Source organism: Noviherbaspirillum aerium, assembly GCF_008929045.1.
Lineage (GTDB): Bacteria > Pseudomonadota > Gammaproteobacteria > Burkholderiales > Burkholderiaceae_D > Noviherbaspirillum > Noviherbaspirillum aerium.
In genome coordinates, this window is the sequence record NZ_VFAH01000001.1 from 397,109 (window position 1) to 512,451 (window position 115,343).

At 62.4% G+C, this 115,343-nt stretch carries 91 protein-coding genes and 1 pseudogene (2 of these 92 running past the window's edge); 44 read left to right on the plus strand and 48 right to left on the minus strand.

Features of this window, described 5'->3' with window-relative positions:
• Positions 1-394, minus strand: the 5' portion of a protein-coding gene (locus tag FH061_RS01855) for a LysE family translocator (RefSeq protein ID WP_192804860.1). 236 nt of this gene lie to the left of the window's left edge; only the first 394 of its 630 coding nucleotides appear in the window; its start codon is at positions 392-394; its stop codon lies off the left edge, out of view.
• Positions 395-573: 179 nt separating this feature from the next.
• Here FH061_RS01855 and FH061_RS01860 point away from each other — a divergent pair, with 179 nt between their 5' ends.
• The 6 genes from FH061_RS01860 (at position 574) to rarD (ending at position 14,653) form a co-directional block, all read left to right on the plus strand.
• The gene (locus FH061_RS01860; protein ID WP_225984440.1) at positions 574-1,023 is read left to right on the plus strand and encodes an Lrp/AsnC family transcriptional regulator; all 450 of its coding nucleotides are present in this window, start codon (positions 574-576) and stop codon (positions 1,021-1,023) included.
• Positions 1,024-1,049: 26 nt separating this feature from the next.
• Positions 1,050-1,985 carry a LysR substrate-binding domain-containing protein gene (locus FH061_RS01865; RefSeq protein ID WP_151632385.1) on the plus strand — a complete coding sequence of 312 codons (936 nt, stop codon included), beginning with the start codon at positions 1,050-1,052 and terminating at the stop codon, positions 1,983-1,985.
• A 250-nt stretch (positions 1,986-2,235) separates the two neighbouring features.
• Positions 2,236-6,765, plus strand: coding sequence for a hypothetical protein (locus FH061_RS01870; RefSeq protein ID WP_151632387.1), 4,530 nt, complete (start codon positions 2,236-2,238; stop codon positions 6,763-6,765).
• 4 nt (positions 6,766-6,769) lie between these two features.
• Positions 6,770-9,481 carry a hypothetical protein gene (locus tag FH061_RS01875; RefSeq protein WP_151632389.1) on the plus strand — a complete coding sequence of 904 codons (2,712 nt, stop codon included), beginning with the start codon at positions 6,770-6,772 and terminating at the stop codon, positions 9,479-9,481.
• Positions 9,482-9,833: 352 nt separating this feature from the next.
• Positions 9,834-13,415, plus strand: a complete 3,582-nt coding sequence (locus FH061_RS01880; protein WP_151632391.1) for an indolepyruvate ferredoxin oxidoreductase family protein — start codon at positions 9,834-9,836, stop codon at positions 13,413-13,415.
• 344 nt (positions 13,416-13,759) lie between these two features.
• Positions 13,760-14,653, plus strand: coding sequence for an EamA family transporter RarD (gene rarD, locus FH061_RS01885; RefSeq protein WP_151632393.1), 894 nt, complete (start codon positions 13,760-13,762; stop codon positions 14,651-14,653).
• Positions 14,654-14,670: 17 nt separating this feature from the next.
• Here the strand turns inward: rarD and FH061_RS01890 are convergent, their stop codons facing one another.
• Both FH061_RS01890 and FH061_RS01895 read right to left on the minus strand, forming a co-directional pair.
• Positions 14,671-16,545, minus strand: a complete 1,875-nt coding sequence (locus tag FH061_RS01890; RefSeq protein WP_151632395.1) for a potassium transporter Kup — start codon at positions 16,543-16,545, stop codon at positions 14,671-14,673.
• A gap of 166 nt (positions 16,546-16,711) precedes the next feature.
• Positions 16,712-17,341: an OmpW/AlkL family protein gene (locus FH061_RS01895; protein ID WP_151632397.1), complete on the minus strand. Its 630-nt coding sequence runs from the start codon at positions 17,339-17,341 to the stop codon at positions 16,712-16,714.
• Positions 17,342-17,578: 237 nt separating this feature from the next.
• Between FH061_RS01895 and ettA the strand changes: the two genes are divergently transcribed.
• Positions 17,579-19,246, plus strand: a complete 1,668-nt coding sequence (ettA, locus tag FH061_RS01900) for an energy-dependent translational throttle protein EttA (RefSeq protein ID WP_151632399.1) — start codon at positions 17,579-17,581, stop codon at positions 19,244-19,246.
• A 53-nt stretch (positions 19,247-19,299) separates the two neighbouring features.
• Here ettA and FH061_RS01905 read toward each other — a convergent pair whose 3' ends face one another.
• Positions 19,300-20,151 carry a DUF4198 domain-containing protein gene (locus FH061_RS01905; protein WP_192804861.1) on the minus strand — a complete coding sequence of 284 codons (852 nt, stop codon included), beginning with the start codon at positions 20,149-20,151 and terminating at the stop codon, positions 19,300-19,302.
• A gap of 177 nt (positions 20,152-20,328) precedes the next feature.
• Positions 20,329-21,030 carry a class I SAM-dependent methyltransferase gene (locus tag FH061_RS01910; protein WP_151632403.1) on the minus strand — a complete coding sequence of 234 codons (702 nt, stop codon included), beginning with the start codon at positions 21,028-21,030 and terminating at the stop codon, positions 20,329-20,331.
• A 106-nt stretch (positions 21,031-21,136) separates the two neighbouring features.
• Here FH061_RS01910 and FH061_RS01915 point away from each other — a divergent pair, with 106 nt between their 5' ends.
• The 3 genes from FH061_RS01915 to lpxO all read left to right on the plus strand — a co-directional run bounded on the left by FH061_RS01915 (position 21,137) and on the right by lpxO (position 23,601).
• Positions 21,137-21,592, plus strand: coding sequence for a hypothetical protein (locus FH061_RS01915; protein WP_151632405.1), 456 nt, complete (start codon positions 21,137-21,139; stop codon positions 21,590-21,592).
• Positions 21,593-21,678: 86 nt separating this feature from the next.
• A complete protein-coding gene (locus tag FH061_RS01920) occupies positions 21,679-22,539 on the plus strand; it encodes a substrate-binding periplasmic protein (RefSeq protein WP_151632407.1) in 861 nt (286 codons plus the stop codon).
• A 162-nt stretch (positions 22,540-22,701) separates the two neighbouring features.
• Complete coding sequence (lpxO, locus tag FH061_RS01925; RefSeq protein ID WP_151632409.1) at positions 22,702-23,601, plus strand: lipid A hydroxylase LpxO; 900 nt, start codon at positions 22,702-22,704, stop codon at positions 23,599-23,601.
• Positions 23,602-23,840: 239 nt separating this feature from the next.
• On the opposite strand, the gene FH061_RS01930 is transcribed toward lpxO, so the two are convergent.
• Complete coding sequence (locus FH061_RS01930; protein WP_151632411.1) at positions 23,841-24,380, minus strand: superoxide dismutase family protein; 540 nt, start codon at positions 24,378-24,380, stop codon at positions 23,841-23,843.
• Between the two features lie 198 nt (positions 24,381-24,578).
• Between FH061_RS01930 and FH061_RS01935 the strand changes: the two genes are divergently transcribed.
• Together FH061_RS01935 and FH061_RS01940 are read left to right on the plus strand one after the other, a co-directional pair.
• The gene (locus FH061_RS01935; protein ID WP_151632413.1) at positions 24,579-25,163 is read left to right on the plus strand and encodes a molybdopterin-dependent oxidoreductase; all 585 of its coding nucleotides are present in this window, start codon (positions 24,579-24,581) and stop codon (positions 25,161-25,163) included.
• A gap of 97 nt (positions 25,164-25,260) precedes the next feature.
• A complete protein-coding gene (locus FH061_RS01940; protein WP_225984441.1) occupies positions 25,261-27,570 on the plus strand; it encodes a putative bifunctional diguanylate cyclase/phosphodiesterase in 2,310 nt (769 codons plus the stop codon).
• Between the two features lie 49 nt (positions 27,571-27,619).
• Here FH061_RS01940 and FH061_RS01945 read toward each other — a convergent pair whose 3' ends face one another.
• The 11 genes and pseudogenes from FH061_RS01945 to FH061_RS31720 form a co-directional block, all read right to left on the minus strand.
• Entirely contained in the window at positions 27,620-28,789 is a 1,170-nt protein-coding gene (locus FH061_RS01945) for a zinc-dependent alcohol dehydrogenase (RefSeq protein ID WP_151632417.1), read from the minus strand.
• Positions 28,786-29,838 (minus strand): SRPBCC family protein, encoded by a 1,053-nt coding sequence (locus tag FH061_RS01950; RefSeq protein ID WP_225984442.1) that lies wholly within the window; start codon positions 29,836-29,838, stop codon positions 28,786-28,788. Before FH061_RS01950 ends, FH061_RS01945 begins: the two co-directional genes overlap by 4 nt.
• A 447-nt stretch (positions 29,839-30,285) precedes the next feature.
• The gene (locus tag FH061_RS01955) at positions 30,286-30,858 is read right to left on the minus strand and encodes a hypothetical protein (protein ID WP_151632419.1); all 573 of its coding nucleotides are present in this window, start codon (positions 30,856-30,858) and stop codon (positions 30,286-30,288) included.
• Positions 30,859-31,044: 186 nt separating this feature from the next.
• Positions 31,045-31,347, minus strand: coding sequence for an antibiotic biosynthesis monooxygenase family protein (locus FH061_RS01960; RefSeq protein WP_151632421.1), 303 nt, complete (start codon positions 31,345-31,347; stop codon positions 31,045-31,047).
• Between the two features lie 38 nt (positions 31,348-31,385).
• Positions 31,386-32,615 (minus strand): DNA topoisomerase IB, encoded by a 1,230-nt coding sequence (locus FH061_RS01965; protein ID WP_151632423.1) that lies wholly within the window; start codon positions 32,613-32,615, stop codon positions 31,386-31,388.
• A 114-nt stretch (positions 32,616-32,729) separates the two neighbouring features.
• Positions 32,730-33,329, minus strand: coding sequence for a DUF924 family protein (locus FH061_RS01970; protein ID WP_151632425.1), 600 nt, complete (start codon positions 33,327-33,329; stop codon positions 32,730-32,732).
• A gap of 45 nt (positions 33,330-33,374) precedes the next feature.
• Entirely contained in the window at positions 33,375-34,469 is a 1,095-nt protein-coding gene (locus FH061_RS01975) for a sensor histidine kinase (protein WP_192804862.1), read from the minus strand.
• A 278-nt stretch (positions 34,470-34,747) separates the two neighbouring features.
• Positions 34,748-35,821, minus strand: a complete 1,074-nt coding sequence (locus FH061_RS01980; protein WP_151632429.1) for a 3-deoxy-7-phosphoheptulonate synthase — start codon at positions 35,819-35,821, stop codon at positions 34,748-34,750.
• Between the two features lie 122 nt (positions 35,822-35,943).
• Positions 35,944-37,224 (minus strand): c-type cytochrome, encoded by a 1,281-nt coding sequence (locus FH061_RS01985; RefSeq protein WP_151632431.1) that lies wholly within the window; start codon positions 37,222-37,224, stop codon positions 35,944-35,946.
• A 12-nt stretch (positions 37,225-37,236) separates the two neighbouring features.
• Entirely contained in the window at positions 37,237-37,968 is a 732-nt protein-coding gene (locus FH061_RS01990; protein WP_151632433.1) for a c-type cytochrome, read from the minus strand.
• Positions 37,969-38,143: 175 nt separating this feature from the next.
• Positions 38,144-38,203 (minus strand): annotated as a pseudogene (locus FH061_RS31720) (hypothetical protein); the annotation flags it as partial.
• Between FH061_RS31720 and FH061_RS01995 the strand changes: the two are divergent.
• Together FH061_RS01995 and FH061_RS02000 are read left to right on the plus strand one after the other, a co-directional pair.
• On the plus strand, positions 38,179-38,799 hold the full coding sequence (locus FH061_RS01995) for a 3'-5' exonuclease (RefSeq protein ID WP_151632435.1): 621 nt from the start codon (positions 38,179-38,181) through the stop codon (positions 38,797-38,799). The pseudogene FH061_RS31720 and the gene FH061_RS01995 overlap by 25 nt on opposite strands.
• An 82-nt stretch (positions 38,800-38,881) precedes the next feature.
• On the plus strand, positions 38,882-39,313 hold the full coding sequence (locus FH061_RS02000; protein ID WP_151632437.1) for a hypothetical protein: 432 nt from the start codon (positions 38,882-38,884) through the stop codon (positions 39,311-39,313).
• A 15-nt stretch (positions 39,314-39,328) separates the two neighbouring features.
• Here FH061_RS02000 and FH061_RS02005 read toward each other — a convergent pair whose 3' ends face one another.
• Positions 39,329-40,309 carry a 2-dehydropantoate 2-reductase gene (locus FH061_RS02005; RefSeq protein ID WP_151632439.1) on the minus strand — a complete coding sequence of 327 codons (981 nt, stop codon included), beginning with the start codon at positions 40,307-40,309 and terminating at the stop codon, positions 39,329-39,331.
• A 37-nt stretch (positions 40,310-40,346) separates the two neighbouring features.
• A complete protein-coding gene (locus FH061_RS02010) occupies positions 40,347-41,261 on the minus strand; it encodes a LysR family transcriptional regulator (RefSeq protein WP_151632441.1) in 915 nt (304 codons plus the stop codon).
• A 174-nt stretch (positions 41,262-41,435) separates the two neighbouring features.
• Here FH061_RS02010 and FH061_RS02015 point away from each other — a divergent pair, with 174 nt between their 5' ends.
• Together FH061_RS02015 and FH061_RS02020 are read left to right on the plus strand one after the other, a co-directional pair.
• Positions 41,436-42,035: a short chain dehydrogenase gene (locus FH061_RS02015; RefSeq protein ID WP_151632966.1), complete on the plus strand. Its 600-nt coding sequence runs from the start codon at positions 41,436-41,438 to the stop codon at positions 42,033-42,035.
• A gap of 174 nt (positions 42,036-42,209) precedes the next feature.
• On the plus strand, positions 42,210-43,673 hold the full coding sequence (locus tag FH061_RS02020) for a diguanylate cyclase domain-containing protein (RefSeq protein ID WP_192804863.1): 1,464 nt from the start codon (positions 42,210-42,212) through the stop codon (positions 43,671-43,673).
• A gap of 148 nt (positions 43,674-43,821) precedes the next feature.
• Here FH061_RS02020 and FH061_RS02025 read toward each other — a convergent pair whose 3' ends face one another.
• Together FH061_RS02025 and FH061_RS02030 are read right to left on the minus strand one after the other, a co-directional pair.
• Positions 43,822-44,100: a hypothetical protein gene (locus tag FH061_RS02025; protein ID WP_151632445.1), complete on the minus strand. Its 279-nt coding sequence runs from the start codon at positions 44,098-44,100 to the stop codon at positions 43,822-43,824.
• A 157-nt stretch (positions 44,101-44,257) separates the two neighbouring features.
• Positions 44,258-45,271 carry an AI-2E family transporter gene (locus FH061_RS02030; protein WP_151632447.1) on the minus strand — a complete coding sequence of 338 codons (1,014 nt, stop codon included), beginning with the start codon at positions 45,269-45,271 and terminating at the stop codon, positions 44,258-44,260.
• 148 nt (positions 45,272-45,419) lie between these two features.
• Between FH061_RS02030 and FH061_RS30255 the strand changes: the two genes are divergently transcribed.
• Positions 45,420-45,629 (plus strand): hypothetical protein, encoded by a 210-nt coding sequence (locus FH061_RS30255; RefSeq protein ID WP_192804864.1) that lies wholly within the window; start codon positions 45,420-45,422, stop codon positions 45,627-45,629.
• Positions 45,630-45,677: 48 nt separating this feature from the next.
• Here the strand turns inward: FH061_RS30255 and FH061_RS02035 are convergent, their stop codons facing one another.
• Together FH061_RS02035 and FH061_RS02040 are read right to left on the minus strand one after the other, a co-directional pair.
• On the minus strand, positions 45,678-46,499 hold the full coding sequence (locus FH061_RS02035; protein ID WP_151632448.1) for a hypothetical protein: 822 nt from the start codon (positions 46,497-46,499) through the stop codon (positions 45,678-45,680).
• A gap of 251 nt (positions 46,500-46,750) precedes the next feature.
• Positions 46,751-47,659, minus strand: a complete 909-nt coding sequence (locus FH061_RS02040) for a LysR family transcriptional regulator (protein WP_192804865.1) — start codon at positions 47,657-47,659, stop codon at positions 46,751-46,753.
• A gap of 278 nt (positions 47,660-47,937) precedes the next feature.
• Between FH061_RS02040 and FH061_RS02045 the strand changes: the two genes are divergently transcribed.
• From FH061_RS02045 to FH061_RS02060, 4 genes are read left to right on the plus strand one after another with little or no spacing between them, the layout of a single operon-like run.
• Positions 47,938-49,026, plus strand: a complete 1,089-nt coding sequence (locus FH061_RS02045) for a hypothetical protein (protein ID WP_151632450.1) — start codon at positions 47,938-47,940, stop codon at positions 49,024-49,026.
• Positions 49,016-49,756: an AzlC family ABC transporter permease gene (locus FH061_RS02050; protein ID WP_192804866.1), complete on the plus strand. Its 741-nt coding sequence runs from the start codon at positions 49,016-49,018 to the stop codon at positions 49,754-49,756. Before FH061_RS02045 ends, FH061_RS02050 begins: the two co-directional genes overlap by 11 nt.
• Positions 49,753-50,040 carry an AzlD domain-containing protein gene (locus FH061_RS02055; RefSeq protein WP_151632454.1) on the plus strand — a complete coding sequence of 96 codons (288 nt, stop codon included), beginning with the start codon at positions 49,753-49,755 and terminating at the stop codon, positions 50,038-50,040. The genes FH061_RS02050 and FH061_RS02055 overlap by 4 nt, the downstream gene beginning before the upstream one ends.
• Positions 50,041-50,052: 12 nt before the next feature.
• Positions 50,053-50,484 carry a GFA family protein gene (locus tag FH061_RS02060; RefSeq protein ID WP_151632456.1) on the plus strand — a complete coding sequence of 144 codons (432 nt, stop codon included), beginning with the start codon at positions 50,053-50,055 and terminating at the stop codon, positions 50,482-50,484.
• Between the two features lie 34 nt (positions 50,485-50,518).
• On the opposite strand, the gene FH061_RS02065 is transcribed toward FH061_RS02060, so the two are convergent.
• The 11 genes from FH061_RS02065 to FH061_RS02115 form a co-directional block, all read right to left on the minus strand.
• Positions 50,519-51,655, minus strand: a complete 1,137-nt coding sequence (locus tag FH061_RS02065) for a metallophosphoesterase (protein ID WP_151632458.1) — start codon at positions 51,653-51,655, stop codon at positions 50,519-50,521.
• 197 nt (positions 51,656-51,852) lie between these two features.
• Positions 51,853-54,000: an HlyD family efflux transporter periplasmic adaptor subunit gene (locus FH061_RS02070; protein ID WP_151632460.1), complete on the minus strand. Its 2,148-nt coding sequence runs from the start codon at positions 53,998-54,000 to the stop codon at positions 51,853-51,855.
• 12 nt (positions 54,001-54,012) lie between these two features.
• The gene (locus FH061_RS02075) at positions 54,013-55,383 is read right to left on the minus strand and encodes an efflux RND transporter periplasmic adaptor subunit (protein WP_192804867.1); all 1,371 of its coding nucleotides are present in this window, start codon (positions 55,381-55,383) and stop codon (positions 54,013-54,015) included.
• Between the two features lie 9 nt (positions 55,384-55,392).
• Positions 55,393-64,431 (minus strand): VCBS domain-containing protein, encoded by a 9,039-nt coding sequence (locus FH061_RS02080; RefSeq protein WP_192804868.1) that lies wholly within the window; start codon positions 64,429-64,431, stop codon positions 55,393-55,395.
• A gap of 55 nt (positions 64,432-64,486) precedes the next feature.
• Positions 64,487-65,305, minus strand: a complete 819-nt coding sequence (locus FH061_RS02085; RefSeq protein WP_225984443.1) for an efflux RND transporter periplasmic adaptor subunit — start codon at positions 65,303-65,305, stop codon at positions 64,487-64,489.
• 1 nt (position 65,306) lies between these two features.
• The gene (locus tag FH061_RS02090) at positions 65,307-67,016 is read right to left on the minus strand and encodes a TolC family protein (protein ID WP_225984444.1); all 1,710 of its coding nucleotides are present in this window, start codon (positions 67,014-67,016) and stop codon (positions 65,307-65,309) included.
• Between the two features lie 515 nt (positions 67,017-67,531).
• Positions 67,532-68,287 carry an ABC transporter permease gene (locus FH061_RS02095; RefSeq protein ID WP_151632464.1) on the minus strand — a complete coding sequence of 252 codons (756 nt, stop codon included), beginning with the start codon at positions 68,285-68,287 and terminating at the stop codon, positions 67,532-67,534.
• Between the two features lie 54 nt (positions 68,288-68,341).
• The gene (locus FH061_RS02100) at positions 68,342-69,127 is read right to left on the minus strand and encodes an ABC transporter ATP-binding protein (RefSeq protein WP_151632466.1); all 786 of its coding nucleotides are present in this window, start codon (positions 69,125-69,127) and stop codon (positions 68,342-68,344) included.
• A 69-nt stretch (positions 69,128-69,196) separates the two neighbouring features.
• On the minus strand, positions 69,197-70,237 hold the full coding sequence (locus FH061_RS02105) for an ABC transporter substrate-binding protein (protein WP_151632468.1): 1,041 nt from the start codon (positions 70,235-70,237) through the stop codon (positions 69,197-69,199).
• A 93-nt stretch (positions 70,238-70,330) separates the two neighbouring features.
• Positions 70,331-71,410 (minus strand): porin, encoded by a 1,080-nt coding sequence (locus FH061_RS02110; protein ID WP_151632470.1) that lies wholly within the window; start codon positions 71,408-71,410, stop codon positions 70,331-70,333.
• A 399-nt stretch (positions 71,411-71,809) separates the two neighbouring features.
• Entirely contained in the window at positions 71,810-72,787 is a 978-nt protein-coding gene (locus FH061_RS02115; protein ID WP_151632472.1) for a Tim44 domain-containing protein, read from the minus strand.
• Between the two features lie 225 nt (positions 72,788-73,012).
• On the opposite strand from FH061_RS02115, the gene ku reads away from it, so the two are divergent.
• Together ku and ligD are read left to right on the plus strand one after the other, a co-directional pair.
• Positions 73,013-73,900 carry a non-homologous end joining protein Ku gene (gene ku, locus FH061_RS02120; RefSeq protein ID WP_151632474.1) on the plus strand — a complete coding sequence of 296 codons (888 nt, stop codon included), beginning with the start codon at positions 73,013-73,015 and terminating at the stop codon, positions 73,898-73,900.
• Between the two features lie 100 nt (positions 73,901-74,000).
• Complete coding sequence (gene ligD / locus FH061_RS02125; RefSeq protein WP_151632476.1) at positions 74,001-76,583, plus strand: DNA ligase D; 2,583 nt, start codon at positions 74,001-74,003, stop codon at positions 76,581-76,583.
• Here ligD and FH061_RS02130 read toward each other — a convergent pair.
• On the minus strand, positions 76,570-76,989 hold the full coding sequence (locus FH061_RS02130; RefSeq protein ID WP_225984445.1) for a DUF1294 domain-containing protein: 420 nt from the start codon (positions 76,987-76,989) through the stop codon (positions 76,570-76,572). The two genes, ligD and FH061_RS02130, sit on opposite strands and share 14 nt — an antisense overlap.
• Positions 76,990-77,040: 51 nt before the next feature.
• Positions 77,041-77,655, minus strand: a complete 615-nt coding sequence (locus FH061_RS02135) for a TetR/AcrR family transcriptional regulator (RefSeq protein WP_192804869.1) — start codon at positions 77,653-77,655, stop codon at positions 77,041-77,043.
• 135 nt (positions 77,656-77,790) lie between these two features.
• Between FH061_RS02135 and FH061_RS02140 the strand changes: the two genes are divergently transcribed.
• The gene (locus tag FH061_RS02140; protein WP_151632977.1) at positions 77,791-78,609 is read left to right on the plus strand and encodes a metal-dependent hydrolase; all 819 of its coding nucleotides are present in this window, start codon (positions 77,791-77,793) and stop codon (positions 78,607-78,609) included.
• An 85-nt stretch (positions 78,610-78,694) separates the two neighbouring features.
• Here the strand turns inward: FH061_RS02140 and FH061_RS02145 are convergent, their stop codons facing one another.
• Together FH061_RS02145 and FH061_RS02150 are read right to left on the minus strand one after the other, a co-directional pair.
• Entirely contained in the window at positions 78,695-79,003 is a 309-nt protein-coding gene (locus tag FH061_RS02145) for a YkvA family protein (RefSeq protein WP_151632478.1), read from the minus strand.
• Between the two features lie 115 nt (positions 79,004-79,118).
• Entirely contained in the window at positions 79,119-80,030 is a 912-nt protein-coding gene (locus FH061_RS02150; protein ID WP_151632480.1) for a DMT family transporter, read from the minus strand.
• Between the two features lie 175 nt (positions 80,031-80,205).
• On the opposite strand from FH061_RS02150, the gene FH061_RS02155 reads away from it, so the two are divergent.
• From FH061_RS02155 to FH061_RS02165, 3 genes are all read left to right on the plus strand, one after another.
• On the plus strand, positions 80,206-80,706 hold the full coding sequence (locus tag FH061_RS02155; RefSeq protein WP_151632482.1) for a hemerythrin domain-containing protein: 501 nt from the start codon (positions 80,206-80,208) through the stop codon (positions 80,704-80,706).
• Positions 80,707-80,760: 54 nt separating this feature from the next.
• On the plus strand, positions 80,761-81,090 hold the full coding sequence (locus tag FH061_RS02160) for a hypothetical protein (RefSeq protein WP_151632484.1): 330 nt from the start codon (positions 80,761-80,763) through the stop codon (positions 81,088-81,090).
• Positions 81,091-81,169: 79 nt separating this feature from the next.
• A complete protein-coding gene (locus FH061_RS02165) occupies positions 81,170-82,285 on the plus strand; it encodes a PQQ-dependent sugar dehydrogenase (RefSeq protein WP_151632979.1) in 1,116 nt (371 codons plus the stop codon).
• 46 nt (positions 82,286-82,331) lie between these two features.
• Here FH061_RS02165 and cphA read toward each other — a convergent pair whose 3' ends face one another.
• Together cphA and FH061_RS02175 are read right to left on the minus strand one after the other, a co-directional pair.
• Entirely contained in the window at positions 82,332-84,899 is a 2,568-nt protein-coding gene (cphA, locus tag FH061_RS02170) for a cyanophycin synthetase (RefSeq protein WP_151632486.1), read from the minus strand.
• Between the two features lie 109 nt (positions 84,900-85,008).
• A complete protein-coding gene (locus tag FH061_RS02175; RefSeq protein ID WP_151632488.1) occupies positions 85,009-87,174 on the minus strand; it encodes a cyanophycin synthetase in 2,166 nt (721 codons plus the stop codon).
• 277 nt (positions 87,175-87,451) lie between these two features.
• Between FH061_RS02175 and FH061_RS02180 the strand changes: the two genes are divergently transcribed.
• Positions 87,452-89,713 carry a cyanophycin metabolism-associated ABC transporter gene (locus FH061_RS02180; protein ID WP_404822415.1) on the plus strand — a complete coding sequence of 754 codons (2,262 nt, stop codon included), beginning with the start codon at positions 87,452-87,454 and terminating at the stop codon, positions 89,711-89,713.
• On the plus strand, positions 89,710-90,171 hold the full coding sequence (locus tag FH061_RS02185) for a cyanophycin metabolism-associated DUF1854 family protein (protein ID WP_151632492.1): 462 nt from the start codon (positions 89,710-89,712) through the stop codon (positions 90,169-90,171). Before FH061_RS02180 ends, FH061_RS02185 begins: the two co-directional genes overlap by 4 nt.
• A gap of 42 nt (positions 90,172-90,213) precedes the next feature.
• Here FH061_RS02185 and FH061_RS02190 read toward each other — a convergent pair whose 3' ends face one another.
• The 3 genes from FH061_RS02190 to FH061_RS31440 all read right to left on the minus strand — a co-directional run bounded on the left by FH061_RS02190 (position 90,214) and on the right by FH061_RS31440 (position 91,665).
• Positions 90,214-90,666 (minus strand): universal stress protein, encoded by a 453-nt coding sequence (locus FH061_RS02190; RefSeq protein WP_151632494.1) that lies wholly within the window; start codon positions 90,664-90,666, stop codon positions 90,214-90,216.
• A gap of 160 nt (positions 90,667-90,826) precedes the next feature.
• Positions 90,827-91,387: a glutathione peroxidase gene (locus FH061_RS02195; protein ID WP_225984446.1), complete on the minus strand. Its 561-nt coding sequence runs from the start codon at positions 91,385-91,387 to the stop codon at positions 90,827-90,829.
• 95 nt (positions 91,388-91,482) lie between these two features.
• On the minus strand, positions 91,483-91,665 hold the full coding sequence (locus FH061_RS31440) for a hypothetical protein (RefSeq protein ID WP_264158721.1): 183 nt from the start codon (positions 91,663-91,665) through the stop codon (positions 91,483-91,485).
• Between FH061_RS31440 and FH061_RS02200 the strand changes: the two genes are divergently transcribed.
• Both FH061_RS02200 and FH061_RS02205 read left to right on the plus strand, forming a co-directional pair.
• Positions 91,601-91,951 carry a response regulator gene (locus tag FH061_RS02200; RefSeq protein ID WP_264158720.1) on the plus strand — a complete coding sequence of 117 codons (351 nt, stop codon included), beginning with the start codon at positions 91,601-91,603 and terminating at the stop codon, positions 91,949-91,951. The genes FH061_RS31440 and FH061_RS02200 overlap by 65 nt on opposite strands.
• 355 nt (positions 91,952-92,306) lie before the next feature.
• Entirely contained in the window at positions 92,307-93,134 is an 828-nt protein-coding gene (locus tag FH061_RS02205; protein ID WP_225984447.1) for a Crp/Fnr family transcriptional regulator, read from the plus strand.
• Here the strand turns inward: FH061_RS02205 and FH061_RS02210 are convergent.
• The gene (locus FH061_RS02210) at positions 93,131-94,168 is read right to left on the minus strand and encodes a LysR family transcriptional regulator (protein ID WP_151632502.1); all 1,038 of its coding nucleotides are present in this window, start codon (positions 94,166-94,168) and stop codon (positions 93,131-93,133) included. The two genes, FH061_RS02205 and FH061_RS02210, sit on opposite strands and share 4 nt — an antisense overlap.
• A 214-nt stretch (positions 94,169-94,382) precedes the next feature.
• On the opposite strand from FH061_RS02210, the gene FH061_RS02215 reads away from it, so the two are divergent.
• The 7 genes from FH061_RS02215 (at position 94,383) to FH061_RS30260 (ending at position 103,880) form a co-directional block, all read left to right on the plus strand.
• Positions 94,383-95,246 carry an alpha/beta hydrolase gene (locus tag FH061_RS02215; protein WP_151632504.1) on the plus strand — a complete coding sequence of 288 codons (864 nt, stop codon included), beginning with the start codon at positions 94,383-94,385 and terminating at the stop codon, positions 95,244-95,246.
• Between the two features lie 77 nt (positions 95,247-95,323).
• Positions 95,324-96,556, plus strand: a complete 1,233-nt coding sequence (locus FH061_RS02220) for an efflux RND transporter periplasmic adaptor subunit (protein ID WP_151632506.1) — start codon at positions 95,324-95,326, stop codon at positions 96,554-96,556.
• A gap of 166 nt (positions 96,557-96,722) precedes the next feature.
• Complete coding sequence (locus tag FH061_RS02225) at positions 96,723-99,896, plus strand: efflux RND transporter permease subunit (protein WP_151632508.1); 3,174 nt, start codon at positions 96,723-96,725, stop codon at positions 99,894-99,896.
• Entirely contained in the window at positions 99,897-101,366 is a 1,470-nt protein-coding gene (locus FH061_RS02230) for an efflux transporter outer membrane subunit (RefSeq protein WP_225984448.1), read from the plus strand. It abuts the gene before it with no gap.
• 226 nt (positions 101,367-101,592) lie between these two features.
• A complete protein-coding gene (locus tag FH061_RS02235) occupies positions 101,593-101,979 on the plus strand; it encodes a DUF4148 domain-containing protein (protein ID WP_151632510.1) in 387 nt (128 codons plus the stop codon).
• A gap of 533 nt (positions 101,980-102,512) precedes the next feature.
• Positions 102,513-103,721 carry an RtcB family protein gene (locus tag FH061_RS02240; protein ID WP_151632511.1) on the plus strand — a complete coding sequence of 403 codons (1,209 nt, stop codon included), beginning with the start codon at positions 102,513-102,515 and terminating at the stop codon, positions 103,719-103,721.
• 3 nt (positions 103,722-103,724) lie between these two features.
• Positions 103,725-103,880 (plus strand): hypothetical protein, encoded by a 156-nt coding sequence (locus tag FH061_RS30260; protein ID WP_192804870.1) that lies wholly within the window; start codon positions 103,725-103,727, stop codon positions 103,878-103,880.
• 121 nt (positions 103,881-104,001) lie between these two features.
• On the opposite strand, the gene FH061_RS02245 is transcribed toward FH061_RS30260, so the two are convergent.
• Positions 104,002-105,567: a 4-hydroxyphenylacetate 3-hydroxylase family protein gene (locus tag FH061_RS02245; protein WP_151632513.1), complete on the minus strand. Its 1,566-nt coding sequence runs from the start codon at positions 105,565-105,567 to the stop codon at positions 104,002-104,004.
• 149 nt (positions 105,568-105,716) lie between these two features.
• Between FH061_RS02245 and FH061_RS02250 the strand changes: the two genes are divergently transcribed.
• Genes FH061_RS02250 through FH061_RS02260 form a run of 3 tightly spaced genes read left to right on the plus strand, consistent with a single transcriptional unit; the run spans position 105,717 to position 107,758 of the window.
• Complete coding sequence (locus tag FH061_RS02250; RefSeq protein ID WP_151632515.1) at positions 105,717-106,406, plus strand: TetR/AcrR family transcriptional regulator; 690 nt, start codon at positions 105,717-105,719, stop codon at positions 106,404-106,406.
• Positions 106,403-106,942 carry an isochorismatase family protein gene (locus FH061_RS02255; RefSeq protein WP_151632517.1) on the plus strand — a complete coding sequence of 180 codons (540 nt, stop codon included), beginning with the start codon at positions 106,403-106,405 and terminating at the stop codon, positions 106,940-106,942. Before FH061_RS02250 ends, FH061_RS02255 begins: the two co-directional genes overlap by 4 nt.
• Positions 106,943-106,972: 30 nt before the next feature.
• Positions 106,973-107,758: a metallophosphoesterase gene (locus tag FH061_RS02260; protein WP_151632519.1), complete on the plus strand. Its 786-nt coding sequence runs from the start codon at positions 106,973-106,975 to the stop codon at positions 107,756-107,758.
• Positions 107,759-107,821: 63 nt separating this feature from the next.
• Here the strand turns inward: FH061_RS02260 and FH061_RS02265 are convergent, their stop codons facing one another.
• The gene (locus tag FH061_RS02265; RefSeq protein WP_151632521.1) at positions 107,822-112,024 is read right to left on the minus strand and encodes a DEAD/DEAH box helicase; all 4,203 of its coding nucleotides are present in this window, start codon (positions 112,022-112,024) and stop codon (positions 107,822-107,824) included.
• A 124-nt stretch (positions 112,025-112,148) separates the two neighbouring features.
• On the minus strand, positions 112,149-112,877 hold the full coding sequence (locus FH061_RS02270) for a glutathione S-transferase (RefSeq protein WP_151632523.1): 729 nt from the start codon (positions 112,875-112,877) through the stop codon (positions 112,149-112,151).
• A gap of 189 nt (positions 112,878-113,066) precedes the next feature.
• Between FH061_RS02270 and FH061_RS02275 the strand changes: the two genes are divergently transcribed.
• Together FH061_RS02275 and FH061_RS02280 are read left to right on the plus strand one after the other, a co-directional pair.
• Complete coding sequence (locus FH061_RS02275) at positions 113,067-113,558, plus strand: cupin domain-containing protein (RefSeq protein WP_151632524.1); 492 nt, start codon at positions 113,067-113,069, stop codon at positions 113,556-113,558.
• A gap of 186 nt (positions 113,559-113,744) precedes the next feature.
• Positions 113,745-114,689: an alpha/beta hydrolase gene (locus tag FH061_RS02280; RefSeq protein WP_225984449.1), complete on the plus strand. Its 945-nt coding sequence runs from the start codon at positions 113,745-113,747 to the stop codon at positions 114,687-114,689.
• A gap of 65 nt (positions 114,690-114,754) precedes the next feature.
• On the opposite strand, the gene FH061_RS02285 is transcribed toward FH061_RS02280, so the two are convergent.
• Positions 114,755-114,934 (minus strand): hypothetical protein, encoded by a 180-nt coding sequence (locus tag FH061_RS02285; RefSeq protein ID WP_151632526.1) that lies wholly within the window; start codon positions 114,932-114,934, stop codon positions 114,755-114,757.
• 90 nt (positions 114,935-115,024) lie between these two features.
• Here FH061_RS02285 and FH061_RS02290 point away from each other — a divergent pair, with 90 nt between their 5' ends.
• Positions 115,025-115,343 carry the 5' portion of a hypothetical protein gene (locus tag FH061_RS02290; protein ID WP_151632528.1) on the plus strand. The gene runs 101 nt beyond the window's last position, so 319 of the gene's 420 nt are visible here — the first part of the coding sequence; it begins with the start codon at positions 115,025-115,027; its stop codon lies off the right edge, out of view.

The window sequence follows — 115,343 nt, forward strand, 5'->3', positions numbered from 1 at the left end:
CGAAATACAGCAGCGCCTTGGGATTGGACAGCTCCACCACCACCGCCTGCCAGAAGGCGCGCGGGCCGCTGGCCGCATGCTGTGCGTCGCGGCTGACCGTCAGGGCGCTGGCCTTGCTGCGCAGCGCGGACAGTCCGAGATAAAACAGATAAGCGACGCCTATCCACTTGATCGCCGAGAACAGGCTGCCGCTGGCGACGATCAGCGCCGCCACTCCGGTTGCCGACAAGGCGAAATACACGGCGTTGCCCAGCGCAATGCCGGCAATCGCCCAATAGGACGGGCGAAAGCCTTTCGACATTCCCTGCGCCACCACCAGCAATGCGGCCGGCCCTGGCGTGAGGCACACCACCGCCGTCGTGACGACGAAAATCAGATAAGTATCCCAGCTCATGTTGTTCTCCTTGTTGAATTGGCTTGCCGCCGGCCGGCTTTTCCCCGCAAGCTTCGGCGCCTTGCCGGAAAGCTTTTGCAGGAGTTCAGTGTAGTTAACAAAAAGTGCGGAATGAATGGATAATGCAAGGCAATTCGGGCACTCTACTTTTAATTTCATCGAAATGAGGCGGCTTTTCCGTGAATACTGAATTCGACACGATGGATGCCAGGATCCTGGAAATCCTGCAGGCGGACGCACGCACCACGCTGTCCGAAATCGGACGGCGCATCCACATGAGCCAGCCGGCGGTGGCCGAACGGGTGCGCCGCATGGAAGCGTCTGGCGTAATCTCGGGTTACCACGCGCGAGTCAATCCGGCCGCGCTGGGCTATGGCATCACCGCCTTCATCCGCGTGTCCAAGCGCAGCCATGAAACGCCGGTGGAAGTGGTCGCGGCGCAGGTGCCGCAGATCATCGAATGCCACTCGATCACCGGCGACGACTGCAGCATCGTGAAGGTCGTGGCTGCCTCGGTCGGCGAACTGGAAAAGGTCATCGTCCAGCTGACCCGCTGCGGCGTGACCTCCACCTCGCTGATCCTGTCGTCCTCGGTCGAACGCAAGGCCATCAAGCCGGCAGCCGGCTAAGGGTCGAGTCAGGCTATCATTGCCCCATGGAACTGCGCCAACTCCGCTATTTCGTCGCCATCGTCGACCACGGCTCGCTGTCGCGCGCGGCGCGCGTGCTGCATATCGCGCAGCCGGCGCTGACCCAGCAGGTGCAGCAGCTGGAAGAAGAGCTTGGCGCGCAGCTGCTGCACCGGTCCGCGCAGGGCGTGATGTCCACCGATGCCGGCAAGACGTTTTACGAGCATGCGCAGGCCATCCTCAAGCAGGTGGAAGATGCCCGCTCCGCCGTGACCCAGTCTTCCGACAAGCCCACCGGCACGGTTGCGCTCGGCATTCCGCAAAGCGTCTCCAGCGCGCTCGCCCTGCCCCTGCTGACCGCGGTCCGCGAAACCTATCCGGACATCACCCTGCAGCTGACGGAGGAATTGTCCGGCACGCTGATCGAACAGCTGAAATCCGGCCGCATCAACCTCGCCGTGCTCTTCGATGACGGTCAGCTCGGCGCTTTCGCCTGCACGCCGCTGGTGGAAGAAGAGATGATGTTCATCACCCGCGCGGGCTCGCAGTTTGCGCCGAAGAAGAAATCCATCCCGCTGGCGAAGGCGGTGGAACTGCCGCTGATCCTGCCGGGGCTGCAGCATGGCGTGCGCCCGCGCATCGAGAACATCGTGCGCGCCGAGGGCCTGTCCATCAACAATGTCATCGACATCAATTCCGTGGCCATCCTGAAGTCGGCGCTGCTGGCCGACCTCGGCGCGACCATCCTCCCGGTGGCGCCGCTGCTGTCGGAAATCGAGCATGGCCAGATGGCGGCACACCCGCTGACCGGCACAGTCATCTCGCGCACGGTCACGCTGTGCTCTTCAAGGAATATCCCGCTGACCACTGCCGGCCATGCGGTGCAGCGGCTGGTGATCAGCGTTGCCTCTCGCCTGTGCGCGAGCGGGCGCTGGCTGGGTGCAACCTCACTCCTCCCCTGATTCCGCCCACTGCCGGACCGCATTCGCGGCGCTGGCTCTCTCAAACTCGCATGCCCGATTCATGTCGCCGCTACATGGCCGACCGCATGCCCTCTTTTGGAACACCAGGGCGGATGCGCACTGATTTCGATCACTGATCTCTTATGGCGCTTATCTAGAAATGTTATGGAACGAACCAAGTTTTTTGTTCACCCATGGACCGTAAAAATACTTGGCTTACTCCCTTAATCTACTGAAGAGTCTGAAAGACATGAAACTTCGTTCCTGCATAAGCGACGCGATCAGTTCGTTCCGGAAGCACCCGACCAGCCCGCAAGCCCCCGCAGCCCCTGCATCGTCCTCCGGCCATAACGTGGGCTTTGCTTTCAATGACCACACTGGCGATCCCAACCGAAATCTTTATGCTTCGCATATGCAGGGAGTGCTGAGGTCGGCGACTCAAGATGATGCGACCTCCCAAAAGCTCATCGGCAGCTACCACGCCGGATTAATGAAGGCGGTAGCCAGCGAAGCGGCGCCGGCAGAAACCGAGCCCGTGGGTATCAAGAAATACGCGATGGAAAAGATGTACCTTGAGGCGGGGAAAAACCTTGAGGAATTTCTGAAGGCCAATCGCTTCCCCATACCCGATACCATCCTGAAAGGCAAATTGACCTATGCCGAGGACGCAGCCATTCGGGCGCGGGAAATCGCGTTCAAAGACCTTGGCCGGGCCGACGCCGACCCGGATGTACTTGCGCTGAAAAAGGGCGATATCAAACAACGCCTCCGGGGTGAGCGTCAACTCGCCAAGTACAAGAACTTGTTCAACTTCACCAAGGCAAAGTTGGCGGAAGACGTGGAGACGCTGACGGAATTGTTCATTCCCGTCACGAACAAAGAAGGCATCAAGACAGGAGTCAAGGTCAAGGCTGAAACGATTGATGACCTGGCATCCTTTTTCCAAGAAAAATTCAACATCAAGTTAACCGCGAGTGAAACCAGGAATGCACGGCAAGCATTCCTGTCGAAGCAAAGCGTGCCCGATCCCGCACAACAAGCGGATACCAAGCCCGACGGGCCGAATGCTGCGCAACAAGAAATACTTGACCGGTATCTGACACGTCTGCTGTCCAAACTACCGCTCGCAACCAGTTCGCAGACGAATGCAACTGAAGCCGCAGCCATTTCCAAACAAGGCATTTTCCGTCTGGCGGAAACGGTAGCCGGCGAAGCCATATTCCAGGCCAGAGTCGCGGATACTGACAAATGCACGGCTTTCTCGGTATCAGGTGGCTCTTCCCTAGTGGTGAAAGGCTCAAAAGGGGATGATTTTGACTTCAAGCTTTGCCAGCCCTATGGCCAGGAGAACAATCAGCGCTGCTTCTATGAGCTTGCCTTTATCAAGAACGAGGACACGCAGCAGTACGGTCTTCGGTTGCAGCGGCTGCTGCCCGGCGAAGACAATCAACCGCCCAGCCCGGAAAGCATTCCTCTCGAGGGAGACGCGGCGCAGCAGCGTCGGCTGCTGGAGAGCTATTTTTCCAAAAGCGATCTGAAGCTTTTGTTCGGGCTCCAGCCGGGCATCGGGCACAAGAGCTTTTCGGAACTGTATGGTCATCTGAAAGCGCAGGCACTGAAAGACGACAAGATCGAGGACATCGTCTTTCAGCATCTCGACTCGGCCATTGCCGATCACTTCGCGAAGGAAGGAATCGACAGCATTCAAGGCACCGGCTACTTCTACAACAAAGGCCTGTACGGCAAGGACTATCTGACGGACATGCGCGGCCCCTACAACAGCCGGGTCGCCAAACTGCTTGTTGCGGGAAAGCTGGCAGCCACCGGTTCCTGCGGCTTCCAGCAGGATCTGATTCATGCGCAGCGAGGAAAGATCATTGCGATTCCGAACGTCACCAGAGAGAACTACCTGAATTCGTTTCACGGCAACGATCCTCAGGAAGTCAATGAAAAGCAGACCATCCATGCGATCGTGCCCAATTCGGCCAGGGCGGCCGAATACGAAGCTCCGCTGGCGAAGGTGGATTACGATCCTGAAGAAACGCGCCAGGCGATGGCGGGAACACCCATTTCACACCTGGATAACAGGGCGGCATTGAAAGCCGTTGACGCCAGCATGAATGTCGTCACTGCCAGCCGAAGGAACGAATGGGCGCCACGCGAAAATGTACCGCTGTCCATCCCGGTTTCCATCGAGCGCAATGTCAATGGAGAGACCCGTGTGGATACCAGGAATTTTCAATTCAAGATCAAAGGCAAGGAAGTGCTGATGGCCTCGGCGCATCTGTCGCTCACCCATGCCGAAGGTGCGTTCCTGCGGCAAGACGGCACGATCAGCCAGGAAGACCTGGTCGCCTGCGAGTCGCTGCAGCTGACGCACATGCTGCCGGAGGGTTGGGGCTTGCGTGACGACGAGGGCAAGGCCGTTCTCGACCCCGAAACACGGGAACCGGTCCGATTGCTTGAAAAAGTCATTGTCCGCCCGGTGGTGACCGGCACAACCATCGATAAGGTGGCTGACACGGTGGAAAAGGAGATCACTGACAAAGACAACCCGGGGGAGAACAAGACAATCAATGTCCCGCTCTTCCAGGATGAAACGGGCGCGACCGTCTTGGAAAAACGAAACGAATATGGCGAACCCGTACAGCAATTCAATGCGGGGGGCCTGCTGTCTCCCGTCTTTGTGAACGAAGCGGGCGAGCCTGCTGTGGGGAAGGTCACGCCCATGACTAGAAACGTAACGAACGAGGTCCGGGGCTTTGAAATTGTCGGAATCGAGCGCTGGGTACGTGAACCGATTGAAGATCCGGCCCGGCCCGGCACCGCCAAGACCAAGGGCGACCATGTTCTCTGCACTTACGTCAAGAAGGTGCAAAGCGCCGACAAGGGCAACCTGAATCCCTTGATACTATGCGACCCGGTGTATACGACGATCAATTGCGTTCATTCGCAGAATGGGCTCAATACTCCCGCTGCCAATGAAAACATGGGGCCGCTCGACACCGTCGGACATTCATACAGGCCGGGCGATACGCCCTATGCGCAGGATCAGATCATGGCGGTCAGCAAAGACCGCCCGTATCCGCATCCGGTGGCGGTCGAGCGCGGCGTGCCGCGCGAACAACTGGTGACGGAAGATGTCGCCTTCGCTCTCGGGGGCGGCGTGGGCGCGTCGGCCAGCCAGCCGCATCGCGACATGGACAACAGCGGTTTCAGCCCCTATACGCTTTACGAGCACAAGCAAGAGGTTCCTGAGGTAACACGAGGTCAGCGTTACGGAAACAGAGAAGCCATCGGTCAGGGACGAATCCTGAAAGCACGGCAGGAGCACCTTGAGAAGGTGATGGAGAAGGCCCAGGAGGCGAGGGAGAATCGCAGGAAATTTGCCAACAGCGAAATTATTGCACCACTGATCGCGAAGCTCGGGCGCCTTGATCTGGATGGAGCCAAGCCTTGGACTCTCTATGAAAACACGCGCAACAAAGACGATCTCGACAATCTGCTTCAATTACTGAAGGGTGTGGGGCATGCGTTCACAGACGACTGTGCAAGACGGCTGGAATATCAAAAAGCCTATCTCGATGAAGTGTCGTCAGCGCTCGAGGCCCTGAATACCCGGCTGCAGGATGTTCGGAATGCGATTTCTGCGACTGGCGCCCGGAGCATGACGGACCAATCGTTTCTGGACACGCGTGTGCAACAAATGGCAACGATGCGAGGCCATCTCAAGGAGCTTGTCGAACGCTATTCAGACGGCAGCACCTTTGCCGAGGTCAAGAGCTCGGTGAAGACGATCGTCGACAACTTCGGCGTTATTGAGGAGCAATTGAAGAATCATTTTGAAAAAAAATCCGGTTCCGGGAGCGTCGATCGGGATGAGAGCGCTAATCCGTATGCACAACTGGATATCGAGTTAGTGCAATGCAAGAACGCGATCAAGGGACTGCAAGTGTGGGAGCGGCAACCCGACGTCATCCGCAGGGAGCTGGTCGCTATGACGGGCGCTTTGAAGGCGGAGCTGGAAAAGGACTGGACAACAGACGCACCGCATCCGTTGATCAGCCACCTGGTGGACGGTCGCCAGGGCGCAACCACGCCAGGCAACGACAAACTGGCCGGCCGGTATCGAACCGGCATTGGCAACGACCTGCATGCGCTGCTTTCGCTGCGGGATATCGACGACATGGATACCACGCGTTTTGGAGCGGACAAGGAAGCGATCAACGCCCGCCTCACCCGGCGCCTCGCCGAACTTCATACCAAAGCGCTGGAGATGAATGCGCTGAAGGGAACGTCTGAATTCAACGCTGCCGGCTTCAAGGACGTGCAACAGGAAATCGACAGAATCACCACGGCGCAGATCGCTTATCAAGACGCCAGGGATATGGCAAGTTTCGATGCAAATACCCGTGCCACCCGGATCGCGGAGCTCGAGTCGGATTTGAATGCCCGGCTTGAGGCATTGAAGCAGATAAGCGAAACCCATACCGGCATGTCGCCGGAGGCAAGTGCCGCCATCATGCAAGACATTCAATCCACTCCACGGAATCAGGAATCACTTCGACTTGACATCGCGCAGACCAAGCGCCGGCTCGCCGCATGGAAGACATTCGACAAACAGGTTCGCGCCTTTGAGACCCCGGAGCCGGTCCCGGCTTCGCTTGCCCGCATCGGCAAAGTTGGCCTGCTGGACGAAATGCGCGTAGTCGAAAGTCAAATGGTGGCCCGCGGCTCCTTCGGAAACTTCCGAATTCAACGAAGCCCTGTTGCCGCATAGGTTGATGGCATTGCTTGCGCAGGACAGCAGCGAAGCCAGAAACAGTGAACTGAAATCCGTATGCGGGCAGTTGGTAAGCCTGGGCCTGTTCCCGGAGTTGAATGATCCGGAGAAGCCCGTCTCCTCCGAAGCACAATCCGAAATGCTGTTCGGTGTGCTGACGCAGCCGGGCAATGCCGACATCCTTAGAATGAACGATAAGGCGCCAATGGCAAGCGCGGCACTGCACAATGTACTGGCCGACCTGCAGCAAATCCTTGATGCCGCCAAGCCGAAAGAGGGGGCACTGGCGGACGATGGATACGGCCGCAACCGGGCGCAGTACGCTTACCCGGCCAGGGGCAAGGCAGTGCCCGCCGGTCTGCTTGCAGGCATGGCAATGAATGCGCCTGTCAATGCATCGTTCGGCATCGTCAGCGAAGCCATGAAGGCCCTTGAACTGCAGATTTCCGCCTCATTGGAACTGGCGGCAAACGGCGTGGCGATCGGCGCCGATATCTTTCCCGGAGGAGTCACGATGCTGGCTGGCGCCGGCATGATAAAGGATGGTGTTTTCAAACATAATCGCCTCCAGTCCATCCGGCCGAGCTATGAGCGCGCTCTGGGTGAATATCGCACCATCCAGCAGGAAATCTCTTCTCTGCATGAGGAGATGAAAACCAGGATTGGCGGTGCCGGCAGGGATGGCGCGTCATCGCAGCAAGCTGTGATGGACCACATCAGTCAGGTGATCGGTCCGCGCGTCAACACGCTGCAGTCACGGCTGCTGGCCATTGACAATGAATTGCGCCGTGCCACCATTGATGCCATGTCGGGAGCGGCGCTCGCCGGCGCCGGCGCGACCGGTCTCGCCAGCGCAATTGTCAAAACCGCAGCAACAACGGCGGCGGGAGCGACGGCGGCATCGGCCATGGGCATGGCTGCCGGCGGTTTGCTGACGGTTCTCGGCGCATTCCAGCTGGGAATGAGCATCAACGAGCTGCGGCGCCTGCGCCACGACTTCGCGGCCGCGCATGCACAACGCGGCCGCGGAGAAGACAGCGGCCTGCGGCGCGCGCATATGATACGCACCAATGAACTTGTCGAAGCGCACAAGCGCAAGATTCGCCTTTGGACTGCGTTCACCGCCGGCAGCACCGCCATGACGGCAGGCGGAGCGCTGATGGCAACCGGTGTCGCGGCCGCCGGCGGTGCCGCGCTTAGCGGCGCCGGAGCCGTAGCGGTCGCCGGCAGCGTCTACAGCCTGTTTCACGAACCGCGCGATCTCAGGAATCGGGCGGCGCGCGCAGCCGACAACACGGCGGATACCCGCGATGCCGTGATCAATAACGATCGCCTGCTCAACCTGTTCCTGCATAAAAACGCCAACCAGGCGAATCGTGCGGCCGAAGCGATCAACGAGATCGTCGACAACGCACTGGATGATACGACCAGAGCCTTATCAAGCTCCGGCAAGGAGTTTCGTCATCAGTTCAAGAAAACTGCGAATGTCAGATCCTGGTTCGATATCGATGCCCAGCGCAGGATACTGAGCAAACGCATCGAAAGCCGTCTCGATGCCACCAAGGACCAGCAGTTGATACTGATGACGTACACCAATATCCAGGAGCTGGATTACCTCAAGCAGGAACTCGCTTCGGTCAGGAATGAAGTGGCTGAAATAGACAGCGCAATAGCCATCACGCGCGCACTGCTCCTGAAAAACCATCAACATCTCGAAAGCCTGAAAGCCCGGAACGCTCCAGCCCCGTCGCCGGATACCGCAACTGATGAAGTTCGGGAATCGGGCACGGAATTGCAAACGCAAATCAGGCATGCCGATGCTCTGCAAAAGCGATTGCAAGTCCAGGTCGCCCAGCTTCAGAGTGCGAAACGGATGGTGACGCCGAGGCTTGAAAGAACGGAAAGCCGCTATCGGGCGGTCAGCGATCTGCAGAACAGGCTCGACCTCTTCGGTTCGGAACTCGACCGGGATTTCCGCGCGTCGACCAGGGAGCAATTCGATGATCTGCGCCTGCGCTTCATGCTGACGAATCATCTGCTGGTGAGCGCAATGGGGCGCAAGGAGGCCAAGCTGCTTGCGCAAGCGCATCATCTGGATAGGCTCGATGCCGGGAACGAAGCACAGTCATTCATGAAAGCCTATATCGATGGAAGACTCTTTGACGGAAAGAACGATGTCGGGCCCGTCCCGATAAAAGGCAAACTGGAGCGCATCGACATCGAACCCAGTGAGGCGTGCCTGGCATGGCTCAAGTCCCCCCGTGAAGGCGGCACGACGCCTCGGGTGGGCGACATCAACAGGCTGTTTGCAACCGCCATGTGCGTATCCCTGCCGGATCGCTGCGCTGATGAACGCAATATCGTTCTGGACATGCATACCGAGCGGCTGAAACTGTATCTTGCCGAGCAACAGAAGGCGCAGGAAAGTCCGCGGGCAGCCGTCAGCGGCGGCAAGCGCAAGACACGGATCAAGGCGGCTGTTTCCGAGAAGATGGGAGCTCTGTCCGAAAAGCTTCAACTTCGCAGCAAGCCGGTTCCGGCCAGGGGCGCAGCGGAAGTGGCGGGAGCGGCAGCTGGTGTCCGACCTGCTGCAAGCTCTTCCTCATCTACCCGAACCGTGGAACTGGCAGCAACTCGCGAAGCCGAAACACAAGCACGGCGAGCACGCCAGAACTCCAGCACCAAGGCCGTGCCCCCCGTAACCGCGGGCTGATGATCCTTCTGGAATCCGGAGGCAGACATGGTCGCCGATTCAACGCATCCCGTCGGACGACCATGCATGGGGCAGACTGGCAAGTCAACGCCGGGATGACTTTCATTTGCATCATTTCCGTCGTTAACCGGGTGGCGCAGTACGTCATCCGGGATATCACTTTTCCTTATACCCCCATCCCGATTCCCTATTTGCCGCCCGCCGGCAATCCGCCTACACTTCTTTCCATGGTACTTACTCACCGGTGAATGCCATCCGCTACCGCGGTGCAGCAGTCTGGCAGCGACTTCGTCTTACCCGTCGAATGCCCTTGCCAGGCGCTATCTGAAATAACCATTTTGGAGACATACCAATGCAAGCCGATACAGCAGTGGCCACTGCTGGGCAGGCCGGCGCCGCCGATCACGGTGCTCCCGCCCTCGCCCCCGTCAAGCTCGACGACAAATACACTTCCACGACAGGCAAGATCTTTCTGTCCGGCATACAGGCGCTGGTGCGCCTGCCGATGATGCAGCGCCAGCGCGACCTGGCCGCCGGACTGAATACCGCCGGCTTCATTTCCGGCTATCGCGGCTCGCCGCTCGGCGGGCTGGACGAGACGCTCTGGAAAACCCAGAAGCTGCTCGAAGAGAACCACATCAGGTTTGTTCCCGGCGTCAATGAAGACCTGGCGGCCACCGCCGTCTGGGGCACGCAGACGGTCGACCTGATCGGTCCGGCCAGGTACGACGGCGTGTTCGCCATGTGGTACGGCAAGGGCCCCGGCGTGGACCGCTGCGGCGACGTGTTCAAGCACATGAACCATGCGGGCACGGCGAAACACGGCGGCGTGCTGCTGGTGGCCGGCGACGACCATGGCGCCTATTCCTCCACCCTGCCGCACCAGTCCGACCATATCTTTTCCGCCTGCATGATCCCGATGCTGTATCCCTGCAATGTGCAGGAATACCTCGACCTCGGGCTGCACGCCTGGGCGATGTCGCGCTATTCCGGCTGCGCGGTCGGCTTCAAGGCGCTGGCCGATACCGTGGAATCGAGCGCCTCGGTGGATGCCGATCCGTTCCGGCTGCATATCGCCTATCCCGACGACTTCGTGATGCCGGAAGGCGGCCTGAACGCGCGGCTGTCGACCGACACGCTCGGCGTGCAGGCGCGCAAGCAGGAAGCGCTGATGCAGGATTACAAGATCTATGCGGCGCTGGCCTATGCGCGGGCCAACAAGCTCAACCACACCACCATCGACAGTCCGAAGGCGCGCCTGGGCATCATTGCTTCCGGCAAGTCTTACCTGGACGTGCTGGAAGCGCTGGAAGAACTCGGCATCAATGAACAGCTGGCAGCCGAGATCGGTATCCGCCTGTTCAAGGTATCCATGCCTTGGCCGCTGGAGCCGGATGGCGTGCGCGAGTTCGCGCAGGGGCTCGACGAGATCCTGGTGGTGGAAGAGAAACGCCAGATCGTCGAATACCAGCTGAAGGAACAGCTCTATAACTGGCGCGACGATGTGCGTCCGCGGGTGATCGGCAAGTTCGACGAAAAGGGCGAATGGGTGCATCCGCGGGGAGAGTGGCTGCTCACATCGAAAGCCGATTTTTCGGTCGCGCAGATCGCCCGCGTGATCTCGCAGCGCATCGCGCGGCTGCAGCTGCCGTCGCAGACGAACGACCTGATCAAGGCGCGGCTGGCCTTCCTGGAAGCCAAGGACAAGGTGCTGACCAAGGCGGTGAACACGCCGCCGCGCCCCGCCTACTATTGCTCGGGCTGTCCGCACAACACCTCGACCAAGGTGCCGGAAGGCAGCTTCGCGCTGGCCGGCATCGGCTGCCATGTGATGGCCACCGCCATCTATCCGGAATTCAACAAGCTGACCACCCACATGGGCGGCGAAGGCGCCCCCTGGATCGGCCAGGCGGCATTCTCCAAGGTGCCGCACGTGTTCCAGAACCTGGGCGACGGCACCTATTTCCATTCGGGTTACCTGGCGATCCGCGCCGCCGTGGCGGCCAAGGTCAACATGACCTACAAGATTCTGTACAACGATGCGGTGGCGATGACCGGCGGCCAGCCGGTGGATGGAACCGTATCGGTGCCGCTGATCGCCCAGCAGATGGCGGCTGAAGGCGTCAAGCGCATCGCGCTGGTGACAGAAGACCTGTCGCGCTATGCCGACCGGACTTCGTTGCCGGCGCAGGTGACGCTGCATGACCGCAAGGACATGGATGCGGTGCAGCGCGAATTGCGGGAAGTCGAAGGCGTGTCGGTGCTGATCTATGACCAGACCTGCGCCGCCGAGAAGCGCCGCCGCCGCAAGAAAGGCGAATTCCCCGACCCGAACAAGCGGCTCTTCATCAACGACGCGGTGTGCGAAGGCTGCGGCGACTGCGGCGTGCAGTCGAACTGCACCTCGATCCTGCCGCTGGAAACCGAGCTTGGACGCAAGCGCGTGATCGACCAGTCGTCCTGCAACAAGGACTATTCCTGCGTCAAGGGCTTCTGCCCGAGCTTCGTCACGGTCGAAGGCGGCACGCTGCAGAAGTCGAAGACCGGCACCCAGGCCAACACCAGGCAGGATGACTTCGGCCCGCTGCCCGAGCCGGTGCTGCCGTCCTGCGACTCGGCCTACAACATCCTGCTCAACGGCATCGGCGGCACCGGCGTGATCACCATCGGCGCCTTGATCGGCATGGCGGCGCATCTCGAAGGCAAGGGCGTGTCGGTGCTGGACATGACCGGCATGTCGCAGAAGAACGGCTCGGTCACTTCGCATATCCGCATCGCCCGCGTGCCGGGCAGCATCCGCGCGCAGCGCATCGCCACCGGCGAGGCCGACCTGGTGCTGGGCTGCGACATGCTGACCGCGGGAGCGCAGGATGCCATCGCCAAGATGCGCGCCGGCCGTACCCGCGCGGTGGTCAATACCCACCAGCAGCCGACCGGCCATTTCGCCAAGCAGCCGGACTGGCAGTTCCCGTTCGAGGAAGTGCAGGCGCTGATCAATGAATCGGTGGCCGACCGCGCCGATTACATCGATGCCACCAAGCTGGCGACCGCCCTGATGGGCGACTCGATCGCGACCAACCTGTTCATGCTCGGCTTCGCTTACCAGACGGGCGCGCTGCCGGTTTCGGAAGCGGCGCTGCTGCGCGCGATCGAACTCAACGGCGTGGCCATCGAGGCCAACAAGAAGGCCTTCCTCTGGGGCCGCCGGGCCGCCGTCGACCTGGCGCGCGTGGAACGCATCGCCGTGCCTGCGCAGACCGTGACGCTGCAGATGCCGCAAAGCCTGAACACCCTGATGAAGCGCCATGTCGCCTTCCTCACCGACTATCAGGATGCGGCCTATGCGGCGCGCTATGCCGAACTGGTCGAACGGGTGCGGCAAGCCGAGGCGCAGCTCGGCCAGGGCGACAAGCTGGCGCGCGCGGTGGCGAAGTCTTACTTCAAGCTGATGGCCTACAAGGACGAGTACGAGGTGGCCCGGCTGTACACCGACGGCCGCTTCCTCGACAAGCTCAGGCAGCAGTTCGAAGGCGAGTTCACGCTCAGGTTCAACCTGGCGCCGCCGCTGCTCGCGAAGAAGGATGCGAAGGGCCATCTGGTGAAGGCCGAGTACGGTTCCTGGGTATGGCAGGGATTCAGGCTGCTGGCCAAACTCAAGAAACTGCGCGGCACGAAGCTGGATGTCTTCGGCAACACCGCCGAGCGCAGAATGGAGCGCCAGCTGATTGTCGAGTACCGCGACACCATCCTGTCGCTGCTGGATGGGCTCGATGCGGCGCGCCTGCCCTTGGCCGTGGATATTGCATCGCTGCCGGAAAAGGTGCGCGGCTTCGGCCATGTGAAGGAAGCGGCCGTGGCGAAGTACCGCGAGGAGCGTGAAGCGCTGCTCAAAAAATATGCAGCGATGCGGGAGGGACTTCCGCACGCTGCATGAAAGTGAGCGAAGCGGCCCGCCGCCCAGGGAGGAATCGGTTGGCGGGCCAACCCGGACGAAGAGGAGGGAACCACGCGTCCGGATCGGAAACCAGTCTATGGGCTGCCGCCGGTTTCCCGGCAAACCGTTACAGGCTTTTACCCCTGTCGCGATGCGGATACAGGCTGTTACTTGAAGCAGCTTGTGCAGCTGCGCCGGGCGACATGCCATTGCGCGCAGGGCCCTGGCGGCGGTTGTCCATTCTTGCGGTGTTGTTTACCCCGCCCCGGCGGCCTCCTTCCATTGCTGGGATAATGCCGCCATGCTGGCGTATTGTTCGCCAGCCTCATCCCTGATCGATCCGCATGAATACTGGAATGTTATACGCGGCCTCGGCCTATGCGCTGTGGGGCGTGTTCCCGCTTTACTTCAAGTCGCTGCAGGAAGTGCCGCCGCTGGAAATCCTGCTGCACCGGATGGTGTGGTCGCTGGTCTTCGTGGCCCTGGTTCTCGGCTGGAAAAGGCAGTGGGCCTGGCTGGGCGAAGTGCTGCGCAAGCCGAAGGTGGTGCTGGGCTTTACCGCCAGCGCGGTGCTGCTCGCCGGGAACTGGTTCATCTATATCTGGGCCGTCAACAACGGCAATGTGGTCGAGGCCAGCCTCGGCTATTTCATCAACCCGCTGTTCAACGTGCTGCTCGGCTCCCTGCTGCTGCATGAGCGGTTGCGCCGGGTGCAATGGTGCGCGGTCGCGCTGGCGGCCTGCGGCGTGGCCTGGCTGACCTGGCAGGCCGGCCATCTGCCATGGATCGCGCTGATGCTGGCGGCCACCTTCGGCCTGTACGGCCTGCTGCGCAAGACCGCGTCGCTCGGCGCGCTGGAAGGACTGGCGCTGGAAACGCTGGTGCTGTTTCCGGCGGCCTTCGGCTACCTGGTGTTCCTGTCGATGCAGGGCCATAACAGCTTTGCCAGCGCCTCGACCACGACGCAGCTGCTGCTGGCCGCCGCCGGCCCGATCACCGCGGTGCCGCTGCTGCTGTTTGCCTCGGGCGCGCGCCGCATTCCGCTGTCGCTGCTCGGGCTGCTGCAATACATCGGCCCCACCATACAGCTGCTGCTCGGCGTCTGGCTGTATCACGAACCCTTCGGCGGCGCCCGCCTTGCGGGCTTCGCGCTGATCTGGGGCGCGCTGGCCGTGTATTCGCTGGAAGGCCTGTGGCAGGCGTGGAACAGGAAGCCGGCCGGCGCGGCCGGCACCTGAATCCGCGCTAGGCACCACTAGATGGTGATCTGCGTGCCGAGTTCGATCACGCGATTGCTCGGCACCTGGTAATAGTCGGCGGCGCCGCGCGCATTGCGCGACATGCCGACGAACAGATGTTCGCGCCACGCCGCCATGCCGCTGCCGGGGCCGTGAATGACGGTCTGGCGGGCGATGAAATAGGATGTCGCGAGGCTCTCGAATTCCAGCCCGTGGTCCCTTGCCGCCTCCAGCGCCAGCGGGATGTTGGGAACATCCTTGAAACCGTAGTGCACGTTCAGCTGGTGGCACTCGTTCCCAAGCGCATGGACCCGCACCCTCTCCTTCGCCTCCACCCATGGCACTTCATGGATGATCACGGTCAGGAATACCACCCGCTCGTGCAGCACCTTGTTGTGCGAAAGGTTGTGCAGCATCGCGTGCGGCACGCCGTCGTTCTCGCCGCGCAGGTAGACGGCGGTGCCGGGCACCCGCAGCGGCGGATCGGCGAACAGCGATTCGAGAAAGGCTTCCAGCGGGATGGAATGCTTCTTCAGGCTGCCGACCACCAGCTCCCGCCCGCGCTTCCAGGTCAGCATCACGGTAAACAGCACTACGCCGAGCAGCAGCGGGAACCAGCCGCCGTGCAGGATCTTGAGCACATTGGCCGAGAACAGCGAGACGTCGATGATCAGGAAGAATCCCGTCGCAAGGAAGCACAGCAGCAGATGGTAATGCCAGCGGTAACGGATCACGAAGAAGGTCAGCACCGTGGTGACCAGCATGGTGGCGGTGACCGCGATGCCGTAGGCGGCGGCGAGGTTGGACGAGGAACCGAAACCGATCACCGCCAGCAGCACGACGGCGAGCTGCAGCCAGTTCACCATCGGCATGTAGATCTGGCCCATCTCGCTGGCCGAGGTATGTTCGACGCGCATGCGCGGCAGAAAGCCGAGCGCGATGGCTTGCTTGGTCATCGAGAAGGTGCCGGAGATGGTGGCTTGCGAGGCGATCACGGTGGCCATCGTCGACAGCGCCACCAGCGGATAGATGCTCCACGCGCCGAGCTGCTGGAAGAAGGGATTGTCGACCGCTTCCGGATGCATCAGCAGCAAGGCGCCCTGCCCGAGGTAGTTGAGCGCCAGCGCCGGGAAGGCGACCAGGAACCATGCCATGCGGATGGGCCGGGCACCGAAGTGGCCCATGTCCGCGTACAGGGCTTCGGCGCCGGTGAACGCCAGCACGACGGCGCCCAGTGCGATGAAGGCGGTGAATCGGTTGTCGGCAATGAAGGCCAGCGCATGCCAGGGATTGAGCGCGGCGAGAATGGCCGGCGCGGCGATGATATTGATGACGCCCATGATGGCCAGCGCGGCGAACCAGACCGCCATGATCGGCCCGAACCACTTGCCGATGCCAGCGGTGCCGCGCGACTGCAGTGCATACAGCGCAATCAGCACCATCACCGTCAGCGGCACCACATAGGGTTCGAGCCCGGGCGCGGCGACTTCCAGCCCCTCGATCGCCGACAGCACCGAGATCGCCGGGGTGATCACGCTGTCGCCGTAGAAGAGCGTGGCGCCGAACACGCCCATCAGCATCAGCGGAAAGTAGAAGCGCGATGTCTTGCTCACCGAGGACAGCGCCAGTGCCATCAGCGCCATGATGCCGCCCTCGCCGCGGTTGTTGGCGCGCAGGATGAGCGTGACGTACTTGAGGGAAACGATGAGAATGAGGCCCCAGACGATCAGGGAAACCACGCCGACCAGATTGGCGGGATTGAGCGGCAGGCCATGATCCTTCGAGAAGACTTCCTTCATCGTGTACAGGGGGCTGGTGCCGATGTCGCCGTAGACGATGCCAACGGCCGCCAGAGTCAGGGCGGCGAGACTGCTCTTGTTTTGTTGTGACACGGTGTGCGCTGCTGTTTGTTTTGATGCATTGCACAATAGGTTATCAGAATGGCATTTGCAAGCGACTTTTTGCGACAGGCTTGGGATTGATGCTCATGCTCGGGTAACGAGGCCGGTCATGGACCGGCCGCAAACGCCCTGAACGGGCTTGATACGAAAAACAGGATCAGAAGCGGTAGCCGAGGCCCACGCCGACCAGCACCGGGTCAACCTTCACCTTGCTGACCGCCACGCCGCCCACCAGCACGTCGCTGCGAATCTGCACTTTCTTCACGTCGAAGTTGAGCGACCAGTTCTTGTCCAGTTTGAAGTCGATACCCGCCTGCAGCGCCAGGCCGAAGCTGTGGCTTTCAAGATCGGCCGTGCCGTTGAGCAGCCTGACACTGGAAATACGGGTGTAATTGACGCCCGCGCCCACATAAGGACTGATCTGCGCTGCCGGTGCGAAGTGATATTGCAGCGTCAGCGTCGGCGGCAGATGCTTGAATGTGCCGATCTTGCCGAGGCCCGACACCGAGACATCATGCTTCTGCGGATAAGTCAGGATCAGTTCCGCAGCGAGATTCGGCGTGAAGAAATAGCTGATATCGACTTCCGGTATGGTCTTGCTGCTGACCGTGATGGCATCGGCGGGCAGGCCGGCAAGCGCCCCGGTGCCAGCGGAAGATTTGTCCGCCGGATCGATATGAACGGCCCGGGCGCGAAGCTGCCAGGGGCTTTGCTGTGCGGATGCTTGCGTGGAAAATATGCCAAGCGCTGTTACTGCGACAGTGGCGGCAAGAATTATTTTTTTCATGGAAAAGCCTTTTCGAGTTGCATGTCAGAACGACGAGGCCAGTCTAGTGATGCATTGCAACAAATTGATTGACCCAGGTCAAATAACCCTGAAGCGCTCAGGGCTTTGCAAAGGCCGGCCCGTGGTACGCCGCCGCGGACGCTGCATACGTAAATATCGCTTCCGCCTCCAACCGCCGCGCGCATCGGTTATCCTTGCAGCTCTCCCCTTTTTGCAGACCAAGTACCGATTACCTCTATGGCTCAATACGTCTACACCATGAACCGGGTGGGCAAGATCGTCCCGCCCAAGCGCCAGATTCTCAAAGACATTTCCCTGTCCTTCTTCCCGGGTGCCAAGATCGGCGTGCTCGGCCTGAACGGTTCGGGCAAGTCGACACTGCTCAAGATCATGGCCGGCATCGACAAGGACATCGAAGGCGAAGCCGTGCCCATGCCCGGCCTGAATATCGGCTACCTGCCGCAGGAGCCCCAGCTCGATCCGGAGCAGACGGTGCGCCAGGCGGTGGAATCGGGCCTGGGCGAGGTGGCCGAAGCCCAATCCAAGCTCGATGCGGTGTATGCCGCCTATGCCGAGCCGGATGCGGATTTCGATGCGCTCGCCGCCGAGCAGGCGCGGCTGGAAGCCATCATCGCCACCTCCGGCGGCAGCAATCTCGACCAGCAGTTGGAAATCGCGGCCGATGCGCTGCGCCTGCCGGCCTGGGATGCGAAGATCGGCGTGCTGTCCGGCGGCGAGAAGCGCCGCGTGGCGCTGTGCAAGCTGCTGCTGTCCAAGCCCGACATGCTGCTGCTCGACGAGCCGACCAACCACCTCGACGCGGAATCGGTCGACTGGCTGGAGCAGTTCCTGCAGCGCTTCCCCGGCACCGTGGTCGGCATCACCCACGACCGCTACTTCCTCGACAATGCCGCCGAATGGATTCTCGAACTCGACCGCGGCCACGGCATTCCCTGGAAAGGCAACTACAGTTCCTGGCTGGAGCAGAAGGAAAGCCGGCTGAAACAGGAAGAAGCGACCGAATCGGCGCGCCAGAAGACCATCCAGAAGGAACTGGAATGGGTGCGCCAGAATCCGAAGGGCCGCCAGGCCAAGAGCAAGGCGCGTCTGGCCCGCTTCAACGAACTGTCGGAACACGAATACCAGAAGCGCAACGAAACCCAGGAAATCTTCATTCCGGTGGCCGAGCGCCTCGGCAATGAAGTGATCGAGTTCAAGAATGTCTCCAAGGCCTTCGGCGACCGCCTGCTGATCGACAACCTGAGCTTCAAGGTGCCGCCGGGCGCGATCGTCGGCATCATCGGCCCCAACGGCGCCGGTAAATCGACCCTGTTCAAGATGATTTCCGGCAAGGAACAGCCGGACAGCGGCGAAGTGGTGATCGGACCGACAGTCAAGGTGTCGCTGGTGGACCAGTCGCGCGACGACCTGTCCAACAAGAAGACGGTGTGGGAAGACGTATCCAACGGCGCCGACATCCTGACGGTCGGCCGGTTCGAAATGCCGTCGCGCGCCTATCTCGGCCGCTTCAACTTCAAGGGCAGCGACCAGCAGAAGATCGTCGGCAACCTGTCGGGCGGCGAACGCGGCCGCCTGCATCTGGCCAAGACGCTGCTCATGGGCGGCAACGTGCTGCTGCTGGATGAACCGTCAAACGACCTCGACGTGGAAACCCTGCGCGCCCTGGAAGATGCCTTGCTGGAATTCGCCGGCAGCGTGATGGTGATTTCCCATGACCGCTGGTTCCTGGACCGCATCGCCACGCACATCCTGGCGTTCGAAGGTGATTCCCAGGTGGTGTTCTTCGACGGCAATTACCAGGAATACGAGGCCGACAAGAAGAAGCGGCTCGGCGAGGAAGGCGCCAAGCCCAGGCGCGTGCGCTACAAGCCGGTAACGCGTTGAATCGCAGCGGAAGACAATGAAAAACGCCTCGGAAACGAGGCGTTTTTTCTTGTTCAGCGTCCTTGGCGTTTTCCCGCCAGTTCAAAGGTCAGGTTGCCCCAGAAACTGTCCCAGTCGATGTCGGGCGTGTCGGCGACCGGCAGCATGTGCACGACGCTGATCATCCAGACGCCGGCATGGGGCAGGTTGAAAGCGACCTTGCCGTCGGTGCCGGTGCGGGCTCGTATCATCAGAGTCTGTTCTTCCTGCTTGTGCCAGGCCTTCACCAGCGCGCCGGCCAGCGGTTTGCTGTCGAAAAACAGGGTGAAGCTGAGCTTGTCGCCGGCGCTGCGCGCCAGCGGATCCGAGGTCGGCACGATTTCCAGCCGCTGTCCGGTCAGGACCGAGTAGGTGCCGTCGGACTTGCCGCCGACACGCAGCAGCGTCTTGACGTGGCGGCGGTAACGTTCACGCCCGGGTTCCTCCGCCTTGCCGTCGGATTCCCGCTGGCGAATGATGGCGTCGAGCCCTTCCTCGTGAAGATAGGCATGGAACTTGTCCGCGGACAGGTTGATCTGGGTGGGATTGCTGTCATAGGCCAGCATGTAGGTGCCGGCGGCGGGCAGCGACAGCTTCAGTTCCGGCAGCGCCTGATCCGGAGGAAGCTGGGCGCCGAGATCGGTCGGCGCCACCCGCGAATAGAGATGGATGGCGGCCGCCTGGGATGCCGCGATCGGCAAAAGCTCGCCGGTGAAGAATTCGCCGACGTAAAGGCTGAGCGAGGTCGGCGCGCCCACCGCAGGGGAGAACGGCCGCGCCATCATCCAGAATTCGTGGGCGGCGGCGGCCTGCGGAAACAGCAGGGTCGCAACGATTGATGCGGCGATGAGGCGGAGACGGTGCAGCATTGCGGGTTCGGTCAGCATAAGCGGGGCCGCGCGACGGTCCTGTGGTTCGACAGTTCGACAGTTCGGCATTAAAGCACGTGTCGCGGCTGACCGCCTAGATGGTGGGTGGCTGGAGGAATTGATCCGCCCTGGGATGCGGGGCAAGTCGGGCCGAGGCGACCGCACATTCACCTGCAACCCGCTCTTGCGCCGGGTTCAAGCGGCCTGTGGCGTCTTGTTCACCATCAGGAAGAAATGCGCCTTGGCGCCGAACACGCGCTTGTGGCCCACATCATGTTGCGGCGAACCGGGCAGCCTTTCGGCGAAACGGTAAAGCGCCGGCGCATCGATCAGATTCAGCACGCCCGGCGTTGTCCAGTGCCGCTTGCCGCCCAGGCGCAGCAGCCGCTGCCAGGCCCCCTGCGGCAGGAGATGCAGCAGCGGAAGGCCGGTATTGAATTCGATCGGATGCTTCCGGTTGGAGGTGGTGACGAATACCCCCTTGCGGGCGACCCGGTAGAGCTCCCGGACCAGCGCGAACTGGCGCTCGCCGGCGCCGACATGCTCGATGACTTCATTGCAGAACACCCAGTCGAATGCGCCATCGGAGAACGGCAGCTGCAATTCCGCCGCCGAAGTCGCCCCCCTGTCGGCGGAATTCTGTCCTGCCGACGGCGGTTCGATCTGGTAGGAGAGGATGCGGGAACGTTCCTTCTGGTCGCACCATGCGTTGAGAAGGTCGGGCTTCTCGAACAGCGGACCGGGCATCATGCCGACATTGAGCGTGGTGTCGCTCGCATTGCCCTTTTTGAATTCCAGAAATGCGTCGAACATCTTGCGGCGCTGCGACGCCAGTATCTTGTCGACAAAGGCGCTGCCCGGCGCCGGCTGGTATTGCGCGTTGATTGCCTGCTTCATGCTTTCTCCCCTGCGGGATCCTGTTCGATTGTCATGCTGCCGGGACACGTCGCCGTGCCATGGGTATTTCGCATGCTCATTATTCAATGCCTCGCAGGCGCGGCCGTTGTGCAAACACAAGTCTGTGAAGCGCGGTCGGCTTTTTCGCCACGCTTACTTTCCTTGCGGGAACAATTCAGCCGGGCAGCGGTCTACTGCCCGGACAAATTTCCAACAAGCAATTGAACATGGCGGCGGGATGGAACAGGTATTGAGCATGTTGTACGGCATATCCGGTGTAGCGGCTTTGGGATGCTACCTTCCCCAGTTGCTGCGCTACCACCGCGACCCGCATGCGCGCAAATCCATTTCGGTCGTCTCCTGGAGCGGCTGGATCGCGGCAACGCTGGTTACGCTGCTGTACGCCGTGTTCGTGGAAAAAAGCAGCCTGTTCGCGAGCGTGACGGCCTTGAATGCCGCAGCCCAATCCATGGTGCTCGCCTATGGCGTCAAAGGCCGCTGCAGCGGCAATGCTTCCGCCTCTGCCTCTGCCTCTTTTCATGCCGGCCATGACAATGCCTGACCCCTTGAACGCTTATAATCCGCCATTCCGGTTTTTCTCCATTGCAACGCAAGGTGCCATGCCTTGTTCATCATGAGATTGAAGACATGACAAGGCGGCACCAGCACTTTCCCTGCACGGCCGCACAGGCTTTCCGGTCCGGCTCGATGGCTGCTCCCCCGTTGCCCAGGCCGGCCGGCCGGCTTGCCCTACGTATTGCCCTGCTGCCGCTCTGCCTGGCAGGCGTGCTTGGCATGCCGGGTTTGCAGGCGCGGGCATTCGCGGCGGAGACCTTGCCCGTGCTGCAGATCGGCGTGGGGCTGATCAAACCGCCCTATTTCCTCGCACCGGGCACCGGCGGCATGGAATACGAGATTGCCGAAAAGGCATTCGAGGCCGGCGGATACCGGATGGCGGCACAGCACCTGCCGCCTTCCCGCGCCCTGGCGCTGCTGCGCGCCGGACACCTGGACGGCATGCTGTCGGTGACGGAGGGCATCGGAGGCCGCCATTATTTTTCGGAATCCTACTTGCATTACCAGAACGTCGCCATTGCGCTCAGCAGCCGCAATCTGCGCATACGCGGGGTCAGCGACCTGCGCGGATGGTCGGTTGCGGCATTCCAGAATGCCAGCCTGCTGCTCGGCGAGGAATTCAAGACGGTTGCCACCGGGCATCCGGATTACCGCGAGTATGCGCAGCAACTGACCCAGAACAAGCTGCTCTACACGGGACGCGTCGATGTGGTGGTCGGCGATCGGCTGGTATTCCGTCACCTGAGCCGCCACCTGGAAGCGCCGATCGATGTCAGGCAGGCGGTTACGCTCTACCCGCTTTTCCCGCCGAGTCCGCGCATGGCGGTTTTCAAGGATGCGGCAATGCGGGATGCCTTCAACGCGGGGCTGCAGGTGATCCGCCGCAATGGCGTCTACGGCGCGATACTCAAGAAATACCAGGAGCCGGCTTAGGCGGTGTTTGTCGGGCTGTGGCGCAATCCGGTGGCGAATTTGCAACTACTTCACCAAAGCGTACTTCAGCACACTTTCCCCGGCTATAGCACAATACCCTCCATCCAGGCCGCTGCGGCACGCACGCCGCATTCCGCGCCATTCTTTTTCCGAGGCTGTCCCATGAAATGGACCATTATTTCCCTTTACCTGCTGTCGATCTTCCACATTCATTTCCGTGGCCGGGTGCGGCTGCCTTTCTTCCGCCAGATTTTCGACCATTCGTCGTTCATGGCGCCGATCAACCTGTTCATGCATGCCTTCTCGCGCGTGCCGTCCACGCCCTACCTGCCGGTCGATACCTTCAAGGAACTGGAGCCGCTGCAAAGGAACTGGGAAGTGATCCGGACCGAAGCGCTCAACCTGATCGCGCTGCAAAAGATCAAGGCCGCGGAAAAGAATGACGATGCCGGTTTCAATTCCTTCTTCAAGGCCGGCTGGAAGCGTTTCTATCTGAAATGGTACGACGCCAGCCATCCCTCGGCCGAGCGTTTCTGCCCCCAGACCGTGGCCCTGCTGCGCAATATTCCCTCGGTGAAGGCGGCAATGTTCGCCGAGCTGCCGCCGGGCGGCCAGCTGAACCGCCACCGCGACCCGTTCGCCGGCTCGATGCGCTATCACCTCGGCCTGGCGACGCCGAACGACGATCGCTGCTTCATCGAAGTCGACGGCCAGCGCTACAGCTGGCGCGACGGCCAGGGCGTAATCTTCGACGAAACCTATATCCACTGGGCGAGGAACGAGAGCGAGAGCGACCGCGTCATCCTGTTCTGCGACATCGAACGCCCGATGCGCTACCGCTGGGCGCAGGCGATCAACCGCTTCCTCGGCCGCACCATGATGACTGCGGCAAGCTCGCCGAACGAAACCGGTGACCAGCTGGGCGGCGTCAACAAGGTGTTTCGCATCTCCTGGCTGATGGGACAGTATCGCCGCCGCTTCAAGGCCTGGAACCGCACTGCCTACCATGTGGCAAAGGCTGCGCTGATCATTGCCGCAGTGGCGCTGATCGTCTATATCTGATCCTGCAGTGCCGCGCTCGTGCCGGTGCACGAGCGCTCTTCAAGACCGCTCGTCATCCCTTCGCGCATCCGCGCAATCGATCATCCAGGCTTACGCTTCAGGCCCGCATGCCACTCTCCAGGCTTGCGGGCTTGCGGACTTGCGTGTACCCGCATCCGCGCTCATGCCAATCCCCAGGACGTGTCATGAAATCGATGGATGAAAAAGACGCGATCTCATGGCATGGCTCGGGATTGGTATTACTGCAGCGCGATGATGCCGCACGCAACCCGCTTGCCCGAGTTCCCGGTCGGTTGGGTCTTGTAGTCGTCAGGATCGGCATGCACGATCAGGGCCTTGCCGACGACGCTGTTGGGCGCATCCTTGGACAGGCTGATCTGGCTGGCGGGCACCGTCAGCTTGAGCACGGCATTGCCGCCGGCATCGGCATTGAGATTGCCGAGGTCGCCGGCATGGCGATCCCCATGGTCCGGGCCGCCATGCGCCGTGCCGGAGGGATTGAAGTGGCCGCCGGCGCTCATGCCGTCGGGCGCGCTGCAGTCGCCCTTCTCATGCACATGGAAGCCGTGCGCGCCGGGAGTCAGGCCGTCGATGCGGGCATCGATCATGATGCGGTCGCCGTTCTGCACGAAACTGACCGAGCCGCTGGTCTTGTTGCCCTGGGTGGGATTGAGCTGGGATACCGCAATCGGCTTGGGATTGCCGGCACCCTGGCCGGACATGCCGGCGCATCCGGCAAGGGCGATGCTGCCAAGCAGCAGACTGGTGACGAGTCGCATGTGAAACCTCCTTTTATTGCTTCATTCTGACTGCTTCGTTTTTATTGACGGCTTAATTGCCGCTGCGCCTTCGGGCGCCACAGGATAATCGCATGCATCCCGGCATTTCCTCAAGCCGGCCAACGCCGGTTTGATCTGGCTCAGAGAAGCGTGCGAGCGTAGAATCTTGCGCTTCATGACCTGAAGCAGGGAGGATGCTTGAACAAACGTGATTTTCTGGCGGCCGCGATTGCCGGCGGCATGGCGCTGCCCGCTGCCGCAGCCAACCGTCCGGCGCGCAACACCGCGCGCGGCCCGGCGCTGCTCACGGTGACCGGCGCGATTCAGAAAGGCAATCGCAGCGGCCTCGATCCTGCACTGGACCAGCTGATGAAAAAGCAGGGCGTCAAGTTCGAACGCGCCTATGCCTTCGACTTCCGGGCGCTGAGCGCATTGCCTTCCACCCCGATCCGGCCGACGCTCGAATACGATGCGCAGGTCCATGCGCTGCGCGGCCCCCTGCTGCTCGACGTGGTCAAGACCGCGGGCGCCATGCTGAGTGACAAGAGCAAGCTGGTGCTGCGCGCGCTCGACGGCTATGCGGTCGCCGTTCCCGTGGCCGACCTGCGCAGGTATCGCTTCATCATCGCCACGCACCTGGATGGCAGACCGATGCCGCTGGGCGGGCTCGGGCCGCTGTGGGCGGTCTATGACGCCGACCGCTTCAAGGACATGGCGGCCAAGCCGCTCAACGAACGCTTCGCCACCTGTCCATGGGGCCTGTACCACATCGAGGTGCAATGACAACGTTACACCGTTGTGTCAGCGGATGGGTTAGCGGATGAAAGCCTTGTCATTGCTGCTATAGTGGAGCGCTTCTTCAATGCCTCAGCCGATACGCATGAAAGATACCCGCGGCAATCTCCGGCAACGGCTCCGTTCCCCCGGCGGCATCGTGTTGCTGTATCTCCTCTTTGCCGCCGTATGGATTGCCGGCTCCGACCGCACCATCCGCTTCCTGTTTCGCGACCCCGACCAGCTGGCGCGCATCGGCACGATGAAAGGCATGCTCTTCGTCGGCATTACCAGCGGACTGCTGTATCTGTTGCTCAAGGCATGGCATGCGTCGCTCGGGCGGGCGCGACGGGCTTCCGATCTCTATCGCGACAGGCTCGAGCGCGTGCTCAAGGGCACCAACGACGGCTGGTGGGAATGGGAGCTTGCGAGCGGCCAACTCTATTTCTCGCCACGCTGCTGGGATCTGCTTGGCCACAATCCCGATACGGCCTGCGGCGACATCTCCGCCTGGCGCCGGATCCTGCATCCGGATGACCTGATACCTGCCGAACGCCGCATCGAGGAATTGCTGGCTGGACAGGAATCCGGCGCCACCATGGAAGTCCGCCTTCAACACCAGGATGGTCGCTACATTCCCATCCTGTCGCGACTGATGATCCAGCGCGACGACCAAGGCAGGCCGCTGATGGTCTACGGCGCCAACATGGATGTGAGCGAGCAGAAGCGCAACGAGCAGCGTCTTCGGCAATCCGCAGTCATCTTCGAGACCACCCGCGAGGGCATCGTGCTGATGGATGCGGAGCGTCGCATCCTGATGGTGAATCAGGCCTTCACCGAAATCACCGGATACAGTGAAAACGATGTGATCGGCCAGCTGCCGTCGATGCTGCGCTCCAACCGCCACGGCGACGAGTTTTACCAGAAGATATGGTCGACGGTGCAACGCGAAGGCCATTGGCGCGGTGAGGTCTGGCATCGCCGCAAGACCGGCGAAGTCTTTCCGGAACTGCTTGGCGTCAGCGCGGTGACGAACAGCGCCGGCATGGTGACCAATTATGTCGGCGTGGTCGCCGACCTGTCGCAGCTCAAGGCATCGGAAACCCGTCTCGAATTCCTGTCGCAGCATGACACGCTGACCAGCCTGCCCAACCGCGTACTGCTGCTGTCGCACCTGGAACACGGCATGCGGCTGGCGCAGCGCGAAGACGGCATCATGGCCCTGCTGATGCTGGATCTGGACCGTTTCAAAGACATCAACGACAGCTTCAGCCACGATGCCGGCGACGAGCTGCTGCAACAGGTCGCCAAGTGCCTTGCTTCAAGAATGCGCGACATGGATACCGTGGCAAGGCTGGGCGGCGATGAGTTCGGCATCGTGCTGCCGAAGCTGGCGCATGCCGAGGATGCGGCGATCGTGGCCAACGGCATCTTGGGTGCGCTGAACCAGCCGTGGACACTTGCCGACGGCACCGAGGTGCGTGTCGGCATCAGCATCGGCATCAGCATTTTTCCCGATCACGGCACCAGCACGCAGGAACTGCTGCAGCATGCCGATGCCGCGCTGTACCAGGCCAAGCAGGAGGGACGCGGCCGCTTCCGCTATTTCTCGCAAGGCATGACGCAGGCGGCGCGCGAACGCATCCGGCTCGAGGCCCGGCTGCACCGGGCGATCGAACAGAATGAACTGCGCGTCTATTATCAGCCGGTGGTCGATGTGGCCGCCGGCAGCATCCTCGGCGCCGAGGCGCTGGTGCGCTGGCAGCATCCCGAGGAGGGATTGATACCGCCCGCGCGCTTCATTCCGGTCGCCGAAAGCACCGGGCTGATCGATGCCATTGGTGAATGGGTACTGCGGGAAACCTGCCGCCAGGGCCGGCAGTGGATGGATGCGGGACTGCCGCCGCTGACGCTGGCGGTCAACATGTCGCCGCGCCAGTTCCGCCACCGCGACATCAGCGCCACGGTCGCGGAAGTCACGGCGCAGACCGGCTTTCCGGCAACGCGGCTGGAACTGGAGCTGACCGAGAGCGCACTGATGGAGCCGGATGCCGCGGAACTGCTACAGCGCCTGCGTGCCACCGGCGTGCGGCTGGCGATCGACGATTTCGGCACCGGTTATTCGTCGCTGGCCTACCTGCAGCGCTTCCCGCTGGACGTGCTGAAGATCGACAAGGGCTTCATCGATGCGATCCCGCACGGCCCCGACCGCGGCGCCATCGCCACCTCCATCGTCGGCATGGGCCACTCGCTCGGATTCCAGGTGCTGGCCGAGGGCGTGGAAAAGCCGGAGCAGCTGGCATTCCTGCATGCGCTCGGCTGCGACATGTACCAGGGCTATCTGAAAAGCCCGCCGCTGCCGCCCGAGGCATTCGAGCGGCTGCTGTCACCGGAACGGCCGCGATCACAAAAATAAGAAGCGGCGCCCGCAGCGGCGCTTCCTTCACCCGCAGTGCGATGGCAACTCAGGGCTTCATCACGATCTTGATGCACTCGTCCTGCTTGTTGCAGAAGATGTCGTAGCCGTGCGGCGCATCGTCGAGCGCCATGCGGTGGGTGATGATCACGGCCGGATCGATCTCGCCCTTCTGGATGCGTTCCAGCAGCGGACGCATGTAGCGCTGCACATGCGTCTGGCCGGTGCGGATCGTCAGCGAGCGGTTCATGATGGAACCGAACGGGATCTTGTCGAGAAAGCCGCCATAGACGCCTGGAATCGACACCACGCCGCCATTGCGGCAAGCCATCAGGGCCTGGCGCAGGGCCACCGGCCGGTCGGTCTCGAGACTCATCGCCTGCTTGACGCGGTCATAGGCACCCATCATGCCCATGCCGTGCGCCTCCATGCCGACCGCGTCGATGCAGGCATCGGGGCCGCGTCCGCCGGTCATTTCCTTGAGCGCCGAGGCGATGTCGACTTCCTCGTAGTCGAGCGTGATCGCCTTGGAAATCTCGCGCGCCATGCGCAGGCGTTCCGGGAAACGGTCGATTCCGATCACGCGCTCGGCGCCGAGCAGATAGGCGCTCTGGATCGCGAACTGGCCGACCGGGCCGCAGCCCCAGACGGCCACCACCGAACCTGGCTTGATGTCGCAGGCCTCGGCCGCCATGTAACCGGTCGGCAGGATGTCGGACAGGAACAGCACCTGCTCGTCGGTCAGGCCGTCGGGCACCTTGATCGGGCCGACATCGGCGAAGGGCACGCGTACGTATTCGGCCTGGCCGCCGGCATAGCCGCCGGTGAGGTGGGAATAGCCGAAGATGCCGGCCGGCGAATGGCCCCACATCTTTTCCGCCATCGCCGCGTTGGGATTGGAGTTCTCGCACACCGAATACAGCTTCTCGTCGCAGAAAAAGCAGTTGCCGCAGGCGATCGGGAACGGCACCACCACCCGGTCGCCGATTTTCAGGTTCTTCACTTCGCTGCCGAGCTCGACGATCTCGCCCATGAATTCATGGCCGATGATGTCGCCCTTCTCCATGGTGGGCACGAAGCCGTTGTACAAGTGGAGGTCGGAACCGCAGATCGCGGTCGATGTGACTTTCACGATGGCGTCGCGCGGGTTGATGATCTCCGGATCGGGTACGTTATCGACGCGGATGTCGCGTTTTCCATGCCAGACAGCTGCTCTCATCCCGGTGCTCCTTTCCTGAACAGAATGCGGTTCCATGCGCCGCGCTCGCCCGACGGCTGGCCGACGGTGGTCGGAATTTCGCCGGTTTCCATCAGCCACTTGAAGCGGCGCAGGTCTTCATCGATCTGCACCGACGGTTCCTCGCCGAACATGCCGGCGACCAGCGCGCCGGCGATGCCGCCCGGCGGCTTGTAATGCATGACCACGCGGACGATGGTGCCACGTCCGCCCGGCGCGAATTCGAACAGCACGCGGCCGGCATTGTCGACATCGGCGCCCTCCACCGACTGCCAGGCCAGCTCGCGGCCGGGTTCGTCCACGGTGATGTCGGCATCCCACTCCACGCTGCTGCCGGCCGGCCCCGTGGCTTTCCAGTGGATGCGCCTGTCGTCGATGGCATGCACCGATTCCAGATGCCGCATGAAGCGCGGGAAGGCTTCGAAGTTGCGCCAGAAGCGGTAGCACTCGTCCGCCGTCTTGTTGACCGTGATGGATTTCTCCACGTTGACGAACCCGCTCGCATCCGGCCCCTGGCCGAGGCGCTTGCGCTGCTGGTTGTCCATGCCGGAAATCAGGTCGAGCGCGGCGATGCCGGCCACGGCCGCACTCGCCAGCGCAATGCGGCGCCGGTCGTTGCCGCGGTCGCGCGCTGCGGCGGCCAGCAGCATCAGGTCCATCGCATCGCCGGCCAGGCGGCTCCACATCCAGTTGGCCGGTCTGCGCTGGCTGAGGATGCCGATGCCGGCGCTCAGTTCGCGCGCGCCGAGCGCACGCATGAGCTTCGGACTGTCGGCCACGCCGATGGCGCGCGAGACTTTCTCCGGCGCCAGCAGCTGGGCCAGGCCCAGGCCGATGCTGAACCAGCCGAGCGCCTTGGCCATCGTCTCGGCGCGTGCCGCGTTCGGCGCGGCATAGTGCCCGTCATAAGACGATCCGGCCTGGAAAGCGTCGGGATCGCTGTGGAGAAAGTCATTGGCGGATGGCAAATGCCGTCCTGCCTGATAGGGTGCCGCACCCGAGGTCGCCGGGCCTGCTGCCTGATGTTGCATGGTTCTTCCCTCCGTTGCGCAAGTCCGGCTCGGACACCGTCGGCGGCGCGAGAAGGACATGAGGACATGAATGAGAGGAGCCGGCGCGCGGTGGAGATGGTGGAAACGGGAAAAACGGCGCGCGGGCTCCGCAGCATCGATCGGCCGCCGGGTATCGGCGCCCCTTGTTATCGATGAAACAAGTTCTGAATGATCGTTTAGTCAAGCATCGACTTGGGGAGTTCCCGCCGTGCCGGAAAGGGGAGCGGTAGCTGAAGCACGGGAAAGAAAGGCAGCGGCGTTGCCATTGTGCCAGGCAAGGAAGGCCGCCTGGCCCAATGGCTTGAGGAAGGACAGCGAAAACACAGAAGACGCGGAAGACGCGGAAGATGCCAAAGACACCGCGGACATCGATCCGCCCGCTGGCGACCGCGGGTTCAGCCGGCGGCGCTCAGGAGATGAACCGGTTCAGGAATTGCCCTCGCCCTTGCCGCGTTCCTGGGTGGACATCTGCTCGAAGGTTTCCCAATCGAGTTCGGTGACTTCGGGCTTGGGAATGTGGCGGTAGTTTTCGAGGCCTTCGTTGATGTATTCATCCGAAGTCTCGTCGGCCTTGCCTGCTTCCACGGCGGCTTCGCTCGCCGGCTTGACGCCGGACTGGACCGACACCGCCTGCCCGGCCTGGCCGGCTTCCCTGATCGGGAAGCGCCAGTAGATCTTTTCCAGCTGCAGGCCGCAGCTCTTGCGCACGTGGTCGCGCAGCGTCATTTCGATGATGTGCGACAGGCGGAAGCGCTTCATCGGCTCCGATTCGACCACCGCGGTGAAGGCCTTGGCGCCGGCAAGACGGGTCGAGTCGCAGGAAACCTGGACGCCGCTGCGGCGGAAGTAATCGATGATGGTGGCGTTGATGGCGGCGATGTCGCGCGCCGCCTGCCTCGCCTTCGCCCTGGCCGATGCCGCAAACGCAAGGATGCCGATGACGAGTGCGGCCAGCAGCACGATAAGCGTCAGGGTAACGGCGTCAGCTTGGAATGGCATTCTTGTTCGACCTTAGTGGGGATGGCGACGGGAAGCAACAAAATATCTGGACACGATCATATCACCGGAAAACACGGATGGAATTGAATCGATGCAAATCATGGGGCGGGAGTGTTGCCCCCGCCATCGCCCCCGCCGCCGCGTAGGACAAACCCCGACGGCGGCAAGGAAATCGGACGGACAGGATCAGGAGGATTTCGCCAGCAGCGTGAAGTGTTCCACGACCGGCATCGAAGCGAAATAGGGGCCGACGATGCCGCGCCATTCCTGGAAGGCGGGCGACTGGCGAAAGTCCACGGTATGGTTTTCAAGCGTCTCCCAGAAGATCATCAGCACATAGCGTTCCGGCGATTCCATGCCCTTGTTGACTTTGTAACCCTGGAAGCCCTTGGCTTTGGAAATCACCTGGTCGAGGCCGCGCTGGATGGCGGCGTCGAATTCGGCTTGCTTGCCTGGCTGGATGCGGATGTCGGCGAGTTCGAGAATCATGGCGTGTAGGTCCTGTCGTGGAAAAATGCAAAGCGGAATTATTGCATCTTCCCCGCGGTTCGCGCAGGCGCCGTTCCGGGTGTATTGGTTGTGTTGGTTTTGCTGCGGCGTGCCGTCCTGGGCCGGGGCTTGGCCTTGGGTCCGGTTTTGGATGCGGCGCGGGTTTTCGGTCTTGGTTGCGGTGCGCCGGACGCCTCCGCCGAGGCGGACAGCCGCTGCTGCAGCAGCGCCACCACCGCCGCTTCTTCCGGGCCGAGCGCATGGAGATCTTCCCGCAGTTCCTGCTGCGCCCGCTGCCGCAGCGCCTGCAGCATGGTGCCGTCGAGATAGGACTCGATCACTGCCGGATGCACATAGCACTTGCGGCAGATGCTCGGCGTATTGCCGAGCTTTTCGGCGACCGATTCGATGGCGCGCACCACGTTCTTCTTCGCCTGGGCGTCGGAGTCGAATTTTTCATACTCCTGCAGCGCCAGCGCGGCCAGCACGGTGCCGGACCAGGTGCGGAAATCCTTGGCGGTGTAATCCTCGCCGGTAATGGCGCGCAGATAGTCGTTGACATCGGCCGAACCGATGCTGCGCTGCTGGCCGTCATCATCGATGTACTGGAACAGCTCCTGTCCGGGCAGATCGCGGGTGCGGCGAATGATGCGCGACAGGCGCGCATCGCCGACCTTGATCGCATGCTGCACGCCGCTCTTGCCGCGAAAGCGGAATTCGACTTCGCTGCCGTCGATGCGCACATGGCGGTCGCGCAGCGTGGTCAGCCCGAACGACTTGTTTTGCCTGGCATATTGCTCATTGCCTATCCTCATCATGGTCGCTTCCAGCAGATAGACGATGGTGGCAAGCATCTTTTCGCGCGGCAGGCCGGGCAGTTTCAGATCCTTGTCGACCTGCGCCCGGATCGCCGGCAGCGCCTGACCGAAGCTGATCATGCGGCCGTACTTGGCTTCGTCGCGCACATTGCGCCAGCGGGGGTGATAACGGTATTGCTTGCGCTTCCTGGCATCGCGCCCGGTTGCCTGCAGATGGCCGTTTTCCCAGGGGCAGATCCAGACATCGGTCCAGGCCGGCGGAATGACGAGCGAACGGATGCGGGCGAGCGTGGCTTCGTCCCGTATCAGCTTGCCTTCGGTATCCAGGTAACGGAAACCGTCGCGGTAAGCCTGGCGCGTGAAGCCGGGAACATTGTCGCTGACATAGCGCAGGCCGATCTGGCGTGCGACCTGGGGCGGATCCTGAAGGGGCGGGGTGGCGGTAGTCATGGCGCCCTGTTTGACAGTCGACCCGGCACCCGGGTTGCCGGCGCGCAGCCGCCGCAACCGCCCTATCGGATGCGGTTGTGAGCGACGTCAATTGGTGCAGAGCCGCATGACGGCCTAGAACGACGAGCCCTTCTGCTGCAGAAACTCCCGCTCTTCCGGCGTCGAGGGCCGACCCAGGATCTGGTTGCGGTGAGGGAAGCGGCCGAAGCGGCGAATCACTTCACGATGGCGCACCGCGAAGTCGTAAAAACCTTGAAAGGTCTGTTGATGGGCGGGAGGCACGCCGTCGAGCAGTTCGGCGAACAGCGCCACCGCCTGTTCCTGATCCGCAATGGATTCGGAGTGCTCCAGCGGCAAGTAGAAAAATACCCGCTCGATCGGCCTCAGGACAGCCTGCGCGCCCTCGCGCAAACCCTCCTTGCACCATGCCCGCGCCAAGGCATCATAGGCAAACGATTGCGGCGTGCCGCGATGGATGTTGCGCGGAAACTGATCGGTGAGGAGGATCAGCGCCAGGCGACCGGCCGCGGTGTCGGCCCAGCCGTCGAGTTCGCGCGCCGCGGCCCGGTCCAGCAAGCTTCCGAAGCGCTCGCGCATGGCGGCGTCGAGCGCTTCGTTCTTCGACCACCAGAGCTTGGCCTGACGGTCCGCCGCCAGCTTGTCATCGGCATCGACGCCAAACCAGAATTCGATGATGGAGGCCGGATTTTCCATTTCACTCCTTTTTGCTTGTCTGCGGCAGCTGCCGGCAGCCCCTGTTCAGGCGTCCAGCGATGCCGACGCCGACGCAGAAGCCGACGCAGAAGCCGATGCCGGCTCCGGGCGGACGGCCGGGGTCTTGACCGGAAAGGACATGACCAGCACGGTGCCCTGCCCCGGGTGGCTTTGGATCTCGAGTTCGCCGCCGAGAATCGCGACGCGCTCCTGCATGCCGATGAGGCCGAAATGATGCGCCTTGCGGCGGTCGCCGGGATACATGCCGACGCCGTTGTCGCGGATCGTCATTTCCAGCCGGCTGCGGTCGATATGCAGTTCCACCTGTACCTGCGATGCGCGCGCATGCCGGCCGATGTTGCTGAGCGATTCCTGCAGGATGCGGAACACCGCGGTGGCCTGCGCATCGGGCAGTCCCTCGCCGCAGCCTTCCATCACCAGCTCGCAGCGGATCGCATTGCGCGACTCGAACTGGCGCACCTGCCACTCGATCGCTTCCTGCAGCCCCAGGTCCAGTACCGATGGCCGCAGATTGTTCATGATGCTGCGGATGGATTTCATGGTGGTATCGAGCTGGTCCAGCGCCATGGTGACCCGCTCCTTGAACTTTTGGTGACGCGCGCCGATGCGCTGGTGCAGGCTGACCACATCCAGGCGGAGCGCCAGCAGGTTCTGGCCGAGATCGTCATGGATTTCGCGGGCAATGCGCTTGCGCTCATCCTCGCGGATACGTTCCTGGTAGGCCGCCAGTTCGCGCAGCACCGACTGCGAATGCTGCAGCGCCTCTTCCACCTTCTTGCGCTCCACGATTTCAAGTTCAAGCTGCCTGACCGCCGTCTGCAGCTCCGGATGCGTCGGCTGCTTGGCCGCCTTGGCGATCACGATGGCAAGCATGACGGCGGTCAGCAGCGCCAGCGCCGCGACCAGCAGGTCCAGCACGGCATTGATCCGGGCGTCGGGATGCGACATGGTCCAGAGGGAGACGAACTGCGCGCTGCCGGAAATGAAGAAAAACAGCGCGAGCATCAGGTAAATGCCCTTGAAGCGCATCGGCTTGCGCTTGATGAGATAGATGAACGTACAGGAAATGATATAGAAGGCCAAACCCGTGCCCACCCCGGACAGCACATGGGCATTCATCCAGTACGCATTTGCCTGTCCGCACGCGGCCTGCAAGCACTCATTGCTAATGGGAAATAATTCGGCAACTGCAGTCTCCATGTCCCCTCCCTCGTTCTTGCCATGCTGTCGTCAGTGGCGGTACAAGTGTTTTTAGCAACTACATAATGCCTTAGAAATACTTAAAAAAAACATCCCTCCAGCCTTGCCTGCAAAAAATTTTCACGCTTTATTTCCAAGCGTAAATATTCCCGCGTTTCAGCCCGGGCCTCAGCGTTCCGGGCTGCCGTGCCGGTGCTTCAGCCAAGGCGCGCGGGAAGCACATCCCTGAGCATGGCATCGGCATCGCGAATCATCTTTGCGGTGGTGTCCCAGCCGACGCAGCCATCGGTTACCGAGCAGCCATACTGCAATTGCGACAGGTTGGCGGGAATGGCTTGCTTGCCGCCGACGATGTTGGACTCGATCATGACGCCGACCAGGGACTTGCTGCCCAGCCGCACCTGATGGACGACATCGGCCATGACCAGCGGCTGCAGGTCGGGATTCTTGAAACTGTTCGCATGCGAGCAGTCGATCACGATGTTGGCCGGCAGCTTGGCCTTGGCCAGCGCCTGTTCGGCCATCGCCACCGATACCGTGTCGTAGTTCGGGCGACCGTCGCCGCCGCGCAGCACCACATGGCCGTAACGGTTGCCGCTGGTGCGCACGATCGATACCTTGCCCTGGCCGTTGATTCCCAGGAAGGAATGCGGATGCGATGCCGACAGGATGGCATTGATGGCGATGCCGATGTCGCCGTCGGTGCCGTTCTTGAAACCGACCGGGGTCGACAGGCCGGAGGACATTTCGCGGTGCGTCTGCGATTCGGTGGTGCGCGCGCCGATCGCGGTCCAGGTGATCAGGTCGCCGAGGAATTGCGGCGAGATCGGGTCGAGCGCCTCGGTCGCGGTAGGCAGGCCCAGTTCGCAGACGTCGAGCAGGAACTTGCGGGCATTGGCCATGCCGCGCTCGATGTGAAAGGAATCATCCATGTCGGGGTCGTTGATGTAACCCTTCCAGCCGGTGGTGGTGCGCGGCTTTTCGAAATACACCCGCATCACCAGCAGCAGCGTGTCCTGCACTTCTTCCTGCAATTGCTTGAGGCGGCGCGCATAGTCGAGTCCGGCGACCGGATCATGGATGGAGCAGGGACCGACCACGGCGAACATGCGAGGATCCTTGCGATCGAGAATGTTGCGCAGCGCTTCGCGCCCCTTGAGTACCGCCGCCCCGGCACGCTCGGTCAGCGGCAGGCTGGCGTGCAGATCCTCCGGCGTGGGCATGGAATCGAACTGGGCGATATTGACGTTTTCTACATGGAAGCTGGTCATGGCGGGCGGTCGGCTGTGCGTTGGCGGAAAAAGGCGATAGTGTAACGTGCGCCGCTTCCGGCTTCGCATTCAAAAAAGCGAACGGCCGGCGAGGTCTTCGCCGGCCGTTCCGATGCGCGGCCCTAATCGAGCGTGACCGCCCGGTAGTTGTTCACCTGCCCGCTCGAGACCAGCGCTCCCTGGTTGCCCCAGCTGTTGCGGATGTAGGACACCACCGCGGCGATTTCCTCGTCGCTCAGGAGCGCGCTGAACGGCGGCATGCCGTAGGGCTGCGGATTGCCCTGGGTGCTGGGCGGATAGCCGCCATGCAGCACGGCGCGGATCGGGTTGACCGGCGAAGCCAGGGTCAGCGCCCGGTTGCCGGCGAGCGCCGGATAGGCGGGCGGCTCGCCTTCGCCCGATGCCTTGTGGCATGAGACGCAATGCTTCTCATAGAGGGCGGCGCCGATACCCAGGAATTTTTCGGTTTCCGGCGTGGAACGCGGCGGCGCACTGGCTTCGGCCTGCCCGTTTTGGGGCAGCGATTTCAGGTAGACCGCCATTGCCCGCACGTCCTTTTCCTCCAGATACTGCAGGCTGCCCTGCACCACCTCGGCCATCGGCCCGGACGCCGCGCCGCGCGCCGAGACGCCGGTCTTGAGCAGGTCGACGATATGCTGCACCTCCCAGTTGCCCAGGCCGGCCCCGCTGTCGCCGGAAAGCGATGCCGCATACCAGTTGAGCATCGGGATCATGGCGCCGCTCAGGTTCTCGCCACCGGTGGTGGCGCCGAGGAAATTGCGCGGCGCATGGCAGGCGCTGCAGTGGCCGAGCCCCTGCACCAGGTAGGCGCCGCGGTTCCATTCGGCGCTCTGCTTCGGCTCGTCTGCATGCACGCCCGGCCGGAAATACAGCGCGCGCCATCCGACCAGCAGCACACGATGGTTGAACGGGAAACGCAGCTCCGGCTCGCGGTTTTCCTGGCGCACCGGCGCGACCGTGCGGAAATAGGCATACATCGCATCCGAATCGGCGCGGCTCACGCGGGTGTAGTTCGGATAGGGAAAGGCGGGATAGAGCAGCTTGCCATCCTTGGACTTGCCGTTATGCAGCGCGCGCCAGAAGTCGTCGGCAGTCCAGCTGCCGATCCCGGTGTCGCGGTCCGACGTGATGTTGGGCGAAGGAATGGCGCCGAACGGCGTCTGGATCGCCCGTCCGCCGGCGTATTCCGCGCCGCCGCGCGCGGTGTGGCAGCCCATGCAGTTGCCGGCCCGGGCCAGGTAGGCGCCGCGCGCAACGAGATCGGCCGTGCTGGCGGGCGTGTTGGCGGTGGCGTCTGCGGTGTCTTCGCGCAGCCCCAGCCAGGCGGTCACGCCGAGCGCGGCCACCAGGAGCAGCAGCGCGCCGAGGAAGAATCGTTTCATGGTCATCCTTCCTTATTTCGTTTCGGGAACGCTGCCGCAGGCGACCGGCAGCCTTGCCGGCAGTGCCGACACCGGCCTGGCGTCGGCCGGCACGCTGCGGCTGGAAAGCCAGGACGACACCGCCGCCACGTCCTCGGGCGTGAGCTGGCGCGTGATCTGCGCCATGCAGTCCGGCTCGGCGGCGCGGCGCGTGCCTTCGCGCCAGGCGCCGAACTGGGAGTTGATGTAATCGCGCGGCAGGCCGAGCAGGCCGGGAATCGCCGGCGTCACGCCGGTCAGGGCCTCGCCGTGGCAGGCGGCGCAGGCCGGAATCTTTCTCGACGGATCGCCGTTCTGCACCAGCTGCCGGCCGCGCTCCAGCGCCGCCGGCGAAGCCTCCACCGTTTGCGGCGGCGGATACGGCAGGTGCTGGGAAGCGAAGAAGCCGGCCATCTCCTTGAGGTAGTCGTCCGACAGGTGCTGCACCATGTAGACCATCAGCGGATACTGCTGCCGGCGGCCGTCGCGGAAATTGCGCAGCTGGTTGTAGAGGTAGCCTTCGGGCTTGCCGGCGATGCGCGGATAGTAGCCGTCGGCCGCGGCCCGGCCTTCCTTGCCGTGGCAGGCCATGCAGGGCGCGACCCGCTTGGCCATGGCATCGGCGCCCTGCTGGGCATGGGCGGCCGGTGCCAGCAGGGAAAGTGCAAGGACTGCCGCCGGCAGGCTTGCACGGCGCAGACAATTAACAGGGGAATGAGGGAACATCGCAATGCGCGGGATGCGTCAAGTAAGGAATGCCGGAATTTTAAGGGATTGGCAAGAATGCACGCGGCGTCTGCGCAAGCTGCCTGCAGGTCGTCCGCATGCGGGGCCATTTCTGGCAATTCCGCCATCGCTTATGCATCCGGCCTCGCGTAAAATCGCCGGCTTGTTTCTTCCCTCATTCTTCACTTTCCCTCTGCGCCGGCCATGTCCATGTACCAGGAACCCATCGTGATGCTCGACTTCGAAACCACCGGCCTGACGCCGGCGGCGGGCGCCCGCATTACCGAAGTGGCCGCGCTCAGGATCGAGGGCGACCGCATCGTCGACCGCTTCGTGTCCCTGGTGAATTGCCATGTGCGCATTCCGCCGTTCATCACCAGCCTGACCGGCATCACGCAGCAGATGGTCGACCGCGCGCCCTGCGTCTCGACAGTGGTGCCGGAACTGCTGCGCTTCATCGGCGAGCAGCCGCTGTCGGCGCACAACGCCAGCTTCGACGAAAAATTCCTGATTGCCGAAAGCCGCGATCTCGGCCTCATGCCGCGCCATCGCCATCTGCTGTGTTCGCTGAAACTGTCGCGCCGCGTGTTTCCCGGCTTGCCGAGCTACAAGCTGGGCATGCTGTCGTCCTCGCTGGGCATCCGTTTCAACGGCAGCGCCCACCGCGCCGAAGCCGATGCCGAAGTCAGCGCCCAGCTGCTGCTGCAGATCGGCACGCACCTGAAGACCCATTACCGCGTGCCCCGGGTCGATGCGGCACTGCTGTCGCGCGTGGCCGGACTGAGCGCGGCGAAAGTGCCGGCCTTTCTAAAGTCTCAGGCCACGCACTGATCTGAACGCCTGCTCCGGGACGGTGTCGATTCAACATGGAATCGATGCGATCGATGACGTCGGTTGAAGACGGAGTGAGGCGATGAATACCGCAAAACCATGCCTGCTGGCATTGCTGATGACGGTCATGGCCGGAACGGCGATGGCCGATGATGCTGCCAGGCCGACCGCTACCTGGGCCGCCCGGCTGGATCCGCAGCAGCAACATCAACAGCAGCAACATCAACAGCGCGATGGCGCCGAACAGGAAGCCCCGAGGAATGTGATGCCGCGCCGCGCGGTGCCGGCCACTGTCGCAAGAATGCCGGCGCCCCCGGCGCCTGCCGCCAATCCTGCCGCACCGGTGATTCCCGCGCAGCGCCCGGTCGGTCCGCCGGCGCCCGCGCCGGTGACCGGCTGCGATGCCGGCGGCTGCTGGAGCGGCGGCGTCCGCTACCAGGGCAGCGGCGGCACTTACACCGACCGCGCCGGCAAGGTTTGCCAGAACAACGGCGGCTTCATGCAGTGCTTCTGAAGCTGGCGTTCAGGCTCAGAGCGGATACAGTCCGTGCGTGCGCCCGAACAGGCGCACCAGTCCCAGCAATCCGCCGATGGCCGGCGTCGGCACGCCGACCAGCCTGCCGATTTCATGCACGGCGCCAACCAGCGCATCGATTTCCAGCGCCTTGCCGGATTCGGCATCCTGCAGCATCGAGGTCTTGAACGCGCCCAGCTTGCGCGTGACTTCGATACGGTCGGCGCCGCTCTGGGTGATCGGGCAGCCGATGCGTGCCCCGATGGCGGCGGCTTCCTGCATCGCGGCCAGGCAGAATTCCCGCACCAGCGGATCATCGAGCACCTTGTCGGCGGTGGCGCCGGTGATGGCCGAGACCGGGTTCATCGTCATGTTGCCCCACAGCTTGTACCAGATGTCGGTGCGGATATCGGCGCTGGCTTCGGCCTCGAAGCCAGCCTGCGCCAGCAGCGCCGCCAGCCGCTCGACGCGGGCCGACACGCCGCCCGCCGGCTCGCCGATGATGAGCCGGTTGCCGAAGCCGAGCCGCACCAGGCCCGGCTCCGGGCAGGCGCTCGACAGATGCACCACGCAGCCGATCACCTGCCGCGCCGGCATGGCCTTAAGCAGCGTGCCGTCCGGATCGAGCGAGGCCAGCCGCGTGCCGGCATGGGGCACATCGCCGGCGGCGAAGAACCACCAAGGCACGCCGTTCATCGCGGTGAGAATCAGGGTGTCCGGACCGATCAGCGGCTTGATGCGTGATGCCACGTCGGCCAGGCCGGTTGCCTTGACGGCGATCACCACCAGATCCTGCACGCCGGCGGCGGCCGGGTCCTGCTCCGCCCGCAGCGCCACTTGCTCCAGGCCCTTCGCCGTCTGTACCCGCACGCCATGCCGGCGCAGCGCTTCCAGCGTGTCCCCGCGCGCGATGGCGGTGACTTCGCATCCCGCCGCCGCCAGGCGCGCACCGATCAATCCGCCAATGGCGCCGAAACCAACAACCGCAACTTTCATAAGCCCTCCGCATGAATCCGACGAGTGTAGAGCAGATTCAGCCTGCGGGCTGCGGACCGAAACGTTCCAGCATGAAGTCGATGAAACTGGTGAGCTTGGGCGTCGGCCGGCGGTCGCGCGGATACAGCAAATGCATCTGGCGCGGTTCAGGCAGATAAGCCTGCAGCACCGGCTGCAGGCGGCCGGCGGCGATATCGTCACCGAGCAGCATTTCCGCCTGCATCACGATGCCGTAGCCGCGCAGGGCCGCCATGCGCAGCGCCTGCCCGTTGTTGGAGCGGAAACGGCTGGCCGGCACATCGGTTTGCCCGCTCCCGCCATCATCATTGCCATCGCCGCGCGCCAGTTTCCAGCGCAGGTGCCGGCTCCAGTGCAGGTAATCCAGGCACTGGTGCCGCGCCAGGTCGGCGGGTGTTTGCGGCACGCCGGCGCGGGCCAGGTAGTCGGGCGAGGCGCAGATCTGCATCCGGTAGGACATCAGCCGCCGCGCCACTAGGCCCGAGTCATCCAGGTTGCCGATGCGGATGGAGACATCAATGCCCTCTTCCACCATGTCCACCACGCGGTCGTTGAGCACGAGTTCGACGCTGACCTGCGCATGCAGGGCCAGGTAATCGGCGACGGCGGGCGCCAGCAGCTGCGTGCCGAAAGTCACCGGCGCGCTGACCTTGAGCAGGCCGCGCGGCGCGGCATGCATCGCTTCCGCCCCGCTTTCGGCGGCGGCGATGTCGGCCAGGATCTGCCGGCATCGCTCGCCGTACTGGCGCCCGATCTCGGTCAGGCTCTGACGGCGGGTGGTGCGTGTCAGCAGCCGGGCGCCAAGCCGTTCCTCAAGCTGGCGGATGTGCTTGCCGACCATGACGGGTGACTGGCCGAAACGCTCCGCCGCCGCGGTAAAGCTGCCGGAATCGATGACCGCGACAAACACTTCCATGCTGCGCAGCTTGTCCATGGATTGCAAACCGTTGGTTAGTAATGTTGTTCATGCTAACCCATTTATTCCTTTGATGACGAAATTGATAATGCCTGCACTGACCGCCGCATGGCGAACGTTGACATCATCGGGATTACCCGGATGGCGGTCGGCGGCAGTGCCTTTCAATCCACCAACCATCAGGAGAAGAACATGAAGATCATCGTCATCGGTGCCACCGGCACCATCGGCCGCGCGGTATCGGAACAACTCGCCGCCAGCCATGAAGTCATCCGGGTCGGCCACAGCGGCGGCCAGTACCAGGTGGATATCGCCGATCCCGCCAGCGTCGAAGCCCTGTTCGGCAAGATCGGGCCGGTCGATGCGGTGGTGGTCACCGCGGGCAACCTGCATTTCGCCCCGCTGGCCGAGTTCGATGCGGAAAAGATGAATGTCGGTCTCCAGCACAAGCTGATGGGCCAGGTGAACGTGGCACTGGCGGCGCAGCGCCATCTCAATGACGGCGGATCGATCACGCTGACCAGCGGCATCGTCAGCGCCGAACCGATCCGCTACGGCGTCAATGCCACGGTGGTCAATTCGGCGGTGGACGGCTTTGTACAGGCGGCGGCGATCGAATTGCCGCGCGGCCTGCGCATCAATTCGGTCAGTCCCTCGGTGCTGGTGGAATCGATGGACAACTACGGTCCCTATTTCCAGGGCTTTGAACCCGTGCCGGCCAGCCGCGTGACGCAGGCCTATGTCCGCAGCGTGGCCGGACTGCAGACCGGCAAGGTCTACCAGGTGTGGTGAGAACGGCAACACATTCACGCTTTGCGTCTTTTAATGGCCCCCGTTGGTGAAAATCATGCCCGATTGCCGATGCTATTTCCATATGGAAAAGGTACGATACCGGGTTTGGTGATTTCCAGAACAAAAAGCTTCCCGCCGCGCCTGATGGAGCGGCTGCCGGCGCGGCGGGAAAGCATGGAGACTTCAGGAGGCGTTATTCTTTCCGCACCCATCATCGATGCGCTGCCATCATGCGATGCATCGGAGCTTGAGCACCGGCTCCTGGAGTATCAGGCGATCCTCGATAACGCCTCGCTCGGCATCACCTTCACGCGGCGCCGCACCTTCCTTCATTGCAACCAGCGCTTTTCCGAGATGTTCGGCTGGGAGAGCAATGAACTGGTCGGCCAGCCGGCCAACCTGACCTATCCTTCGCCGGCGGCCTATGACCGCTGGCTGCGCATGGCCGCCCCCGTGCTGCGCGCCGGCCGCCGCCTCGATACCGAGGTGCAGATGGCCAGGCGCGACGGCTCCATCTTCTGGTGTCGCATGCTGGGCCGGCTGATCGATCCGGCCGATGCGAGCAAGGGAGCGATCTTCATCACCGAAGACATCACCGAACGCAAGGAAGCCGCGGAAGCGCAGCGGCGGCTGCTGCTGGAATACCAGGCCATGCTGGACAACGCCTCCCTGGGCGTGACCTTCAGCCGCAAGCGCCGCTTCCTGCACTGCAACCGGCGCTTCTCGGAAATGTTCGGCTGGACCTGCGAGGAACTGATCGACCAGCCCACCCATATTCTCTATCCTTCGCCCGAGGCCTATGAGGAATTGACGCTGCTGGCGCGACCCATCCTGACCAGCGGCCAGCGCCTGGACCTGGAAGTCCGGATGAAGCGGCGCGACGGCATGCTGTTCTGGTGCCGGGTGCTGGCCAAGTCGATCGATCCGTCCGACCCGGGCAAGGGCACGATCTACCTGACGGAAGACATCACCGAACGCCGCAGCGCGCAGGAAGCGATCAAGCGGGCGCACGACGAGCTGGAGCTGCGGGTGCAGGAACGCACCGCCGAACTGGCGCGCGCCAATGCGCTGCTGCAGGCCGAGATCCAGGAACGCCAGATGGCCGAAGAGCGCATCCGCTATCTCGCTCATCATGATGCGCTGACCGGCCTGCCCAACCGCCGGCTGCTGCAGGACCGCATGGAGCAGGCGCTGGAAATGGCGCGCCGTCACAGGCACCTGGTGGCGGTGCAATTCATCGACCTCGACTGTTTCAAGCCGATCAACGACCGTCTCGGCCATCATGTCGGCGACCTGCTGCTGCAGGCGGTGGCGACCCGGCTGCGCAGCCTGCTGCGCGGAGTCGATACCGTGGCGCGGGTCGGCGGCGACGAATTCGTGATCGTGCTGCCGGAGATGCATGAGGAAAGCGCGGCGCAAGAAACCGCGCAAAAGGTGCTGGCCGCGCTCTCGCAGCCCTACGACATCGACGGCCATCAGATGCTGGTCACGCCCAGCATCGGCGTCAGCCTGTATCCGCGCGATGCGCAATCCGCGGAACGGCTGCTGAGCGCGGCGGACTGCGCCATGTACCACGCGAAGAGACAGGGGAAGGGAAACTGGCAGCTTTTCCGGGACGGCATGTGCGTACCCGGCTGAAGCTGTAGTTCAGGCTAGGTGTGAGGCTATGGCTGCGGCTGGCGATGGCATCCGCCCCGGCGCATGCAGACGGCGCTTCTCCGGACAGGCGATGAACGCTGAATGGTGAGCGGCGGCCGACGTAGCCGGCCGCCATTGCGGTCAGCGGTCAGGCGCTGCGGCCTGGACTGCGCTTGGCAACATCCTCCGGCGTCGGGATCGCAATCGGATCGCTCGCAGGGAAAGTCAGTTCAACCGCATCGTCGAGCTGTTCTTCCTTTTTTTCCTCCTTGTCGGCGGAATGGACCTTGCGCTCCTTGACATCGCGCGCTGCCGCATCCTGGGCAGAGACATCCTTCGGCGTCACCGACTTGGAATTGTCGCCTTGTGATGAGGCCGGCTGCTTTTTGCCCTCGTCTTCGGCGGAAGTTCTCTTCGGATTCGACATTGCATTTCTCCAGTTAAATAGAAACCATGGACGCCGCGGTAATTCGGCAATGCGGTATTGCGGCAATGCCGCGATACCGCGATACCGCATTGCTCGTCGCCGCGCCCGTATCCATGCGATACCCGGGAGGGTCGAAAGTTTCCTTTTTGTGGCTGGGTCAAACCAGATCGTGATCGGCCAGTTCCTTCTTGACATAGGCATAGAACACCGGCGCGGCGATGACGCCGGGCAAGCCGAACACCGCCTCCATCGCCAGCATCGCCACCAAGAGTTCCCAGGCGCGGGCATTGATGTGCGCGCCGATGATTCTTGCGTTGAGGAAGTATTCCAGCTTGTGCACGATGACGAGAAAGACCAGCGATGCGATCGCCACGCCGAGCGAATGCGAGAGGCTGACGACGACGATGACGGTATTGGAAATCAGGTTGCCGACTACCGGCAGCAGGCCGGCGATGAAGGTGATGGCGATCATGCTCTTGGTCAGCGGCAGATGGATTCCTGCCAGCGGCAGCACCACCACGAGGTAGATGCCGGTGAAGATGGCATTGATGGCGGCAATGCGCACCTGGGCGAACACGATCTGGCGAAACGCCTCCTGCAGGTTGACCACGCGGGTCTCCAGCGCCGCGGCAAGCGGCTTGTCGCTGTCCGGGGTGGTGGCGTCATACAGCGCCGCCAGCGCGCCGATGACCATGCCGATCAGCAGGTGCGCGATGGTGCGGCCGGCCTCCTGGCCGATGGTCTGCGCCTGCGATGCATGGTCGCGCAGCCAGGCGGTGATCATGGCGCGCACGCCCTCCGCGCTGGCCGGCACATAGTCCTTGAGCCAGGGCGGCATTTGCGCGCGCGACTCCTCGATGATGTCGGCCATTCTCTTCATCAGCGTGCTGATGCTGCCCGCATCGCTCTGGAAAAAGCTCACCGCGCCCCAGATGGCGAGCGACAGCAGCAGCACGATCAGCGATCCGAGGATGATCACGGCAATCATGCGGGCGCGCTGATCGCTGATGTTGCGCGCCAGCGGCGGCGCCAGCACATGCACCAGCGAATACACCAGCAGGCCCGAAAACAGCGCCGCCAGCAAGCCCTTGTGCAGGACGATGAAGAGCGCCGCGGCAGCCAGCAGGTAGGAGGCAATGATGGCCGGGTGGGTTTTGTTTTGAAAAGACATAAGCTTGTCCGGGCTGCATGAGGGATGAGGAGGCGCATCGACCCGGAACATGCCTTCCGGAATCAGGCTGCCTGCCATCTTCACCAGCCGGAAACAGGCAACAGGACGCTATCGATGAGCAAGTTCTCTTCCCATTGCACCGGGATCATTGACGTCGAAGACTCGCATTGTAATCGCACCGATGTGGCAGGACTCCGCCGGCGACGGCGAAGCCACCGCATCGCGCATCATGCGCCCGTATCATCCTGCGCTGCCGGGAGCCGGCCTGGTATGCCTGCTAGAGCGGTTTCGTCCTGACCTGACCGGACCGGGCGCGCAGGTCGGCGCGCCGTCGCGGCACCGGCGGTCGCAACCATAAAAATCCAGAGAGGTGTTTGCCGGAGCGGCGGGCTTCCGGCGCCTGCCGCTACTTGTCCAGCTCCACCGCGACGCAGGCCAGCCTGCCGGGCTGCGCCGCCGCATCCGCATCCTCGCGGCTTTCATGCTGGGTGAGCAGGTAGCGGTCGCGGCTCAGCAGATCGGTGTTGGCGTACACGTTCACATACAGCTGATGCTGCTGCGGCACGTTTTCCAGGTAGCGCAGGCCGTTCTCGGACAGGCGCCCGTCCAGCGTGAACACCGTCACCACGTCATCGTCGCCGATATAGCCATGCACCTTGTAGACCGGATGCCGCGCGCGGGTCGTGATGATCTCCACCGTCTGCTTGGTGGTGATCAGGCGCACCGGCTTGCTGAAGTCCAGCGGCGCCGGCATCTGCGTAGGCGGAATCTGGGTCGGCTGCAGTTGGGCGGATGTCCCCTGCGGCGCTTCGGCGGGACGCGGCATGGTTTCGGCTTCGCGCGGCGCGCGTGCGGTATAGCGCGGCGCATCGAAATTTTTTCCGGGGGCGGGAGTGGATGAGGCAACGCTTGCCGTAGCGGCATTCGCTGTGGAAGCCGCAGGTGCAAACGAAGCAGCCGAAGCAGCACTGGCAGAAGCGGTCGGCGCATCATGGGGCGCAGGTCTTTCCGTCATCCGGGGTTCGCGCCGGATGGTGACTTCTTCTTCCTTTGGCCGGCTGGGCATCGGCGGCTTGTCGAAGGTGCGCCGCGGCACATTGAAGGTCATTTCATAGTTGTACAGCTGTTCGTCGGTCATGTCGGGATAAGGTGCCGGATGGCCGCCATCGATGGTGCGATATGTGACTTCCGGTTCGCGTTTCCCAATGAGGGTGCCAAGTATGCCCACGTCGATCTCCTTACAGGTTCCCAGTTTCCGCAAGCGCCGCCGCGGATCATGCCGCAGTCGCAATCGTAGTCGCAGTAGTTGATGTCAAAGGCTTGCCGGATTTCGACCCGACAGGCCACCTCAGGTTCGTTTCTCCAGGACCTTTTGCCTCAGGATATGTATCGATTTGTTGCAGCGCAAGGAACGCAGCGCATTCACGCAAACTGCGGCAACACATATTTCAGGCAATGACGCACATGGCCGGCAGGCCGTCAGTCGTTTTCCGTAGCGAATTTTTCCACGAGGTAATCAATGAAGACCCGTACCTTCGGTGAGAGAAAAGGATTCGGCAGATAGGCCGCATACAGCGTATCGCCGAACTGCCCCTGAAATTCCACCGCGGGCAGCACCCGCCGCAGCCGGCCTTCGTTCAGGTCGGCGGCCACCGAAAACGAAGGCAGCAGCGTGATGCCCTGATCCTGCAGGGCCAGCAGTCTGAGGGACTGCGTGCTGTTGACCACGACCGGACCGCTTACCCGGATGCCGGTCCTGTCGCCTGCGGTATCGATGAAATGCCAGGTGTCCTGCGTTCGCAGCCGACCGTAGATCAGGCACTGGTGCTGCTGCAGATCGGCGGGGGATTGCGGCACGCCATTCCTGGCCAGATAGGCGGGCGAGGCGCACGGCACATAGCGCACCGACGCCAGCGGTCTTGCCATCAGATTGGGCTTGAGATCGTTTGCAATGCGGATGACAAGATCGATGCCGTTCTCCGCCACATCGACGTACTGATTACTCAGGTCGAGTGAAATTCGCACCTCAGGATAGCGACGCTGGAATTCGGGAATGAGCGGGATGATGTGATCATTTCCGAAGGCCACCGGCGCAGCCACATGCAGCAGTCCGACGGGTTCATTCTTGAAGCCGCTCACCAGACTGTCGATGGCCTTCGACTCCATCATGATGTTGTAGGCGTGATCAAAGATGGCGCGGCCGACTTCGGTCGGACTCACCCCGTGGGTCGTCCTGTTCAGCAGCCGTGCACCGACATTCTTTTCCAGGCGTTTGATTTGCTTGCTGATTGCAGAACCCGGAATGCCGAGAGTCTCGCCAACCGCGGTGAAGGATCGCAGTTCGACGACGCGAACAAAGACCATCAGATCGTCGAGGGAGTTGGTCACGATGTTCGAAATAGGAAGGACTGTAATTCCGTAATGGTGGTTACCAGCGGGGCGGGACGATATTAGCATGGGCTCCGTCGAATGCCGAAGCGGCAGGCGACATCGCCCACGCGAGTGGTCTTTCCAATGTCTTCATGGAGAACATCATGAAACAGCGCAAGAAAAACGCACAGTACCTCGGCACCCTGCTGGGTTGATCGAGCTCTTCCGGGGAAGGCGGTACGCCGTCCTTCCCCGGAAGGCGACAGGATTTCCCACCAACTCTTCCCGTCAAGACCATGAGCGAAATCAAGTTGAACCCAGGCCGCCTGCGGCAATTCGGCGACACGAAGGACCTGCATTTCCGGGTGGTGACCTCGGCCTCCATCGCCTCGCATATCGACATTTGCGGAGAAGATGGCTATGCATCGCGTGAAGTCAACATCATCGGCAGCATGGAGGACTTTCAGGTCCTGCTGGCATCGTCAACGATTCCCGAGCGCTCCCATATCCTGGTGATTGCGCCGGACGTGTTCTTCCAGTCGCCTCGCCCCGAGCTGCTGGGCCCGCATCGCAAGCTCATGGTCATGGCCTGCAACTCCACGCCGACCTCGTTGGAGACCATCGCCTACTTCATCAGGACCATGGAAAACACCGATCCGGAAGATCAGAAGCGCCGGACCGATCGCTTTTTTGAACAAGGCGAGGCCAGCGAATATTTTCTGTTCAGGAATGGCCAGCACGATACCGAAGCCATCTTCCATCACCTCGACGACAGCTATCTCTGGAATGAACAGACTGGCTATATCGACTGGGGCGAGCAGCAGATTGCGCCGGCCGGCGAGATCAGCGTGCTTCCGCTCGACATTCAACAGTTCAATGAGCACCTGCGGCTCGACATCAACGGCAGACTGGCGCTGCAAGGCCAATGCGTACTGCATAACGGCACGCCTTCCTATCTGCGCAGCGATCAGCGTCGCATCTTCGACGCGCTCGATGGCATTCATGACCATGCGCTGATTGCCGACATCAGCAACGGCCAGATCACCAGCCTGCATGAAACGCATCCCGGCGCGATCCCCGCGCGCAGGATGCTGGAGGCGATGTTCGAAGTCGATTCCCGCTACAGCGTCATCTGGGAAATCGGTTTTGCCGTCAACTGCGGACTGGAGATACGGCGCGGCAATCATGCGATGAACGAAGTCTACGGCGGACGCAACGGCGCCATGCACTGGGGCCTGGGACTGACGCCCTATACCCAGTACCACCTCGACATCATCACGCCGGGAACGGTGATCCATAACCATCGCAATGAGATCATCTTCGGTGAAGTGCAGACGAGGATGCGCCGAGAACGCGAACTGGGATGCGGCTGCCATGCTGCCTGAGGCCGGCAGCCGCAACCTCATGACGCAGGCCGCGGCGGTGGCGCTCGGCCTGTTTCCCATCGGCGTTCTGTTCGGTGTCATCGCCCAGCAGAGTCAATGGAGCTGGAGCGATGTGCTGCTGCTGAGCATGTTCGGATTTTCCGCCAGCGGCCAGTTCTTCTACCTGAAGCTGGCCAATGAACAGGCCAGCCTGCTGTCGATGTTCTTCGTGATCCTGATGCTCAACATCCGGTATGTGCCGATGTCGCTGGCCGCCTGGAACGCGGCCGACAACGGCAGCCGGATGCTGCGCCTCGTGCTCTCGCACTTTATCAGCGACGAGTCGTTTGCCATCGAACCGCGGTACGGCCGCCTGGCCTTGCGGGCCACGGTGCGGGCGATCATCTACGCAAGCTGGGTGCTGTCGACGGTCTGCGGCGTGATTGCGGGACAGCTCATTCCCTCCGCATGGATAGATTCGGTCTCGCAGTATCTGCTATTCCCGGCCACGGCCATTCTTGCGATTCTCGCGGTCAAGCGTATCGACAGCGCGCTTGCCGGCAACCATCAGTTCGGGCTGGCCGCCAAGCTGCTGCTGATCGCGGGCTGCATTGCCTTTTCGATTGCGGCAATGTATTTTTTCGGCAAGGAGGCGTTCTGGATTCCTGGCATCGCGGGCGTCTGCCTGATCCTGTACCTGTGCCGCTGGGGCGAAGAAAAACGTGATGAACGGATGGGAGAGGCGCGATGATGGAAGGCATTGCTCTGCTGCTTGTGATCAGCCTGATCGTGCGCGTGTTTCCCTCGCTGGTGGGAACGCGCATCGACATTCCGCCGCGCGCCATCGACATCATTTCGATCGCGGTCTTCATCAACATGTTCGTGTACTGCTTCTTTTCCGAAGCATTGAAGGAAACCGTTCCCGCCGTGCTGGCGTTCCTGGTGATCCTGGCGCTCCTTCGCCGTAACCTGCTGCTGAACATCCTGCTGTCGTCGGCGGCATTCATCCTTTCCGCGCATTTCCTGCACGGCTGAAAGGGCCGCCGCATGGCATTGTTCACCTACCTTGGCGGATGCGACTGCGGCACCGTTTCCATCGAAGCAGGCTTGCGCGGCGACGCCAGCCATTATTGCCTGCGTGCCTGCGATTGCTCCTTCTGCGTCAAGCATGGAGCCGCCTACCTGTCCGATCCGCAAGGCCGGCTGCTGATCCGGGCGAACGCGCAGGACAGCCTGGGGCGCTACCGCCAGGGCAGCGGAAATGCCGAGTGTCTGTTTTGCGGAAAATGCGGGGTGCTGGCCGCCCTCGTATGCCGCATCGATGGCCGGTGGCGCGGCACGCTCAACTCCAGGATGCTCGATGAGATGGCATCATTCGGCGAGCCGGTCAGGGTGTCGCCGAAGTGCCTGTCCCCGGAAGAAAAGATGGAGCGCTGGAAGCAGATGTGGTTCGGCGACGTGGAGATCGATGCCGGCTGATTCCCTGATTCCCCGATTTCCGCCGCCCTCGCGTTCAGGCGCGGGTCAGGCGTACCCGCGTGATTTCCGACGGCGCGCCGAAACGCTTCGGCGGTCCCCAGTAACCCGTGCCCCGGCTGACATACACCCACATGTTGCGCAGCCGTTTCAGGCCGGCGACATACGGCTGCTGCATCGGCACGAAGAAATTCCAGGGAAAGAACTGCCCGCCATGCGTATGTCCCGACAGCTGCAGGTCGAAACCCGCATCGGCGGCCGCCGCCGAAGTGCGCGGCTGATGCGCGAGAAGTACCTTGACCGCGACATCGCCGGGTGCGCCGGCGATGGCGGCATGCGGATCGCTGCGGTGCGAAGGATCGAAGTGATGCGCGGTGTAATCGGTCACGCCGGCCAGCAGCAGGGAGGCGCCGTCATGCGGCAGCACGACATGCTCGTTCATCAGCACCTTCAGGCCCAGCCGGCGCACTTCCGCGATCCAGGCATGCGCATTGGAGTAGTACTCGTGGTTGCCGGTCACGAAGTAGGCGCCATGCCGGCCCTGCAATCGCGCCAGCGGCGCGGTATGCGGCGCGAGATGGTGCACGCTGCCATCCACCAAGTCGCCGGTGACGGCCACCACGTCGGGATGCAGGGCATTGACCCGGTCGACGATGGCATCGAGATAGCCGCGCTTGATGGTAGGGCCGACATGGATATCGCTGATCTGCGCGATGGTGAAGCCGTCCAGCGCCGCCGGCAATCCGGCGATCGGCACATCGACCTGCACCACGCGCGCAACGCGGCGGGCATTGAAGAACCCGATCAGCGTCGCCGTTCCGGCAAGCAGTGGGGCCGCGATCGCCGACCACAGCACCGCGTCGGCGCTGTACAGGCCAAGCATACCAAGCGCGGCCAGCAGGATGTCGCGCAGCAGGGTCGATACGAACAGCGAGGAAAACAGGCCGAGCGCCAGCATGCCGGCCCAGGACAGCCGGTCCGCCGTCTGGCGATTGCTGATCGAGTGCGCAAGCATGCTGGCGGGAATCAGGAACCAGGAAGCCAGCAGCCATGCGCCGCCGAGCACCTTCCAGCCGACGGCGATCGGCAGCACGGGCAGGATGCGCGAGCCGATATAAAAATGCAGCAGGCCGAGCAAGGCCAGCACGAAAAGTGTGGAACCGCGTATGCGCATGGGTAGCTATTCGGGCGATGACAAAGACGGGAATCGGGAATCAGGAAACGCCGGGAGGTGCCGAAAGGGACGATGCCCATGGGCACCTTCCGCCGCGGCGCTGCTTCCATGGTGGTATGTTGGGCCGGAATAAGGCGCTTCAATGATGGATTGATTCAATCGGACGGCCAAAAGCCGTCCCGCCGCCGGCAAGGTTATCAGAAACCCATTTCACGCCACAGCAGCGCGGCAAAGGATTGCACGAATTGCATGCCCGGCGCTTCCCAATCGCCGGCAATGACGACTTTGCCGCGCCAGCTCTGTCCGGCCAGCGTGCCAGTGCCTTCCCTGACGGCCAGCGTCACATGGTAGACCGCATGCTCGGGAATCCATTGCCCCTGCTTTTCCCGCGCGGCGATCATGCCGCCCTGCTGCGCCGCCCAGACGCCGCTCGGCAAGACTTGCGCGGCGTCCCTGTCGATGGCAATCACCTGCAATTGCACGAACGGCCCTTCCAGCCCGTCCGGATAAAAGCGCGCGGCATCGCCGACCGCCACCCGGCGCACCTGATGTTCTTCGAGGTAGGCATCTACCTCGCTGCCGTTCTTGCCCACCAGCACGGCAAGCTTTTCATTCTTGCCGACCCAGACACCCGGCTTCAGGTCGGGCTCGATATCGCGCAGCAGGCCGTCGAATGGCGCCACCGGCTGGTAACGGGCCGCATCCTCCTTCAGCGCCGCCAGTTCCGCTTCCGCCGTGGCCAGCTCCTCGCGCAGCACCATGATGCGCGCGCGCTGCTCGGCATCGAAACCCGCCGCCTGCGATTGCCAGCGCAGGCGCTCGATGCGCGCGGCAAGCTCTTCATGCCGGCTGGCGTTTTCGGCGCCGGACAACTGCAGCAGCACCTGCCCGGCCTTGACTTCGCTGCCTTCGGCCGGCGGCAGCGCGGCCACCTGTGCATGCGCCGGCGCATGCACAGGAAACACCTGGCTTGCGCGCAGCACGCCGGTGGCCTGCAGCCGCGTCGGCCAGGGCAGGACGAACAGCAGCAGCAGCGCAATGAGCAGCAAGGCGCTGCGATACGCCCGACGCCTGTCTTTCAATTGCGGCCACAACGCGCGCCAGGCGGCCAGTTCATTGGCAATGGGGCGCAACACGAACCAGATGATTTCCACGGCAAACAAGACGATTCCCACCAGCTTGATGAAGAAGTGATAAACCAGCGCCGCGATGCCGATGAACAGCGTCAGGCGGTAGATCCAGGTGGCCCAGGCAAACAGGATCAGGCCGGCATGGCGGCGGCGCGAAACATACTCCGGCGGCGGCTCGTCCAGGCCGAACAGGCGTCGCCTCAGGTCCCAGCGCGCCAGCGCGAATGCGCGGGCATGCAGGTTCGGCAGGTCGAGCCAGTCCGACAGCAGGAAATAACCGTCGAAGCGCATGAAGGGGCTGGTGTTGATGGCCAGCGTCGCCAGCCAGGTGGTGGTGGCCAGCGGAAAGGCGATGGAGCGCAGCAAGCCGTCGGGCAGCATCACCCAGGCCAGCGTCGCCCAGATCGCAATCACCAGTTCGGTCTTGACGCCGGCGGCGGCCACGCGCTGGCGGGCGCGCTTGTCATTGAGGCGCCAGACATCGTTGGTATCGGTATAGGGGACCGGCCACAGCACCAGGAAAGCCAGGCCCATCGCCGGCACCCGGCAGCCGTAGCGCTTGGCCGTCAATGCATGGCCGAGCTCGTGCGCGCACTTGACGCCGGCCAGGGCCAGCGCATAGGCAAGAATGCCGGTGGGGGTGAAGGTATCGAGCAGGGTCATGCTGAAGCGGTCCCATTCGCGATACACCTGCACGCCGCCCAGCAGCAATGCCAGCAGCGTCAGGCGCGCGAACATCGGCGAGAACACCCAGTTCATCGATGGCGCAATGCGGTCGAGCCAGCGGTCCGGCCTGACCAGCGGGATGCGGAAGAACAGGTAGTGATGCAGCAGTTGCTGATGCCAGCTGCCGCGCAGCTTCGCATGGCGCGCGGCGAACTGGTGCGCGGAGGTGCGCGCATCGGGCCGCAGCAATTGATTGTCGGCCAGGAAGCGCAGCACGTGGGCGAGATCTTCCTCCCCCGGCTGCAGCGTCGTATCGGTATGAATGTCCTGCAGGATGTCACTGGCATTGGCGAACGACCAGCGCTTGAGCACCTCGAAGGTCAGCCAGTCGATGCGGAAGAACTGGTTGCGCACCGGGTCTTCCAGCGTCCAGCTCGGCTGTCCGTCGGTGAGCAGGGGGCCGGCATGGAGGCCGAGTTCTTCGCGCAGCGGAGGAAACACCAGTGCATTGCTGGCATGGCTGGCATCGGCGACATTTGTCGCAGTCATCCCGTGCATTGCCTACCAGCCCAGGGTCTGGCGGATCAGGGCCAGCGGCCTGCGCAGCATCCAGTAGGCCAGCGGCACACGATCCCCGCTCAACCGCGCGGTACCCTTCAGGCCGACCCGGTGTTCGGTGGCGCCATCGAGGCTGGCCCGGACGCGGTAGGCGTAGCTGCCGTCGGGGCGTTGCAGCGCATCGTAGGACACGTAGCGCAATGTGGCCGCTACCGGAGTCAGCGGCGTTGCGCTCAGATACAGCGTGGTGGCGGCGCCGGGCGACAAGGGGATCGCATCGGCCACCGGCAGCCAGGCCTCCACCTCCACCTCCTGCGGCGCGGCCACGCGCAGGATGCGCTCGCCGGTCACCACCGGCCGGCCTATCCATTCGCCCGGGTCGTCGAGCAGCACGATGCCGTCCTGCGGCGCCAGCACGCTGGCGCGCTCCACCTGCCCGCGCAGGAAGTCGGCTTCGGCGCGCCGCTCCTCGATCTTGCCCTGCAGCGTCGCCAGCTGGCCCTTCGACTTGCCGTCGGTGAGCGCCTGCTGCGCCGATTGCCGGTATTCGGCCTCGGCCGTGGCCAGCGTCTGGCTTGCCACCGCAGAACGCGTCGCCAGCTGCGCCTGGTCGAAGTCGAACAGGGGTTGCCCTTTCTTCACCAGCTGATTCGGCTTCACATGGAAGCTCTCGATCACGCCTTCCAGCGGAGAACGGATCACCGCCGGATTGGCCGCCACCAGTTCACCGGGTGCGAGCACGGTCAGCCGCACCGGGAACAGCAGGGCCAGGCCCAGCGCGGCGGAAACATGCACGACCCGCCTGCGCCACCAGGGCAAGCCCGCCGTGCGCTCCTGCCGCAGGCGCTGGCCTGCGCGTGCCCTGAGACTGCCGAAGCTCCAGCGCACCCGCGGCTCCCTGGCGCGATACGCATGCTGCCAGGCGTCGACCCACTCGCCCAGCAGGCCGATTTCCTCATCCAGCCAGGGAATGTCGCGCGCAAGCAGCAGGCCGCCGCCCGGCGACCTGTCGCTCGCGGGAAGCGGCAGCCACAAGCCGTATTCGGGCAACCATTCCGCCCAGTCTTCCGCGATGCCGGCCGCCGCATCGAGCGCGCCGATCTGCAATGGCTGCGCACTTTCCGGCAAGCTTGCGCACAAGCGCTGCAGCCAGTGCACGTAAGGCGCATTGGCCTCCATCTGCACCACGCCCGATAGCGCGGCGACACCCCGCCCCGCAAACCACAGCGCCGCCTGCCGGTAAGGCGCCAGCGCATGCGTGCCGTTGACCGCCATGAATTCCAGTTCGACGCTGTCCTGCGCATGGCGCGCTCGATGCGCCATGTCGATCAGGCTGGTTACCGCCGCCGCCGAAGCGCCCTGCTTCATTTCCATCCGCTATTCCTATCCGGTCCGACCCATCTTGCCACTCATGCCACGGCTGGCGTCGCCTGCGCGATCCATCTGCCGGGATGACATCGCCGGCTGCCGAAGCTGATCTGACAGGCTGGTCTTGCCGAGGTTCTTGCCGCCTTCAATGGATTTCGGATTGACGTTGCCGATATTGATACGGAAAAGCGCATTCGCCTCCCGGCCCTGCATGTCGCGCGCAATCACCTTGATGCGCAACTCCCCCCTGGTGCCATCAGGCACCTCGCCGTTGAACTGGCCGGTCTGCGCATTGAACTGGACCCAGGTCGGCAGCGGACGGCCGTCCTGCAGGGTCGCTGCGAGACGCACCACTTCCTTGGGCTGGGTATGCGCGAACGCATCGGCCGGCACGGTAAGCGAAATGCGCGTACCGCTTTCGGTGTACTGGTCGGGCACGCCGCGGAAGATCACCAGCGCCGGCTCATCGGCCTTTGCCACCACGGTGCGGAAACCTTCGGAACGGGTGTAGACATCGCTCAGTTCGGCATTGCGCTGGATCTGCTGCTCCGGCGTGACATCCATTGCCGATGGCGCGCGGCCGAAACCGGTGCGCGACGCATCATTGCCGACCAGGCTGCCCGGCGCGGCGGCGACGGTGGACACGCTGCTGCTGTCGGTGAAGCTCGGCATCGTGATGGTCGCGCCGCGCGGGTCGACCACGATGGCCGGTGCGGCGGGAGGCGTGGCTGCGGGCGCGGGCGACGGGGTCGGCGTATTGACCGGTGCGGGGGCTTCGATGACGGGCACGGGAGCCGGTGTTGGCACCGGGACGGGGACGGGCGTCGGGACGGGTACCGGCACTGGTACTGGAACTGGTGCTGGTACCGGTGTCGGTGTCGGTGCTGGTACCGGTGCTGGTACCGGTGCTGGCGCAGGTTCCGGAGCCGGTACCGGCACGGGTGCTGGAGCCGGCGTCGGCACCGGAGTCGGTTCGGGCACCGGTGCGGGTGCAGGTGTCGGTGTCGGTGCGGGCGCAGGTACCGGCGCCGGCGTGGGTGCAGGTGCGGGCGCAGGTGCCGGTGCGGGAGCCGGCACGGTTTCATTGACATCCGTGACCGCGACCGTCACTGCCCTTTCGCTGCTGTTTCCCGTTGCATCGCGGGCGACGACGGTAAAGCCGTAGCTCGCCTTTGTCTCGAAGTCGAGATTGCCGGTGGCCAGAGTGACGGCACCGGTTGCGCTATTGATGGCAAGCGCTGCCTGATCGCCGACGCCGGCTTTCAGGCTGTAGGTCACCACCTTGTCCGTGAAGTCGGTCGTATCGGTCGCCACCGCGGTGTAGAGCAGGTTCTGGTTTTCTACCGCGTTTCCGCTGTTCCCGCTGGTGAACGCCGGTGCGACTTCATCAACGTTAGTGACATTGACCGTCAATACCTGATTTGTCGTATTGCCGGCGGCATCAGTGGCACGCACGGTGATGCTATGGCTTGTCGCATTCTCGTAATTCAATAGTGTGCCGGCTGCGACGGTGACGGCGCCGCTAGAACTAATTGCGAACCGTCCTTCGGCACTGTTGACCAAGGTATAAGTTACCGGACCGTGAGCATCCGAAGAAGTTACCGCGCCGACCGTGCTGCCGTTGTTTGCGTTTTCGGTAATTGTCAGGGTCGCAGCAACCGATGCCGGCCCGGTGGTATCCAGCTTGGCGGCCTGGGATGCGGTCGCGCCGGTGAGATTGGCCGCTGTGTTCCTCACCCTTGCCTGGATTTCCCAGTCTGCGTTGTGCGCGCCCTGGTCGGTGATGACCCATTGGGTGCCGGTCGTTGTCGCCTCGCTCCATGTTTCGCCACCGTTGAATGACACTTCAACGATCTCATTGTTGCCGAGCCCGGCACTCAAGGTACCAGTCACTTCGCGGCCGCCCGCGCCGTTGCTCGTGATGAAGTCCCGCTCGGTTCCTGTGTCCTTCGTCATGGACACGATATTGACGGTCTGGCCGGGCGCGCCGGGAGCCTGTACGGTCAGGGTGAATGTCGTATTGGCGGACAGGCTGCCATCGGTGCCGACGATCCTGATCGAATATGCGCCGGCCGTTCCGCTCGGTGTTCCGCTGAAGGTGCGGTTGCTCGCATCGAATTGCAGCCATCCGGGCAAGGCGCTGCCGTCGGCCTGCGTTGCGGAATATGTCAGTGAGCTGCTGTCGACATCGGCAAACACCGGCACCTGCACCGATGTCATGGCCTGACCGATGGTTGCCGTTGCGCCGGACACATTCGATGCGACCGGCGCGTCATTGGCTCCATTGATGGTGACCGTCAGCGTGGCCGTTGCCGTAGTGTTGGAGGTGTTGCTGATCTGGTAAATAAAGGTGTCGGTCAGCGATGCGCCGCTGTTGAGTGCCTGAACAGCGTCAAGTCCATTGCTGACTGCGTAGCGGTAACTGCCGTCTGCCCCGATCGTCAATGTTCCGTATTTACCTGCTATGTTGGCGCCCTGACTGTCCGATGTGCTGCCCGTAGCGATGCTGACTGCGCCGTTCCCGATGCTGTCGCCGGTGCCGGCCTTGACGACCGTAATGCCGGTGCCGAAATCGTTACCCAATACCGTTCCGGTCGGGTCCACCCCCGCGGTGGCGTTGGCGACGCCGCCAGCCTCTTTTGCGATGGCGGTATCGTTGAGAGCGCCGAGATTGGCGGCACGGTCGTCATCGAGCGATGTCTGGTCGGTGTCCGGATCTCCGTTTGTCAGCGTGCCGGGATACTTGCTGCCGGTGGCATCGTCCCTGATGGTGATGGTTCCGCTTGTACTGCGGGCAGCGCCGCTGGTGTATGTTGCATTGACCTGGAAGGTCTCCGGTCCCTCGTACGTCGAATCGGCCTCTTGTCCGATATGGATACGCACCTGCAACTTGCCCCCCGCGGGAATTGTCGCGCTAGTGCCGTAATCAACCCACGTGGTGCCGTTCCAGATCTCGAGCGCTCTCGCAGTGTCGATATCGGCGTAGCCGGTGCCGAGGGTTTCGATCAGGCTCAGGCTGACCGTCTCACCCGCACTCCCCGTTACGGTCGCGATGGCATAGAGTGAGCCTTCATTGACCATCAGGTCTGCAATCGACAACACACGGTCGTCATCCAGTGCGGTGCCGGATGTGCCTGGCGTACCGTCGGTGACAGTGTCCAGATAACGCACGCCAGTGCCGTCATCCTTGATGGTCGCCGTGCCCGTCGCGGTCAGTCCGGTATTGCCAAAAGCATAGGCGGCTTTGAGTTGGAAGGTTTCTGCTCCCTCAAACGACGTGTCCTGCTCTTGCTCGATATTGACACGCACGTGCAGCTTGCCGCCAGCGGGGACAGTGACACTGTTGCTGTAATCAACCCAATTGGTTCCATCCCAGACTTGCAAGGTCTGTGTCTCGACGATGTCCGCATAGCCGTTGCCAGCTGTCTCGATGAGCTGCAAGGTCATCGTCTGTCCGGCCGTACCGGTGACGGTAAACACCGCATAGTTCGACGCTTCATTCACGACCGGACTGGTCACCGAGAAGACGCGGTCGTCATCCAGATTCGAAGTATCGGTCGCAGGTACGCCGTTGCTGAGGGCGCCCGGGTACTTGGTGCCGGTGCCGTCGTCATAGATGGTCGCCGTTTCAGTTGCGTTGCGACTGGTGTCCCCGGTGGTATAAGCCGCCTTCAGCTGGAACGTTTCCGCGCCTTCGAACGACGTGTCCTGCTCCGACCGGATATCGACGCGTACCAGCAGTTTGCCGTCGGACTGGATCGCCGGCAGGCTTGTACCGTCATAATTGTTCCAGTCGTTGCCGTTCCAGAACTGGAGTGTCTGGCTGGCGTTGACGTTCGCCTTGCCGGCCACCGTGCCATTGATGCTATCGTTCAACAGGGTAAGGGCCACCGATTGACCGGCATTGCCGCTGACGGTAAAGATCGCATAGTTCGACGCCTCGTTGACGCTGATCGGTGCGATGCTCAGGATGCGATCGTCGTCTGTGCCGGCCGTCGTGACGGGTGCGGCGTTTGTCACAGTACCGTCATAGCTCAGGCCGGTACCATCGTCATTAATCGTTGCCAGTCCAAGGACTGGATTGCCGCCGCCGAGATTGGTGGCAATCAAGCCGAAGCTTTCCTGCCCCTCATAGGCGGTGTCATTGACGACTGCGGTACGCACAAGCAAGGTGGAACCGGTCAGCTTGACAGACGTGCCGTCATAGTTTTTCCACGCATTGCCTTCATAGTATTGAAGGCCCGCGTTCTCGCCGGTGTCGGTACCGATAGTCGCGGTGCCGCCGGAAAGCGCGAGACTGACGATCTGACCGCTGTATCCCGACACGGTAAACACCGCAAATGGCGATGCTTCATTGACGCTGATGTTGTTGACGCTCAGCGCCCGGTCGTCGTCGAGGTAGGCTGGATAGCCGGCGTCAGTTGCTGCATTCGGCGTGCTGGTGGTGTTGGTCTCGAGGTGGACGCTGCCGGTGCCGTCATCGATGATGGCGGAGTCTCCCGCGTAGGAAACGTTTGCCTTGTTCGTCGCAGTCAGCCGGAAGGTTTCTTTCCCCTCATCGGCGGTATCGTTCAGCACCGCAACGCGTACCAGCAAGGTATTACCCCCGTTGGGGATGGCGACAAGGCCGCCTGTGTAGGTAGTCCATGTCGCGCCATTGAAATATTCCATCCCCGGCGAAAAGTCGGCACCGTTGCTTGCGTGGCCGTTTCCCGTACCCGTGACGCCGAGGCTAAGGCTGATTTTCTGACCCGCGGCACCGGCCACGCTGAACAAGGCAAAGGGAGACGCTTCATTGACAGTGGTGCCCGTCACGGTCAACGCCCGGTTATCGGGGGACACCGTGATGTCGAGTGTGCTGATGTCGTTCAAGTTGCCGCTGTCGGTGGTCTTGACGGTCAGCGTGTCGAGGCCGTTGAAATCACTTGCGCCCTGATAGATCAGTGTCCCGAGCGCGGCATTGATCTGCTCCTTTGTGCCGATCAAGGTCATCGTCGATGAGCCATCGGCACCACCCGCGATCGTTGCGTTGTTCAAGTTTCCGATTTTCAAGGTCCCATTCTGCACCGTGAGTTGTACGGTCAGGCTTGCATCATCATGGTCGGCCACGGAAATGCCAGTCAGATTGAGGCTCCCGTTCTCCGCAACGGTCGGTGCAGCACCAGGCATCGTATTCAAGGGCGCGTCATTGGCGCCGTTGATAGATACTGTCAGCGTTGCAGTCGCGGTTCCGCCCTTGCCGTCGCTGGCGGTATAGGTGAAGGTATCGGTCAGCGGCTGCGATCCGCTGGCAAGCGCCTGCACATTGGCGTTGCTGTTGTCGACTGCATAGGTGTAGGTACCGTTGGCATTGAGTGTCAGCGAGCCGTAGGTACCTACCTTAGGTAAACCAACGGTGCCTCCAGCGAGCCCTGAAATGCTAAGTAAATCCCCATCCTTATCCGTGTCATTAGCGAGCACGTTCCCCGATGGATCATATCCCAGCGTTGCGTTTGCGATGCCACCGGCTTCGGTTGCCGTTACCGTATCTGCAGTGGCTGATGGTGCATCATTGGCACCATTGATAGTTATCGTCAATGTCGAGATTGCATACCCTGCGGAGGAAGCAGTCATTCGATAACTAAATTTTTCAGTAAGTGACTCACCGGTCTTCAGACTGTCTACGGACGCATTACCATTGTCTAGAGCGTAAGTGTAGCTACCATCAGACTTGATGGTGAGTGTGCCATATAGACCGGTCAGGTCAACACCGCCGCTAGTGATGGCTTTCATAGCAGTATCGTTCGGAGCCCACGCTTCAGTGACTAATTTTGCACTGCCACTATCGTTGCTCAATACACCGGGCACCGCAGCGGAAACCGCACTCGCGTTCTCGGTAATGGAAGTGGTATCTGCTGCTGCCGTCGGTGGAGTCACGCTAGATACGTCCACTTGAATAGTTAGTACAGCAGTTGACGACGCGCCTCCCGCATCTTGTACTTTATATGTGAAATAGTCGTAAACAGTGTTGGTTGGGGATGCGGTGACTGTGTAGGTGTAGGTGCCGTCCGGTTTGATCAGAATTGTGCCGTAGTTTCCGGCAATGGAAGTACCGCTGGATCCGAAAACGACATCGGTACCCAAAACACCAGATACCGTTTTGCTAAGAGTGACAAAAGAATAGCTGCCTACTGTTGATACAGAAGATACGGTAGCACCGGGTTGAATACCTGTTCCTGTAACGGCCATGCCGGCGGTGATACTTCCTCCGTTCAGCGCTGAGAGCGCAATAGTGCTCTGATCAGGTGTACCCAATCCATTGATTGTATAGGTGCCCCCATCGATAGTTAAAGTAGATGTGCCAAGCACTGCCCAGTCTAAAGTGACCGCATTTGTAAAAGTGATCGTTCGTGTGCCTGAATTATTCGTTTCAGAAAAAACCTTCGTGCCCAATGGAACGCCAGTCCCCGTAACTGTATCACCTGGCTTGATATTTCCAGCGCCTTGAGTATTGAAACTGAGATAAGTTCTAGCTTCTGTCCCCGAAACGGACGTACCTAAACCAATGTCTGTCGGCGACGCCGCCAACGTCTGCCCCTTACTTGCTTGGGTGACCGTCTTACTGTCTCCAAAATCGACATCTGAATCATTAGTTAATACTGTACCGCTCGGATTGACTTTGGCCGAGGCTACCGTGCTTGCAACTGCCAAGTTGAAATCACTCTTTGCAGTCGGCGCATCATTCGCCCCCTGAATCGTTACAGTCAACGTTGATGAGGAAACCAGTCCCCCGGCATCCTTGATTGTGTAAGTGAATTTATCGGTAAGCGTATCCGTTGCCTGCCGTAACGCCTGCACCGTAGCATTGTCGTTATTGACCGTGTAGACGTACGCACCGTCCGCAGTTACCGTGAGCTCGCCATAGGCGCCGTCAATTTTCGTACTACCGCTAATGGCAGTCGCAGCGCGCTTGACACTGCTGACGGACGTTACCGTCTTGGTGTCGCCAGTGTCCGGATCGGTGTCGTTAGCGAGAAGATTAAGGGGAGAATCGACGCCGGGATCGGTACCTTTTGTGCCGTCGTTGACTCCACCAGCTTCTAACGCGGTCGCCGCATCCGCATTGGCGACCGGCGCATCGTTGACTGGGGTGATATTGAAGGTGATCGTATTTGCAGTCTGGTCCAGATCAAAAGCACCGTTGTCTGTGCCGCCATTGTCGCGCACCTGGAAGGTGAAGCTCGCATTGCCGGTGGCGTTTGACGCCGGTGTGTATTTGAGCTTGGTGATCTCTGCGGCAGAGATTTCCTGGCCTGCCTTCACTGCAGAACCGTTCAGTGTCAGCGCACCACCCGTGGGCAGGCTGGTGATCTTTACAGCGAACAGGGAATTGGCCGGATTATCGCTGGCATCGCTGAAGCCAAAGTCCCCGGCGGTAAAGGTATAGGAGTAGTCCTCGAGAACAGTGATGACCTTGTCAGTGCCCGCTGGTGCGTCGTTGACCGGCGTGATGGCGATAGTGACCTTGCCGGTTGCCGATGCTTTGCCATCGAATACGGTGTAGGTAATTACCGGCACCGGCCCTGCATAATTTGCAACAGGCGTAAAGCTGTAATCGCCATTGCTGCTGATGGTAATGGTGCCGACACCGGTGATGGTCTTGGCTGTTCCCACTGTTCCGGCAGAGCCGCCAACGGAGAATCCCGTCACGGTCAAGGCGTCGTTGTTGGCATCGGTATCATTGCTGAGAATGTTTCCGGTTTTGGTCGTATCTTCCAGTGCGGTGACTAGGTCATTGACCGCGACCGGTGCGCTGTTGGGTACGATGAGCTTGTTCAGTGCCGTATCGACCGGATCACTGCTTGTCTTGTAAGTTCCGTTTGGCGCAAACTTGGCCGGATCAAGGCACAGCAGGTAAGCGGTTTCCCCGGCATCTCCGGTGCCGATCTCGCCATCGGCGCCGGATGCGTAAAAATACAAACCTTCTACCGTGCTGCCAGTTTTTACCAAGCGGCTGACGACGCCTTTGATCGTTTGCAGCGTGTTCGTGGCCGTATCGATATAACTTAGGGTGCCGGCTACGTTATTACCGGAGAAGTAGGGGTCGCTGGGTACACCTGAAGTAAATTTGAAATTGCTGCCGGCGACAGCCACGGTGTTCCTGACCTCATTGGCTTCTTCGCTTAGAGAGCTTGGCGTGCCCTGATATACCTTCGAAAAGGTAATGGCTGCTTCTTCGACTTCATAGGCGCGTCCGTCCACATAGATTGTGGAATGATCATTCTCAGCCGCGATGCGTTCTCGGTCGCTGGCGCTCAAATCGACATTCAGCACTGACAAGGCGAAGGCCTCTCCCTCGTCGCCGGATGTATCGCGGTCGGCGTTCAATGCATGATCAATTCCATGGCCGAATTCCTCGATCAGGACGCGGCTGACTGCGTCCGTGCCCGGGTTGCGGGACAGCCAGTCCATGTTGATGAATATGGTGGGCTGACCATCAGGGCCTTGCGCAGCGAAAGCGGCGAATACACCGCCGATGTCGGCATTGCTGATCGTCTTGACCTGCAATGCGTAGCGCCCTTCCAGGATGTCTGTGCGCAAGGTGTCAGCGGCATGCAGCCACTCTTGGCGCGCTACGTCGTTCTGGGTGCCGGCGAAGGCGGACAACGCCGCTTCACTCGCTTGTGCCGCCAGATAGTCGCTGATGGCGCTGTTGGCGCGGGCGATGGCGTCGGTCAGCGCAGGCGTCGCCTGATCGGCGCGGAACAATGACGCCTCTGGCGCCGCGGCGATCGCATCGGGCGCAACTGACTGCCAGCCGCCGGGTGCCGCATCGCGCGATGCCGCCTCGGCATTCTGTGTCGGCAACAATGCCGGAGGGACCACCGCGTTCGCAATGAGCTTGCTTGCGGACGCCTGGCTGTTACTGCTTTCCCTCGCCGCAGTGTCCACTGCATTCTTTGCAGCGACCGCCGTATCGACTACCGCCGCGTCGAACATGATCCTTGCCTCGAGTGCCAGCATGCTGGGTTTGGTACTGACCAGATTGCGGCGGATCTTGTTGTTGGTTTTCATGTTCATGCTCCTGCGACGCGTTTACTTAAATAAATTTTGCTGCCCGGTGTTCCTGTCACTGCCCCGCAGGCGGCGTCATCGCGATCTTCCCGCTCATCCCCGCCATCAGCTCGGGAAAGCTGCCATCGATCGCGGCCACCGCCTTCACCGACTGGCTCACCGGATCGACCCGCGCGCCGATGCGCTGGATCTTTGCCGGATAGGTCTTGCCGGTCTCGTCGATGCGGACCTGGAAGGCGTGGCCGGCCTTCATCCAGGCCAGCCAGCGGGAGGGCACCAGGAATTCGAGTTCCAGCACGCTGTCGTCGAGGATGTCGAGCATCGGCTGGCCGGCCTGCACATACTGCTGTTCGCGCACGCGCTGCTCGACCACGCGGCCGGCGAAGGGCGCGGCGATGTGGCATTTGTCGAGCGAGACATTCATCAGCGACACTTCGGCCCTGGCCTTGGCGGTTTCGGCTTCGGAGACTTCCAGCTCGACCTTGCCTACCGAGTTGAGCTCGGCCAGGCGCTTGTTGCCGACGTAGGTGCGTTCCGCCGCGGTCAGCGACGCCCTGGCCTTTTGCAGCTGCGCCTGCTGCAGCGAGCAGTCAAGGGATACCAGGGTCTGGCCTGCCTTGAAGCGGCCGCCCTCGGCCACGCCGATGCGGCTGATCTTGGCTCCGACCTCGGCGGCAATTGTGGTGAAGCGGCGCGGCGTCAATTGCGCGCGGATATCCTGTTTCTCGAGCGCGGCTTTGGGAACCGCAGGAGCGGCAGGAGCGGCAGCGGTCTGCTGCGCCTGCGCGGCTGCCGCGGCAAGCATGAGGCTCGCAGCGGCCGCGAGAAGGCGGGCGCCGGCGGACAAGGGCCGTGGATGCGGGTTTGCTTTCATGTCAATACTCTCCGTCCAGATACGCGAGCAGTCCGGGGAATGCCTCGGAATCAAGGATGTCGACGGACGCCATGTCGCGGCTCATGCGCAATGCGAGAGGAGCCGATGCAGGATCGGCCGGGGACTCAATGACTGCGCTGGTTTTTCGGGGCGCGGCCGGTGCAGGCGCAGCCGGTTGCGGCGCATTCAATTGCTTGCTCCAGTCGCGCATGGATTCGCCGACCGTCCGGGTCAGGTCCTGCAGCGACATGTCGGTCACGCTGGCGATGACGGGCTCCAGGCCCATCGTGGCCTGCAGCTTGCTGCCGGCGGCCTGCACCTGCGACAGCGATTGATAGCGGCGCAGCAGACTCAGGATGGCGGTGGTGCTGTTGGCAACCTGTTCCAGCTTGCTCTGGGTCTCCGCCGTTTCGCGGTTGCGGATGTGTTCGGCGATCTTGGCATCGGCCTGCCATACCTGGTCGGCGCGCACGTACTGGCGGTAGGCGATCTGGTAGGCCAGGCGCGACAGGTGCACCTGGGTCAGCACCGTCATCTGGGCGGCGATACGGCGCTGGTCGGCCAGCTTGACGCCGGCATCGGCCAGTTTTTTCTGGGTCGGCGCGGAGAGCAGGTTGAGCAGGTTGTACGACAGCTGCAGGCCGGTGTCATTCCACTGGTTGTTGATCAGGAAGCGGTCGGTGTCGTACTTGATGTTGTAATTGAACGAGAGGTTCGGGAACATGCGCAGCATGGTGCGCTTCGTCTCCTCGACGGCGATGCGGCTGGTATAGAACTGTTCGCGGATGTCGCCGTTCTGCGTGACTGCGACTTCCTCCATGCGCTGCACCGGCACCTCAAGCAATGAGGCATCGACATTGTCGCTCGGCTCCTGGACGCGGAAATCCTGGTTCAGCGGCAGGTTCATCAGGCTGGCAAGCTCGATGCGGCCGGTCGACAATTCCTGTTCGATGCTTTCCAGGAGGCGCAGGTTTTCCAGCAGCTGGCGCTGATAGCGCAGCGCATCGATGGGGGAACGTACCCGCTCGGCTTCGGCGCGACGGGCATCCTGCAGCGCGTCTTCCGCGAGGGTGATGGCTTTCCTGACATCGTCGCGCAGCTTCTGCGCGCTGGCGGTGCGCCAGAATGCGGTGCGCACATCCTGGATCAGGGTATGCATTGCCTTGCGGCGGCGCTCGGCCGCGATCATCACGCGGTCGCCCTGCTGCTTGGCAAAGACATAACTCATGCCGAAATCCAGCAGGTTCCAGGTCAGGCCGAGGTCGTACACGGCATGGCTGCGTTCCGAGGAAATATAGGGGTTGGCCAGCGACGGCAGGCCGGTCACCGAGTCTTCGCTGCGGGTGATCAGATTCTTGTTGCGCGAAGAATAACCCGCGCTTGCGGTCAGGCGCGGCAGCATGTCCCAGCTTGCCGCGTCAAGCTGGTTGAGCGCAAGCGCCTCCTCCATCATCCGGGTGCGCCGATCCAGGTTGTATTTCAATGCACGCGCCACCGCCTCATCCATCGACAATTCACCGGCCAGCGGTTCGACCCCCTGCTGCGCCGCGATGCGGTCGGCTGCCGTCTGGCGCGCCAGGTCGTCCTGGGTCAGGGGCTGCACGGGTACCGAGCCGCAGGCGGTAAGGACCAGGGCAGCCGCCGCCATGGCGGTGCGAACGGGGAAAACTACACAGCGCGTATCACGCAAACGTGAGGAAAAGGCGGTCATGGAGAGAAGTGCTCGTCAGTCGAAAAAATGACCATGCTCGAAACTCCCATCTGGCAGCTACGCTGTACACGGCTACTCCTGCGTCAAGCCGTGCAGGATCAGGCATGTATGAGAAGCAGCAGCATCGCGATTGAGAATCTGGAGCGATAGTCGTTGTTTTTATTTGAACTTACACGCAGTCGTTGGGCGCGAAATCGGAGGTCTGCTGCTATGGCGGGGGCTGGGCCGGGAACAAACCAGAAGTTATTCCCGAAATGGTAGCTTAGCGCAGGGAAAGTTGCTATAGGGAATCGGCAACTTACTGCGGATAAATGTGGGGAAATATCGTGTAACACACGTTAATTTCCTTCGGGAAATATATTCTGTGGCCGGTGAAACCTGCGTTGGCAAATGGCTTCTCGCAAGGCGGGTTGGAAATCTGTCAATCCAGGGTGGCGAAATCCAGTCGACGCGGTGTCGACGCGATATCGGCATGATTTCGCCACCTTGGACCAACAGATTCTTGACTCACCTCGCTAGCCGCGATGCGCCCAGGCGGTCGTCCGCTTCTCGATGATGGCAAACAGTTCATACATGGCCATCGCCATGGCGCCGATCACGACCAGTCCGGCGAAGGCCAGCGGCATTTTCATTGACGAACCGGCCGATACCAGCAGATAACCGATGCCCTCGTTGGCAGCATTCATTTCCGACACGGTGGAGCCGACGAAGGCCAGGGTGATCGCTACCTTGAGCGAGGCGAAGAAATACGGCATCGAGCGCGGCAGGCCGACCTTCAACAACACATCCATGCGCCTGGCGCCGAGCACCCGCAGTACGTCTTCGAGCTCCGGCTCCAGCGTCGCCAGGCCGGTGGCGATATTGACCATGATCGGAAAAAACGAGATCAGGAAGGCGGTCAGGATCGCAGGGCCGGCGCCGATGCCGAACCAGACCACGAGTATGGGCACGAAGGCCGCCTTGGGCAGGGCATTGAAGGCGGTCATCAGCGGATAGACGGCCGCATACATCACCGGCGAGGAACCGATGATGAAACCAAGCACGACGCCGACCACCACCGCGATCGCAAAGCCGGCCATGGTGACCCAGAAAGTGCTCAGTGCATGTCCGGCGATGGGCCCGGCGAATTCCACCATCGACTGGCCGATCGCGTAGGGACTGGGGAAGATGAATTCGGACACCGAAAAGGCGCTGCAGATGATTTGCCAGAGAAGCAGGATGGCGATCAGGAGCGCCCACGGGGCGAAGGTCTTGACGGATTTGGAAGTCATGGATGTCTGCTAATACAAGTCATGCGTTGGGCTTTGCCGGGAATCGCTTGCGGCTCATGCGCTGCGCACGCGGCCGATATGCGTGCGCAGTTCATGCACCAGTTCGGAAAACGGTTCTGTGTAGGTGACCTCGATGTCGCGCGGCTGCGGCAGCGGATTTTCCCTGCGGGCGACGATGCGCCCGGGACGCTTGCTCATCACATAAATGGTATCGGCCAGGAAGGCCGCTTCTCGCAGGTCGTGGGTAACGAGAATGACGTTGAACTTGCACTCGTTCCACAAGTCGCGAAGGACGCACCACAATTCTTCCCGGGTAAAGGCGTCGAGCGCACCGAAGGGTTCGTCGAGCAGCAGCATCTTCGGTTCATGGATCAGCGCGCGACAGATCGATGCCCGCTGCTGCATGCCTCCCGACAGCTGCCACGGAAACTTGTCGGCATAGCCTTCGAGGCCGACGGTTTTGAGCAGGGCGAGCGCGCGCTCCACATACTTCGCCTTGTCGCGCTTGAAACTGCTGCGATAAGGCTCGACGATTTCCAGCGGCAGCAGCACATTGTCCAGCGTGGTGCGCCAGGGCAGCAGCGTCGGCGCCTGGAAGGCCATGCCGACAATCTTGAGCGGACCGGTGACCGGCGCGCCGTCGATCGACACCTTGCCGCGCGTCGGCGGCTTTAGGCCGGTGGCAAGCTTCATGAATGTGGACTTGCCGCAGCCGGACGGCCCGACGATGGCAATGAATTCGCCCTGGCGCGTCTGCAGGTTGATATCTTCCACCGCGAACTCGGAAGTGCCGTCATAGGCCAGGAAGACATGATTGAAATCGACAAAGGTGGCAGACATGGCATTGCTCGTAAAGACGCCCCGCCGTCATGGCGGGGCAGATAGGCTCGATGGCAGGGTCTCGGCAAACTATTTCGGAAAGACGTTGAGTTCCGCCCTGGACGGCAGGAAGGAGGCATTCCAGATGGCAGCCGGGTCGACCCGCGTCTTGGTGTTATAGGCATCCGAGACCTGCGAAGCCATCAGCGACATGCGCGGCGCCGACACCTGGCCGAAGCCCTCGGCCCTGGCGTTGGCGGTGGCAATGGAGCTGGCGATGGCCAACTTGAGGCGGCGCAGTTCCAGCTTCTCGTCGATCAGGCCGTCGCGTTCCTTGACGCTCTTGATGGCTTCCTCCGGATTGGCCATCACATCCCTGGCCGCCTTGGCGAAGGCGCGCAGGAAACCCTTGATCGCTTCCGGCTTCTGCTTGACGAAGGCATCCGACACGATGATCGCATTGCCATACAGCTTGACGCCGTATTCCGGCAAGGGCATCACGACCACGTCTTCATCCTTGACGCCGCGCGCATTCAGGTTGAGCAGCGAGGTGAAGGTGAAGCCGGTAATCGCATCGACATCGCCGCGCACCAGCATGGTTTCGCGCAGCGGCGGGTCCATGCTGATCCAGTTGGCCTTGGCGGCGTCGAGCTGGTTGGCCTTGGCGAGGATGGGGAAGGCGCGGCGGCCGGCATCGAATACCGGCGCGCCCAGCTTCCTGCCCGCCAGATCGGCCGGTGACTTGATGCCGGATTTTTTCAAGGCGAGCACGGCGGCGGGAGTGTCGTTATACACCATCATCACGGCAACCGGCTTGCTCGGCGCGGTCGGGTTGTTGGCGGTGAATTCCATGAGCGCGGCGAGATCGGCGAATCCCATGTCGTAGGAACCCGAGGCCACGCGATTGACCGCATTGCCGGAGCCGTTGCCGGCGTCGATGGTCACGTCCAGCTTTTCCTGGGCGAAGTAGCCTTTGGACTTGGCGACCAGGAACAGCGCGGCCGGTCCTTCGAAGCGCCAGTCGAGCTGGAATTTGACTTTGGTTTCCTGGGCCAGCGCGGGCAATGCCAGCGCGCCGACCAAGAGGCCGGCTGCCCAGCGCGAAACAATGGATGGGCGGGATGAACGCATGTGATTCCTTTCATGTGCACGGGTGCCGCCCCGTGGCGGCACCATGATGGACGCGCATGCAAAAGCCGTGCGCGCCGTGTCGAACTGGGAAATTTAGAACTTGTGGCGCAGGCCGATGCCGTAGCTGGTCGCGCGTGACGCGCCGGTGATCTTGTCGTTCATCGCCACGGTGTAGAGGTCGGTACGCTTAGAGAACGGATAGTCGTAGCCGATCGAATAGGTGTCGCGCTCACGCTCGGCGCCGCCGATCAGCGAGCCGGCACGCCTGGTATGCGCATAGCTGAACAGCACCGACCCCGGCCCCACCGGCGCGGAGGCGCCGACGCTGTAGACCTTGTCGGTCAGCTCGGCGGCGGTCGCGGTGTCGTCCTTGTTGCGCTGGTAGGTCGCGAACAGCTTGACCACTTCGAAGTTGTAGCTGGCGCCGAGGAAGTAAGCCTTCTGGCGATTGATCGCGGCGATCGGCGCCGTCGTGTCGATGATCGCGCCCGGATTGGGGTTGGCGATCTGGATGTCGTGGTAGAACGCCGACGCGGCGAACGGGCCGCTGAAATACAGCGCATTGACGCCGATGTTGTTGCGGCCTGTCGAGCCCGCCACTTCGCCGAACTGGTAATGCACGTTGGCGGTCAAGCCGCCCAGCTTCGGCGTGGTATAGATGATCTGGTTGCTCCAGCCGGTGTCGCCGGCATTGGAAGCGGTCCAGGTACGCGCGCCAAAAGCGCCCGAAGGCACATTCATGTGCACCACGAGGGGCGAGAAATTGAAGGAGTCGCCGTAGGGATTGAACAGCACGGTGGGCAGGAAGTTGGGTGCCAGTCCGCGGCCCAGCTGGATCTTGCCGAAGCCGCCCGCAATGCCGACATTGGCGTCGCGCGAAAACAGGTTGTCGCCGCCAAAGCGCCCGCTTTCACCCGTATCGGCACGGTAGAAACCGGTCAGCGCAAATTCCGCACGCAGACCGCCGCCGAGGTCTTCCATGCCCTTGAAACCGAACCAGGAAGTCGTCATGCCTCCGCTGCCGACCACGGCGCGGCGGCCGGCATCGCCGCTGTACTTCAGCGATCCGGCGAAGCTGTCGACCAAACCGCCGACCGTGACATTGCTCTGGGCAAGGCTGCCTCCGGCTGTCATGCAGGCGATCAGTCCCATTGCTACTTGCGCTTTTTTCATTTCTGTCCTTCGATGATGGATGATGATCTGTTGCGCTGGCTTCAGCTTCACAGCGCGATAACACGTGCGTGGCCTCGCACGTCCATCGGAACGGATCATGAAGGCAACGACATTCTTTCCGTTCAGCAAATCCCGTGCCTGCATTGAACACGTATTTAGTACGCTTTTTTTGTACACAAAAATGCTTGGGAAGCTGAGCTGCGCCCGTTCATGGTGCGGCTGCGAGCGAGGTGATGCGCTCGCGCACCAAAACGGCGCTTGGGCGGGTTGCGGCTACGCGGGGACTGGAAATGAAAAAAGGGCCGGTTTCCCGGCCCTTTCAAGAAGGTAGCGAAGATATCCGTCGCTATGCGGTCATGCAGGTTCTCCGGCCGATGTTCCGGCCGAAGAACCGCGGCATTACGCCACCTGCTGGATACCAGCCAGCACCCAGCCGCCTGTGCCGGTCGCCGGCTTGGACAGGTTCCAGATTTCGGTGAACGGCTCGGCAGGCGCATTGTCCGCTTCACGGATCATGCCGCTGAACTTCACGCTGGCAAGGTAATCGCCGCCCACGGTTTCAATACCCAGCATGTCGGCATCGAGCGAAACCACATCCGTATGGTTGGACGAGGCGCCGCGTTCCTGCAACTGCATCTTCAGCTCCGCATACATCTCTGGCGATGTGAATTCGCGCAGGTCATTGATGTCGCCCTTGTCCCATGCCGCCTGCAGGCGGATGAAATAGGTCTTCGCATGGCGCAGGAAACCGGCCGTGTCGAAGTCGGCGGGAATGCTCGACTGCGGTACGTCGCTCACTGCGGCTGCCGCTGCCGAGCTTGCCGACGCCGCATTCAGCGGCGACTGCAGGGCCGACGGTTGCACCGGCTCGATGCGCGATCCGATTTCAAGCGTGGCAACACGTGCCATGCCTGTGTTCGAAGCCGCGCCCGCATAGGCCGGCTGCATGCCGCTGCCTGCCTGTGCCGCGCCGTTGCGCTTGCGCATCACCATGCGGTAGATGAAGAACGCCGCGCCGGCCAGCAGGGCAATCATCAGCATGGTGCTGATCGCGCTGGCGAGCGCGCCGCCGAGACCGAAGTGAGACAGCAATGCGCCCAGACCCAGGCCGAGCAGGGCGCCGCCGAGAATGCCCTTCCAAGGGCTGGAAGGCTTGGCTGCCGCCGCTGCCGCGCCAGGTGCGGCAGCGGCAGGCGCAGCCTGCGATGCTGCGGGTGCGGCCTGGTTCTGCGCGGGCGTTGTCGACTGACGGTTGTATGTCTGCGACGACTGCTTGCCAACGGAATTGCCGCTGCCAAGACGTTTGGCCTGGGCTTCGGATACCACGATCGACAACGCACTGACGGCAATCAGCGCGGTGGCCAAGAATTTTTTCATGTTTCCTCCGGAAGTTAGTCATTGTGCGAAGGCCGGGAGCATTCCAGACCCTTCACAACGCGAGCCATGTTACGCGAGCCTGCCTAACATAAAAAGCGAATTAATAGAGATTCTTTCTTCGTCTAAAGCTGAATATTGCAAAATAATTAACGGATAGAACTCGGCATGGCGGCTCATGTCGAACCATTAACATTTCAAACGAACATTGCTCTGAAAGGATTTTTCATGGCCCGTGTCATGTGGAAAGGCGCCATCAGCTTCGGGCTGCTGCATGCGCCGGTATCACTGTATCCCGCAACCCAGCAGGACGAGATCGACTTCGACTGGCTGCGCAAGGATACCCTGCAGGCGGTCGGCTACAAGCGTGTGGTCAAGGAAACCGGCGAGGAAGTCGACAAGGACGACATCATCAAGGCCGTCAAGTACGAAGGCCAGTACGTCGTGCTGTCGGACGAGGAAATCAAGGCGGCCAACGTCAAGTCCACCCACACCATCGATATTGTCGGCTTCACGGAGGCGGAAGACGTCAATTTCCTTTTCTTTGAAACGCCTTACTACCTTGCCCCGACCAAGGGCGGCGAAAAGGTCTATGCACTGCTGCGCGAAGCGCTGCTGAAGAAGAAAAAGATCGGCGTGGCGCTGGTGGTGATGCACAACAAGCAGCATCTGGCGGCGCTGATCGCGACGCCGCAGGCCATCGTGATGAATACGCTGCGCTGGGCCACCGAGGTGCGCGGCGTGGAACAGCTGGATTTGCCTGAGGAAGGCTTGAAAGGCGTCGACATCAAGCCCAAGGAATTGACGATGGCGACCCAGCTGATTGACAGCATGACTGAAGAATGGAATCCGACGCAGTATCGCGACACCTTCCGCGACGACATTCTTGCAATGGTGAAAAAGAAGTTCGACGAAGGCTTGGCGGAACAGGTGACCGAGGTGAAGATCGACCTGCCGGAGGCAACCGATCAGGAAACCGACCTGACCGAGCTGCTGCGCCAGAGCCTGCAGGGCACTGCTCACCGCACGCGTCGGACATCCGCGCCTGGCAAGGTGCCTCTGCCGGCGGCGCGCAAGCCTGCCGCCCGCGCCAGGACATCGAAGCAGGTGCACTGACCGCAGATTGGTTCTCACCAGCGCCTGAAGCGGCCGCGATCCCGTAGCGATATCGCCGGCTCCTTCCCGCCACCGCCAGCCGTGTTATTGCGAGGATGCCATGCCCGACAAACTGTCCACCTACCATGCCAAGCGCAACTTCCGGATCACGCCGGAGCCCGAAGGCGAAGTGTCTCCGTCCGGCGAACGCCTTCGCTTCGTGGTGCAGAAGCATGATGCGCGGCATCTGCACTACGATTTCCGGCTGGAGATCGACGGTACGCTGAAAAGCTGGGCGATACCGAAAGGCCCGAGTCTGGATCCGGCCGACAAGCGTCTCGCCGTGCATGTCGAAGACCATCCTCTGGGCTACATCGATTTCGAAGGCGACATACCGGCACATCAGTATGGCGCGGGACATGTCGAGGTCTGGGATATCGGCCACTGGGAACCGGTGGGCGATCCGGTGCGCGGCTACCAGGCCGGCAAGCTGAAATTCCGCCTCGACGGCGAGAAGCTGGGGGGCGGCTGGACATTGCTGCGCACCCGGCTCAAGGGCAGCGGCGGCAAGGAACAATGGCTGCTGATCAAGGAAAGGGATGAGATCGCGCGGCCGGCGCAGGAATATGACATCACGGAAGCGCTGCCGGATAGCGTGTTGCACGATGCCCGGCCAGGCAAAGGCAAGCGGCGCGCCACGAATGATGCCCATCTGCAAAGCAAGCCCGCCGCCAAGGCCGATGGCGCACCGCTGCGGAAAGAACGCAAGCCGCGTGCGACCGCCAGAGGGAAGTCACCCATGCCGGATTTCATTGCTCCCCAGCTGGCGACCCTGGTCGATGAAGTGCCGCAGGATGGCGAATGGCAGTATGAAATCAAGTATGACGGCTACCGCCTGCTGGCCCGCATCGACGGCGACGATGTCAGGCTGCTCACGCGCGACGGCAAGGACTGGACCGCGCGCATGCCGCAGCATGCGAAAGCGCTGCGTTCGCTCGGACTGGAAAGTGCATGGCTGGATGGCGAGATCGTGGTGCTCGACAAGCAGGGTGTTCCTTCATTCCAGCTGCTGCAGAATGCCTTCGACAAGAAGAATCAGACGCCGATCGTCTACTTCCTGTTCGACCTGCTGTATCTGAACGGACATGACATGCGCGGCATGCCGCTGCGCGACCGGCGTTCGCTGCTGGCCGACGTGATGACGCGCGCGCCGGCGGAGCTGCTGCGTTTCAGCGAACCGATGGCGCAGCCGCCGCGGCAATTGCTCGACAGCGCCTGCCAGCTGTCGATGGAAGGCATCATCGGCAAGCTGGTCGATTCAACGTATGCCGGCAAGCGCAGTCCCACCTGGATCAAGCTGAAATGCCGTCGCCGGCAGGAGTTCGTGATTGCCGGATACACCGAGCCGCAGGGCGCGAGGAAATACTTCGGTGCGTTGCTGCTCGGCGTCTACGACGGCGGCAAGCTGCGTTATGCCGGCCGCGTGGGCACCGGTTTCGATCGTGAAGTGCTGGCTGCGACCTACAAGCGCCTGCGCTCGCTCGAACAGGACGAACGGCCCTTCGATCACATGCCGCCCGGCGTGCGACGCGCCGAGACGCACTGGATCAGGCCGACACTGATCGCGGAAGTGTCCTTCGCCGAATGGACCGATATCGGCCTGGTGCGCCAGGCGGTATTCCATGGCCTGCGCGAAGACAAGGCGGCGCGCGAGATCCGGCGCGAGGAAGCCGCCAGCGTGCAGGTGCATCAACATCAACCGAAAGCCGGAAAGCGATCCGGAGGCGCCGGTGCGACGGCGCGCATCGAAGGCGTCGCCATCAGCCATCCCGACCGCGTCATCGATGCGGAAAGCGGCGCCACCAAGCTGGACGTCGCGCTTTACTACCAGCGCGTCGCGCCCTACCTGCTGCCATTCCTGCACGAGCGGCCGGTGTATCTGCTGCGCTGTCCGGAAGGCATCGCAGGCGAGCATTTTTTCCAGAAGCACATCAACAGACTTGCCATTGCCGGCATCCGCAAGCTCGATCCGTCCCTGGATCCGGGGCATGCTCCCCTGATGGCAATCGATGACGCGCACGCACTCGCCGGCGCGGCGCAGATGGGCTCGATCGAACTCCATACCTGCAGTGCGACCGCCGACCGCATCGAGCGGCCGGACTGCATGGTCTTCGACCTCGACCCCGATCCTGCGCTGCCCTGGTCGAAAGTCGTCGAAGGCGCACGCCTGATCTGCGTGATGCTCGACGAACTCGGCCTGACCAGCTTTCTGAAGACCAGCGGCGGCAAGGGCCTGCATCTCGTGGTGCCGCTGTCACGCCGGCATTCATGGGACGACGTGACCGCGTTTTCGCAGGCGGTTGCCGAACACCTGGCACGCACGCTGCCCAAGCTGTTCAGCGCCAGGATGGGCGGGCAGAACCGGGTGGGCAGGATCTTCATCGACTATATGCGCAACCGGCGCCATGCCAGTACGGTTGCGCCCTATTCCCTGCGGGCGCGGCCGGGCATGGGAGTCGCCGTGCCGATAGGCTGGGAAGAGCTGGATGGCATCGCGGGTGCGGCTGCATGGACGATACGCACCTTGCCGGACAGGCTGGAGACGATGAAGAATGACCCCTGGCAGGACTACTTCAAGACGCGCCAGAACCTGACCGCGGCGATGAAGGACAAGCTCGGCATCGGAAAGATCAGGAAGAAGTGAGCGGCGTGGGTCTCGTGTAGAAAAACCAGCCCAGCATGGCGCAGTTCGCCAGCACGGTCAGCAGGAAAACCGCCTGGAAGGAAGGCTCCCGGGATTTGTGGCGCAGGAGCTTCTGCGCCAGCAGCGCACCGGGCCAGCCGCCGATCAGCGCGAGCAGATGCAGGGTTTTCTCCGGAGTGCGCCAGCGGCCATGATGTGCCGCCGACTTGTCGATCGCATACACCGTAAAGGCGCTGATGCTGAATATGCCGTATGCCGCAGCCACGACCGGCGGCAGGCAGGCATGCCATGTCGCGCCGGCAAGGCAAGCCGCAAACAGCGCGGCGAGCCACAAAGGTGCTTTGCTTTCCCCGCGCCCCATGGCGGCGGGCCGGCGGGGAATTGCGGCGGTGCTTTTTTTCTTCACGATAGCGTGGAATCGGAGTGGCGAGATAGGCAGTATCGGCGCCTGAGCGGCTTATTCCCGGGTTACCGCGTAAACCAGCTCGATCGCCGGCGCGGTCAGCATGCGCAGATCGCCCAGCCTGTCCTGCTCGATCGCCTGCAAAATCAGTTCATTGATGCCGCCGACAACCGCCATCGCCATGTCGGCAGAAAGCGGCGTGCGGCGCCTTGGTGCGGAAGCATGCTCGTTGATGACCTTGAGCATGAATGCAGCAATCTCTTCATTTACCTGCCTGCGGGCCGCCAGTCCGCCCGGACCGAGTCCGAGAATCTCGATGAACAGCGTGCGCATCAGGACAGGGTTTTGCGCCAGGCAATCGAAGTAAGCCGTCATGGCGCTTTCCACCTGTTCATGCCAGTCGCGCGACGGATCGATCGCATTGCGCAGCACATCGAGCGCGTTATGGCTGGCGGCGGTGTACAAGGCAATCAGGCAGTCGCCCTTGGTATTGAAATATTCATAAAAGGTACGTCTGGATACGGCGGCTTCGCGCACGATGTCGGCAATCGTGGTGGCCGCATAGCCCTTGGCCGCCACGGCTTGAGCCATGCCCTCGAGGAGGCGGTGGCGATGGGTGTGCGGCGCGTGCTGCTGTTCTGCTGGCGATGATATTGATGCAAAGCTCATCTTGATTCTTATGCTCGAAAAGTTCCTGACCGGAAATTGACAGCCATTGGTACTTGACAGTACCAAGCTCCTGTTCCACCATGATGGTAACGGTACTTTTTAGTACCGAGTCAACTATTTTTCTGGAGCCTGATGATGACCGAGCTCGTCGTACGCCGACTGCTGATCGACCTGGAGACGCCATTCGCCCGCCACTGGTGCGGTGGCGATGCATTCCGTACCGCATTGTTCAATGCCTTGTCGATGAGCTTTCCCGTGGGCGAACAGTTCTTCATCGACTCGGTGCGCAATGGTTTCAAGGCGCTGCCTGCCGACCAGAAGGAACGCTTCAAGCGCGAGGTGCAAGGATTCGTCGGGCAGGAGGCCACGCATCGCCGCATTCACGCGCTGTTCAACGGGCATCTGGAAAAGCAGGGGCTCGTCAACGCCTGGGGGCCGCGTGCCTTGAAGCGTCTGAAGCTGATGGACGGCGCCGATCCCCGCCATTGGCTGGCGATCACCGCAGCCAATGAACACTTCACTGCGATCTTTGCCGAATGGATGCTGAGCAATCACGACCGCCTCGACGGCAGCGAACCCCGTCTGAAGACCATGTGGTTGTGGCACAGCGCGGAAGAGTCGGAACACAAGAGCACGGCATTCGATCTGTACCAGGCACTTGGCGGCTCCCATGCTTGGCGGATCACCTGGTTCCGGAGGATTACCTTGATTTTCCTTGGCGACACATTGCGGCAGACGGTCGACAATCTGCGTCGCGACGGCACCTTATGGAAATGGAGTACATGGAGGAGCGCCGGGGAATATCTGTTCGGCAAGCGCGGGCTGATCCGGCAGAGCTACAAGCCGTGGAAGGAATATTTGCGTCGCGATTTCCATCCCAGCCAGCAGGAAAGCAATCTGTCGCGGCAATGGCTGGAAGACAATGCGCAGGAATACACGCCGGTTGGCGCATAAAGCCATTGCCTGCGGGAGGCTGACATGAAAACAGGTCCTGTGCGGCAAAGCGCCGCGTCAGGACCTGTTGCATTTGTGAATCGCGTCAGCTACGGGAGCCGGCGCGCGAGCGCGACATCAGCCTGTCGGCCGCGGCATGCGCCTGCTGCAGCACAGGGGCGGGCATCATGCGCAGCAATGCCGGAATGCCAAGCGCCAGTATCGCCACGTCGTCGGTCAGGCCAAGCAGCGCCAGCCAGTCCGGCAACAAGTCAATCGGACTGATCACATAGAATCCCAGCATCAGCGCGGCAATCTTGAAGACCGCGGGTGTCTCGGGATTGCGGCAGGCATACCACAACACCAGAATTTCACGACCCATGGTGCGGAACAGGCGACCCAAACGTAAGAACATGGCAACACTCCATTAGGCAAGGCACGTGAATCGTACCAGTCAGCTTAGGTCGCTTGCTGCGGGAAAAGTGCCATAGAAACTCGCCTGCATACCGATGCACTGCGTTTATCGCGCATCAGGACGCCGGCCGGCGCGGTGCGACATTGACCATCACCACACCCACCATCACCAGCGCCGCACCGGCGACAAAACGCGGGTCAAGCGGATCGCGCAGCAGCAGCACGCCGAAAGCCACGCCGAACAGGGGTGTCAGGAAGGAAAACACCGACAGTCGCGACGCAAGATAATTGCGCAGCATCCAGAACCAGACAAGATAGCTGAGGAAGGCCACGATGATCGACTGGAAGACCAGGCTGCTCCATGCAACGCCTGTCATCTCGATGCCATGACCTTGGCCGGCCGCCAGGCCAATGGCGACAAGAATCACTCCACAGGCGCCAAGCTGGTAGAACAGGGTGGTGGCGGGTGGCGCTTCCGACAGGTTCGAGCGCCGGATCAGCACGGTGGTGGCTGCCCAGAAGACGCCTCCCAGCACACCGAGCGCATCGCCGATCAGCATATGAGTCCAATCCTGTCCTTGCACCGCGAAGCCGTTGGAAAACGCGACGGCGATGCCGGCAAAGGCAGCGAAAATTCCACACCATTGCATTCTGCCAAGCCGCTCCCCCGCGATCAGCCAGTGCAGGCCCAGCACGGTGAAGATCGGCGCGGTATAGAGAAACACGGAGATATGGGACGCGGTCGTGTACTGCAGGCCGACGGCGATGCATAAAAATTCGAGCGCGAACAGCACGCCCGCGCCCAGTCCGGGTGCGAGGGTTCCGTCGCTGAAGGAAAGCTTGCTGCCGCGAACAACCATCAGCAGGTAAACCAGGGCCGCGGCCACGACCGAGCGCAGACCGATCTGCATGACCGGTCCCATGTACGGTGCGGCAAGCTTGACGGCCACCTGCTGCAATCCCCACAGCACGCAGAGCGTCAGCATCACGGCGACGGCGAAGGCGTCGAGAGGTTTTCTGGCGGCCATTATTATCCTTGTAGCGAAGCGATCCGCTATTTTAAGCGCGGCAATTTTTTCGCGTATGCCACCACTTTTTGCCATCGGTGTGTTTGCGAATCATCACGTTTGCATGGACAGTCCTGAACCTGTGACATCACAGTTTCTCTAAGCTTGTCAGTTAAACATTCCGGAGCACAAGACCATGAGTGATCAAGCAACCGATGCCGTACAAATGCTGATTTCCCAGCACAGGGAAATGGAAGCCATGCTGAAGCAGGTGAAAGAATCGGAAGATTCGCAAAGGAAATCCCTGTTTGCGGCGGCCGCCGACAAACTCACCATGCATATCAAGTCCGAGGAAGAGATTTTCTACCCGGCAGTCCATCGCGCCCGCACCGAAGACGACCTGCTGGAATCGCTGGAGGAGCATTTGTCGCTGAAGCGCCTGCTGGCCGACCTGCTGGACATGGATCCGACGGACAAGGCCTTCGAGGCGAAATTCAAGGTGCTCAAGGAGCAGGCCGAGCACCATCATGAGGAAGAAGAGGAAAAGCTGTTTCCCGCCGTGCTGAAAATGATCGATGAAGAGCAGCGCAAGACGCTCGGCGGCCAGATGCTGGCGCTCCAGGAGGAGCTTGCCATGCAAAGCAAGCCGCGCGTCGAAGTCAAGAACGAGACCGCATCCGCCGCGCCGCTGCCCTGAGATGGTGGCCTTGCCGTCACGCCTTCCATTCACGCCGCAGCCGAGGAGATGACCATGATCCGACATCCGATTGCAACGCTGGCCGCCATGTGTGCCATGCTTGGCTGCCTCGGCGTTTCCCACGCCCAGACCGGGAGCGGCAGAGCCGATCCGTCGATCCGGACGCCGTCCGATCCCGGCATGCAGAACTTGCCGGACAAATCAATGAAGGCGCCGTCGAATTCCGGTATTGTCGTCGTGCCGCCGAAAACCGCGTCCGACGCCATGGTGACCACGCCGTCGCGACGGGTCGATCCGAAGATCGATGACGCGACTCCGGACATCGACAAGAAGAACGCCGAGAAGTCCAAGGGGAAAGATGCGAAGCCGAAGCAAGCGCCTTGACGAGCGTGGCCCGCATCCCGGCGGCTGATCCTGACGGACATGTTCATAAGGGGAATTCATGAAAACCACAAGCCCGGCGATGCCGGCATCGCTTTGTGCCGGACTGCTCCTGCTGACCTGCAGCGCCGCCAGCCTTGCACAGGCGTCGAAACTGCAGACCGAAGTCGTTGCGCGCGGACTCGAACATCCGTGGGGACTGGCCTTTATCGACAATGGCCGCATGCTGGTCACGGAACGCTCCGGACGCATGCGCGTCGTGCAGGCGGACGGCAAGCTCGGCGCTCCTCTCGCCGGCCTGCCGAAGATCGATGCGGGCGGGCAGGGCGGCTTGCTGGATGTGCAGGCCGACAGCGATTTCGCACGCAACCGCATGGTCTATTTCTGCTATTCCGAACCGGCGCAGCGCGGCTCCGGCAATTCCACGGCACTGGCGGCGGCAAGACTGTCGGCCGATGCGTCCCGCCTGGAACAGGTCAAGGTGCTGTTCAGCCAGAAGCCCAAATACAGCAGCGATGCGCATTTCGGTTGCCGCATCGTCGAAACGAAGGATGGCAAGCTGTTCCTGACCTTGGGCGACCGCTACCACCGCAAGGCCGATGCGCAGAAGCTGGACAACCATCACGGCAAGGTCATCCGCATCAACAAGGACGGCTCCGTGCCGAAGGACAATCCCTTTGTCGGCAAGTCGGGCGCGCTGCCCGAAATCTGGAGCTACGGCCATCGCAATTCGCAGGGCGCGACACTGGGGCCGGACGGCAAGGTCTGGACGCATGAACACGGCGCGCAGGGCGGCGATGAAGTGAATGTTCCGCAAGCCGGCGGGAATTACGGCTGGCCGGTCATCAGCTGGGGGCAGGATTACGGCGGAGGCAAGATCGGCGAAGGCCTGACCGAGAAGGAAGGCATGGAGCAGCCGGTCTATTACTGGACACCATCGATTGCCCCATCCGGCATGACTTTCCTGCGCAGCGACCGTTACGGCAAGGACTGGCAGGGCAGCCTGTTCGTCGGCGCGCTGAAGTTCCAGTACCTGGCGCGGCTGGAGGTGCAGGGCGGCAAGGTGGTGAAGGAAGAGAAGCTGCTGCAGGATCTGAAGCAGCGGATCCGCGATGTAAGGGAAGGCCCGGACGGCCTGCTCTACCTGCTGACCGATCATGACGACGGCCAGCTGATCCGGCTGCGCCCGGGCGCCTGATCGCGCGGTGATGAGCGGCGTGCCTGGCACGCCGCTGGTTGCAGCCTTACTTCGCGGCGCGTTCGCCGATATAGGCCAGCGCCTCGTCGACCTGGTCGATCAGGATCAGGCACAAGTCGCCTTCCGACAGATCCTTCAGCGCCGCATCGATGGCAACGAACTCGCCGCGCACTTCCTGGACCGCCTTCGCACGCTTCGCATTGACCAGTCCCTGGCGCAGCAGGGCAATCACTTCACCGTCCTCGCGGCCGCGCTGGCACTGGTCTTCGTACAGGACCACGCTGTCGAAGGCGTCACCGAGGATTTCGGTCTGGCGGACGATATCGATGTCGCGCCGGTCGCCCGCGCCGCTGATGACCACCGAGCGCCGCTTGGCGGGCATGGTGTCGATGGCATTGACCAGCGCCTGGATCGCATCCGGGTTGTGCCCGTAGTCGGCGATCAGGGTGGCACCGTTGTACGAGAACAGGTTGAAGCGTCCGGGAGCGCTCTGCGCATCGCTGACGAAAGACTTCAGGCCCGCTTCGACCACTTTCCAGTCCAGTCCCAGGGCCCAGGCGGCGCCGATGGCGGCCATCGCATTGTCGACCTGGAAGCCGATGGAGCCGTTGCGGGTTACCGGAATATTGGCCAGCGGGATGCGGTGGAGACGCTTGCCTTCGGCGGCGACGATCGCATCGCCGTCGACATAGACGACGCGACGGCCCTGTGCGCGGTGCGTGGTCATCACGGGATGATGCACGTCCTTGGCGAAATAGGTGACCGCACCCGGGCAGACGGCCGCCATGCCGGCGACCATGGGATCGGCCGCATTGAGCACGGCCATGCCGCTGGGCGCCACGTTCTGCACGATCACGCGCTTGACCACCGCCAGGTCTTCGACCGTGGTGATGAAGTTCAGGCCGAGATGGTCGCCGGCGCCGATGTTGGTGACGACCGCGACATTGCAGCGGTCGAAGCCGAGGCCTTCGCGCAGCACGCCCCCGCGGGCGGTCTCGAACACGGCGGCATCGACATCCGGATGCATCAGCACGTTGCGCGCGCTGCGCGGGCCGCTGCAGTCGCCGGTGTCGATGCGCTGGTCGCCGATGTAGACGCCGTCGGTGCCGGTCATGCCGACACGGTATTTGTTTTCGGAAAGGATGTGCGCGGTCAGCTTGACGGTGGTGGTCTTGCCGTTGGTGCCGGCTACCGCCACCACCGGGATGCGGCCGTCGTCGCCGTCCTTGAACATGGTTGAAATGATCGCTTCGCCCACCGGGCGGCCCTTGCCGAACGAGGGCTGCAGGTGCATGCGCAGGCCGGGCGCGGCATTGACTTCGACGATGCCGCCGCCCTGCTCCTCCAGCGGCTTGATGACGGTTTCGCAGACCACGTCGACGCCGCAGATGTCGAGGCCGACCATCTGCGCCGCCTCGACCGCGCGCGCCGCCATGTCGGGATGCACGTCTTCGGTGACGTCGGTGGCGGTGCCGCCGGTGGACAGGTTGGCATTGTTGCGCAAGACGATCAGCTGGCCGTTCGGCGGCACGCTGTCGGTGGTGTAGCCCTGCTTGGCGAGCGTGGCGCGGGCGATGTCGTCAACGCGGATCTTGGTCAGCGAAGTGGCATGGCCGTCGCCGCGGCGCGGGTCCTTGTTGACCTGCTCGATAAGCTGGCCAATGGTGTGCTTGCCGTCGCCGGTGACCTGCGGCGGCGCGCGGCGCGCGGCGGCGACGAGCTGGTCGCCGACCACCAGCAGACGGAAGTCGTGGCCGGTGATGTAGCGCTCGACGATGACGTCGGTGCTGATCGCGAATGCGACATTGAAAGCGGCGAGCACTTCCTCGCGGGTGCGGATGTTGACCGCCACGCCCTTGCCCTGGTTGCCGTCGCGCGGCTTGACCACGACCGGGCCGTCGATCTCGCAGGCGGCCTTCCAGGCATCTTCCGCATCCGTGACAGAGCGGCCGTTCGGCACCGGCACGCCGGCCGCATGCAGCAGCATCTTGGTCAGTTCCTTGTCCTGCGCGATGGATTCGGCGATCGCGCTGGTGCGGCTGGTTTCGGCGGCCTGGATGCGGCGCTGGCGGCTGCCCCAGCCGAACTGCACCATGCTGCCTTCGGTCAGCCGGCGGTAGGGAATGCCGCGGGCCACCGCGGCCTGCACGATGGAGCCGGTGCTGGGTCCGAGCCGGATATCTTCATCGAGCTCCCGCAGGCGGGCCAATGCGCCGTCGAGGTCGAAAGGCTTGTCTTCCACCGCGCTGCGGCAAAGTTCTTCGGCCAGTTCGAAGGCAAGCCGGCCGACTTCTTCCTCGGTGTATTCGACGATAACCTGGTAAGTCCCGCTCTCGACCGTCTGCACTGCGCGGCTGAAAGTCACCGGACAGCCGGCCTGCGCCTGCAGGCACAGGGCCGCGGCTTCCAGCGCATGCGCCATCGACAGCGGATGTCCCGGGTCGGTGGTTTCCTGGAACTTGAGTTCGGGGAAGCGCGCGCGCAGCTGCGGTTCGAACTTTGGCAGCGCCGAGATGTTGCGCTCGGTCTCATCGCACGATACGACCGCTTCAATCGACGTATGCCGACTCCACAAGTTGGGCCCGCGCAATGCGCGGAGTCGCGAAATTTCCATCAGTATGTTCCTTGGTTGCCCGGCCCGCGGCATGGCGGCCGGGCGTTGTCCTGCTTTTTTCATTTTGCTTTGCGCCACGCCGGCATCCGGCGTGGCGCGCAAGCGTTGCTCAGGCGCTGTAGTCGAAGGTTTCCACGCCGGCCAGAATCACGTCCGACGCGATGCCCAGTGCCCAGCCGGCACCGACCGCGGCCAGGATGTTCTCGACCACGTAGCCGCGTTGGTCGAGATTCCCGATGCCAAGGCCGGCAATCCTCATCAGCAGGGTTTCATGCGCGCCATTGGCCAGAACGATTTCGCCATCGCGCACGAATACCGCGCGTCCGCCCTGCGCGCGGTGCTGCGCAACGGCATCAACGTCGGGTGAAATGCTGAAGAAGATCACGCTGCCGTCGCACAGCTCCGCCATCTCGGCGACACGGGGATCGGCGCCGTTCAGGACGGCGACGCCTTCAGGCAGCACGATGTCGACCTGGGTGCGGGCCACCTTGAACATCTGGTCCGCGTCGTCGATATACAGCTCCGGCAGGCTGGCCTGGGGATCGATATTGGTGACCACGCCGACCTGGCAGCGGTCATAGGCGATGCCCTCGGTCAGGATGGAACGGTAGCCGGCTTCCAGCACGGCGGCTTCGACCGCGCGGTTCATCAGCACGCGATGCGCGGATTTCCAGTTGGCGCTGTCGCTCTTGTCCATTCGCCGCTGCGAAAGGAACAGGCCGTCGCTGCTGGCAACCGCCACATTGAGTCCGTGCAGCCTGATCAGGCTGCCGATCAGGCGGGCGACCATGGTCTTGCCGCGGCTGCCGGTAACGCCGACGATGGGAATGCGGCCGTTTTCCTTCTCGGGGAACAGATGATCGACGATGGCACTGCCCACGGGGCGCGGCTTGCCGCTGGCGGGCTTCAGGTGCATTAGCAGGCCGGGGCCGGCATTGACTTCGACAATCGCGCCGCCCTGTTCTTCCAGCGGACGGGAGATGTCTTCGGCAACCAGGTCGACGCCGGCGATATCGAGGCCGACGATGCGCGCCGCCAAGGCCGCCGCAGCGGCGACGCGGGGATGCACTTCATCGGTGATGTCGAAGGCGACATTGCCGTGGCGCTGGATCAGCACCGTCTTGCCGGCGGGCGGCACCGAGTCCGGTCCGAGGCCCTGGCGCTCCAGCACCAGCAGGACGGTCGGATCTTCCTCGTAGGTAATCAGGTTGAGCGGAAATTCCTCGCTCTCGCCGCGGCGCGGATCGGTATTGAGTTGCGAATTGATCAACTGCGTGACGTTCGACACCCCATCGCCGACCACGGTCGCCAGCTCGCCCTTGGCGGCGGCCACCATCTTGCCGCCAACCACCAGCAGCCGATGCTCGTTGCCGCGGATGAAACGTTCGACGATTACGCCGCTGCCTTCCTGCTCGGCCAGCTTGTAGGCCGCCTCGACTTCCTCGCGGGTATTGAGGTCGGTGGACACGCCGCGTCCATGGTTGCCGTCGGAAGGCTTGACCACGACCGGAGTGCCGACTTCTTCCGCCGCGTCCCAGGCCTCTTCGATGCCGTCCACGAGGCGGCCTTCGGGAATCGGCACGCCGCAGGAAGACAGCAGGCTCTTGGTCAGGTCCTTGTCGCTTGAAATGCTCTCGGCGATCGCGCTGGTCTGGTCGGTTTCCGCGGTCCAGATGCGGCGCGAGCGGCTGCCGTAGCCGAGTTGCACGAGGTTGCCTTCATTGAGCCGCAGCGAGGGAATGCCGCGATCGATGGCGGCATCGACGATATTGGCGGTGCTGGGACCGAGCGCCACCGATTCGGCCAGTTCGGTCAGGCTCTTGACCGTTGCCTCGACGTCATAGGGCTTGTCCTCGATGGCCGCCATCACCAGGTCGCGCGATGCGACCAGCGCCGCACGGCTGACTTCCTCGTAGCGGGCACGCACGGTGAGCTTGTAGACACCGCGCTTCGACGTTTCGCGGGCCTTGCCGAAACCGGTCTGGACGCCTGCCAGGTTCTGCAGCTCGATCATCACGTGTTCCATGATGTGCGCCGGCCAGGTGCCTTCGCGCAGGCGCTGCAGGAAGCCGCCGCGCTCGCCGATGCCGCAGCGATGCTCGATCAGGCCGGGCAGCCAGGCGGTCAGGCGCTCGTAGAATCCGGGTATGGTATTGGAAGGCGCATCTTCCAGGTCACCGATGTCGACCCATGCCTCGATCACCGGACGATAAGTCCATATATTCGGGCCGCGCAGAGACATCACATTGATGATCTCAATGGTTTTGTTGTTCATTTAATACGAGAGGCTTAAGGGTAAAGGCCGTTGGTTTCCGAGGATCTTTTAAATTGTCTCTTGTTGGCCGGTGTATGGATAACGCATCAAAAGGTCGATAGTTTACTGAAAGCGCAAAAAAATTATCCGACAGAATCCGCTCCTGCCGAACAACATTATCGCCTCTCGGTATACTTGGCGCCACATTAGTGCATCGACCGCACCGCCAAATTTACATTCTGCAAACAAATTTCCTCCTGTTTGCCCTTTCAGAGCCTGAATGAACACAGCATCCCCCATGGCATTGCCTGCCAAGAGCCCGATTCCGACGGCATGGCAACAGAAGTTGCACCCGCGCCTGCGCGACGGCGAAACCGTTGTCGCCGGTCTCGAACTCGATCTTGACCTGAATCTGCGGTTTGCCGCAGGTTTCGTCGTCGTCACCAGCCAGCGCCTGCTCGCGGCTTCCGGCCCCGAGGCCGACTGGCAGGAATGGGCCTACCGGCCCGACCTAGCACTGACCCATCATGATCATGCAGGCGTAGGCACGCTGGAATTGCATGACAGTCAACGCCGCCTCGCCCTCTGGCGCTATACCCTCGGCCACAATCCGGAAGCGCTGCGGCTGATCAAGCACTTCGAACAGCAATGCGAGGCAACGCTGAAGGGGCGTCCCGTCACGGAGCCGGAACAGGCTGCCTGCCCGAGCTGCAAGGCGCCCTTGCCGGAAGACCAGGAGGATTGCCCGATATGCACGCGGGAAATTCATACTCCGCCTTCGACTTGGACACTGTTTCGCCTGTGGCGTTTCGCCAAGCCATACAAGGGGCAGCTGCTGCTGGGCTTTTTGCTGACGCTGGCGTCCACGGCGGCCACGCTGGTGCCGCCTTACCTGTCGATGCCGCTGATGGACAATGTGCTGATCCCGTACCAGAACGGCCAGTCCATCGATGTCGATCTGGTGGCGCTGTATCTGTCCGGCCTGTTCGGCGCGGCGCTGGTGGCCTGGGTGCTCGGCTGGGCCCGCACCTACATCCTGGCGCTGGTGAGCGAGCGCATCGGCGCCGACCTGCGTACCTCGACCTATGAACATCTGCTGCGGCTGTCGCTGGAATATTTCGGCGGCCGACGCACCGGCGACCTGATGGCGCGCATCGGCTCGGAAACCGACCGCATCTGCGTGTTCCTGTCGCTGCACCTGCTCGACTTCGCCACCGACGTGCTGATGATTGGCATGACGGCGGTGATCCTGGTATCGATCAATCCCTGGCTGGCGCTGGTGACGCTGCTGCCGCTGCCTTTCATCGCCTGGATGATTCACGTCGTGCGCGACAAGCTGCGCCACGGCTTCGAAAAGATCGACCGGGTCTGGGGCGAAGTGACCAACGTGCTGGCCGATACCATTCCCGGCATCCGCGTGGTCAAGGCTTTCGCCCAGGAAAAGCGCGAAGCCGCACGTTTCCGCGAGGCCAACAAGCACAACCTGCAGATCAACGACCGCGTCAACAAGGTATGGTCGCTGTTTTCGCCGACCGTCACTTTCCTGACTGAAATCGGCCTGCTGATCGTCTGGGCCGTCGGCATCTGGCAGGTATCAAAAGGCCTGATCACCGTCGGCGTGCTGACCGCCTTCCTGGCCTATATCGGCCGCTTTTACACGCGTCTCGATTCGATGAGCCGCATCGTATCGGTCACGCAGAAGGCCGCGGCCGGCGCCAAGCGCATCTTCGACATTCTTGATCATGTCTCCAGCGTGCCGGAATCGCAGAACCCGGTGCACCTGCAGCGCATCGAGGGCAGCATCCACATCAAGGATGTCGGCTTCCGCTACGGCAATCGCGCGGTGCTGCGCGGTGTCGATCTGCAGATCAGGCCGGGCGAAATGATTGGCCTGGTCGGCCACAGCGGCTCCGGCAAGAGTACTCTGGTCAACCTGATCTGCCGTTTCTACGATGTGTCCGAAGGCGCGATCCTGGTCGACGGCGTGGATATCCGCTCGCTGCCTGTCGCGGAATACCGCCGCCACATCGGCCTGGTGCTGCAGGAACCCTTCCTGTTCTTCGGCACCATCGCCGACAACATCGCCTACGGCAAGCCGAATGCGACACGCGAAGACATCATTGCCGCCGCCCGCGCCGCCAATGCCCATGAATTCATCCTGCGCCTGCCGCATGGCTACGATTCCATGGTGGGCGAACGCGGCCAGACGCTGTCGGGCGGCGAACGCCAGCGCATCTCCATCGCCCGCGCCCTGCTGATCGATCCGCAACTGCTGATCCTCGACGAGGCGACCTCATCGGTCGATACCAGCACCGAAAAGGAAATTCAGAAGGCGCTGGACAACCTGGTGCGCGGCCGCACCACCATCGCGATCGCGCACCGCCTGTCGACGCTGCGCCAGGCCGACCGTCTCGTGGTGCTGGACAAGGGCCAGATCGTCGAGGTCGGCAAGCATGAGGAATTGCTGGAGCGCGGCGGCGCCTATTTCAAGCTGTACCAGGCGCAGCAGCGCCAGGCGGAAAACGAAGGCCTGGTTGTAATGAGCGAGGACATGGCATGAACAACTTCTCACTGACCCGCAATGCTTTCGGCAAGCTGGTGTTCAGCTCGGATGACGGCATCCATGAAGGCGTGGTGCCGGTGCGCGCCTTTCCGATCGCGGCGCCGGACACCGGCATCGCGCTGGTGGATGCGGACGGGCATGAACTGGCATGGATCGAACGGCTGGCGGATCTGCCGCCGGCCACACGGAGCTTGCTGGAAGAGGAGTTGAAGAGCCGCGAATTCCTGCCGGAAATCAAACGCATCATCGACGTGTCGACGTTTGCGGTGCCAAGCACCTGGAAGGTGGAGACCGACCGTGGCAGCGCCAGCTTCGTGCTCAAGGGCGAAGAAGATATCCGGCGCGTGGCCGAATCGACGCTGCTGATCGCCGACAGCCACGGCGTGCAATTCCTGGTCCGCGATACGCAGGCACTGGACAAGGCCAGCAAGAAGATCCTCGACCGCTTCCTCTGAACCTCGGAAGCGGTATTCCCGGGGCGAAGCCTTATCTGGCTGTCAGATCTGCTTCGCTTCCGCAGCCACCAGCACGCTGCAGCGGATCTTCTCCACCAGCACCGCGTCCATGGCGCCGCGCCACCAGCGCATCGCGAACGGCTTGTGGCGAGAATGGCCGACGATCACCAGCTCGATGCCGAGCCGGTTGACGAGATCGCCGATGACGGTCACCGGCTCGCCAACCTCGAGATGCGGCGTCACGCTCAGGCCGCCTTCGGCCAGCATCCTGCGGCCCGACTCCAGGACCTGTGCCATCGCATCGCGCTCGGCGAGTTCCTCGTCCATGGTCGGCACGGCGGCCACGAATTCGCCGGCCAGCACGATCGGCGTCGGCGACACCACCGCAAGCAGATGCACCTGGGCTGCCGGCCCCGGCGCAAGCCGTATGCACTCCTGCAGCGCGAGCCGGCTTTCCGGCGTGCCGTTATAGGCGACCAGTATTTTCTGATACATGCTTGCCCCCTTGGTATGCGTGAATAAGCGCGATGATCCGCGAATTTAAAAATTCGACTCCCTGGTTCCATCATACAGCGCAAGCGGACTTCGGCAATCGGTTTTGCGCAATACCGGGCTGCCCGCGATGCGGCCTCTTCTCCCTTGATGGACGCCGAACCTACATTTTCTGCGCCAGCGCTTTTTCGAGATCGGATACCAGCTTCCTGTCATCTGGCGTCACGCGGCTGCCGTAGTTGGCAACCACTTTGCCGCTGCGATCGATCAGGTACTTGTGAAAATTCCACTTGGGCGAGGCGCCGGTAATCCTTGCCAGTTCCGCATGCAGCGGATTGGCCTCCTTGCCGGTGACGGAGCTCTTGGCGAACATCGGAAACTTGACGCCGTAGGTGTTGAAGCAGAAATCCGCGATCTGCTTGCTGTCTCCCGGCTCCTGGCCGCCGAAATCATTGGAGGGAAAACCGAGCACCACGAGCCCGCGCGGCTGGTATTTGGCGAAGAGTTTTTCCAGGCCCTCGTACTGGCTGGTGAAGCCGCAATAGCTGGCGGTATTGACGACCAATACCACCTGTCCCGCGTATTTGCAGAGGTGTTGCGGCGCATCGTCCTGCAGCCGGTTGAAACGCTGGTTCAGAAGCGCAGGACAGGACGCATCCGTCTGGGCCAGAACCGGTGCGGCCGCGCCAAGCAGCAAGCCGCAAAAAACCAGGGATTTGAACATGGTCGACTCCATATTGAAAATTCGGCAAGGCAGGACATTCTATGCAAAAACGCCACGGTGATGCCATATGGAAAGTTTCTGGCATACACTGGCGGTTAAACTCTTCTTCCATGATAGGTAAAGCCGCCACGGCCACAATAAGGATTTTGTCCGATGCTGAAAGTCGTCGTCATCGATGCCAATGCGATATCCCGCAATCTTCTCACCAGCGTACTGACCAGCGGCGGCCACGATGTCGTTGGCGATGCCAATACCAGCCCGGCGGGAATGGCATCCATGATCAAGCTGCAGCCTCAATTGGTATGCATCGATATCGGCACGCCGGATGACGACGGCTTTGCCAAACTGGACAACATCCGTGGCAGCTTGCCAAAAGCCCTGGTTTTTCTGGTATCGGGGAAGATGGAAGCCTCCACCGTTCAGCGGGCAATGGAAAGCGGCGTGCATGGATTCATCGTCAAGCCGTTCAATGGTGCCAGCGTTCTTACAAACATCCGCAACGCGATCATCAAGATTGCAAAGCAACATCGTCAAGCAGCCACGTCAAATAAGCCTGCTGACTGACCTCAACAAAGAAGCAGCAGCGCAAACATGACGTAACAAGAAGTAACTGCAGCGTCTGTTTTCCCCAATTTCCTGCAAACCCGCGCCATAGCTAGGTTTCAGGCGATTTCCCTTGCTTTAATTGCATGCATTTGAGCAATTTTTATTCCAACTGGTAACAAAGTGTTAGGTCTGGTGTAGGAATAATCTGATACAGACGCCTACTGTACCGACATTGCTAATCATCCTCTCGCTGATTTCCGGGAGTCAGTGGAATGGACATAATCTCAACCACTGATTGCGACGTCGCAAACAAATTGCGGCGAAGAATAACCACCAATTATTTGAAAAAGGTACAGCAATGTTGACTTCGCACATGACCGACGTACGTTCCAATGGCATCTCCCTGGCAACACCTTCCCCGTCCGGTACAGCATGGCAGCGTCAAGCCAAATTGTGGTCGAGCCTGAAGGAAGTGTGCGACTTGCTGCGCATCTCGGCGCGCATCACCAATGATGATTTCCAGTTCCAGCACATGCAGTTCAAGGCCGGCCAGCGCATCCACACCATCGGCCAGCCGTTTGACATGCTCTACATCGTCAACTCCGGCTTCCTGAAGACCGTGATGATCGACGAACTCGGCAACGAGCAGGTGCTGGGCTTCCCGATGAAAGGTGACATGTTCGGCATCGACGGCATTCACCGCAAGCAGTATTCGACCGAAACCGTGGCACTGACCAACTGCGACGTGATCCTGGTTCCGTTCAAGATCTTCTCGACCCTGGGCCGCACCCATTCCGAACTCGAGTCCGCCATCTACGGCGTGATGAGCCGCGAACTGGTACGCGAACAGGGCATGATCGGCACGCTGGGTTCGCTGAGCGCCGAAGCCCGCGTTGCACGTTTCCTGGTCTTCCTGTCCGAGCGTTTTGCTGAGATGGGCTACTCCGGCTCGCAGTTCAACCTGCGCATGACACGCCAGGAAATCGGCAACTATCTCGGCCTGACACTCGAAACCGTCAGCCGCACCTTCTCGGCGTTCAATGCGATCGGCATGATTTCGGTGGACCAGCGCGCCATCGTGATTCATGACCTGCAGTCGCTGCGCACCCTGCGCCGCCTGCCGCCGTCCCGCGTCCGCGCCAAGGCCGACAGCGCCAAGAAACGCGCTGCCGCTGCCGCGCAGCCGATGGCTGCTGCCTAACCGACCTGATCGGTCGGCAATCCATGCACCAGCGGGTGCCCTTCCCCAAGCAGGGGCAAGGGCACCGCAACAGCCTCCGAAACCTTCGGTTGTATTTTTCCCAGCATCTTCGAGCAACGCACCACACCGTCCTGCAAGCCGTCACAGGCTGCAAACAGCTCGGCTACCCATTCCACGAATACCCTTACCTTCGCCGACAGATGCCGGTTTTGCGGATACACCACATGCAGCGGCACCGGGTCCACGCACCAGTCATCGAGCACCAGTTCCAGTTCGCCTGAAGCAAGCATTGGCTGAATCGCAAACAGCGAAGCCTGAGCAATGCCCAGCCCCGACAGGCTGGCTTCCATGTACGCATCCGAATCGTTGACGGCAACGCGTCCGGGCACGCGGATCTGTATCCGTTCGCCCTCGCGCCCGAAATCCCATTCGTAGATCTTGCCTGTCTTGGCGGAAAAATAATTGATGCAGCGGTGATGCATCAGATCATTCGGATGCTGCGGCCGGCCGTGCCTGCTCAGGTAGGACGGCGCCGCGCATGTCACGAAATGCAGCATGCCGACCCGGCGCGCGATCAGGCTGGAATCAGCCAGTACTCCGCCGCGCACCGCGCAGTCGATGCCTTCCTCGATCAGGTCGACGAGGCGATCGCCGCAGCCGATTTCCAGTTCGATTTCCGGATAGCGCTCGAAGAATTGCGGCAATGCAGGAATGATCACATGGCGCCCGATGCCGGTGGGCACGTCTACCCGCAGGCGGCCGCTCGGACTGGCCCGGTTGCGGGACAAGGATTCTTCGGCGTCGCGCACATCGGCCAGAATGCTGAGGCAGCGTTCATAGTAGGCGGCGCCGTCGGCTGTCACGCTCACATGCCGCGTGGTGCGGTTGAGCAGCTTTACCGCAAGCTCCAGTTCCAGGTTGCGGATGAGCGTGGAAACCGTGGCCTTCGGCAACTGCATGTTTTCGGCCGCGCGCGTGAAACCGCCCGCATCGACGACCTGCACAAAGACTTCCATTGCCTGCAATTTGTCCATGGGGATCTCCCTCAAAGCCAGTGAATGCGGGAGACCGCCTTTTGGGAAGCTTCCGCCGAAACAGCAATGTAACTCATCTTCGCCGACTATTTGTACTGGCGTTCATTGTTCAGGAAGCCGAACAGTCAATTCGCTCTATTGCTATTTATCCAGATTGGAGAACAACGCTATAGTGCGGCCCATGATGGATTAATGAATGTCATGAGCCGATACCATGGGTTTGCAAAAAGCTGATCTTCCGCCGGAATTGGAGGCGCTTGCCGCGCAGGTGAAAATGCGTACGCAGGCGGTCAAGGGCGCGCGGCGCGAACTCGCCACCCAGCTTTACCTGCCGCCGGTGATTGCCGCCGAGGGACTCATCGTTTACTTTCCGGGCGGCGGTTTCGTCGAAGACGAGCTGGAACTGTGCGAGCCGTTCTGCCGCCTGCTGGCCGCGCGTACCGGCTTCACCGTACTGGCATCGAGCTACACGCTGGCGACCGAGCACCCCTTTCCCGCCGCCGTCGAGGATGCGCATGCGGTACTGTCCTGGGCCGGCCGCTATTGCAAGCGTAAGGGCTGGAAGTCCGCCCGCCTGATCGTGGCGGGACTGGAAGCCGGCGGCAACCTGGCCGCCGTATCGGCACTGATGGCGCGCGACCGCGGCGGACCGAGTCTGGCGGCGCAGATACTGATGATGCCGATGCTCGATCCGGGCCTGACCACCTGTTCGATGCGCACGGTAGCCGCCCGCAATGGCGGCGTGGAAGCGGCCAATGCCTGCGCGGCGGCTTATCGCGGTTACCTGCCGCATGCGATCGACCGCGCGCATCCGTATGCCTCGCCGCTGCAGTCGAGCCGCATGAAGCATCTGCCTCCGGCGCTGATCCTGTCGGCCGACGACGATCCGCTGCGCGACGAAGCCGAGCATTACGGCGCCAAGCTGATCGCCGCCGGCGTACCGACCACCGTGCGCCGCCTGCCGCCGATCGCGATTGCCGACCCGAATGCCCGATGTAGCTGTACGCGCAAGGAAAGCGCGCTGCATGAAGTGGAAACCTTCATCGCCGGACTCAGGCCAGGCGATTCCGCCTCTTGACCCTCCCACTGCGGGAGGCTGGATACTCATTACCGAATCTACCGAATTACAGCATTGTCAGTCCAAGGAACAAGAACATGAAGAATATTGCCAACTCGATCACATTTCGCCAGCTACCCGCTGCGCTGGCGCTGAGCGCCGCTGCAATCATCCTGTCCGCTTGCGGACAGCCTTCCGCCCAGGAAGCACCGAAGGCCGCCGGCGGCCCGCCGATCACCGCGGCCGAGGTGATCGAAAAGCAGGTTGTCGAAACCCAGGAATTTTCCGGACGCCTGGAAGCGGTCGACCGGGTGGAGATCCGTCCGCGCGTATCGGGTTTCATTGCTTCGGTCAATTTCAAGCCGGGCGCCGAGGTCAAGAAGGGCGACGTGCTGTTCGTCATCGATCCGCGACCCTACCAGGCGGAAGCCAGCCGCACCGAAGCCGCCGCGCTGGCCGCCCGCGCCAAGGCCGATCTGGCCAAGCTGGAACTGGCTCGCGCCGAAAAGCTGGTCGCGGAAAAGGCGATCGCCCAGCGCGAAGCCGATGAGAAGGCTTCCAGCGTGAAGGAACTGGAAGCCACCGCGCGCGCCGCACAGGCAGCCTATGACGCAGCGAAGCTCAACCTCGGCTTCACCCAGGTGCATTCGCCGATCAGTGGCCGCGTCAGCAAGGCCGAAGTCACGACCGGCAACCTGGTGGACGGCAGCGTGATCCTGACGTCGGTGGTGTCGAGCAATCCGATCTATGCCAGCTTTGACGGCGATGAAGACACTTTCCTGCGCGTCGGCGCCCAGTCGCGCAACGGCAAGCAGGTGCCGGTCCGCATCGGGCTGGCGAATGAAGAGGGCTTCCCGCATGAAGGCAAGCTGGAATTCGTCGACAATCGCGTCGATCCGGCTACCGGCAGCGTGCGCATGCGCGCCACCTTCAGCAATGCCGACAATGCGCTCGCTCCCGGACTGTTTACCCGCGTGCAGCTGGCGGACGGCGGCGGCCAGAAGAAGGCCTCACTGATCAACGACCGCGCGGTTGGCACCGACCAGAACCGCAAGTTCGTCTATGTGATCACCGCCGACGGCAAGGCCGAGTACCGACCGGTCAAGCTCGGCCCGGTCATCGATGGCCTGCGCGTGGTGCGCGAGGGCCTGAAGCCGGGCGAGAAGATCGTCGTCAACGGCTTGCAGCGCGTGCGTCCCGGCGCGCCGGTCACCGCGCAGATGGTGCCGATGGATGCGCCGCCGCAGGCAAGCAGCGCGCCTGGCAAAGACGAACAGAAGGGCGAGCAGAAGGCGGAAGCCAAGAGCGGCTCTTCGCCGACGAAGTCCTGAGCCCGGGGCCGGAACACAACCCCACACTGCCACACCCCGGCGCAAGCCGGAGACCGGCGTCGAACTTCACCCCGAACCCGGTGAACGACGCTGGCGAGCGGCGCTTGTCCGCGGACTTGTCAACGCCCCGGCAAGCCGACTTATTTAATTGAATGCGAGAGCTTTCATGAACTTCTCCAGATTTTTCATCGACCGCCCGATCTTCGCGGCCGTCCTGTCCATCATCATTTTCGTGGGCGGCGTGCTTGCCCTGTTCAAGCTGCCGATTTCCGAATACCCGGACGTGGTGCCGCCTTCGGTGGTGGTGCGCGCCATGTATCCGGGCGCCAATCCGAAAGTGATTTCCGAAACCGTCGCCGCACCGCTCGAAGAGCAGATCAACGGCGTGGAAAACATGCTCTACATGTCGTCGCAGGCCACCTCCGACGGCGCGCTCGCCCTGACCGTGACTTTCAAGATCGGCACCAATGTCGAGCAGGCCGAGACCCAGGTGCAGAACCGGGTGCAGCGCGCGCTGCCGCGCTTGCCGGAAGAGGTGCGCCAGATCGGCGTGACCACCGTCAAGAGCTCGCCCAACCTGACCATGGTGGTTCACCTGTCCTCGCCCAACGGCCGCTATGACGATGTCTACCTGCGCAATTACGCGGTGCTCAACATCAAGGACCAGCTCTCGCGCATTCCGGGCATGGGCGAAGTCCTGCTGTTCGGCGCCGGCGACTATGCCATGCGCGTCTGGCTCGATCCGCAGAAGGTCGCGGCGCGCAGCATGACGGCCAGCGATGTGGTCGCCGCCATCCGCGAGCAGAATGTGCAGGTTGCCGCCGGCGTGATCGGCGGCTCGCCATCGAAGAACGCCGAGTTCCAGCTGACCGTCAATACCCAGGGCAGGCTGCAGTCGGAAGAAGAGTTCGGCAACATCATCGTGCGCACCGGCGCCGACGGTTCCGTCACCCTGCTCAAGGATGTGGCGCGCGTCGAACTCGGCTCCACCGACTATGCGCTGCGTTCGCTGCTCAACAACAAGTCGGCGGCGGCGATCGCGGTGTTCGAAGCGCCGCAATCGAATGCGCTGCAATTGTCGGCCGACGTGCGCGCCAAGATGGAAGAGCTGAAGCAGGATTTCCCGGAAGGGGTGGAATACAACGTGGTGTACGACCCGACGCAGTTCGTGCGCGAGTCGATCAACGCGGTGATCCACACCCTGCTTGAGGCCATCGCGCTGGTGGTGCTGGTGGTGATCGTGTTCCTGCAGACCTGGCGCGCTTCCATCATTCCGCTGGTCGCGGTGCCGGTGTCCATCGTCGGCACCTTCGCCGTGCTGATGATGTTCGGCTTCTCGATCAATACCCTGTCGCTGTTCGGCCTGGTGCTGGCCATCGGCATCGTGGTCGACGATGCGATCGTGGTGGTGGAGAACGTCGAACGCAACATCCACGCCGGCCTGTCGCCGCGCGATGCGACGATACAGGCGATGAAGGAAGTGAGCGGCCCGATCATCGCCATCGCGCTGGTGCTGTGCGCGGTGTTCGTGCCGATCGCCTTCGTGTCCGGCCTGTCCGGCCAGTTCTATCGCCAGTTCGCATTGACAATCGCGATCTCCACCGTGATCTCGGCATTCAACTCGCTGACGCTGTCGCCGGCACTGGCCGCCACGCTGCTCAAGCCGCATGATGCGCCCAAGGATGCGCTGACACGCGGCATGGACAAGGTCTTCGGCCGCTTCTTCGCCTGGTTCAACCGCGTCTTCGGCCGCGCTTCCGAGCGCTACGAGGGCGGCGTGAAAACCGTGCTCAACCGCAAGGCGCTCGCACTGGTGGTCTATGCCGTGCTCGGCATTGCCGCGGTGTTCGTCTTCAAGTCGGTGCCGAGCGGTTTCGTGCCCGGCCAGGACAAGCAATACCTGGTCGGCTTCGCGCAGCTGCCCGATGCTGCCTCGCTCGATCGCACCGATGCGGTGATCCGCCGCATGTCGGACCTCGCCCAGACCGTGCCCGGCGTCAAGGATTCGATCGCCTTCCCCGGCCTGTCGATCAACGGCTTCACCAATGCGCCGAATGCCGGCATCGTGTTCATCGGCCTCGACGCCTTTGACAAGCGCACTTCGCCGGAGCTGTCGGGCGGCGCCATCGCGCAGCAGATCAATGCCAAGCTGGGCGGCATCGAGGATGCCTTCATCATGGTGTTCCCGCCGCCGCCGGTGAACGGCCTGGGCACCATCGGCGGCTTCAAGCTGATGATCGAAGACCGCGCCAACCTCGGCTACGACGAACTCTACAAGGCGGTGCAGGCATTGCAGATGAAAGCCTGGCAGACCCCGGAACTGGCTGGCGTATTCTCCAGCTTCCAGATCAATGTGCCGCAGCTGTTCGCCGACATCGACCGCACCAAGGCCAAGCAGCTCGGCGTGCCGCTGGCAACGATCTACCAGACGCTGCAGATCAACCTCGGCTCGCTGTACGTGAACGACTTCAACCAGTTCGGCCGCACCTATCAGGTCAAGGTGCAGGCGGATGCGCCTTACCGCTCGCATGCGGAGGACATCGCGCAGCTGAAGGTGCGCAACAACAAGGGCGAGATGATCCCGCTGTCGTCGCTGATGCGGGTGAAGGACAGCTACGGTCCCGACCGCGTACAGCGCTACAACGCCTATGTCTCCGCCGACATCAACGGCGGCCCGGCTCCCGGCGTGTCCAGCGGCCAGGCGCAGGCGGCAATGGAAAGGATCGCCAAGGAAGTCCTGCCCAAGGGCATCACCTATGAATGGACGGAGCTGACCTACCAGGAGATCCTGGCCGGCAACACCATGATCGTCGTGTTCCCGCTGTGCGTGCTGCTGGTGTTCCTGGTGCTGGCCGCCCAGTACGAAAGCTGGACGCTGCCGCTGGCGGTGATCCTGATCGTGCCGATGTCGATCCTGTGCGCGCTGCTCGGCGTCAAGCTGACCGGCGGCGACAACAACATCTTCACCCAGATCGCGCTGTTCGTGCTGGTGGGCCTGGCGTCGAAGAACGCGATCCTGATCGTGGAGTTCGCCCGTGAATTGGAAATGCATGGACGCAGCGTGGTGGAGGCGGCGCTGGAAGCCTGCCGCCTGCGTCTGCGCCCGATCCTGATGACGTCGATCGCCTTCATCATGGGCGTGGTGCCGCTGGTGTTTTCTTCCGGCGCCGGTGCGGAAATGCGGCATGCGATGGGCGTGGCGGTGTTCGCCGGCATGCTCGGCGTGACGCTGTTCGGCCTGTTCCTGACGCCGGTGTTCTATGTGCTGCTGCGCACCTTCGCCAAGCGTTTCGAGAAGCCGGCGGCGGTTCTGCCGCCTGCCACCGAAGGAGCCGTGTAAATGACGACCAACAAGATCATGACGATGACAACATTCCTGCCGAAAATGATGACGCCGCTGCTGGCGGCACTGATCCTCGCCGGTTGCGCCGCGCCCGAGCTGCGGTCACCCGAGATCGATATTCCCTCCGGCTTCAAGGAAGCGGAGGCATACAAGGTGGATACCAGCGCCGACGCGGCGCGCTGGAAACCGGCCCAGCCGGCCGAGGCGCAGCCGCGCGGCGAATGGTGGAAAGCCTTTAACGATGCCGCGCTGAATCAGCTGATCGATGAAGCCACCAGCGCCAACGCCAACCTGGCGGTTGCGGCGGCGCGCGTCAAGCAGGCCCGCGCAATCGCCGGCATCGCCGAGGCCGACCGCATCCCGGCGGTCAATGCCGGGATCGGCGGACAGCGCGCACGCTCCTCTGCCGTGTCGCGCGGCCTGCCGGCGGGAACCGACGTCGCCCCGGGCAATGTCTGGCAGGGACGGCTGACGGCGAGCTATGAAGTCGACCTGTTCGGCCGCGTCGGCAACAACATCAGCGCGGCGCAAGCCGATGCCGCCGCCAGCGAAGCCAGCTACCGCTCGGTGCTGCTGGCCTTGCAGGCCGATGTGGCGCAGACGTATTTCCTGCTGCGCGCGGCCGATGCGGAACTGGCCTTCCTGAACGAGACCGTGCGGCTGCGGGAGGAAAACCAGCGTATCGCCCAGCGCCGCTACGACCTTGGCGACGTCGGCGAACTCGATCTGTCGCTGACGAAAACCGAGCTGGCGACGACCCGCTCGGAAGCCATCGCGGTGGAACGCCAGCGCGCGCAGCTGGAACACGCGCTCGCGGTCCTGCTGGGCAAGCCGGCGGCCCGCTTTGCGGCCGACAGCAATCCCCTGCAGACTTCATTCGCGCCGCCCGGCATTCCGGCCGGCCTGCCGTCAGCACTGCTGGAGCGCCGTCCCGATATCGCCGCCGCCCAGCGCGCGATGATGGCCGCCAATGCCCGTATCGGCGTGGCACGCTCGGCGATGTTCCCGTCCCTGTTCATTACCGGTGCAGGCGGCGGCGAGTCGCAGGACCTGTCCGACCTGTTCAAATGGTCGAGCCGCACCTGGGTGATCGGCGCCCTGTTGTCATTACCGGTCATCGACGGCGGCCGCAACCGCGCCAACATCGCCCGCAGCGAGGCCGCGCTGGAAGAATCGGTGGCCGGCTACCGGCAAAGCGTGCTGACGGCCTTTGCCGAAGTCGAAGACAACCTGGTGGGATTGCGCACGCTGTCCGGCCAGGCGCAGTCGATCGATGATGCCGTCGCCTCGGCGCGGCGCTCGGTGGAACTGGCCAACAAGCTTTATTCCGCCGGCCGCTCCAGCTACCTGGAGTTGCTGGATGCGCAGCGCAACCTGGCCGCCGTCGAACGCCGCGCGGTGCAGCTGCGCGGCGCGCGGGCAGCGACCACGGTGGCGCTGATCCGTTCGCTCGGCGGCGGCTGGTAAGCCTGCAGGCGACCAGGATTTCAAGGAGAGGCGCGGGAAAGACGACGATGCGGTGCCGGGATTATTCCATTTTCAGAAATGATGCATTGCGGCATTTGCGGTTTTTCTTCTCTCGCGCGACGGATAGACTGTGCTTCATCGATGAGCACACAACGCAGTGCGACTCTCGAAGGACTCGAAAGACATTGAGCCCGGAGTCATCAACCTTATTTAGTGGAGAAACAAAATGAATGCGAAAAAACTGATTGCCGCTGTTGCTGTTTTTGCTGCCGCCAATTCGGCCTTTGCCAGCGAATGGGTGGATTTCAGCGGTTTCAAGTCGACCAAGACCCGCGCCGAAGTCATCGCCGAAATGAACCAGGGCAATGCCAGCCGCCAGCTCGCAGGTAACAGCGAATTCGTTGAATTCAAGAGCGCTCCGGTCGCTTCCGGCAAGACCCGCGCCGAAGTCCGCGCCGAACTCGACAAGGCGTATGCCGATGGCCAGCTTGCCAATAACGGCTCTTCCGAGTTCGTCGAGTTCACCAATGTCGCTTCGAGCAAGACTCGCGACCAGGTGCGCCAGGAAGCCCTCGCCGCCACCAAGGGCCGGACCGCCGCCGCCGGCGAGTAATTCGCCTCCGGCTTGCTGCAGGCATGCGCGCCTGCCGGCTTGAACCGCAGCCGCGCTCCCAGGATTGTTTGATGTAAAGCGTCTCCTCCACTCTCTCCAAGAGTTGGATTTATGCCCGCCGGCGTTCGCGTCCGCGGGCTTTTTTATTTTTCCGGGCGACGGCGATGCCTCAGTTTAGAGCGCATCCTCGATACGGCAAAAACAACGGAACCATCGGGTTCGGGACGGATCTTTTGACATGGCCGGGCTGATTGCTTCACAATCGCGGCTCGCCGATTTTCGCCAACCCTCTTTCAAGAAAGGACCGACCATGCCCGGACAGGCTGATCATTCTCTGCAGACTTAGCCCCGCGCATCGCTCGGGGCCATGGCGATATCGCCGACCCGAGCCGGTCGTTCCACGCAAACCCCGGCCAGGAAACTCGCCGGGGTTTTTGCTTTCCCGCGGACAGGAAAGGTCCGCTGCAAATGCCTGCGGCCCGCCAGCCGAGACAGGCTGTCATTCACGAATACCGAAAGACGACAGGACCATCATGCCCATCAAGCAAACCCTGCACAAAGGCCAGGTGCCGGTGCATATCTATACCGACGATATCGAGCATGAAGCGCTGCAGCAGCTGCTCAATATCGCCCAGTTGCCCATCGTTCATCCGCACGTGGCCGCCATGCCGGACGTGCACGCCGGCATCGGCGCCACCGTCGGCAGCGTCATCCCCACCCGCTCGGCGATCATTCCGGCCGCCGTCGGTGTCGACATCGGCTGCGGCATGAATGCGGTGCGCACCACGCTGAGCGCCAGCCAGCTGCCCGACAGCCTGGCCCGGGTGCGCAGCGCGATCGAGGCCGCGGTGCCGGTGGGTTTCGAGCAGCATGAGTGGAACAAGGTGCGCGGTTCGCAGCATGCCCGCGTCGGCCGTCCGCTCAACGACCGCCTCGACCGCATCGTCGGCAAGCACGGCGGCATCATGAAAATGCAGCAGAAATTCGCCCAGACCTGGATCTGCCAGATCGGCACGCTGGGCGGCGGCAATCACTTCATCGAATTGTGCATCGATGAAGAGGAGCGCGTGTGGGTGATGCTGCATTCCGGTTCGCGCGGCATCGGCAATGTGATCGGCCGCTATTTCATCGCGGCGGCGCGCAAGGACATGGAGCGCCACAAGATGCATCTGCCGGACAAGGACCTGGCTTACTTCAGCGAAGGCTCGACCCTGTTCGACGACTATGTGGAAGCGGTGGACTGGGCGCAGGATTATGCAATGATCAACCGCCGGGAAATGATGCGGCTGGTGATCGGCGCGCTGGAAAAGCACCTGCCGCCGTTCCGGCTCGACGGCGAAGCCATCAATTGCCATCACAACTATGTGTCGCGGGAAACCCATGGCAACGAGCGCCTGTTCATTACGCGCAAGGGTGCGATCTCGGCGCAGGAAGGCGAACTCGGCATCATTCCCGGCAGCATGGGTGCGCGCAGCTATATCGTGCGCGGCAAGGGCAATCCGGATTCGTTCTGCTCCTGCTCGCATGGCGCCGGCCGCAGGATGAGCCGGACCGAAGCCAAGCGGCGCTTCAGCCGGATCGACCTGGAGCAGCAGACCAGCGGCATCGAGTGCCGCAAGGATGGCGGCGTGATCGACGAAATCCCGGCCGCCTACAAGAACATCGACGAAGTGATGGCCCACCAGACCGACCTGGTCGAAGTGGTGCATACGCTGCGTCAGGTGATTTGCGTGAAAGGATAAATCATGAAATTGACCATCAAGACACTCAAGCCGCGCAATCCGCTGGTGCCGGCCGCCAAGCTGCGCCAGGCCGGCGCGCATGGCGCGCATCAGGCGTCGCGCCGGGTGCGGCGCGAAGGCAAGCAGGAGCTGCGCCGCCAGCTTGCGGAACGCGGTTAGAGGCCGTGCCGGGGCATGCGCGCGGCGGAGAACGCCGCCGCCGGCAGGGCCGGGATCATCGAGGCACTTGCGCCGGAGCCTCCGACTTTTGCCTGTGCCCGTCGCCAGTCGAACCGGCAGCTTATTCCGGCGCCGATCCTTTCGACTGCGGCAGGTCCACCATCACCGGCGCGCCCGGCACGGTGCAGCCGGTCGAGCAGCACTTGCCCGGCTGCCTGTTCGCAGTGATCGGCCGGCGCGGGTCGTCGACGATGCCGCGCTCCATCAATCTCTCCACCAGTGCCACCTTGTTGCCGATCGGGTAATTGCGGTAGATCTCCTGCTTCATCGCCGCCGGCGAGCCGCCGCCGTGCAGGCTGATCACCGAATACCAGCCGCCCTGATACGACGCGGTCAGATCCTCGATGAAGCGCGCCGCCTGGATGCGCTTGTCGTAGGGCACGTCGGGATTGGCGCGCAGCACGTCGGCCAGATTGGCGGCGGTTTCGGGATTGTGGTCCTCGTCCGGTCCCGGCAGCGTGACGATCAGGCCGCCCGACACATAGTGCGCGATGCGGTGCATGTCGTAGATCTGCGTGGCCAGCAGCAGCTTGCCGATGTTGGAAAACACCGCATCCGGCACGACGGTGTTGGCCTGGGCATCCTGCGCCGCATAGACCGATGCGGCAACGCCGCAGGCATAGAAGCCTTCGGTGATCTTGATCAGTTCCACCATCTGTTCGCGCAGATGGGTTTCCTTGCCGGGATCGAAGCCGTTGGCCTCGCACATCAAGGCGCCGGCGCCGATGAGCAGGTCGCCGAAACCGGCGCGCGCGCCGATGCAGCTGTGGCGGTGATGGGTCGCATAGTTGTAGGTCATGTAGCCGGAATGCTCCCACTCGCCGGCATAGAACACCTTTTCCCATGGCACGAACACCCGGTCGAAGATCAGCACCGCGGTCGACTGGCCGAACTTGTTGGAAAACAGCGCCGATTTCTCTCCCGGCCGTCCGGCCGGGCGCGCCACCATGGTAAGGCCGGGCGCATCGCAGGGTACCGCGCAGCAGACGGCGAACTCGGCATCTTCCTGCGTCATGCTCCGGCACGGCATGACCAGGAATTCATGCATGTAGGGCGCGCCGGTGACGATCGCCTTGGTGCCGGAAATGACGATGCCGCCGGCATTGCGCTCGACGATGTGCACATAGGAATCCGGATTGGCCTGCTGGTGCGGCCGCCTGCTGCGGTCACCCTTGGCATCGGTCATGGCGATGCCGACCGAGAGGTCGCGCTCCTGCGCGTCATGCAGGTAATTCAGAAAGTTCTGGCCGTACTGCGTGCCCTTGTCGGCATCGATGCGGTGCGTGACCTGGTAGATGGCGTTGAAGGCGTCATGCGCCAGATAGCGCTGCGCGCAGCCGGTTTCCTGGCACAGCAGGCGCACCGCTTCCAGCTTGTTGAGCAAGTCCGCGCTGCTGGTATCGATGTGCAGCATGCGGTTGATCTGCCTGCCGCTGGTGTGCTGGGTGGCCAGCATCAGCGGCGCATAATCTTCCTTGAGCGCATAGTCGTAAGTGACGCCGAGCGCATTGATGCCGGGGGCGAAGGCAGGTTCGTCGGCGACCGATTCGACCCGCCGGCCGTCCAGATAGATGGTCGGCTTGTATTGCCGGAGGGATTCGCGGTACTGGGCAGATGACATCAGCATGTTGGTCTCCTTGTCGTCATGCGGCATCCCGTTCATCGAATAAGCAACAAGAAACGGGAAGTGAGAAACACTTTGCCACTAATATGAACAATGTTCATTTTTGAGTCAAGCCGTTAAATCCCCCTGGGGCGATGTGCTACATTTGCCTGATGAAAAAATCATCATCCCGGACATCGCAGGAGTTGCAGACATCGCAGACATCGCAGGGCTTGCCGCCCGAGCCGGACGAGCCGCGCCTGGTGCGGCTGCGCGCCGTCAAGGACATGAAGCGCCAGATGATCCTGGATGCCGCGCGGCGGGTATTCGAGCGCGACGGATTGCTTGGGGCCAACATGCGCGCGATCGCCGCCGAGGCCGGCTATACCGCCAGCGCGCTGTACAACCACTACGCCAGCAAGGAAGACATTTACGGCGACCTGCTGTCGCAGTCGCTCGACCGGCTTCATGAGGCGGTCCATGCCGGGCGATCCGCCAGGGCGAGTCCCGCCCAGCGCATCGAGCAGCAGGCAATGGCCTTCTATGATTTCTATCTCGACAATCCGCGCGAACTCGATCTCGGCTTCTACCTGTTCCAGGGCATGAAACCGCTGGGGCTGACGCCCGGGCTCAATGAACAATTGAACAAGCGGCTGCGCGCATCGCTCGACGGCATCGAGGAAAACCTGATCGGGATCGGCTACGCCAGGAAGGCCGCGCTGCAGGAAACCACTTCCCTGTTCGGACATTGCGTCGGCTTGCTGCTCCTGACCCACACCGGGCGCATCCGCATGTTCGGGCAGGACGGGCGCGCGCTGTTCGCCGCCTATGTGAAAAAACTCATCCAGCAGGGGAAGACATGAACCGGCTTTGCGATGCGTCGCGCTCGACGCTGATCATCATCGACCTGCAGCAGCGGCTGATGCCGGCCATCCACGAGGGCGATGCGGTAGTGAAGAATGCATTGCGCCTGGCGCAGACGGCGAAGCTGCTCGGCATTCCCGTGATCGGCACCGCGCAGAATCCGGACGGGCTGGGGCCGAACGTGGCCGAAGTCCATGCGCAGTGCGACAGCGTTTTTTCGAAAATGGATTTCGATGCCTGCGCGGAAAAAGGCTTTCTCGATGCCATTGCGGGTGATCGCAACGAGCTGATCGTCGCCGGCTGCGAAGCGCATGTCTGCGTGCTGCAATCGGTGCTCGGCCTGCTCGGGCGGGGCCATCATGTGCGCCTCGTTGCCGACGCCGTGGGCTCGCGCGTACCGTTCAACAGGCAGATCGCGCTGGACCGGGCGAAGACTGCCGGCGCCGAATTGCTGACGACGGAAATGGTCCTGTTCGAATGGATGCGCAGCGCCGCGCATCCACGGTTCAAGGACATGCTGCGGCTGGTGAAATAGACATTCCTTTCTTCGCTACGGATTTCATTCATGAAAGTACAGATCGCTTCCGACCTGCATCTCGACCTGCTGCAGGAACAGTTTCCCGGTTACCGCGCGGTGGAACACACCGATGCCGATGTGCTCGTGATTGCCGGCGACATTCATCACGGCGACGCGGCGATCGCGGCCTTCGCCGACTGGCCGGTGCCGGTGATTTACGTCAATGGCAATCACGAGACTTACCACGAGCATTATCCCGGGCTGATTGCACGGCTGCGCGCGGCTTCTGCCGCCAGCGGCATCCATTATCTGGAGGGCGATGCCTGCGTGATCGGCGGCGTGCGTTTTCTGGGCTGCTGTCTCTGGACCGATTACCGCTTCGGTGAAATGGGACAGGAAGCGGCAATGGCCGAAGCCGAAAAGATCCTGTACGACCACCGCCTGATCCGCACCGATGAAGGCCTGTTCAGTGCCACGGCCGCATTGCGCATGCATGAAGCCTCGCGCGACTGGCTTGCGGAAAAGCTCGACGAAGGCTTCGACGGCCCGACCGTGGTGGTGACTCATCACAGTCCGCATCCCAATTCTGTCCATCCCCGCTTTGCCGGTTCGCCGCTCAATGCCGCTTTCGTCAGCGATCTTTCGCCGCTGATGGGCAAGGCGAAGCTGTGGATACACGGGCATGTGCATGACAGCTTCGATTATGAACTGGCGGGCACCCGGGTGATTGCCAATCCGCGCGGGTATGCGCTGAACCGGCGGGCGGCGACGGAGATCGGGATGGTCGAGTGGGAAAATCCGATGTTCGATGCGCGGCTGGTGGTGGAGGTGTAGGGCAGAGGGAAGGCCTTGGCAGGTTCCCTTACCCTAACCCTTCTTCCGCCCGTGGGATAGGGGCTATGGAGCTGCATCGCCAAGACGTCCCCGCTCCAGCCGCAGCAATTCCAGCATCTCGTCCGGCGACAGTTTCACCGCCGCTTCGCTGCCCTCCAGCAGGCTGTCCGCCAGTTCCCGCTTGCGCTTGTGCAGTTCGACGATGCCTTCTTCCACCGTATGCCGCGCAATCAGGCGATAGATCGTCACCGGCCGCTGCTGGCCGATGCGATGGGCCCGGTCCGACGCCTGGTCTTCCACCGCCGGATTCCACCATGGATCAAGATGGATCACGTAATCGGCGGCGGTCAGGTTGAGCCCGGTGCCGCCCGCCTTCAGGCTGATCAGGAACACATCGCCTTCGCCGCGCTGGAAGGCATCGACCCGGCGCTTGCGCTCGGCCATCGGCGTGCCGCCGTCGAGATACTGGTAGCGGATGCCGCGCTCATCCAGCCACGCGCGCACCAGTGCGAGATGATCGACGAACTGGCTGAACACCAGCGCCTTGTGGCGGTTCTCCAGCAATTCTTCCAGCAGTTCTCCGAACACCGCCAGCTTGCTGCCGGAAAGATGCAGTTCCGGCGCCACCAGGTCCGGATGGCAGCAGGCGCGGCGCAGCTTCATCAGCTCGATGACAATTTGTATCGCCTTCTGCGTGCCGGGCATGTCATCCTTTTCGATGCGCTCCAGCGCACTGCGGCGCAGGGCTTCATAGAGCGCCGTTTCTTCCCGGCTCAGGTCGACATGCCGGACCATCTCCGTGCGCGCCGGCAGTTCGGTCAGCACCTGGGCCTTGGTCCGGCGCAGGATGAAGGGCTGGATCAGGCGGCGCAGCCGCAGGCGCGACTGCACGCTCTTGTGGCGTTCGATCGGCAAGGCGAAGCGCTCGCCGAACTGCTCCGCCGATCCTAGCAGGCCGGGGTTGATGAAGCGGAACAGGCTCCAAAGCTCTCCGAGGTGGTTTTCCACCGGCGTGCCGCTGAGCGCGAGCCGGAAACCGGCCTGCAGCCGGAATGCCGCCTGGCTGCGCTTGGTCTGCGCGTTCTTGATCGCCTGCGCCTCGTCGAGCACGGCCGTGTGCCAGCGCACGCCGGCAAAGCGGTCGGCTTCCTGCTGCAGCAGGCCGTAGCTGGCAACGATCACATCGAAGGCCTGCAAGTCGTCCAGCATCTGCGAGCGCTCGGCGCCGCCGAACATCCGGATTCTGAGCGTGGGCGCAAAGCGCGCCGCTTCATCCAGCCAGTTAAGGCAGACCGAGGTCGGCGCCACCACCAGCGCCGGTCCCTGCGGTGCGCGCGCGAGCAGCAGCGCCAGGGTCTGTATCGTCTTGCCCAGGCCCATGTCGTCGGCCAAGCAGGCGCCGACGCCCCAGAATGCCAGCCGCGACAGCCATTGGAAGCCTTCGAGCTGATAGTCGCGCAGATCGGCGCGCAGGGTGCCGGGAAGCTGCGGCGCATGGGCTTCCACCTCGCGCATGCGCTCCAGGTGATGCTTCCATTGCAGATCCGCGTCGACCGCGCCGCATTCCGCAGCAAAGTCTTCGAGCGCGCCGGCGGCCAGCGGATGGATGCGCACGCTCTCGTCACTATCGTCGGCGTCAACCGCGCCCGCGAGTTCGGCAATGCGGCGGTGGAGTTCTTCGGTCAGGGCGATGAAGCGGTTGCCTTCGAGCGGAACGAAACGGCCCGGTCTCTGCCGCGCACTGAACAGCAGGCTGCGCAGGTCGAGCACCGTCTTGTCGTCGATGCGCAGCTTGCCTTCGGCGGCGAACCAGTCGCGCTCGCTCTTGACCGCCAGATGCATCTGCGACGGCGCGGCTTCGGCCACGATGCGGAAGCGCTCGCCCTGCGGCCAGGACAGCGCGATGTCGCCGCAGGCGCGCAGCTGCATCAGCAGTTCCAGGCAGGTTTCGGGTGAAGCGAGATACCAGTCGCCATGCGCATCGACGGCTTCATTCAGGGCCGGGCAGCATTCCACCAGCGCGGCCGCTGCGGCGCGTTCGGCATCGAGCTCGCGCCGCGCCTGCAAGCGCCTGCCTTCCACTTCGGCAATCACCTGTTCGCCGCCCTTGCCCGGCTGATATGCGGGCCCCTGTTCCCCGAAGGGCTTGACCAGGATCTGCATCTTCAGGCCGTCGCCGTAGGGAATCAGGTGCACATGCAGCCGGTTTTCCGCTGCGACCTGCGCCGCCTCCGCGACGCTGGCATCGAGATCGGAATGCACGGTGACCAGCGTGGACACGGCGCCGACCGCACGCAGCAATTGTTGGCGCGCATGTGCCGGCACCACCAGGTCGTTGTCGATGATGACGGCGATCTGCCGGTGCTCTTCCCTGACCGGATAAATGCGCAGCCGCGCCGGCGTTTCCTTCACGATCGTCACCTGGCGGCGCGAGGCGCTGTCGACCGGCGGCTGCAGGCAGAGGCGCAGCTTGCCGCCGTTCTCGGTCACGAGGAGTTCCGTTTCGCCCTGCAGCAGTTCCACCCGGGTTTCCGGCTGATCCTGCCAGAACACCAGCGGATGGCCGATCAGGGCCTGCACCGCGCGGTCGTTGTCGAGGTCATAACTCGCGCCGCGATAGAACGACGGGCTGACGCCGATGGCGGCGATCACGGCACGGTCCTGCGGCGTCAGGAAATCCGGCTGTTCGGCCTCGTCGCGCAGGCGCTTGAGCGCGATCGGCCGGCCGCGCCCCCAGTGGCCGGCGGCATCGCAATGCTGCTCGCGCGGTTCGATTTCCACCGTGTGGCGCTGCGCATCATGGGCGATCAGCCACACCAGCCTGCCGGGCGCTTCGGTCCTGGGCGCAGCGGCGGTCTTGCGCAATTCCATCAGCGCGTCGAGCTGGCGCTCCCACGGCTCCTTTTGCTCGAACCAGTCGCATACGTCGTCGAGACGATGCAGGCGGCGCAATGCCGCGGCCTCGTCGCCGTAGGCTTCCTCGCCGAGACGGGCGAGCAGGCCCGCCGCCTGGGCGGCCACCCAGAAGAAGCCGTTGTCCTGGGCCCGCCGCTGCAGCGCGATCAATGCCGCCTTGTCCTCGCCGGTCAGCGCCTGGCCGAGCCAATCGGCCACCAGCGCATGGAACAGGCGCGGCAGCATGCGCTGCGCCTGCTGCGCATCGAGCGGCGGCAGCGCCGGCGTCTTCTGCGCGCCGGCCTGCACATCATGCAAGGCTTGCAGCACGTTGAACATGTGCAGGCTGCCGTACTGCGCATTGCGCCGTGCCAGCGGCAGGAAGGCATCGACCAGCTTGCGGTGCCGCACATCCCCCGAGCGCAGCATCGCCAGCACGAACAGGTAGGCCGAGGGGCCGTCGAGCATCACGTTGCGCTTGCCGGTTTCCTTGCGCAGCGACTTGAGCGCGCCTTCGAAGGCGGCCAGCGCTTCCGGCTGATCGCCGCGCAGCGAAAGGATCGCTGCGCGCGGGAAGTCGGCCCTGGCGGAGCCGCAGCCATCGAGCAGCGCGGCGGCTTCGTCGAGCTCGCCGCAGAGCAGCAATTGCTCCGCGAAGGCGAGCTTGAGATTGGCGGCCGGCGCGGACTCCTTGCAGTCCGCAGAGATCTCGCTCAGCCGTTGCCGCGTCCAGTCGCGCAGCGGCGCGAAGGATTCGGGTTCATCCTGCGCATGCGCCAGCAGGCAGGCCATCGCCTCGTCCTGCACCGCAGGATGCAGGTGCCTGAACAGTGTTGCATCGAACGGCTGCTCGAACAGCAAGGCATAGGGATGCAGTTGCCGGTATTCCGGGAAGCGGGCGCAGGTTTCCAGCCAGGGTGCCACTTTTTCCGGCGGCAGGCCCTGCAGCAGCGCCATGCGCAGGCGCGCCAGCGCCTGCCGGTAACTGCGCAGGAAAACATAGCCGTCATAGGTGCGTCCGACCGGCGTCGCGCTCTCGACCGCGCGGCACAGGGCGCCGAATGAAGAGCTGCCGAGTGCCGCATGGAGCGCGGCGGGCAGCAGCGCATCGCGGCAGACGTAACCGTTGCCGGGCGCATCCTGCAGCAGCGACTTGCGCTTCATGGCCTCGATCATCGCGGCCAGCGTATCGGCGGTATAAGGCTGTCCCTCGTCATCGAGCATGCCGAGCATGCGCAGGCATTCGAGCAGCCGCACCTTGCCGAGCGGTTCGCCATGCAGCGCCAGCAGCGAGACCAGGGTGCGCTCGGACGGCGTACAGTCCGCGAACTGGTCGGGAGCAGCATGATCGATCACCGGGTCAGGCAGCATGGATGAGACGGGGAAGTGAATAAAACGGCATGACAGTGACTGAAGGCGATACGCGCCGGAGATGGCAACCGGAGCATTTTACCGCCTGCGGCTTGCAGCGGCCGTACCGGCGGCGTATTGGGAGCTACTGGTCCAGTTCCTTGTAGGCGCGGAAGATGCCGTCGTTGTTGAAGGCCTGGCGCCGCTTGGAGGTCACATAAGCCTTGATGCGCTTGCGGGAAGCAATGCGGTCATGCAGCGCCACCAGCAGGGGAATGTCCCGCTCCAGCCGTTTCATGTTGCGCGGGAATGCATAGCGCAAGCCTTCGATCATCTGGAACATCGACAGATCGGCATACGTCATCGCTTCCCCGGCCAGCCAGTCGGTGCCGGCGGGGTTGCGCCCGATTACCGATTCGAAATAACCAAGGAACTTGGGCAATCTCATCCGGGTGAAATCCTGCGCGCGGCGCAGCGCTTCCGGCTTCTGGTCCTCGTAGTACAGGCCGCTGCCGATGGGGTGATGCGTATCATGCACTTCGGTCAGCATGTCGGCGATGGTGAGTTGCAATTGATGCACCCACAGCCGGCCCGCCTCGTCCTCCGGCGCCAGTCCGAGCCGGGGCCCGAGGAAGAGGAGGATATTGGACGTCTGCGCAATGATCTGCGGACCGGCTTTCAGGAAGGGCGGCGCGAACGGCAGCTGTGCGAGTTCCGGGCTTTCCATCAGCTGCATCATTGCCGCCATGCCCATGCCGCTGCTTTCGGCGCGGCGGCAGACATCGACATAATCGGCGCCCGCCTCTTCCAGCGCCAGGCGGATGAATTCGCCGCGCCCCTGAATGCCGGGCCAGTAATACAGTTCGTATTGCATGCGTTGAACTCCTGTTTCCATTGCGGCAATGCAAATGACTTTTGCCTGCTTGCTATGGGCGATCCATTGTATTGAATCACCCCGCTCCAATGCTGGGATAGCACAAAGGCACGGGGAAAAGCGGGCAGTGAAAGCAGGCTTGCAAGCCCCGTCGTATCATGTTTGAACAATCAGGTCATGGAGACGGACATGAGCGACAACGTGAATGCATCGGCAAGCCAGCCGGACTGGCGCGACAACGGCGTGCGCGTGGTGCCAGGCAACAGCCTCGATACCAATACACCGCAGACGCCGGGCATGAACCGCGCTGCAGCCATCAACTACGCGCGCGTCGGCGCGCAGAAATTGTGGGCCGGCACGGTCACCATTCATCCGAATGCGAAAACCGGAGCTCATCATCACGGCGCGCTGGAGAGCGTGATCTACGTGGTGCGCGGCCGGGCGCGCATGCGCTGGGGCAACGAGCTGGAATTCACCGCCGAAGCCGGCCCTGGCGATTTTATCTATGTGCCGCCTTACGTGCCGCATCAGGAAATCAACGCCAGCGAAAGCGAGGCGCTGGAATGCGTGCTGGTGCGCAGCGACAATGAAGCGGTGGTCATCAATCTCGACATTGCCGCCGTCGAAAAGCCGCAGGAAGTGCACTGGGTCGATCCCATTCACAAGCATCCGCATGCATGACGGCTGTGCAGCTGTGCGACTGGCAAGCGGGCAGGGTGGTTTGCAGTGTCTGGCCAATCTTCCCTTTTGCCAGAACGATTTGCCCCCAGATAAGTCTCATCCTGTCCAGGTGTTTCCGGAGCGCATGACAATGTTCATGGCTTTCCCGCCTGTTCCATTGACCGATTTTGCTGAACGCTTGCGCCTATGGCTTTCCAGTTTGCCTCCTCACGCCTCATCCGATTCATCCGCCGCCGAGGGGTATCGCTCGCCGCGGCTTCCAGCCTGATCGCCGTCATGGCCGCCGCCGGTTGCGGCCAGCTCGCCCACAAGGAGCGCGAGCTGACTTTCCGGGTCGAGCCTGGTACCGCGAGCTGGTACAGCGGTCTGCCAGACGGCGTGGTGGAATCCAATCTCCAGGTGCAGGCCGACGGCAAGACCCAGAACCTGCATACCTGGTGGTGGCCGGCGGACAAGCCAGATGCGCCCGCGGTGCTTTACCTGCACGGCGCGCGCTGGAACCTCACCGGGCAACTCTTCCGCATCCAGCAACTGCATGACTTCGGATTCTCGGTGCTGGCGGTGGACTACCGCGGCTTCGGCAAGAGCGACGGGGATCTGCCGTCGGAGCGTACCGTATATGAAGATGCGCAGATTGCGTGGCGGCACCTGGCCAGCCTGCAGCCAGACCCGGAACGCCGATTCATTTACGGACATTCGCTGGGCGGCGCGGTGGCCATCGACCTGGCCGCGCATCTGAACGGCAAGGCCTCCCGCCACACCGGTGCCGGCGCTGGCATATCGAATCAGCCTGCCGCCAAGGGCCTGATCGTGGAATCCTCGTTCACCTCGCTGGCCGACATCGCCCGCTCGCTCACTTACCCATGGCTGCCGTTGCAGCTGCTGCTGTCGCAGAAGTTCGACTCGGTCGGCAAAATCGCCAGCGTCGACATGCCGGTGCTCATCGTGCACGGCTCCGACGACCGCTATGTGCCGTCGCGCTTCAGCGAAAAACTGTATGAAGCGGCCGGCGGCAAGAAGAAACTGATCCTGGTGGACGGCGGCACGCACAACAACAGCATGCGGCTGGGCGCCACCGAGTATCGTCAGGCGTTCAAGGAGTTGTTCGGGCTGGCGCCGGATCCGGCGTGACTGCAGTGCGCTTCAGACAAGCGATGTAGCACTTTTTTGAAACAATCATGTTGTTTATATTGCAATCATCCTGATAAGCTCTGACTGGTATCCCATTCGATACCTGAGCTTTCAAGAAAGGATGAATGCATGACTGTTTCGATTGACGAAAAGGGCTGTTTGAGTGCCCAGGAATCCGCCACGGGCTGCACCCTGCCATGGAACATGGGGTTCTCGGCTCCATTAAAGGCATGATTGGTCATCATGCATGCGCCCGAAAGTGAAGTCTTCCGGCATCCCGAAGTGTCCCGCAAAAACCCTACCGGAGCCGCGACCGCAACATGGTAGCAACACGAATGATCGCACTTTCGTCGTTGCTGGCCATCCTGGGCTTCCACAGCTCCACACGGGCACAAGACTCGACGTACTATGAAGCGCCTGCTTTCAAGGTGCCAGCGGTTGCCAAGGTAAAGGTCGACAAGCCTTCGGAGAAAAGCGATGTCAATCCCCATGAAGACTGCTCGGCCTTCGTGATCACGCCAAGCCTGGCGCAGGAGTTTTTTCGTCATGCACGGACCGTATCCGAACATCGTCGCATGCACGAACTCGACTGGTCGGCATGTCATGCGGAAGGGCGGCTGAATTTCGTTGATGGACAGAGCGGTTCATGGATGA

Coding starts and splice junctions, on each gene's coding strand:
- FH061_RS02280 (WP_225984449.1), top strand. CDS start 113,745: ATGGCTTTCCAGTTTGCCTCCTCACGCCTCATCCGATTCATCCGCCGC.
- FH061_RS02190 (WP_151632494.1), bottom strand. CDS start 90,666: ATGTATCAGAAAATACTGGTCGCCTATAACGGCACGCCGGAAAGCCGG.
- FH061_RS30260 (WP_192804870.1), top strand. CDS start 103,725: ATGAAATTGACCATCAAGACACTCAAGCCGCGCAATCCGCTGGTGCCG.
- FH061_RS02055 (WP_151632454.1), top strand. CDS start 49,753: ATGATGGAAGGCATTGCTCTGCTGCTTGTGATCAGCCTGATCGTGCGC.
- FH061_RS02050 (WP_192804866.1), top strand. CDS start 49,016: ATGCTGCCTGAGGCCGGCAGCCGCAACCTCATGACGCAGGCCGCGGCG.
- FH061_RS01920 (WP_151632407.1), top strand. CDS start 21,679: ATGACAAGGCGGCACCAGCACTTTCCCTGCACGGCCGCACAGGCTTTC.
- FH061_RS02115 (WP_151632472.1), bottom strand. CDS start 72,787: ATGAAAAAATTCTTGGCCACCGCGCTGATTGCCGTCAGTGCGTTGTCG.
- FH061_RS31440 (WP_264158721.1), bottom strand. CDS start 91,665: ATGGATGCCATTCCCGCCGGGCTGGTATTGGCATCGCCAACGACATCG.
- FH061_RS02110 (WP_151632470.1), bottom strand. CDS start 71,410: ATGAAAAAAGCGCAAGTAGCAATGGGACTGATCGCCTGCATGACAGCC.
- FH061_RS01945 (WP_151632417.1), bottom strand. CDS start 28,789: ATGAGAGCAGCTGTCTGGCATGGAAAACGCGACATCCGCGTCGATAAC.
- FH061_RS02030 (WP_151632447.1), bottom strand. CDS start 45,271: ATGTCTTTTCAAAACAAAACCCACCCGGCCATCATTGCCTCCTACCTG.
- cphA (WP_151632486.1), bottom strand. CDS start 84,899: ATGGAAATTTCGCGACTCCGCGCATTGCGCGGGCCCAACTTGTGGAGT.
- FH061_RS02255 (WP_151632517.1), top strand. CDS start 106,403: ATGAACCGGCTTTGCGATGCGTCGCGCTCGACGCTGATCATCATCGAC.
- rarD (WP_151632393.1), top strand. CDS start 13,760: ATGAATACTGGAATGTTATACGCGGCCTCGGCCTATGCGCTGTGGGGC.
- FH061_RS02135 (WP_192804869.1), bottom strand. CDS start 77,655: ATGAGCTTTGCATCAATATCATCGCCAGCAGAACAGCAGCACGCGCCG.
- FH061_RS02080 (WP_192804868.1), bottom strand. CDS start 64,431: ATGAAAACCAACAACAAGATCCGCCGCAATCTGGTCAGTACCAAACCC.
- FH061_RS01880 (WP_151632391.1), top strand. CDS start 9,834: ATGCAAGCCGATACAGCAGTGGCCACTGCTGGGCAGGCCGGCGCCGCC.
- FH061_RS01970 (WP_151632425.1), bottom strand. CDS start 33,329: ATGGAAAATCCGGCCTCCATCATCGAATTCTGGTTTGGCGTCGATGCC.
- FH061_RS02005 (WP_151632439.1), bottom strand. CDS start 40,309: ATGAAAGTTGCGGTTGTTGGTTTCGGCGCCATTGGCGGATTGATCGGT.
- FH061_RS02100 (WP_151632466.1), bottom strand. CDS start 69,127: ATGTCTGCCACCTTTGTCGATTTCAATCATGTCTTCCTGGCCTATGAC.
- ettA (WP_151632399.1), top strand. CDS start 17,579: ATGGCTCAATACGTCTACACCATGAACCGGGTGGGCAAGATCGTCCCG.
- FH061_RS02195 (WP_225984446.1), bottom strand. CDS start 91,387: ATGTTCAAATCCCTGGTTTTTTGCGGCTTGCTGCTTGGCGCGGCCGCA.
- FH061_RS02270 (WP_151632523.1), bottom strand. CDS start 112,877: ATGCAATACGAACTGTATTACTGGCCCGGCATTCAGGGGCGCGGCGAA.
- FH061_RS02260 (WP_151632519.1), top strand. CDS start 106,973: ATGAAAGTACAGATCGCTTCCGACCTGCATCTCGACCTGCTGCAGGAA.
- FH061_RS01950 (WP_225984442.1), bottom strand. CDS start 29,838: ATGCAACATCAGGCAGCAGGCCCGGCGACCTCGGGTGCGGCACCCTAT.
- FH061_RS01870 (WP_151632387.1), top strand. CDS start 2,236: ATGAAACTTCGTTCCTGCATAAGCGACGCGATCAGTTCGTTCCGGAAG.
- FH061_RS02140 (WP_151632977.1), top strand. CDS start 77,791: ATGACCGAGCTCGTCGTACGCCGACTGCTGATCGACCTGGAGACGCCA.
- FH061_RS01940 (WP_225984441.1), top strand. CDS start 25,261: ATGAAAGATACCCGCGGCAATCTCCGGCAACGGCTCCGTTCCCCCGGC.
- FH061_RS02215 (WP_151632504.1), top strand. CDS start 94,383: ATGGGTTTGCAAAAAGCTGATCTTCCGCCGGAATTGGAGGCGCTTGCC.
- FH061_RS01980 (WP_151632429.1), bottom strand. CDS start 35,821: ATGACCAGCTTCCATGTAGAAAACGTCAATATCGCCCAGTTCGATTCC.
- FH061_RS02275 (WP_151632524.1), top strand. CDS start 113,067: ATGAGCGACAACGTGAATGCATCGGCAAGCCAGCCGGACTGGCGCGAC.
- FH061_RS02285 (WP_151632526.1), bottom strand. CDS start 114,934: ATGATGACCAATCATGCCTTTAATGGAGCCGAGAACCCCATGTTCCAT.
- FH061_RS02045 (WP_151632450.1), top strand. CDS start 47,938: ATGAGCGAAATCAAGTTGAACCCAGGCCGCCTGCGGCAATTCGGCGAC.
- FH061_RS02065 (WP_151632458.1), bottom strand. CDS start 51,655: ATGCGCATACGCGGTTCCACACTTTTCGTGCTGGCCTTGCTCGGCCTG.
- FH061_RS02085 (WP_225984443.1), bottom strand. CDS start 65,305: ATGAAAGCAAACCCGCATCCACGGCCCTTGTCCGCCGGCGCCCGCCTT.
- FH061_RS02180 (WP_404822415.1), top strand. CDS start 87,452: ATGGCATTGCCTGCCAAGAGCCCGATTCCGACGGCATGGCAACAGAAG.
- FH061_RS02225 (WP_151632508.1), top strand. CDS start 96,723: ATGAACTTCTCCAGATTTTTCATCGACCGCCCGATCTTCGCGGCCGTC.
- FH061_RS02175 (WP_151632488.1), bottom strand. CDS start 87,174: ATGAACAACAAAACCATTGAGATCATCAATGTGATGTCTCTGCGCGGC.
- FH061_RS02025 (WP_151632445.1), bottom strand. CDS start 44,100: ATGTCGAATCCGAAGAGAACTTCCGCCGAAGACGAGGGCAAAAAGCAG.
- FH061_RS02220 (WP_151632506.1), top strand. CDS start 95,324: ATGAAGAATATTGCCAACTCGATCACATTTCGCCAGCTACCCGCTGCG.
- FH061_RS02185 (WP_151632492.1), top strand. CDS start 89,710: ATGAACAACTTCTCACTGACCCGCAATGCTTTCGGCAAGCTGGTGTTC.
- FH061_RS01865 (WP_151632385.1), top strand. CDS start 1,050: ATGGAACTGCGCCAACTCCGCTATTTCGTCGCCATCGTCGACCACGGC.
- FH061_RS01895 (WP_151632397.1), bottom strand. CDS start 17,341: ATGAAAAAAATAATTCTTGCCGCCACTGTCGCAGTAACAGCGCTTGGC.
- FH061_RS01960 (WP_151632421.1), bottom strand. CDS start 31,347: ATGATTCTCGAACTCGCCGACATCCGCATCCAGCCAGGCAAGCAAGCC.
- FH061_RS01990 (WP_151632433.1), bottom strand. CDS start 37,968: ATGTTCCCTCATTCCCCTGTTAATTGTCTGCGCCGTGCAAGCCTGCCG.
- FH061_RS01910 (WP_151632403.1), bottom strand. CDS start 21,030: ATGAAGCAGGCAATCAACGCGCAATACCAGCCGGCGCCGGGCAGCGCC.
- FH061_RS02230 (WP_225984448.1), top strand. CDS start 99,897: ATGACGACCAACAAGATCATGACGATGACAACATTCCTGCCGAAAATG.
- FH061_RS02150 (WP_151632480.1), bottom strand. CDS start 80,030: ATGGCCGCCAGAAAACCTCTCGACGCCTTCGCCGTCGCCGTGATGCTG.
- FH061_RS02205 (WP_225984447.1), top strand. CDS start 92,307: ATGACCGACGTACGTTCCAATGGCATCTCCCTGGCAACACCTTCCCCG.
- FH061_RS02145 (WP_151632478.1), bottom strand. CDS start 79,003: ATGTTCTTACGTTTGGGTCGCCTGTTCCGCACCATGGGTCGTGAAATT.
- FH061_RS02075 (WP_192804867.1), bottom strand. CDS start 55,383: ATGGAAATGAAGCAGGGCGCTTCGGCGGCGGCGGTAACCAGCCTGATC.
- lpxO (WP_151632409.1), top strand. CDS start 22,702: ATGAAATGGACCATTATTTCCCTTTACCTGCTGTCGATCTTCCACATT.
- FH061_RS02020 (WP_192804863.1), top strand. CDS start 42,210: ATGGAGACTTCAGGAGGCGTTATTCTTTCCGCACCCATCATCGATGCG.
- FH061_RS02095 (WP_151632464.1), bottom strand. CDS start 68,287: ATGACTTCCAAATCCGTCAAGACCTTCGCCCCGTGGGCGCTCCTGATC.
- FH061_RS02105 (WP_151632468.1), bottom strand. CDS start 70,237: ATGCGTTCATCCCGCCCATCCATTGTTTCGCGCTGGGCAGCCGGCCTC.
- FH061_RS02070 (WP_151632460.1), bottom strand. CDS start 54,000: ATGACTGCGACAAATGTCGCCGATGCCAGCCATGCCAGCAATGCACTG.
- FH061_RS01985 (WP_151632431.1), bottom strand. CDS start 37,224: ATGAAACGATTCTTCCTCGGCGCGCTGCTGCTCCTGGTGGCCGCGCTC.
- FH061_RS02235 (WP_151632510.1), top strand. CDS start 101,593: ATGAATGCGAAAAAACTGATTGCCGCTGTTGCTGTTTTTGCTGCCGCC.
- FH061_RS02265 (WP_151632521.1), bottom strand. CDS start 112,024: ATGCTGCCTGACCCGGTGATCGATCATGCTGCTCCCGACCAGTTCGCG.
- FH061_RS01955 (WP_151632419.1), bottom strand. CDS start 30,858: ATGCCATTCCAAGCTGACGCCGTTACCCTGACGCTTATCGTGCTGCTG.
- FH061_RS01995 (WP_151632435.1), top strand. CDS start 38,179: ATGTACCAGGAACCCATCGTGATGCTCGACTTCGAAACCACCGGCCTG.
- FH061_RS01875 (WP_151632389.1), top strand. CDS start 6,770: ATGGCATTGCTTGCGCAGGACAGCAGCGAAGCCAGAAACAGTGAACTG.
- ku (WP_151632474.1), top strand. CDS start 73,013: ATGGCCCGTGTCATGTGGAAAGGCGCCATCAGCTTCGGGCTGCTGCAT.
- FH061_RS01905 (WP_192804861.1), bottom strand. CDS start 20,151: ATGCTGACCGAACCCGCAATGCTGCACCGTCTCCGCCTCATCGCCGCA.
- FH061_RS02250 (WP_151632515.1), top strand. CDS start 105,717: ATGAAAAAATCATCATCCCGGACATCGCAGGAGTTGCAGACATCGCAG.
- FH061_RS02245 (WP_151632513.1), bottom strand. CDS start 105,567: ATGCTGATGTCATCTGCCCAGTACCGCGAATCCCTCCGGCAATACAAG.
- FH061_RS02155 (WP_151632482.1), top strand. CDS start 80,206: ATGAGTGATCAAGCAACCGATGCCGTACAAATGCTGATTTCCCAGCAC.
- FH061_RS02015 (WP_151632966.1), top strand. CDS start 41,436: ATGAAGATCATCGTCATCGGTGCCACCGGCACCATCGGCCGCGCGGTA.
- FH061_RS02240 (WP_151632511.1), top strand. CDS start 102,513: ATGCCCATCAAGCAAACCCTGCACAAAGGCCAGGTGCCGGTGCATATC.
- FH061_RS02010 (WP_151632441.1), bottom strand. CDS start 41,261: ATGGACAAGCTGCGCAGCATGGAAGTGTTTGTCGCGGTCATCGATTCC.
- FH061_RS01930 (WP_151632411.1), bottom strand. CDS start 24,380: ATGCGACTCGTCACCAGTCTGCTGCTTGGCAGCATCGCCCTTGCCGGA.
- FH061_RS02060 (WP_151632456.1), top strand. CDS start 50,053: ATGGCATTGTTCACCTACCTTGGCGGATGCGACTGCGGCACCGTTTCC.
- ligD (WP_151632476.1), top strand. CDS start 74,001: ATGCCCGACAAACTGTCCACCTACCATGCCAAGCGCAACTTCCGGATC.
- FH061_RS02210 (WP_151632502.1), bottom strand. CDS start 94,168: ATGGACAAATTGCAGGCAATGGAAGTCTTTGTGCAGGTCGTCGATGCG.
- FH061_RS02165 (WP_151632979.1), top strand. CDS start 81,170: ATGCCGGCATCGCTTTGTGCCGGACTGCTCCTGCTGACCTGCAGCGCC.
- FH061_RS02160 (WP_151632484.1), top strand. CDS start 80,761: ATGATCCGACATCCGATTGCAACGCTGGCCGCCATGTGTGCCATGCTT.
- FH061_RS02000 (WP_151632437.1), top strand. CDS start 38,882: ATGAATACCGCAAAACCATGCCTGCTGGCATTGCTGATGACGGTCATG.
- FH061_RS01975 (WP_192804862.1), bottom strand. CDS start 34,469: ATGAATGCCCATGTGCTGTCCGGGGTGGGCACGGGTTTGGCCTTCTAT.
- FH061_RS02090 (WP_225984444.1), bottom strand. CDS start 67,016: ATGACCGCCTTTTCCTCACGTTTGCGTGATACGCGCTGTGTAGTTTTC.
- FH061_RS01965 (WP_151632423.1), bottom strand. CDS start 32,615: ATGACTACCGCCACCCCGCCCCTTCAGGATCCGCCCCAGGTCGCACGC.